Source organism: Streptomyces macrosporus, assembly GCF_039533145.1.
GTDB classification, from domain to species: domain Bacteria; phylum Actinomycetota; class Actinomycetes; order Streptomycetales; family Streptomycetaceae; genus Streptomyces; species Streptomyces macrosporus.
In genome coordinates this window covers 1-113519 of record NZ_BAAASZ010000011.1, presented here as the reverse complement: position 1 = coordinate 113519, position 113519 = coordinate 1, and the positions used below count along the sequence as shown (strand labels likewise).

Below are 113519 nucleotides of genomic sequence, written 5' to 3'. Positions count from 1 at the left end.
TGGCCGCGTCCGTGACCATGCTCGCCGCCCTCCCCCTCGCGGCCCTGGCCTCGGGCCTGCACGACACGGGAGAGGCGTTCGCGCAGGCCCGAGGCGCCCTCGAGCTGGCATGGCTGATCGCCGCCGGGGCCGCGGGGGAAGCGCTGCGGCAGGCCGAGCGACGGGCGGACGAAGCCGAGCGCACCCGGGAGGAGACCGCGCGGCGCCGCGCCGACGAGGAGCGGCTGCACATCGCGCGGGAGCTGCACGATGCGCTCACCCATCAGATCTCGGTCATCAAGGTGCAGTCCGAAGCCGCCGTCCACGTGGCCCGCAAGCGGGGGGAACAGGTGCCGGAGGCTCTGCTGGCGATTCGGGAGGCCGGGCGTGAGGCGGCCCGGGAGCTGCGCGCGACGCTGGAGGCGCTGCGCGACGACGACACCACCCCGCCGCACGGGCTCGACCACATCCCGGAACTGGTGGAGCGGGCCGGCAAGACCGGCCCGGAGGCGACGCTGACGATCAGGGGACAGCGGCGCGACGTGCCGGCCGCGGTGGGCCGGACCGCCTACCGGATCGTTCAGGAGTCGCTGACCAACATCGCCCGTCACGCCGCCGCCACTACGGCGTCCGTCCGCATCGACCACCGGCCGGACGCCCTCGCCCTGCGAGTCGACGACGACGGCAGGGCCACGCCGGACACCGCGCCGAAGCCCGGCATCGGGCTGCTCGGGATGCGCGAACGCGTCACCGCCCTCGGCGGCCGGCTGCGGGCAGCACCGCGCGGCGAGGGCGGCTTCACCGTCCAGGCCGAACTCCCCCTGGACCGGACGCCGTGATCCGTGTCCTGCTGGTCGACGACCAGCCGCTCATTCGCAGCGGATTCCGCGCACTTCTCGATCTCGAAGACGACATCGACGTGGTGGCCGAGGCCGCCGAAGGCGGCGAGGGCTTGGAGCTCGCCAAAGAGCACCTCCCCGACATCGCGCTCATCGACATCCGGATGCCGGTCGTCGACGGCATCGAGGCGACCCGGCGCATCGCCGCGGACCCGGCCCTGGCCCGGGTGCACGTCGTCATCCTGACCAACCACGGCTTGGACGAATACGTCTTCGACGCGCTGCACGCCGGCGCCGCCGGATTCCTGGTCAAAGACATCGTGCCGGAGGACTTCCTGCACGCCGTGCGCGTCGCCGCGCGCGGCGACGCCCTGCTGGCACCGTCGATCACCCGCAAGCTCATCAACCGGTACGTCACCCAGCCGCTCCCCACCGGCACCGGCACGGGGCTGGAGGAGCTGACCGGCCGCGAGCGCGAGGCCGTTGCCCTGGTCGCGCAGGGCCTGTCCAACGACGAGATCGCGGGCCGCATGGTGATCAGCCCGCTGACCGCGAAAACCCACATCAACCGGGCCATGACCAAACTCCGTGCCCGTGACCGGGCCCAACTCGTGGTCTTCGCCTACGAGTCCGGCCTGGTGACCCCGCGCAACTCCTGACATCCACGGTCCGGGTGCCTGCCTGTCCGCAGGTGATCCTCTTGCCGGGTCCCCCGGCCATGCCGCCGAGGAGCAACAGTCATGCGGTGGGGTCCGGATCCGGCCAGCCCGTCCGGGCACAGACGGCATCAACGGTCTCTTCGACGGTGAGCCCGTCGGTGACGACCTGTAGATCGCCGAGCCCGGCACGCTCCATCGCGTCGGCATCCGCTGTGGCCCGGGCCGCGACACGCAGCAGGTGCGCCGCGGGACGGCCCCTCAACGGGTCGCCCGGCTGCAGCCAACTGCCGCCGTGTCCGCGGAGCATGACACGCCGCGTCAGCTCTTCGCCGCCGGCATGGAGGCGGCACACCGTGGTGGCTGCGGCGGGCAGCGCCTCGGCGTACCTGTCGAGCGCGGACTGGTTCTCAACCGGGCCGACCACGGTCAGACGCCGGGCCCCGACCGCGCGGTAGTTCTGCCACACGGCCGCCAGGATGCGGGCTTTGAGCCGGTGATCACTCGGATCGTCGGCCGGGGCGGGAGCGCAGAAGCCGAGCTGGTCGAGGTCGACGTAGGCCGAGGTGAACCCGGCGTGCAAGGCCCGCAGATGGAGCGGGAAGCCGACGGTCGATTTGCCGACACCGGTCGCGCCGCACAGCCACAGGATCCGCTCATCGGCGGCCGCGGTCCCGTGGCTGTCCGACTGTCGTCCGGCGCAACAGGGCCCGCTCATGCCAAAGGACGCACTCGTGTCTTGGGAGGAGTGTGACCGGGCCGTCCCGGACGGCCCGTGTGCCGTGCCGGCTTCGGGAAGGGTCGGCCAGGGATCGAGCTGTTCGCGCAGGAGCCGTACGACCGCGGTCACGGCGTGTCCGGTGGTGTCGATGCACCCATCGGCGAAGCCGCTCGTGTCCAGGGCGTCGGCCTCCTTCAGCGCCGCGGCCATCTCGTCGGTCCGGATGCCGCGGCCCAGGAAGCGCCGCCGAAGTTCTTCCCGGTCGGCGCGGAGCCGCCACACCGTCAGCGCGGCCTGTGGCAGCAGCTCGGCGGATACGCCTCTGCTCGCATCGACGACACCGGAGACGATGACACACCGGGCTCCGGCCGCCCGGAAGGCTGTCACCACCGCGCCGAGGTTCTCGGTCTTCAGCCGGTGTCGTCCCGGATCCGCAGCGGGCTCGGGATAGCAGATGCCGAGCTGATCGATGTCGACGTACCCGGCTTCGACTCCGTCCTGCACGAACCGGGAGTACAGCTGCCACGCGACCGTCGTCTTGCCGACTCCCGGCGGGCCGCACAACCACAGCACGGGGATCGGAGCACCGCCCAGCGGGGCCCGGCTCACCGGCCATCCACCTCGTCCAGGCGGACACACGTGGGGGTCGTGGGAGCGGACACGAATTCGGAGCTGCAGGTCACAAGAGAAAGCGTGACGATGGACCTGCTCCGTGTCGACCGAAATATCCACACCGGCGCCGCCCCGCCTGGTATCGGTACCGCCGCGACCCCGCATCGGCCCCCTCCCCTCGGGGCCCGGACCAGCGAGCGGTGGCGTGCATACCGGACCGGAACCCTCGCCACCTGACGCATCGAGCTGCGGGAAGACGCCGGCACGGTGTGGTCGGTGCCCGACCCGACGTTCGAGGAGAACCCCGCCGCGACGCGCGTCTGCTCCGCCGTGCACGGGACGCTGTGCGCGCCCCGGACGGCGGTCGCGCAGGGGCGGCCGGGCGGCAACAGCGGAGCGACGCGTTCCCACAGATCGTCGGGCACAAGGTCGTCCGACCCCTGCGGCGCTCTGCCACCCCAACGACCAGCTGCCAAGCGCCTGCACCGAGTTCGTTCCGAAAGATCAGCCGGGTGACGGTGTGACGCCGATCGATGGTCGGCCATCTCGATCCGTGGTTGGCCGGCGCCCCGTTTCGACTGCCCACGGCAGGCTCAAGCGCCTGTCGGAGACTCGACCGCTCACCTCAGGCCGAGTGACCCGTGTCACATCCGGTTCCTGTCAGCGATCGGGGCGCCGTCTCGTTCAAGGGGCACGCGAACGAGACAGGAGCAACGCCATGAAGCACCGCATCGTCGTACTCGGCGCCGGATACGCCGGGGCCTTCGCCGCCGGAAACCTGGCCCGCCGGCTCTCTCCCGCCGACACCGAGATCACCGTCGTCAACGCCGAGCCCGTCTTCGTCGAGCGGATGCGGCTCCACCAACTCGCGGCCGGCCAGGCTCTGACGTTCCGCGAGCTCGCCGACGTGTTCGCCGGTACCGAGGTGCGCCTGCGCCTGGCGCGCGTCACCGGTGTCGACCCCGAACGCAGGACCGTCGCCGTGGCCGGCGAGGACGGCGCCGACGAGCTCGTGTACGACACCCTTCTCTACGCGCTCGGCAGCTCCGTGGCCCACCATGGCGTCCCCGGCACAGCCGAGTACGCCTTCGATGTGACCGGCCTGTCCTCGGCGCTGCGTCTGCGCGAGCGCCTGGCCGGTCTGGGCGAGGGCGGCACCGTGCTGATCGTCGGTGAGGGGCTGACCGGCATCGAGGCCGCCACCGAGTTCGCCGAGTCCCGGCCCGACCTCTCGGTCGCACTCGCCGCCCGCGGCGAGCTGGGCGCCTGGCTCTCCCCGAAGGCCCGCCGCCACCTGCGCCAGGCCTTCAACCGGCTCGGCATCACCGTCCACGAGCACACCGGCATCGAAGCCGTCGAACCGACACGGGCGATCGCCGCCGACGGTACGTCCATTCCGGCCGACGTGACCGTGTGGTCTGCCGGGTTCGCCGTCCACCCCATCGCGGCCGCCGGCGGCCTGGAAGTCGCCGGGACCGGCCAGATCGTCGTCGACCGCACCATGCGCTCGGTCTCGCACCCCGACGTCTACGCCGCCGGTGACTGCGCCTACGCGATCGGCGAGAACGGCCGGCCGCTGCCGATGTCCTGCGCCACGGCCGGCTTCACCAACATGCAGGCGACCGCCGCGATCATCGCACGCCTGACGGGCAGCGAGGTTCCGACCACCGCGCTGAAGTACCACGGCAACCACATCAGCCTCGGGCGGCGGGACGCGATCTTCCAGATGGTCGACGGGGACGCCCGGTCGAAGTCCTGGTACCTGGGCGGCCGGATCGCCGCGCGGCTCAAGACAGGCGTGCTCACAACGGCCGGGTGGGGCATCGCCCACCCGACCTTCGGCATGCCGAAGCGCAAGCGCCGCCTGGCCGCCACGCCCGATCAGGCCGGCGTGAGGGTCGCCGCGTAGGTTGTTCCGCCATGGACAGCGCAGCCATCGATCAGTTCGAGGCCGGCCGGGGCCGGCTGGCCTCGCTCGCTTACCGTCTGCTCGGCTCGGCCACCGACGCCGAGGACGCCGTGCAGGACACGTTCCTGCGCTGGCAGGCCGCAGAGCGCGAACGGATCGAGACGCCGGAAGCGTGGCTGACCAAGGTCATCACCAACCTCTGCCTCGACCGGCTCCGCTCGGCCCAGGCGCGCCACGAACGCGCGGCCGGCGCCTGGCTGCCCGAGCCGCTCCTCAAGGGCGACCCGATGCTCGACCCGGCCGACACCTTCGAGCAGCGCGAATCGGTGTCCTTGGCCGTACTGACCCTCATGGAGCGCCTCTCACCGGTCGAGCGGGCCGTCTACGTCCTGCGCGAGGCCTTCTCGTACAGCCATGCCGAGATCGCCGGGATCCTCGACATCACCGAGTCCGCGAGCCAGCAGCATGCCCACCGCGCCCGGATCCGGGTCGCCGCCGAGCGCCGCCGCGGCAACGAGGAGGTGGACCCCGCGTCCGCACGCCGGGTCGTCGAGGAGTTCCTCGCCGCCGCCGTGTCGGGACGCACCGAACGGCTGGTGGCGCTGCTCACCGACGACGTAACGGCGATCTCGGACGGCGCCGGACTGGGCAAGCGGCTGCTGCGGTACAAGACGCGCGAGCGCGTCGCCTCCTACGTGCGGGCCGGCTTCAAGCCCACGCCGGCGAAGCGGCGGCTGGCCGGCGGCTCGCCCGCGTTCCACATCGCGCTGGTCAACGGCTCCCCGGCCGTCCTCGCCGTGGTCGAGGACCGGGTCGTGGGCACCGTGGTGTTCGAAGTCGACGGCGGCAAGGTCGCGTCCCTGCACGGCATCGCCGCCGCGGACCGGCTCGCGCGCCTCAACGAGGCTTGGCGGCGGCACGAACCCGACGCGCCGGTCGTCGACGCATGGTGACCAGGGCCACCGGAATCCAGTGACCTGAGTGGGAGCGAGAACAACACCCCTTCGGCCCCGCACTGCACAGCAGCGCGGGGCCGACGCACGTCGTCTCCCGAATCGGCCCTGGCCACCCGGTACGCCATGGTCAAGCCGTTCCTCGCGCCGCTGGGCGAGTCGAAGGCGCTGAGCGCGGCGGCTGCGAGCGGCCTTGGGGCCTGGCACGCTGTGGCGCGTTCCGAGCAGCCGCGCCGTGCGGTGAGACCAACGGACACCCGCAAGGCCCTCGGATGACCACACCCGCGGCCGCGCAACCAGCCGCGAACACCGCGGCGAAGACCGGCGGGCAGCGAAGGTGATCGTCGTCCAGCAGAAGGGCGGCACCGGAAGTCCACGATCGCGGTGGACACCGTCGCCTGCGCGGCACGGGCGGGCGCGGGCGCGAGGCCGTGCCGGGCCTTCGACGCCCACTGCCGCGCGGATGCCATACCCGCGCGGCACGCGCCGTCCTCTACCCGAGCGCGAGCATCGCCTCGGCGACCTCGCCGACCGCCGCATCAGGAATCGCAGTGGCGGCCGCCTCGAGGACGAGCAGCCGCGCCCCCGGGATCTCGCGTGCGATCGCCTCGCCGTTTCCGACGGGGAAGAACCGGTCGTGGCGGCCGTGGACGACGAGCGTGGGGACCTCGATCTCGGGCAGGCGCTCGCGCCAGCGGGGTTTGCAGTCGAGCCTGGAGAACACCATGCCCATCTGATTGGCCATCTGGACCGGCGGTGCGGTGCCGGGCGTGCGGTCCCAGACGCGCGCGGCGATCGCGCGCGCGGCGGCGGGGTCGTCGCCGAGGATCTCCGCGCCGCCGGCGGCGAACTCCGCCACCGCCTCGCGGTCGGTCCAGTCGGGCAACGGACGGGCGAACAGTCGGCTCATCGTCGCCTGGTCATGGTCGGGGAGGTCGTCGTCGGGCGGGCCGGGCGCAACAGCGCGGGTGCCGGCCAGGGTGAGCGCCGAGAACGCGCCCGGATGGTCGAGCGCGGCCACCTGGGCGACCATCCCGCCGACGCCGATTCCCGCGAGGTGCGCGGGCCCGCCGCCGAGCGCGTCGACAAGGGCCGCCGCGTCGGCGGCGAGGTCGCGCAGGGTGTAGGCGGGCGCCTCCGGGTCCGCCGTCGTCGACTCCCCGCTGTCGCGCAGGTCGTAGCGCACCACACGGCGCCCGCCGGCGGCGAGGCGCTCGCAGAGCGCGTCGGGCCAGGAGAGCATCGTCGTCCCGCCCGCGAGCAGGACGAGTGGTGCGTCGTCGTCACCGAACGACTCGATGCCCGAGGTGATCTCGTTGACGTTGACGGTGGTCATCGGATCACCGGAGGACGTCGTAGGTCAGGTGCGTCGCGGTCGATGTCGCGGTCACGCTCCGCTGCACCAGCGTGTGCGGCGCTCCGCCGGTGAACAGGGGCGTCCCGGCGCCCAGCACGACGGGCGCGAGGTGCAGCGTCAGCGCGTCGACCAGCCCGGCGTCGAGCGCCGAGCCGATCGTGGCGCCGCCGCCCATGAGGACGACGTCGAGGTCCTTGCCGCTGTCCGACGACGCCGCCTCGGCGCGCCGGCGCGCGGCGGTGACGGCGTCGGGCAGACCGGTGGTGACGAACGTCCAGTCGAGGTCGGTGAGCCGCACTGACTCCGGCGGCGAGCTCGTCACGACCACGAACGCGGGCCTGCCGACCTCGCCGGCGCCGTAGCCGGAGGTGTCGTCCCAGCCGTTCGGCCCGTCGACCACGTCGAAGAGTCGGCGGCCGAGGACGACGGCGCCCGAGCGGGCGGTGGCCTCGCGCAGGACCCGGCGGTCGTCGGGGTCCTCGGAGAACGCCCAGGTGTGCAGGGCCTCGCCGCCGGTGCCCAGACCGTTGTCCGGGCCGGGGTCGGGCCCGGTGACGAAGCCGTCGAGGGAGACCGAGATGTCGGCGATGATGCGAGTCATGCCAGGGCAGACCCGATCCACCGCCCGAACTCATCGCTCCCGCGTGAAACGTGTGCCGGATGCTCCCGGATCACCGGGACCGGCTCGCCGAGAAGCACCGGCGCCGGGACGACGCCAAGCGCCGCCGGACCCTCGAAGCCGTGTCCCGACCGGGCCGCATGCCTGTCGGCGCCGCACCTGCGGACTGACACGAGGGGAGGCGGGGCGAAGGTCGTGCGTCACGAGACAACCGGGTCCGCTCCCCCGAGTGCGGGCCGGGTGACTAGCGTCCTGGGGTATGACGGAGATGGTGGCTGCGGGCGCGCAGGCGGCTCGATCGGCGCAGGAAACGGCGAGCCCGTACGCGGTGGTCGAGCACGGGCGGCGGGAGGACCGGACGGAGACCGAAGCCTTGTCGGGGATCGTGCACGAGGCATTGGGGGCGGGGTTTCGTGTTGTCGGGGTGGACCGGTTGCGAGGCGGGAGCAAGAAGGGGGTCCACCGGGTTCACGTGGACGGACCGCGTGCTGCGAGTGTGATCGTCTACAGCTGGGCCGAGGCCGAGAACTTCTGGCCGGCTGCGGACGACATCGACGAAGCCCACCCGTTCGCCCCCGCCTCCGGGCTGGTCCCCTTTCTGGCCGCTCAGCGGAGGCTGGACCGTATCGGGGTCCGGGTTCCGGAAGTCCTCCTGGCCGACGACAGTCGACGCCGCTTCCCGGCGGACATGGCGGTGGTCGAGGACGTTGCCGGCGGCACTCTGGAAGCGCTTTGGGACACGGCTCCCGCACGTGCGGCGGATGCCTTGAGCGAGCTGGCAGCGATGCTCGACGTGATGCACCGGCGGCACAGTCGGCAGTACGGCAGGCTGGACGTGCTCGAACGGGGCGACAAAGCGAGTGGCGTTTCGTGCGAGCAGCTGGTGCTCGAGCGTGCCCTCGGGGATCTCGGGGAGGCGGCGGAACGCGACCCCGGGATCGGGTCGGCCGCGGCCGCCTTGCACGATCGCCTGCAGCAGTTGGCCGCACGGGTGGCCCCGCGCAGGGAACACCGACTGATCCACGGCGAACTCGGGCCCGACCACGTCCTGGTCGATGCCTCCGGGCACCCCGTCCTCATCGACATCGAGGGCCTGATGTTTTTCGATGTCGAGTGGGAGCACGTCTTCCTTCGGCTTCGCTTCGGCGAGCGCTACCCGGCGTTGTCACAGCCCGGACTCGATCCGGCACGGCTCGACCTCTTCATGCTCGCGATGCGCCTCTCGCTGGTGGCCGGTCCCCTGCGCCTCCTCGACGGCGACTTCCCACACCGCGCACTGATGCGGGGAATCGCCGAACACAACGCGAGGGAAGCGCTGGCCTTGCTGGTGGAGTAGCACCGCGCCGGCCACATACGTCTCGCTCCTGCCGCTGCCCGTCTCGACGGCCGGCCGGCCTGACGGGCGTCTGGTCGTCCCGCGTTCGCGAACTCGAGGTGGCCTGTTCATCGCCGCCGTGACTTTCCGTCACCACCGAATGCGAGGCGGAGCCGAACGGTTCGACGGCACAGCGGGGTTGCGTCGCTCACCGGACGGACAGCCGCTATGTGATCAAGGAGTGGTGGGAAGATGCTGTTCTCGATCCCCGAGTCCGGTTGGTGGCTGATCGCGCTCGCGGCGACGGCGTTCTTCATGATCGGTATGCAGGCGCTGACCAACAGCACGAAGCTCCCGGACGAACCACGAAGCGTGTGGGAACAGCAGAGCAGGCGGAGGAAGCGGGCGTTCCACCTCGTGCCCCCTGTGTTCGCCGCCGCCGTCCTGGCAATCAACCTGCTGAGGAGGTCGGGTTCCGTGGCCACGGCCCGCGGGCGGGCTCGCGACTCGTCGCGTTCGCGCTCCAGCGCGTTCATGCGGGCGGCCGTTTCCGCATCGGTCTCGGCAGGCGCCGGCCCGGCGGCCACCGCGGCGTGCGGGGCGGCCCAAGCCGTCCCGCGTTCCGGTTGCTCTTCGGATTCGACCGTGCCGAGGGCGGAGGCTTCACGCCACAAGGCACGAGTCCGGCGTCGGCGGTCCGGGCCGCCCGTGCGGGCCGCTTCCGGTCTTGCTCCGGGAGAGAGCCGTTCGTGGGAAGCGACTCCATGAGGGCGGGACAGCGCGAAGGTCTCCTACAGTGGGTGCTCGTGCTATACGGCAGATCCGCGGAAATCAGCGCACTCGACGAGGTGATCGCGCGGGCCCGCGACGGCTTCGGCGGTGCGGTGGTGTTGCGGGGCGAGGCAGGCGTGGGCAAGACGGCCCTGCTCGACGCGGCGGCCGTGCGGGGCGGTGTGATGCGCGTGCTACGGACCACCGGCGTCGAGGCCGAGTCCGATCTCGCGTTCGCAACGCTGCACCAGGTGCTGTGGCCGGTGACCGGCTCGCTCGACGCGCTGCCCGAACCGCAGCGCGACGCTGTGCGCGCGGCGCTGGGGCTCGCCGCGGGCACTGCCGGCGATCGGTACCTGCTGGGCGCCGGCGTGCTCTCGCTGCTGGTCGAAGCCGCCGCGCCGGACGCGCTGATCTGCGTGGTCGACGACTTCCAGTGGGTCGACCGGGCCTCGGCCGACGCACTGCTGTTCGCCGCCAGGCGGCTGGGGACGGAAAAGATCGCGATGTTGTTCGCCGTGCGCGGGGACGCTCCGGTCAAGGGTGTGCCCCTGACGGTGGAGGTGCGTGGCCTGCCCGGAGCCGCAGCGGCCGAGATGCTGGAGTCCCGCTGTGGTGTGCGGCCCGGTGTGGCGCGGGAACTCGTCACGCTGACCCGCGCGAACCCGCTCGCCCTGGGCGAGATCGCCGCCCGTCTGACGCCCGCGCAGCTCGCCGGACGCGAACCGCTGCCCGACCCGCTTCCCGGTGGTGCCCGGCTGTTCGGCGATCGGGTGGCCGCGTTGTCCGCCTCCGCCCGGCTGCTCGCTCTGGTCGCCGCCGTGGAGGCCGACCTCGATCTGGTCCTGCGCGCCGGCGACCGGTTGTCCGCCGAGCGGACGGTACGGCCCGGGGAGAACGCGGGAGCCTGGACCGGACGGATGGCACTGGCCGAGCTGGAGGAGTCCGGGCTGGCCGAGCTCTCGGGCACGCGTGTGCACTTCCGCCATCCGCTCGTCCGGTCGGCGGTGTACGAGGCGGCCGCCCCCGCCGAGATCCGCCGGGTGCATGCCGTACTGGCGGAGTTCACCGAGGGTGACCGTCGCGCCTGGCACCTGGCCGGAGCCGCCCTGGGGCAGGACGAGCGGGTCGCCGCCGAGCTGGTGGCCGCCGCGGGGCGGGCGCGCGACCGCGGTGGGTACGGCACCGCCGCCACCGCCCTGGCCCGGGCCGCCGAGCTGACCCCCGAGCCGCACGCCCGTGCCGCACGCCTGAAGGACGCCGCCGTCGCGGCCTGGCTCGGTGGCCGCCCGGGGCAGGCGGAGTCGCTGCTGGCCGAGGCCCGCGACCATGCCGGCGCGGATGCCGGCCTCGCCCTGGAGATCGCCCGGCTCCGAGGCCGGTTCGAGCTGAACTCCGGCAACGCCGCCGAGGCCGTGCGGATCCTGGCGGCGGGCGACGGCCTGGACATGCTGGCCGATGCCGCGGAGGCCGCCTCGTACGTCGGCGACACGGCGGCCATCATCGAGCTCGGGCGGAGGGCGGCAGCGCACCCCGAGGGATTCCTGCGGGACACGGTGGCCGGGATCGGCCTGACGCTGGACGGCGACGCTGCCGGGCCGGGCCTGCTGCGGCGGGCGCTGGCGCGGGTCGGCGAGCTGAGGGAGGCGGCGGAGTACCTGTGGGCGGCGGCCGCGGCCGGCCAACTGGGCGAGTCGGACCTGGCGACCGAGATGGTCGATCGGGCCGGCCGGGTGGCCAAGGTGTCGGGGATGACCGGGCAGCTGCCGGTCGTGCTGGAGTTCGTGGCGACGGCCGAGCGCATCGCCGGGCGGCTGGCGAGCAGCCAGGCCGTCTCCGAGAAGGGCCTGGAGCTGGCCCGCGAGGCCGGCTATGAGAACACCGTGGCCGCGCACCTGGCCAACCTGGCGGTGCTGGCGGCGCTGCGAGGCGAGGAGGAGAGCTGCGAACGGCAGGCCCGCGAGGCGCTGGCCATCGCCGTACCGCATCGGGTGGGTCTGCGGGCGGGGGTCGCCGCGTACGCGCCGGCGCTGCTCGACCTGTGCCTGGGGCGCTACGCGACGGCGCACGACCGTTTCACGGCCATCGCCGCGGCGGGGCCGGGTGTCGGGCATCCCACCGTGGTGTGGCGGACGGCGCCGGATCGCGTCGAGGCCGCGGTGGGCGCGGGCGACGAGGCGGGTGCGCGGGCGTCGCTGGAGGCGTACGAACGGTGGTCGGTGCACGCCGCGACGCCCGAGTCGCGTGCCCTGCTGGCCCGTTGCCGGGGCCTGGCCGAGTCGTCCGAGGACGCCTTCGGCGAGGCGTTGCGGCTGCACACCAACCCGTTCGAGGCGGCCAGGACGGCTCTGCTGCTGGGTGAGCGCCTGCGCCGCGCGAAGCGGCCGGGCGAGGCGCGGGCGCATCTGCGGATGGCGTGGGAGACGTTCGAGCGGGCGGGCGCGCGGCCGTGGGCGAGGCGCGCGCAGGGTGAGCTGCGGGCGGCGGGCGAGAGCGGGCAGGCCCCGCCCTCGGCCGTGCTCGACGCGCTGACCCCGCAGGAGCTGCGCATCGCGGGCATGGTCGCCGACGGGTTGTCGAGCAAGCAGATCGCTGCCCAGCTCTTCCTGAGCCCGCGCACGGTCGAGTACCACCTGTACAAGATCTACCCGAAGCTGGGCATCGGCTCCCGCACGGAACTGGCGCGACTAGTAGTTCTACGGAAGGCGCCCGTAGCGGAGGCGGACATGCTCTGAGGCATGCATGACGTGGACATCTGGAGTGAAGAATTCGGCGCCGTGACGGACGCGCCGATCCTGTTGATCATGGGGTCGATGTCACAGGGCGTCCTGTGGCCGGACGAGTTCGTCGGCCGCCTTGTCGCCGGAGGCCGCCGGGTGATCCGGTACGACCACCGTGACACCGGCATGTCGGGCACTGTCGACTTCGCGGCGGAGCCGTACACGTGGGACGACATCAAGAACGACGTGTACCGCGTGCTGGACGCCCACGGCCTGGAGAGCGCGCACCTGGTCGGCCACTCGGCGGGCGGGCTGCTCGGCCAGTTCGTCGCGGTGGAGCGGCCGGAGCGGGTGCGCTCGCTGACCGTCATCGGCTCCTCACCGCTCGGCGGCGGCGAAGGTCGGGTGATCATGCGGGCTCTGACGGGGCAGCCGCAGCCCGAGGGGAGCCTGCCCGAGCCGGCGCCGGAGTTCACGGCCTTCTACCGTGCGCTGATGGCCGCCCCACCGCCGGAGGACCGGCGGGCCCGGATCGACGGCATGATCGCCGAACAGCGCGTGCTGCACGGCACCGGGCTGCCCTTCGACGAGGACGCGGCGCGTCGGCTGCAGGAACGGATCCACGACCGGGCCCGCGACCTGTCGGCGGTGGTCAACCACCGGCTGGCCGCAGCGGCCACGCCGGACTTCGAGCCGGTGGACGTGTTGCACCGGCTGAAGGCGCCCACGCTGGTCATCGAGGGCAGCCACGAGCCGGCCAAGCCGGGCCACGGCGCGATCATCGCCGAGCGGATCCCGGATGCGCGGCTGATGATCGTGGCGGGCATGGGGCACACGCTACCGCCGGAGGTGCACGAGGAACTGGCCACCGCCATCCTCGCGCATACGGCCGGGTGACGTCCGCCCGGGCGGCGCCCTCCGCCCCCGCCCACCCCGGCAACCGCACCGCATGCTCGGCCGTCGCGCCGGCCACCGGCGCCCCCGTCCGGCACACCATCTCCGCGGTCCGGTCCGCCTCCGCCGGGCGCTCCGGCACCGCCCGCCGGTGGCCTTGCCGGCCCCCCGTCCGCCCTTCTCCCCCGGACCGGTTTCCTCCGCCCGGCGCCTCCGGCCGATACCGCTGGTGGCGCAATCGGAGTTTCGGCTCGTTCGACCTGGTCAAACTGTGCTCGTTGATTACGGTCGTATCTGCCGACACCGGACCACAGGAGGTGCGGCCATGGAGAGCAGTGGACGACAGCCCGGCAAGGAAGCGACGGACCCCTTCGAAGGGCGGGAGGAACAGCTGCTGGGGGTGCTGCTGGACCGAGCGTACGAACTGCCGCCACATCTGGTCGCCCCGCTGGTCGCGGAAGAGGTCGCCAGGATCGGCGGCCGGCAGGTGTCGCTCCTGCTGCAGGACTACGACCAACTGCTGCTGGTGCCGCTGCCGGGGAGGCGGTTGGCCGTCGGTGATTCGGAGCCGATCGGCGACTCCCCGGCCGGTACCGCCTTCCTGCAGCAGACTCCGGTCACGGTGGCACAGGAAGACGGCGTCCGCGTCTATCTGCCGATGATCGACGGCAGTGACCAGGTGGGCGTGCTCGCCCTCACCATGGACCGCGTCGATGACCGTGTCCTGCGACTGCTGCGCAGGCTCGCCACCCTGGTCGCCGACATGGTGGTGACCAAGGACGGGTACACCGACCTGTTCCACCTGGCCCGTCGCCGCGAGCCGATGAGCATCGCCGGGGAGATCCAGTGGGCCCTGCTGCCGCCCCTGGCGCTGTCCGTTCCGCAGGCCGCGCTGGCCGGCATCCTGGAGCCCGCCTACGACGTGGCCGGCGACAGCTTCGACTACGCCCTCAACGAGGACATCCTGCACGTGGCCATGATCGATGCCATGGGTCACGGCCTGGACGCCGCGACCATGGCGAGTGTCGCCATCGGCGCCTACCGGCACGCCCGGCGCGCCTACGTCGGCCTGACCGAGATCTACGCGCTCATGGACCGGGCCATCAACGACCAGTTCGGGCCCGACCACTTCGTCACCGCCCAGATGCTGAGCCTGGACATCACCACGGGTCGTCTGCAGTGGGTCAACGCCGGCCACCCCCCACCGCTGCTGATCCGCGACCACCAGGTCGTCCAGCACCTGCACAGCCCCACCACTCTGCCCGTCGGCCTCGGCGGCTACACCCCCCAGGTCAGCGAGAAGATCCTGCGGCGCGGCGATCGGATCCTGTGCTTCACCGACGGCCTGCTCGAAGAGCACGCACCCGGCGGCGAGCCATTCGGGGAACAACGGTTCATCGCCTGGGTCAACCGCATCGAGCGCACCGAGACGGGCGTGCGCGCGGTGGTGCGCTCCTTGTCGCACGCGCTGAAACAGGCACGCGGACGGACCACGGACGACGCCACCCTGTTGCTGATCGAGTGGCGTGGAGGCACCGCCGATCACCTCGCCACCTTGAAGTGAGGCCGGCGCACCCCGAACGCCTTCGGCACCGAGGCGGCAAGCCCCGTTCGGCCCGGTCAGGCAAGGGGAACGCCGCGCCTCACCGACCCCAGGCCGCACGGAGCGCGGCCCGAACGAGTCCCGTACCCTCTTCCGCTCGATGACGCCCGGCCCGCCTCACGCCTTGCCGCACGCCGGGTACGCGGCAGGGACGGGAATCCCGCGGCTCCGGGCCGGCTAGAGTGGCCGCTATGAGCGATCATCCCGAACTTCAGGCCGTATCGCCGGTGCTGCTCGGCGTGGCCGGCGGTGAGTGGCTGCCTGTCACCACGGGCGAGTCGGGAGCAGCCGTCTTTCGCGATGCAGCCGCCACCCGGTATGCCAAGTGCGTACCCGCCGCGGAGGCAGCCGGCCTGAAGGCCGAGCGCGACCGGGTCGCATGGCTGAGCGGTCAGGGCGTACCGGGCCCCCGGGTGCTCGACTGGTACTCCGGTGACGCGGGTGCCTGCCTGGTGACCAGTGCCGTCTTCGGCGTCCCCGCCGATCAGGTGCCCGCCGCGGACCTGCGGGTCGCCTGGGAGCGCATCGCGGATGCGGTCCGTCGGCTGCACGAGGTGCCCGTGTCGGAGTGCCCGTTCCGCCGGGGCTTGGACGCCATGGTCGCCGTGGCGCGCGACGTCGTGGCCCGTGATGCCGTGAATCCGGAGTTCCTCCCCGTCGAGCAGCAGCACACGCCCGCCGCGGAACTGCTGGCCCGCCTCACCCCGCAGGTCCCGCGGCGACGGGAGCAGGAGGTCGCCGACACGGTCGTCTGTCACGGGGATCTGTGCCTGCCCAACATCATCCTGGACCCGCGGACCCTGGACGTGTCGGGCTTCATCGACCTGGGCCGCCTCGGGTTGGCCGACCGCTACGCCGACCTGGCACTGCTGTTCGCCAACGCACGAGAGACATGGCTGGACGAGGAGCGGGCGCGGGCCGCGGACGTGGCGTTCGCCGAGAGGTACGGCATCGCCCTGGACCACGACCGCCTGCGCTTCTACCTCCATCTCGACCCGCTCACCTGGGGCTGATCGGTTCGTATGGATCATCGGGCGGACCAGAGGAAGACGCCTGCGGTGTGGTCCCGATGTGGAGCCGGGCGACCGCCGATCCGGGCAGCCGGACGTGCTGGTTTCGTGGAGTGGGTGGGCTTCAGCCACCGGCGGCAATGGCGCCGAAGCGCCGCCGGCGTCGGCCGAAGTCGTCGATCAGGTGACGTAGTTCCTCGCCGGTGAAGTCAGGCCACAGAGTGTCGACGAAGAAGATCTCGGCGTAGGCGGCGCGCCACAGCATGAAGTTGGAGATGCGGTGCTCACCGGAGGTGCGGATGAGCATGTCGATGTCGGGGACTTCCGGATGGGGCAGGTGCCGAGTGAACACCTGCTCGTCGATGGCGCCGGGATCCAGCGTTCCGCTGACCGCTGCGGAAGCCAGTGCGGCGGCGGTCTGGGATATTTCCGCGCGACCTCCGTGGTTGCAGCAGAACGCCACGGTCATCGACTGATTGGAGCGCGTCTCGGCCTCCGCGCGGCGCAGGGCTTCCACGAGGCGGCCGGGCAGCCGGTCCTCCGCTCCGAGCCACCGAAAGCGCACACCTCGGTCGGCGTACCGGCGGAACGAGTGCGCGGTGCGCCTGGCGAGCCGCTGCAGGTTCCGCAGTTCCTCCTGGGGACGGTTCCAGTTCTCCGTGGAGAAGACGAACAGCGACACGTACTCGATGCCTTCCTCCAGCAACGTGTCGAGTACGGGGAACAGCGCGCGTACCCCTGCTTCGTGGCCGCTGGCTCTGGGCAGTCCTCGGGCGGCGGCCCAGCGGCCGTTGCCGTCCAGGATGAGTGCCACGTGCCGCGGGCGGGCCGGCGAGGGTGTTCGGGACCGCTCGCCGTTGCCCTGTCCGGCGCGCTCGGGAACGAGCCGCGGACGAGGCACCCCCTGCGGTAGCGGCCATTTCCAGGTGATCACCGGCGTTCTCCTCTCGTCCGTGCCGTGGTCGCGGTGTCTGACGACAGGACGTCGCTCGGGTTACGACCTCATCGGTAAGTTCATCCGAAGTGATGACTGGTCGTTTTATGAGGCAAGCGTGACAACCTCGGAGGCCTCCGCTCGTTCACCGGTCATGGCGACGATCACCACTGCCGGTCCCGCGGACCGGCTCGCGCGGCACCTGGCCATTCTCTTCTGCCCCCCTGTGCTACCCGTCGCGGCTGGTTGTGCGGTGAGTTGGCATGCCACGTGGCCGAGCCCGGCCGGACTGGTGTGGGGGCTGACCGCGGTGGCGTGCGGGGCACTGGGCGTGGCCGTGATCGTCTTCGGCGTGCGGCGGGGCTGGTGGCCGGATGTGCACCTGAGCCGCCGTGACGACCGGAGATGGCCGTTGGTGTGCGCCACGCTCGGTGCCGCGGGGGTCTGGCTGCTGTGCCGGCACCTGGGGGCGCCGCGCGAACTCCTGGCCCCGGCCGCGATGGCGCCGGTCGGCGGTGCCGCCGTGGCGCTGTGCACCTGCTTCGGGAAGATCTCGCTGCACGCAGGTGCCGCCGCGGGCAGCATCACGCTGCTCGTCGTGCGACTGAACCCGTGGTGCGCTCTTCTCTATCCCCTCGTCGCGCTCATCGCCTGGTCCCGAGTGCGGCTGGGGGCGCACACCTGGCTTCAGGTGTGCGCGGGCACCGCACTCGGGACGGTTCTGACGGCGGGGGTCATGCTCGCGGTGTGAGCCCATGGAACGGAACGAGTCCACCCTCACCAGCCACCACCGGCTGGGCCGCCGCGTGATCCATCCCTTGACCGTACGCATCGGCCGGACTCGCACCTTCCGGGCTCTGGCACCGCACCTGCTGACCCCTTCGACCTGGCATGTCACCGCCTCACCGGTGGACGCTTCCTGCCCAGCCGACTGTTCCTGCCGACCGTGCTGCTGACCACCACCGGCCACCGCACGCGCCGACCCCACTCCACCCCTCTGTGCGCCTTCCAGCACGACGACGGCAGTTGGCTCGTCATCGCCACGAACGTCGGACGCTCCCGCCACCCGGTCTGGAGCACCAACCTCCTCCACCACCCCCGCGCCACTGTGCACTGGCGCGGCCGCAGCGTGTACGTCACCGCCCGCCCCCTCACTCCTGCCGAGCAGCAGGCCGAACGGCCTCACATTCTCGCCGTGCTTCCCGTCTACGACCACTACGCCCGACTCGCCGCCCGGGACATCCGAGTGTTCCGCCTCGTTCCCCGTCCACGCCGAGAGCACGCCGCCTTCCGGCACCGTCCCGATGACAGTGAAGGCGCCGGGGCCGACGACCGAGATCCCGACGGCGGTCCGCACACAGTGCGCGAACCACCCGCGTACCTCTTCGGCTTGCGGCCGTGCGCCGGCCCGCGCACGAACACCGGACGCGAGTACGCCGGCGGGTTCGCGTCCTCGAGACGCGGCACATTCGCCCGGGACCCCGGCTCCACACGACCTCGTGGGCCGGCCTCGCACCGGGTGGTTTCAGACCTCAGGGGCAGCCAGTGGCATCGCTGTCCTTGGCCGGTTTCACCGGTTCACCCGGTTCCGCCATGTGAGTAGCGTCATGGCGCAAGAGGTGGGCCCATGGCCGACCGCATGCATATCAGTGGGCTTGACCACGCGCTCGGACGTGCGGTGGCGGGCCCAGAGGCGCGGGCCAGGCCGGACAGCGGAGACCACCGGCCGAGAGGAGGATCATCATGACCTGGATCACCGCCGGTCTTCGGGCGCTCAGCAGTGAGATGCGCGCACGCCGGCACGGATACTTCGTCGGATACGGGCGGCAGGACTGACGCCGGGCCGGACAGCGCAGAGCACCGCGCAGCGGGAGGACGACAATGTCGCGGGTCACCAGGGGCATCCAGGTGCTCAGCGGTGAAACGCGCGCTCGTCGCGACCAGTACGGCGACAGGCACGGGCACAAAGCCTGAACAGGCTCTCCGTGCGGGAGGGGATGCACGGCCGGATCCGTGCGTCCCCTCTCCTGTCAGACGGGCGGGAGATCTCGTGTTCTTGGACAGGCAGAGCCTGTGGCACCACCTTCGGCGATGGGAGAACCTGGCGGCGGACGCCGATGGTCCGCTCAGGCTCCGCTTCGGGACCCTCTTCGTCGCCGATGCGGACGCGGCCCGGGACGTGCTGGTCGATTCGGCTGACACATATCTGCCGCAGTCCGGGTTCTTCCGTCTCGGATCGACTCCCCTCCCCCAGACGCTGCGAGCCGAGGCGTCAGGCGAACTGCTCAAGGTTCTGGCCCGTCACGATCTCCACGCGTCGTTCGATATCGACTCCGCCATCCGCGAGGCGGGTGACCGCCGCGGCCGCCTGCGGCACCAGCGTTGGGGAGTCCGGGTGGTTCGGCGGTACTTCGCGCCGGTGATAGCACACCGGCGCCACAGTGAGATCAACTCTCTCGTCGATGCCTACGTGGCGTCGAGCATCGTCCCCGACGACATCGTCGGTCACGTGGTGCGGCGCTCCCACCGCTCGGTCCCCCTCATCCGGGCCGGATTCGCCGAACAGCTGGGGCGGCTGCCGGCACAGGGCGCCGACGCGCAGGATCTCGTCGACGTGGTGCTGCGCCTGCGCGGGGAACTGTCCCCGGCCGATCGCGCGCAGCTGCTGCAACGGCTCGTCCTCTCCACCGTCGGCTTCACCGGCGTGGCCCTCGAATGGGTGGTGCTGCTCGGCGTTCAGCACGGCTACAACGGCCCAACGGTACGACCGGAACAGGTCCGTTCCCTGGTCAAGGAGACGTTACGCCTCTATCCGACGGCGTGGCGTCTGGTCAGGGTGGCCGCCACTGATCACGAGATAGGCGGCGTCCCGGTTCACGAGGGCGAACACGTCCTGATCGGCACGCACGCGCTCCACCGGTCGGCGGCCGTGTGGGACGAGCCGCTGGATTTCCGTCCCACGCGCTGGGAGAAACCGACCGACGACCAGAAGCGGTCCTACCTTCCCTTCGGGAAGGGGAAAGGGATGTGCCCGGCGAACGGATTCGCGGTCAGGGCTCTGGAACATCTCGGCCACCTCGTCCTTCGCAACTACCGGGGGGACGTGCGGCTCCGGAGACGAAAGCCCCATGTCCGCACGCTCCTGGCACCGCCGGCGGGCTGGACCCGCCTCACCAGGGAGCCGCAGCCGGGCCGGCAGGACTGAGCCTCGGGTCCCCGCATCACGCGCGGCACGCGATCGCCTTCCGCACGCTGTGGGTGGTGCGGACCGCAGAGTAGACGTGGTCGTCCAAGCAGGTCTCCTGACGAAGTGATGGAGGTCAGGGCGCCCTCTCGTCAGGTGGTGCGTGAGAGGGAGGCTTTCCTCGGCAGGGGTTCGGCGTCACTGGCCGTTGCTCCTTCGGCTGTGGAACGCGCGGATCGAAACATCCATCCCGAGACCGGGTGACCTCCGAGTCGAATCGGCATGAGGACAGGACCTCCTGGCAGCTCAGGGGTTGCGAAACCGAACGAGCGCCAGGCGGCCCTGTTGACGCGGTTGTACGCCCCCGGACCGGGGAGTCCCCTTCGGTCACCGCGTCGCCGCCTCCCGCTCCAAGCCCTCCCATGCCGAAAGCCCCCAAAACGACGGCCGGGTCGCCGAGGCCGGCAGCACCGTGACCCCGAAGTGATCCACCGGCCCCCCACCAGCCGCTCGGGATCGGCGCGAGCAGACGGCCCGGCAGCGCCTGCGCCTCGTCCAGGACGATCACCGAGCCGGCCAGGTCGTGCAGGCGCCGCGTCCGCGCCGGCCGGTGAGAACAACGACTCGAACAGCCCGACCGTCGTGGTCACCACGGACGGCACGTCCCGGTTCGACGAAACCGCCCAGGACTCCGGAGCCGTGTACTTCAGGTCGGTGTCCAAGATGATCGGCCCGCCCAGACGGCCGCATCGCAGGCGACGCACAGCACCGCCCACCGCGCCCCGGCCCGCCGCACCGCGTCCCACGCCCCGGGCGCGGCCCTGGCCGTCGCCGCAGCCGGGTCCCGCGCGGTCTCCTCGGCCCTGTCCGGCGGACCACGTGACGACTAGGCTGCGACGATGGACCACGCAACCGACGTGCCCGAGAGTCTCGCCCGGCCTGCGGATCGGACCCGGGTGAACGACTACGACAGCTTCGCCGAGGCGTACGCGGCGGAGACCGAGAACAACCTCGTGAACGCGTACTACGCGCGGCCCGCGATGGTGGCCCTCGCCGGAGACGTGGCCGGCCGTCGGATCCTGGACGCCGGCTGCGGCTCGGGCCCCCTGTCCGCCGCACTGCGCGACCGCGGTGCGGTCGTCACCGGCATCGACGCCAGCGCCGGGATGCTGGCGCTGGCCAGGCGGCGGCTCGGCGACGACGTGGCCCTGCACCTGGTCGACCTGCGCGACCGCCTGCCGTTCGCCGACGGTGCGTTCGACGACGTGGTCGCGTCGCTGGTGCTGCACTACCTGGAGGACTGGGGGCCGACGCTGGCCGAGCTGCGGCGCGTGCTCAGGCCCGGCGGCCGGCTGATCGCGTCGGTGGACCACCCGTTCGTGGCCTACACCATCTCCGATCCTCGGCCCGACTACTTCGCGACCACCAGCTATGCCTTCGACTGGACGGTCAACGGCCAGTCCGTCCCGATGAGGTTCTGGCGCAGGCCGTTGCACGCGATGACCGATGCCTTCACCACCGCCGGCTTCCGTCTTTCCGTCATCAGCGAGCCGCAGCCCGACCCGGCCGCCCGTGAACTGTTCCCCGACGGCTTCCATGACCTCTCGACCAAAACCTGCTTCCTGTTCTTCGTCGTCGAGGTACCGCCGTCGGCTGCGGGCGCGGACGAGTAGCCAGTCGGCGGATCACGAGCGGAGCCGGCGTCGGGCCGGGGGCGACGATGACGGTGCCGTGGAAGACGTGGGCGCGTCTGTCGAAGCTCGTGGCCACGGCCCGGACGTTCTTCGGGGCGGTGACGGTCCGCTCCACTTCGTTTCTGCGCGTGTCGATCGTCTTGTCGAAGCCGACGGGTCGGCCGCCCTTGCCGCCACGGGCTTGCCGGTGGGCCCACACGATGGTGTCGGTCCACCGACACCGCCCGGCTCAGGTCCTCGTCCGTGTCCGCCCGGGCCGCCAGGGCGGCGACCGCCCCGCTGCGGCGTCCGGTCCGGGAGCAACGGCTCGATCCGCGCCCCTGCGCGTCGGCCGACGACACGCCCGGACCACCGATCAGACGATCGGGAGGGAGCGGCTACGCGCCGGCTGTGTCATCGGCCGGACCGGCAGACCTCCACCAGGCGATCACTCGGGCGGCCAGTGCTTCCGGCCCCGGGCCCAGAGGATCGAGACCGAAGTGGTCCTCCAGCTCGTGCCGCAGGAACTCACCGATCTCGGTCTGGTCGGCGCCGGCATGGAGCCGCTGAAGCAGAGGGGCGAGCATGCAGTCGTACTCGTCCTGCACGGCATCGGCGACGCCGATCGGATCCCACTCATTGAGCAAATGCCGCAGGTCGTTCTCGGTCGAGGTGCTCCAGGCTCTCATCGTCCCAGCCTGCCATCCGGAAACGACCACCATCACTCGCCCCTGCCCTGATCCAAACGGAGCTTCCCACGGGCTGTCTCGTAACTCTCATGGTCACGGCGTCGGCAGCGAGACTCGGTGAGCCGACGGTGAGAGGGCGCCCATCGCTGGTCGATCAGCCGAAGAGGAGGTCGACGTCCTTCTCCACGCAGAGCCGTAGGACAACCACCAACCGGCGGATGTCGTCGATGTGCCGTTGGAGGAGCGGATCGTTGCCCCCCCTCTTGCCACTGGTGAGCGATCTCCTCCAGGCGGGGCAGGATCGCGGCGCATTGGGCGGGCGTGAGGTCCGGGCCGTCGTCGTCCGGGTGGTCGAGGAGCGGTGTCAGCGTGGTGGAGACGTCGCTCCACGGGCGCTGTCCACCGAAGCCGCACATCCCGGAGAGGTCGAACCCCTCGGCCTGCGCCAATCGCCGCCGGAATGCGTTGAAGCCCGTGTAGGACCAGGAGACGTCCGGGCTGGTGATGTCTCCGTCTCCCGGGAACAGAACGAGCCCCACCACGTCCTCCTCGCTCATCGCGTACACAGGATCGGCCGTGGGGAAGGGCGGCGGCAAGTGGAATGATCTCCGTGTGGCTGGTGCGGGCACGGCGTCGGAGCCCTCCTGGGCAGCCCCGTTCACCGGGCCGAGCCCGCGCCGGTTCGCCCCGCTCTTTGGTATCTCGAAATCCGCGGCCGACCGCATCATCGATCACCTTGGACCGGCTCTCGCGCTCCGGCCACGTCGGTGATTCCGTACGGACACCGTGCCGATCGTGGACGGCACCCCGGTCCCCGCCCGCGACCACACCGTCGCCGAGCAGTCGAAGAACCACCGCTGCTCCACCCACCACCAGGTCGCCATCGATGTCGACCCCTCCCCCGGACTCCGTCCGGGGGACCCCCACGGTCGTCGCCGTCGGGAAGCCGGTGCCCGGCAACGCAGGCGACTGCCGGGTCCGGGAGGACTCCGGTGCCAAGGCGGCCGTCGGCACCACCTCCACGGTGATCGCGGGCGGCGGCTGTCGGGGCACCGGCCTGGTCGTTCCGCACCGCCGCCGGCGCCAGGGAGAGGCCCCTGCCCGTCGCACCACCGCGGCTCTCCATCGACCACTTGGTATGGTGCACAGGTTGCACCGCTTGGAGAGCCATGGCAGCGCCCAAGGGAGAGGGGCCGGGTGACGATGCAGGCGTCAGAGGTCCCACGTGCGGTGGCCGCGGCCATGTCGACCGCCTCATCGCTTGGCCTGACAGTCGACGACGCGATCGTTCTTCATGACTCGAACAAGCTCACTCTGCGTCTGCTGCCTTGTGACGTCGTGGCCCGTGTGGCACCCGTAGCGCATCAGGTCGCACAGTTCGAAGTCGAGCTTGCCCAGCGGCTCGCCGAATCCGGGTGCCCTGTGGCCGCCCTCGAGCCTCGTGTGGAGCCACGCGTCCATGAGCGTGATGGCTTCGTGGTCACGCTGTGGACCTACTACGCCCCCGTGACACCTCGAGAGGTCTCACCAGCCGATTACGCCAATGCGCTCGAGCGGCTGCATACCGGCATGCGCAAGCTCGACGTCCCGGCGCCGCGCTTCACGGATCGAGTCGAGCAGGCTCGACAACTCGTGGCGGACCGCGACCGCACTCCGGCGCTCGCCGACGCGGACCGGGAGCTGCTCGGCGACACGTTACGAAGCCTGAGACGAGTGATCGGCGAGCGCGGCGGCGCCGAGCAGCTGCTGCACGGCGAGCCGCACCCGGGCAACGTGCTCACCACGAAGAACGGGCTGCTGTTCATAGACCTTGAGACGTGTTGCCGTGGGCCCGTCGAATTCGACCTCGCCCACGCGCCCGAAGAAGTCAGCGAGCACTACCCGGGTGTCAATCAGGACTTGCTGCGCGCGTGCCGGATCCTCGTGCCGGCGATGATCACAACGTGGCGCTGGGATCGAGGCGACCAACTTCCAAACGGGCGCCGGCTGGGCACCGAGTGGCTCGGCCGGCTCCGAGCGGCACTCGATCGCAACGGCCTGGATATCCATGGCTGATCGCTGACCTTCGAGGTCGTGGTCGGCCGGCGGTTGATGTCGGGATCCACCGCGGGCAGGGTCCGCGACGCGATCCACCAGGTCAACGCCGACGGCTTCGATTCGCCCCACCCGACGTACAAGAGCGGTCGACCCAGAACGTTCACCCCGGCCGAGCACCGTGAGATCAGGAAGGTCGCCACGTCCAAGCCGGTCGAGCACGGCCTGCCGTTTCCGACCTGAAGCCTGGCCAAGCCGGCCGACTCCCTGGTCGCGGTGCGCGATCGGCTCCGTGAGCCTCCGGGCGGCAAAGGAGGCCCCTGACCGGACCGAATCCGATCGACCGCGGCAAGAGCGGGGCGAAGGTCCACCTGATCTGCGACCGCACCGGACTGCCGCTGTCGCCGGGCGTCTCGGCGGCCAACCTCCACGGCGGGGCTCGCACCTGTGGTTCCGCTGCCTGCCCCGGACACACAGAAAGGCCCTGCCCCGGACAGCGTCCGGAGCAGGGCCTTTCGTCGAGCGCTGGGCAGGCCTCGCACCTGCATCTCCCCGCGGGAAGCGAGGCGTCTTTCCTTGGACCACCAACGCGCGGTACACCGCCCGCAGTTCGGCGGCGCATCCAAGATCCAGTATAGCGCAGCCGGCATCCGGTGGATCTTCGCCTCGGGCTCTCCCCCGCGCCGCCGGGCGCTCGGCATGGATCTGCGCATGGATCCGCGTCCCAGACCGGCCCTCGCCGGACAGCGGCTCCGTCCGCCGCTCGGTCACCGTCGAGCCGGAATTGCGGACCGGGCCGGGGTGAGTCCCGGCGGCCGGCGCTCCTCAGCCTGGCCATGAGGTGAAGCCTCCGACGACGGCGCCGTAGGCGAGGTGTGCGGCGAGGGTGACCACGGGTGTGCCGGGGCCGTAGTTGAGCATGAGGAAGCCGGGCGGTTCGAGCAGCGCCACCTCCGGAGCGCTGGTTTGGGATGTGCCCATGCGCGGGTGGACGAGGGGCAGAAGGATGTTGACCAGGGCGGTGGCGGCGAACAGTCCGTGGACGAGGCCGAAGACGGTGCCCAGCCACCAGCTGCTGTATCCGATGGCGGCGAAGACGGCGTAGTAGAACAGGGCGAAGATCTGGCCGTTGACGAAGTGGGCCCCGTAGCCGAGCGCCTTGGCGCGTGCCCGGTCGCCGGTGAAGGCGGTGCCGAGCAGGAACGGCAGGTCGATGCGGGTGAGGCCGAGTTCGTTGGCCGCACGCAGTCCTGTGGTCAGGATCAGGGTGCCGACGAACCCGCCCGCCAGTGCGGCCCAGATGCTCATCGTGCGGCCTCCTCGATCGCGCAGGCGGCGCTGATCAGGGCCAGGTGGGACAGGCCCTGGGGCAGGTTGCCGAGGAAAGCGCCGGTGGAGGGGTCGATTTCCTCGCTGTAGAGGCCGACGTCGTTGGCCAGTGCGAGGAGCTGCTCCATGAGGCGGACGGCGTCCTCGACGCGCCCGCACCGGGCGAGGGCCTCGGCGAGCCAGAAGGAGCAGGCGAGGAAGCTGCCCTCGTTGCCGGGGAGGCCGTCGCGGCCGAGGTAGCGGTGGACGTGGGGGCCGTCCCGGAGGATCCGCTGGACGGCGGCGACGGTGCGGTCCATGCGCGGGTCGCCGGGTGGGCGGTAGCCGTGGAGCAGGCCGAGCAGCAGGCCGGCGTCGAGCTCGCCGCTGCCGGCGGAGCGCACGTAGCTGTCGAGCCGCGGGCTGAAGCAGCGGTCTTCGACGAACTCGGCGACGGCCTGCCGCTCGCGCCGCCAGCGGGCCGCGTGCCGGTCGGGAATCAGCCGCCGCCGTGCCAGGTCCAGGGCTCGGTCCAACGCGACCCAGCACATCATCTTGGACTGGGTGAAGTGCTCGGGGGCGCTGCGCACCTCCCAGATGCCCGCGTCGGGCCGCCGCCAGGCGGCGCAGACGAAGTCGGCGGTCTGTGCGAGCCTGCGGGCGATGTCGGCGTCGAACCGCCGGCCTCCTTCGGCGGCGTACAGCCAGGCGGTCTGCAGCAGTTCCCCGTAGGTGTCGAGCTGCAACTGGTCGGAGGCGGCGTTGCCGACGCGCACCGGTGCCGAGTCCCGGTACCCCGACAGGGGGAGCGTCCGTTCGGGGGCGCGGCTGCCGCCGTCGAGGCGGTACAGGACGCGCAGGCGGGGGTGGGTGAGCTGGGAGGCGTGCATGAGCCACCAGAAGTAGCCGGTCGCTTCCGGTGAGCAGCCCAGCTCCAGGAAGGCGTCCAGGGTGAAGGCGGAGTCGCGGATCCAGCTGAAGCGGTAGTCCCAGTTGCGTTCCCCGCCGAGTTCTTCGGGAAGTGAGCAGGTCGCCGCCGCGGCGACCGCTCCGGAGGGGGCGTGGACCAGCAGTTTGAGGGCGAGTGCGCTGCGCAGTACCGCGTCGGGCCACGGTCCGGTGTAGGTGCGGTCGTCGGTCCACCGCCGCCAGGTGGCGGCGGTGTGGTCCAGGCGGGCCTCGCACTCGGCGCGGGTGGGGAGGACCAGCGGCTCCTGGAACGCGTACGCCAGCGCGATCAGCGCCCGGGTACCGGCATCGGCCCGGAAACGGGACGCGACGCCGTCGACGGTGTGTTGCGGCTCTCCCGCGTCCCAGGAGCAGACCGCGACCGCTTCGGGACCGAGGGCGGCCACCGGAACACCCGAACGGCGTGCCGGGCGCGGGGCGCGGGTGCCGTAGTCGAAGCGCGGCCGGACGCTCCAGCGCAGCGGGACGCTGCCCGAGAGGCCCTCGATCCGTCGGACCAGTTCCCGCGCCGGCGCCAGAGAGGCGTCCGGGACGGTCAGCGCGTCGGTCAGCCGGACCGTGCCGCGTGCCGTGGTGAACGTCGTCTCCAGCACGTTGGTGCCGGGCAGGTAGCGGTGGGCCGCGGCGTAGGGCACGTCGGGTCGGAGCGCGAACCGTCCCCCGCGGACGTGATCGAGCACGGCGGCGAACAGGGTGGGTGAGTCCATGTCGGGCCAGGCCAGCCAGTCCACCGAACCGTCACGGGCGACGAGCGCGGTGGAGCGGCCGTCCCCGATCACGGCGTAGTCCCGCAGTTCCGCGTACCCGTCCACCCGTGCCGGCTGCGCGGCGGCGTCGAACGGCTCCGCCTGTTCCCGGCGGCGCCTGTTCGGCTCCGGCGGTGTGCGGTCCGATCCGAGAGGTGCGGCTGTCATTCGAGAAGCCCCCTTCCGGTGCCACCGGTCGGATCAGGGTGGGCGAGGAGGTCGGTCGGAGGTACGCCGTCGCATCACGCGATGCCCTCTACGGTGCGCCGCCCGTGTCGTCCCCGGGTGGGACGCAGGTCTCCTTCGCGCAGGTCCCGGCGGTGGGACCGGGCGCGCCGCGGTCGCCGGACGCGGCGCGCAGCTCCACACAGCAGCGGCCCGGGCTGGGAGCGAGGACCGCGTCGATACCGGCGGCCTGCAATCCGGTGAGGAACCCGTCGAGGAAGGCGTGGTTGATCCCGCACACCAGCTCGGGGGATCGGGCGGCGAGGGGGTGGAAGGGGCAGTTGAGCAGCCGCAGCTCGGTCGGGGCCTGACGGTCGGGCTCGAAGCCGTGTTGCTCCAGCACGGACTCGGTGAGGGTGAGCGAGCGTTCGGGTCCCAGCCGGCCGGGACGGTTGCGGGCGCGTGTCGCGGCCCCGAGTTCCTCGCCCCGGTGGCGTGCCGTGCGCAGGGCGGCGGACCGCGGGTCCTCACCCGGCTCGTGGTCGACGACCGCGTCGATGAGGATTTCCGCGAGTACGTCGGGACGACGCTCGGGGATGCTGATGAGGATGTCGGTGTCGGTCGGCTCGTAGACCTTGGGCCTGCGTCCGACCCTGCGGATACCGCCCGGACGGTCGTAGCGGGAACGCAGCAGTCCCGCCGCGACGAGCTTGTCCAGGTGGAAAGCGGCCAGTTTGGTCGAGATCCCGGCGTCGCCGGCCACCTCCTCCCGGGTCACCGGCCGATGGGCACGCCGTATGAAGGCGTACATCCTGCGGCGCAGCTCGTCCGCGAGGACCGAGACCGCTTCCACGCCCGCCACGGCGGAGGGCGGAGACGAAGCCGGAGTCAGGTCGGAGGTCACGTTCCCACAGTAACGCCAATCAGGGCAGACGTAACTTGCCGAGCTCTCCGGGATCCCCCTGCCACTTGACCCACCGGTCGAATAAGACCAATACTCGTTGGTGAAATAGCCCGGAGAGGAAGCGCCATGCCCAGCGCATCGCAACAGCGGGCGAAGGAACCGGTCAGCGCCGCACTCGCCGGCCCCTACGGCCATCGGCCTCGTCCACATGACGCCGAGCCTGCTGGTGACCGCCGCCTACACGGGCAACTTCCCGTGGCGGCAGACGGGGAACGGACCGTCCGACCGTGTCGGAGGGGGACGGCTCGCCCTCGACACCGTGGCACCGGCCGTGCTCGGCACCTCGGGATTCCCGGGCGGCGAACTCGCCTACCGCTACGGCGTCCGGGTCGCGGACGAGGCGACCCGGGCCGAAGGTTTCGCCCCCCGTCCACCGCGGGTCGGGACACCGCGCCCGCCGACACGGCCGTCTCCCCCCTCGGCGCACCCGCACCCGGCCTCCACAACCATCGCCAGGAGTTCTCCATGGACATCGCCGCACTGATCACCTGGGTGATCACCGCGCTCGGGACCGGTGAGTGACATGACGCAGCGCCTCGAGACCACCCCGCCCACGGCCCCGGACGCTTCCCGGGCGCCGATACCGGCGCCCGCCGCCCTGCGGGTGGTCCCCGACGCGAAGGAACCGGATCTGGCGGCGGCCGAACTCGCCGCCGAGCGGTTCCTGGAGGCCCTCGGCATCGGCACCGATTCCGAGAGCCTGCGCGGCACACCCGGCCGGATGGCCCGCGCCTACGCCGAACTGTTCCGTCCCCGCCCCTTCGACCTGACCACCTTCCCCAACGACGAGGGATACGACGAACTGGTCCTCGCCCGCGGCATCCCCCTGCGGTCCGTCTGCGAGCACCACCTTCTGCCGTTCGTCGGTACCGCCCACATCGGCTACCTCCCCGGTCGGCGGATCCTGGGCCTGTCGAAACTCGCCCGCGTCCTGGAGCACTTCGCCTGCCGCCCCCAGGTACAGGAACGTCTCACCAAACAGGTCGCCGACTGGCTCCACACCCATCTGGAGCCCAAGGGGGTCGGCGTCGTGATCCAGGCCGAACACACCTGCATGACCCTGCGCGGCGTCCAGGCCACCGGTGCCACCACCATGACCTCCACGCTCCTGGGCCTGCTGCGCAGCGATGCCCGATCACGCGGCGAGTTCCTCGCCCTGACCGGTCTGCCCCGCTGACCGGCAGAGGACGTCGGGGCTGCGCCGAAACCGTGTCCCAGGTGCCGTCAGCCGCCCACCCGCGATGGCGTTTCCGCACCGTTTGCCGGGGCCCGAACGTCTCGCGGGGTGGATCTCTCCGGAGGATTCCGGCGCGGTACCGGTGGATGCTCCCTTCGATGACGCGACGGTGGTCGGCGAACGGACGCCCTGCCTTCCCCCCGTCGCGGGGAAGGCAGGGCACCAGGCGTGCCCACTGCTCGTCGGTCGGCGGGCGCGTGCGCCCGCCCGTGGTCACCGAGGCCGGTAGGCGGTGGCCAGCACGGAGACGGTGACCTGGTCGGGCAAGAGGCCGTCATCCAGGTCTGCGCGGCTCACGTGGCGGGCGCTCGGCGTCATGCTCACCAGGTCCAAAGCCTCCGGCCCGGCCAGTGCCGTGGAGTACTCCACCTGTTCGGTGACGACGGCCTCGAAGAAGGGGGCCAACGCCCGGTGCAGGCGCTGTTCCTTGGCCGGGTCGACGGTGACCATCCCGGGCACCCGGCCGCGCAGCTCGGCCAGGTGCCGCCCGGTGGGACGGACCACGACCAACCGACCGGCCGGGCGGAGCACTCGGTGGAATTCGGCCGGATTGCGCGGGGAGAACACGTCGAGCACGACGTCGGCCACGGCATCGGCCAACGGGAAGGGACGGAAGACGTCCCACGTCGCGGCGGCGGCTCGTGCATGGGCTCGGGCCGCCGAGCGCAGTGCGCGCACCGACGTGTCCAGGCCCAGCCCTCGGGCGCCGGGCAGCCGGTCGAGTACGCCGGCGAGGTAGTAGCCCGTGCCGCACCCGACGTCCACGACCGTGGCCTGCTCGGACACGGAGTCGGCCGCCAGGCGGGCCACGGCTTCGCGGATGGGCGCGTACCTGCCGGCGGACAGGAACCGGTCCCGCGCCTGGGCCATGGCCGTGTCGTCCCCGCTGGTGGCGCGGGTGCCTGTCAGCAGGCTGACGTAGCCGTGGCGGGCGATGTCGAAGGTATGGGTCGCCGGGCAGCGCAGTGCGCCGCGGTCAGGGCGCAGGCGACGTGCGCGGCATGTGGGGCAACGCAGCAGATCGAGGGAGAGTTCGAGGGCAGGGGAAAGCGACACAGGCACTCCTGGCAAGGTGACGGGGAGAGACCGTGCCCGCATGCGAGCCCAGAGGTCACCGCACAGACGGAGCAGCGCTGGGAGCGTGGTTCACACGGCAGGCACGCCAAGGAGGGCGATGCCGGATGGCGTCGCCCTCAATGTCCTCCGGTCACAGGAAGCAGTAGTGCGGGGTGCTCGTGAATGCCACGTCATGAGTCTACGAGCATCGGCGGCGGCCCCCTCACACCTGTGCGCCGCCGAAGTGCGTCAGGAGACACGCCTTGGCCGGGCGAGACGGCAAGCGACCGAGGCCCCCACCACGCCGGCACCGACGACCAGGGTCTCCTCGGTGGCCGTGAACCCCCTCGCCGTCCTCACCCCCGATTCACGCTCCCCCGGCCGGGCCCCGAGCCGCGCCTCGGGGCCACTCGGCGAGGAATCGTCGACCACGGGCGACAGACGTTCGAGCGTTCGGGGGATCCGGCGACAAACGGCCCGGTGGCTGCGGCGGATCCGGCAGGTCGTCCCCCGGCACGCCTGCTCGTGCTGCCGGGTCGGGACGAATGGCATCCCGGGCGGCGGGTTCCGGGCGCTCCGCCGCCCACGCGGTCCCGGGTACTGGGCGACGCCCCGCTTGGCACACTTTTCCGTGCCATCGGGCGGGCCATCGGGCGGGGCGCGCGTCCGCCCCGCCGTCCGCTTCGGGGCCCGTGACCACCCGTCAGTGCCCGTCGGCGGCCTGCGAGGTCCGTTCCAGAACACGGCGGCACGCCCGCAGCAGCGCCTCGTCCTCGGCGACGTCGTAGGGGCTGCTGCGGCCGGGTTCGAAGGTGTGGCGGCGGGTCTCGGCGAGTTCGGCGCGCAGCAGCGGTGCCGCCGGCGCGGCGGCGGCACCCATCTCCACCAGGCCGTCGGCGATTCGCCCGCGGATGTGGACGTTCTCCTCCCACACCGCGCACAGGACCGGCAGGACGGTCCCGGCGTCCCGCGCCACCCGCCACAGGGCGGTCGCGGTGTCGATCCGCGTCCGCAGGTGGTCCTCCTCCGCGAGCAGCCGGCGCAGCCGCGGCGCGGCTCCCGCGGCGGCGGACCCGACACCTCCCAGCGCCACGACGGCCTCGTACCGGGGTCCCGGGTCATCTCCGTCGAACACGGCGTACAGCGCGGGCAGGACGGTCCCGCCGTCGCCCTCCACCGCCCACAGCGCCGCGGCGGCGGCGACGGCCGTCCTGGCGTCCGTGCCGGGGTCGGACAGCAGCGCCCGCAGGTGCGGCCCGGCCTCGCGCGCGGCGGGCCCGAAGCTCGCGATGGCGTTCAGGGCCGCCCGGCGGATCTGGTCGCCCCGCCATCCCGACGCCTCGCGCACCACGCGCAGCACCTCCGGAAGGGCGTCGGCGGAGCGGAGCGCGGTCAGGCCGGAGAGCAGGGGTGTGACCCGGTCGTACGCGTCCTCGTCGAGCGGGTCCTCGGCCAGCCGGCGGCGCAGCAGGGGTACGAGCGGGGCGCCGTGTTCGCCGAAACCGCCCGAGTCGCCGATCAACCGTCCCAGGCCGTGGGGGACTTCGGGTCCTTCCAGCGCGGCGGCCAGGTACGGCACGGCGCGCGGATCGCCCAGCCGGGCGAGTGCCTCCAGCACACCGCCGACCGCCGCGCCGCCGGACGGCCACGTCACGACGCCCCCGTCCGGGTCCGCCGCCACGCACGCCGCCAGGTGGTCGGCGATGGGCCCGGTCAGGCCGGTGAAGTCCTTCAGCACGGCGGTGGCGGCCTTCCTCACCTCGGGCTCGGGGTCGGCGAGCGCCCGCCCGATCAGCTCCACCACCTCCCCGTACGATCCGCGCCGGCAGCGGACCACGAGGGAGCTCATCCAGACGGCGTCCTCGCGCTCGCCCGGGTCGGGTGACCGGAGTTGGTGGACGGTCAGCTCGATCCGCTCGGCCACCCGGTCGCCCAGGGCCTCGTGCAGGGTGCGCAGCAGGGGCACGGTGTTCACGGCGGCGCCCATCGCGTTCGCCCTGGCCGCGTGCACCCGGTCGAGCAGTCCGGTGACTGTGGGCACGATCTCGGCGGGAAGCCGCTCGGGGGCGCAGCGTCCCAGCCGGGCGAGGGCCGCGAGCCGCTCGGCGGGGTCGGTTCCGTCCTGCCGGAGCCCGTCGAGCAGTGCGACGGCTTCGTTCCTCACCTCGCTGTTCCGCAGGGCGAGTTCGGCCGCCTCCCGCACCAGCGCCGACCGGACCTCGCCGTCCGGCTCCAGCGACAGCCGCTCCCGGAGCACCGACAGGACGTGCCGTTCGTCGTCGTGCAGCCTGACCAGTGCGGCCGGCACCGCCCGGCGCACTCCGGGGTCGGCGTCGTCCGCCAGGGAGAGGAGGGTGCCGATCCCGGTGCGGACGGCGGCGTTCGCCGCCCGATGGGCGGCCCACCAGGACCTCGGGTCCACCTCCTCGAAGTCGTCCTCGTCGTCCTCGTCGTCTTCCTCGTCGTCGTCTTCCTCGCCGTTCTGGAGATCCTGGACGTCCTGGGCGTCCCTGTCGACCGCGTGCTCTTCCTCCGCGATGTTCTCCCCGGAGTCCTCCGGGCCTTCCGGATTCCCGGCGCTCGCGAGGCCCTCGACGGTGAACTCCCAGATGGAGGCGATCAGCTCGATCACCTTGCCGCGGTCGCCGATGGCGGGATCGGCGATCAGCTCGAACAGGAACGGGATGCAGGCCAGCGTGGAGTCGTACACGCCCCCCTGGTGGTGTACGACGCCGTACATGCCCTTCAAGGCGGCCTCGCGCTCCGCCGGATCGTCGGAGGCGAGCCCCAGCAACAGCTCGGGCACGTCCTTCGCCCGGCCGTACGCGTGGCGCATCGATCCCCAGTCGATCTTCCGCAGCCCTTCCGGCATGGTGCTCCTCCCGATCTTGTCCGTCGGGATTCTGTACCACCCCGCCGATGTCGCCCCGGTAGGTCACCGGGGGCCCGGCCCGCCGGGGCTCAGCCCGTCCGAGGTCTGGCGAGTTCGGCGGGGAGTGCCGGGGCCGAAGTGCTCGTCGTCGCCGACGCGTTCGCCGCCACCGTGCGGTTCACGGCGTCCCTGCTGCCGAGTCGATGACCTGCTCCGCGGAGCACCGGGCGCAGGGAGCGGCGTCGCCGACTCGCCGCTTTTCGGTGTGGGTTCCGTGCCGGTCCGGCCATGATGGGGCGTCATGGGGAGAGGGCACGGGCAGGGATGGGCGCTCGCGGTTTTGGCGGCGGTGGCGTTGGGTGCGGCCGTCGTGTTCGGGGCGCGGGCCGCACGCAGCGGTGTCACGGTGGGCGGCGACTTCGACGGGGTGGGGGCGACGATCGCCCTGGCGTCCCTGGCCGTCGCCCTCGGCGCCGCCTGGCAGAGCGCCCAGGCTCTGCGCTGGCAGGAGACCGACCTCCAGCAAGTGACGGCACGGCTGGCGGTGGCGGTCCTCGACGAGGTACGCGAAGCCCGGCAGCAGCTCCTCGGCGACCACGACAAGACCATCGACGTCCGGTTCACCCTGCGCCCCGCCCTGGCCCACACCGCCGACGGCGCCGGCACCGGCGGACAGCTCCGGACAGTCGTGGACTACTACCGCAGGCTGCGCCCCCGACGGCTGGTGATCACCGGGACCCCGGGGGCGGGCAAGACCGTGCTGGCCCTGCAACTGATGCTGCGCCTGCTGGAACAGCGCACGGCGGATGACCCGGTGCCGGTGCGGCTGTCCCTGGCCTCCTGGAACACCGACGAGGATCTCGGGCAGTGGATCACCCGACACCTGCGGGATGTCTACCGGCTGCCCGCGGCCTCGGCCCGCGAGCTGGTGACGGCCCGGCGGGTGCTGCCGGTACTGGACGGCCTGGACGAGATGGACGCCGACCCCACTCCCGGCTACGCCTCCCGGGCCGGCCGGGCGGTGCGCGCCGTGAACCGGTACCAGCACACCGACGCCAAGGCGGAGCTGGTGCTGACCTGCCGCACCCACACCTACGACACCCTGGAGGACCTGCGGGGTGTGTGGGCCCAGGACGCCGCCCGGGTGGAGATCAGCCCCGTCGACCACACCCAGGCGGGCACCTTCCTCCGCGGCCGGGCCACCGACCCTGGCCGCTGGCAGCCGGTGGTCGACGCACTGCAACAGGCCCCGGACGGTCCACTGGCCCGTGCCCTGTCCACTCCCTGGCGTCTGGCCCTGGCGTGCACGGTCTACGAGGCACGTGACGAGGCAACCGGCGCCTACCAGCGCGATCCCACCGAACTGCTCGCACCGGACCTGGACACTCCCGAGGCGGTGAGCGAGCACCTCCTGGACCTGCTGATCCCCGCCGTCACTCCGCTGCACAACCGGCAGCGCGGCACCCACCACACTCCCGAGCAGGTCCGCGCCCGGCTCACCACCCTCGCCGCCTACCTCAACGACAACGCCGTCACCGGGCGGACCGTGGGCGGGCGGCCCTTGTCGGGTACCGACATCCTGCTCCACGAGCTGTGGCCGCTGGCCGGCAGCCGCCTGCCCCGGGCCGTCCACGCCGCCCTGGTCGCCACCGTCTGGCTTCCCTGTCTCTGTGCCGCCGTCGTGCTCTTCCAGGTACCCATCGGTTTCTCCCCGAGGCAGCTGATGAGTGTCGGAGGACTCCACTTGGTGACCTCGATGGCCGCAATCTTGGTGTTCGCAGCCTGGGCGACGATCTGGCCGGAACCGCACCGGGCGGATCTGCAGCGGATCCGGACACCGGCCGGTCGGCGCCGCGTTGCAGGGGGACTCGCACTCGGACTCGCGGTCGGGCTCGCGCTCAACCTCGCACTCGGACTCGCGCTCGGACTCACACTCGCACTCGGACTCGCACTCGGACTCGCGTCCGGGCTCGTGGCCGGGCTTGGGGCCGGGCTTGGGGTTTCCGGGACGTTGGGGAGCGTCAATCCACGCGATGCCGTGAAGAACGACTTCACGTTCAACCTCACGGTCGGGCTCGCGTTCGGGTTCGTGGGCGGAATCGCGCTCGGAAACGCGATCGGAGTCGCGATCGGAATCGTGCTCGGACTTGTGGTCGGGCTCGCGTCCGGGCTCGCAAGTATGCGGTATGTGGCGCTGCTGGTGTGCACGCGCCGGTGGGGCCGCCACCGGCTGCCGTGGCGGCTCGGCCGGTTCCTCCACTGGTGCTACGGCGCCGGACTGCTGCGCATCGCCGGCACCGCCTACCAGTTCCGGCACCGCGAACTCCAGGACCACCTCGCCTCCCGCACACCCCTGCCGTAGAAGCCCGGCCTGGACTTTTACGTCCCTGACATCCCCCGCCCCCAGGCGGTTTCGTTTGGATCAGCGGGCGGGCCAGAGGAAGACGCCCACGGCGTGCAGCCCGGCCAGGCAGGCGGTCGCGGTCTTCTCGTACCGGGTGGCGAGGCCACGCCGGCGCAGGTGCTCACGGACCGCGCGGGAGGAGGACGCCGTGTCGGCCCGGACCACCTCCGGCCTGGTCCGAGGGCCGGCCGCGGCGGCGTGGCGGTAACCCGCCTACCGCCAGTCGAGACGCCCGTCGATCACGCGCGGCGCGCTGCCGTCCCCGAAGCCCCGCCCCTCGCACAGCGCGTTGGCGACCTCGGTCAGGTAGGCGGCGAACGTCGCCTTCCCCGGGTTCGGACGTTCGGCCTCGGCGTAGTCGCCGAGCAGCCCGTACCCCTGGCCGGGGGTGCAGTCGACAAAGCCGCCGTAGAAACCGTCCGGGTCGATGGTGGTGATCGGCAGGTACCGCTGCCCGGACTCGTCGTCCGGGCGCGCGGCCGCGGCCGGGCCCTCGAACCACGCTCTCAGGTTCTCCAAGGGGCCGATCCCCTCGCCGTCGGGCAGGAGGTACCCGGTCGGCTCGGGGGCGTCGTGGGATGCGGGCCGGTCGAAATCCGAGACCGGTCCGGTGCCGTTGCGCACCAGGTAGAAGGCGCGTACATCGGCCGGGACCGTCAGGTCGAGATCCCGCTCCAGGATGCGGAGCTCGCCCTCCGTCGCGGGCGCGGGCAACCGCTGGAAGGTGCGGGGCGCGTGCTCCTTCAACCACGTCTCGATCCGCGCCCAGGCGACGAGGGTCTGTTCGGCCCGTGTCCGATCATCGGTCATGGCCCGGACCATAGCCGTGAGGGACGACACCGGCCGCCGGCCGCTGACAAGGCCTCACCCGGACCACCCACGGATCACGATCCAATACGCGTTCTGACGAGCTCGTGCAGGCGTGCTTGGCGTGTCCCACATTCCTCGACTGGCCGGCGTGGGTGGCCGTGCTTGTCGTTCCGCCGGTCGCGTGATCAGATGGCGGCAGCATCGCGTGCCGGTGACGGACTGCGTCAGGCATGGAGGTGCGGGACCGAAGGGACCGCCATCCGTGGCTTCCCACGACGGCGACCGTGTAGTCGCCCTGAGTCGACAGCTCGCGCAAGCACATCAAGAGCTACGTCGCCGAATCAGCGAGATCAGGACAAGTCTCGGGCACCGCCGGTTGAGCGACGACGTGCTTCTCACCCATTGCCTTGCCTTCTGTGCCGCGTTGACCTCGCACCACCAGGGTGAGGACCGCGGGATGTTCTCCCAACTGCTACGGGAGCGCCCGGATCTCACCGCGACGGTCGCGAATCTCGTTCAAGACCATGAAATGATCGCCTCGATCGTGTCTCGGGTGGGCGAACTGGCCGACAAGGCCGCCGAATCGCGTGGCCCGACCCTGGAGGCGATCGGGCGCGAGCTTGACGGATTGATGGCGATCATGGAATCGCACTTCAACTACGAAGAGCGGACGATCAGCGAGGCACTCGACGACGGGGTACCCGACACCGACTGGCCCAGCAGGGTGTTCGGGTTCGGCAGGGCATGAACTGGCATGGGTGCCGGCCGACGAGTGGTGCGAGCCGGAGGCCAGGTCCGGGGTACGGCTCCGCGGTTCCGCCGCCATGTCCCGGCCGGCGGAAAACAGGTGGCAGTCCCACCGGCCCACCTTCGCCGGCGGCGCACCCACCGCCACGATGTCGATCAGACCATGCGCGTCAACAGGCTCAGGGCATCGTCCACTGCCTCCCCCGCTCCGAGCCGCCGGCGCAGCATCGGATAGCGGGAGGTCTTCGGCTCGTCCCCCTCCAGCGACACACGGGCCTGCTCCAGCGCGGCATCCGACATCCGCCGGGCGCCCTCACGGACGATCTCGTCGATCGAGGAGCCGTTCGGTGTGGTGCCGTCGCCGTTGACGACGCTGAGCACGGGCGTGCCTTCCCCAGGGCTGCGTCGTTCTCGCGGGGTGTCCGGTTCGATCACCTGACGCCCAAGGTGGCCGAGGGCCCGGCGGGGCTGCGGACGTGGCGGCGGAGGCCGGCGGCGATGCTTGTGCGGCCGGTGAGCCGGAGGGCACCGGGAAACGCGGCGCGAGCCGTGGCCGCGGTCCGGTCCGGAACGGCGGACACCCCCGTGGAGGCAGCGACATCGGTTCCCCCCGCCGCACGGCACAGCAGCGGCCCGCAAGGGCCATCCTCCCGCCAACGCGCGGATCCACAAAGGGAATTGCGCAGCAGAATGCCCCTGCTACGGTGGGCCGATGGCATCGGTCAAGCAGGTCCAGGTCACCTTCGACTGCGCGGAACCCGAGCGCGTCGCCCGTTTCTGGTGCGAGGTGTTGGGGTACGTCGTACCGCCGCCCCCGAAGGGGTTTGCCACGTGGGACGATTTCGATCGCTCGCTGCCGCCGGAGGACCAGGGGTCACGGTTCGCCTGCGTTGATCCCTCGGGTGTGGGCCCGCGCCTGTTCTTCCAACGCGTTCCCGAAGGCAAGGTCGTCAAGAATCGGGTGCACCTTGACGTGCGGGTCGGCACCGGACTCGTGGGTGAGGAGCGCCTGGCCGCACTCGAGGCCGAGTGCGCACGCCTGGTCGCGCTCGGCGCGGTACGCGAGCGGCTGCTGTACGACGGCAACGACTCGTGCATCGTGATGCAGGACATCGAGGGCAACGAGTTCTGTCTCGACTGAGCGTCCTCCGAGACGGCGAGGTGGGGAGCCGTCCCCCTTGGGCCTCTCCACATGTGGTCCCGTATGGGGCGGGATGTGTTCCGTGAGAGCGAGGGTGTGAAGTCGGGCGATGCCGAGCGCGGCCTGGTGGGCGCCGTCGTCCTTACAGGCTGCGTCGTTCGGTCCGACCGGCTTGATGGTGATCCAGGCAGTGAAACGGCTGTGAGATCCGCGGAGCGCACCAGAACGTAGGCAGGCACGGTCTCCGGGTGATCACGAGGTGTCGAATCCCCGATCACCACAACGGAAGACCGTGCCTGCGCGCTCGTCCTCGCCCATCCCCGCCGGTCCGGGCCGCTCGCTGCTGCCCGGCCTCCCGCGCCCGGCCATCCTCGGCAGCACGTGATCAGACCGGGCAGGCCCACTGAACGACGCCGCCCTGGTGACTTCCCAACCGACGGTGCTCAGGTGGCCCGTACGAGGAGCGGGCATCCGCCCGGCGTTCGATCCTGTGGTGGTGTGCCGGGCGATGACCGCTGTATGCGGAAGGCTCGGCTCCGGCCGGCCGGATCACCGAGCAGACCACCGACCGGTCGCGTCCGGGCCCTCGGGCGTCCCGCTGTGACCGCCGGCGGGACGAGTCCGCTCTACCGCGTCACCCGGTACCTCTCCCCTTCGTCGATGCGGCGGAACTCGTCGAGTGTCAGGGTGACGCCGAGGGGGGTGCCGGGGTCGATGTAGAGCACCAGGTTCTTGTGGCCGCGGTTGCGACGCCGGATGTCGGCGATGTCCGTGGTGCGGTGCCGCCACTCGTCGCCCAGCATGTACCGCATCGTCTCCGGTGAGGTGTACACCACCTGGCACGCCTGCTCGTCGGGCAGCGGAGTGCGGTACGGCCAGGCCGGGGGCCGGTTCGTGAACGTTCCGCGCAGCAGCGCGCGCAGGGGCAGCATCGGCACCAGGAGCTGCCCGTCGGCGATGAGACGGGCCCACAGCAGGTCGGCGTGGTCCCGCAGGGCCTGCAGCAGCCGGGCCTCCCGGTCGTCCGCCGGTGTCCAGGGCGCCGGTGGCGTGTCACGCCGTTCCAGTACCGCTCCGTCGGGCGGGATGCCGTCGTACCAGGTGGTCATGATCTCGTGGCGGGGCGGCAGCGCCAGTCCGTTGCGGCGGACCAGGGCGGCGCTCTCCTCCTGCCTGCCGGTGTCCGCCAGGAGCCGTGCCTGGACCAGGAGCGCCGTGTTCAGCGCGTCGTGGAGCCGCGGGTGGCGGGCGGTGAGGCGGGCGTACGCGGCCGTCGCCTCTTCCGCCACCGCGCACGCCTCTTGGGCCCGTCTGGCGCGCATGAGCTGGTTGCGGAGGTTGGCGAGGCAGTCGGCGCGCGCAACGGCGTGGGCGCCGGGATCGGCCGCGTGCAGCAACGTCCACAGCCGCAGCGCCTCCCGTGTCGCCTCCACGGCCTCGTCGTCGCGGAGCCGGGCGGACAGCCGCGCGCCCAGGTTCATGAGCGCGGACGCCAGCCCCTCCGCGTCACCGGAGTCGGCGAGGCGGCGGCGGGCCAGAACAACGGCCTCCGTGCTCGCCTCGAGCGCTTCCCGGCCCCGGCCCGCCTTGTCCAGCAGCAGGCCGCGGTCCGACAGGCACGCGGTCAATCTGCGCTGGTAGACGGCGGGGTTGAACCGGGCCAGCCGCCGGAGGATGTCGGTCGCCTCCTCGCCGGCGCGCACGGCCTCCTCGTGCCGCCCCGCATCCGCCAGCAGCAGCGCCTGGTGGTAGAGGACGTCGGCGAGGAAGGGACTGCCCTGGGCCGGGTGGGCGAGGGCGAATCCGCGGGCCAGCGGAACGGCGCGCTCGGCGTCCTCCCGCGCCTGATCGCCCCGGTTCAGCAGGCGCAGGGCCGCGGCGCGGTACCCGAGGGCCTGGGCCAGGCCGATGGCCTGTTCCGTGTCCGGAGGGTCTCCGGGGGCGGGGGAACCCAACAGGTCGACGAGCCTGGTCAGCAGCTCGACGGCGTGCTGGGCGTCCCCGAACGTATGCAGCGCGTGCACCGCCGAGTCGAGCAGAGCGGATTCGGCGACCCGCACGACCTCCCGGTCGACGTCCTCGCACTCCGCGAGCAGCAGAAGCGCCTCCCGCGTGCGTCCGTACGCCTCCTGTCCGCGGCCGGGGCCCTGCGCCAGCGCGTTCGCCTGCAGCAGCAGGGCCGTCGCCAGCAGGGGCCGCTGCTTCGGGTCCTGCCGGGCCGTGGACCGCAGTTCGGCCACCGGCTCCGACAGCAGCTCACAGGTCGTCTCGAAATCACCGGCGTTGTTCAGTCGCCGCGCCGCCTCGATCACGACAGCCGCCCGGCGCGGACCGGTGACGGGCTGGTGGCGTGCCCACCGCAGCGTGACCGCGGCCATGCCGACGTCGAGAACCGGCTGCATTCCTGCCGGAAAGCACGCCCTGACCGCGTCCAGCACCCCGGACGCGGCGGCATCGTCCGTGGCCAGGAAGACCAGAGCCGGTGATCCGGCGTCGAGGGCCGGACGGGGATCGTCCAGCAGTCGGGGGAAGAGGTGCCGCGCGCCCACGTGGGTCCAGCGCTCACCGGCCGCCGCGAGGAGCGTCACGGCACTGACGGCCCATGCCGGCACCGTCCCGTCCGGGTCGCGTGCCAGTAATCGCGCGACGACCTCTGTCGCCCAGTCCTGCGCCGGGAACTCCGCCTCGTGCCCGGGAAGGGTGAGCGCCACGAAGTCCTCGGCGAGCCGGTCGGGATAGAGCGGTCGCAGAGCCAGCCCGTGCCGAGGCGGCGGATAGCACAGGGCGTGGTCGTCGATCACAGCACTGGCCTCTGTCTCCGGGAACAGTCGGCCGAACAGCGGCCGGGCGTCCCACACCGGCAGGACACCGACGAGGCACGCCAGGAAGACCGCCTGTTTCATCAGCGACGGATGGATGCCGGTCCGGCCGCAAGCCGATGCGCGGCCTTCCGCGCCCTGCCCGTACCGCAGTTCCCAGTGGCTGTGTTCCCGGTCCAGGAGGAAGACGGTGAGGCCCTCCACGGTCCGGGGCGGGGCGACTCCCCGCAGGGCGGCGTCCACGGCGACCAGGGCCGCCATGTGCACGGCGAGGGGCAGCCCGAAGTCGGGATGGTTCAACGAGGTCGGCGGGCCGATGAGTTCGGGCCGGTGGTGTCCGCGCAGCCGCGCGTATCCGTCGCGCGCCGCGTGGAACATCCGCAGGCGGTCCCGTCCTTCGGGCGACAGCGGTTCCAGCTTCATCGCGGAGACCTGGCCGCGTTTGCGTGCCTCGCTGCGGACGGCCGGCCAGGAGTCGAGACTGCGGCCGATCAGCAGCACGCGCGTCCGCTTGCCCGGGCGCCTGAGCATCGCGTTGCTCAGCAGCCAGTGCAGGTGGGTGACGGGCCAGCGGTCGGCGTAGTCGACGACCAGCAGCACTCCGGGCGCGTCGCCCGGGCGGAGATCCTGACTGCCGGGCTCTGGCAGCAGTGTGCCGCCGTGCAGTGCGGTGGAGACCTTCCATCCGGCGGCGACGCACTCGTCGGCGAAAGCGGCGGCCAGCCGGGTTTTGCCCTGGCCGCCCGGCCCGTGCAGCCAACGCACCGCCATGGCGGTGTCCCCGCCGTCCCGCCACCGCCGCAACTGCTCCAGCTCGGCCTCGCGTCCCGTGAACGGCACCACCGCGCTCTCCGCGCCGAGCGCGTAGCTGGGCGGGTCCTCGTCGGTCAGCGGCCCGGCCCCGGGACGCCGCTCCCACTCGTAGAGGACGTAGACAGGCTGCCCGTCCACGTAGACGTGGACGTCCGCGCCGTTGGCACCGTAGGCGAACCCGTTCTCGGCCTTGACGATCTGGGTGACGTGCGACGGGCTGGAGGGGTCCGGCGTCACCGCTCGCCGACCGTCCCCGGGTTCGGGTTCGGGTCGTCGAGTGTGGTGACGATGACGGAACCGCCCTGCGAGGCGAAGACCCGCCCCTGGCCATGGGCGATGTTCGTCTGGTTCCAGGTGGTGCCGCGTTCGGTGAGGGCCTGTTTGATCTCCTCCAGCAGCGTCCGCAGCGCCGCCGCCGAACTCTCCCGCTCCGGCTCGTCCAGCCGCTCCAGGTGGGTCTCGAAACGTACCTGCCAGGTGCCCTCCTGGTGGGCGAGTTCCCGCGGCCCGTCCTCCGCGGTGCCCAGCACCCGTGCGGTGTGGTCCAGCCGGGCCAAGGCGTCGCCGTCCTCGCCGCCGCGTCCGAACCACGCTGCCACGCGGCGGCGAACCACGTCCCAGGCATCGGTTCCGGCGGCCTGCACCACGGCGGTCCCGGCCGATGCGGCAAGTGCGATCAGCGCCTCAGGAAGCATGGTCCTCCTCCCGGCGACGGCCGCCTCGACGTACTCGTCGCCGCTACGGTTCAACATGGACTGACGGCCGGTCACCGTACGTCGCGGGTACAGTACACCTACCCGTCGGGGCATCGCCCGCACCCTCGTCTGCCACCGCCGACTCACCCCATTGAGATGACCCGTGAGTGAGCGCTCGGTCCGCTCATCACGGGCTTTGCCGTGGCTCAGCCGGTCGACGTCTCGGAGAAACACATCCTGTTTGCTCTGACATGACGCCGTCACCCGTCGCCGGCAGCCCGGCGACGGTGGTGTCGAACGCTTTGACGACCGTCACGTCCGTGCCGACGATCTGCTGGATCTCCTCGGCCGCCGAACTGCCGGGTGGCCATGTCGGCAAGGCGTTCCGCCGGTGGATCGACGCCGTTGGCGACGGCTGCGCCCCCGTCGGGAAGTGCTGCTCGTCGAGGCGGTCCGGGCCCCGGCCGGACGAACGGTTGCACGTCGGCCGGTGGACCCGGCGAACCCGTGTCCGCGTGGGTTCCTCAGGACAGGACACGGCGTCGGAAGTTGCGCAGGCCCAGGGTGAGGAAGACGGCGCAGAAGCCCGCCAGCACGGGATACACGACGTAGAGGGGCATGTGGGCGATGTCGGTGACCCCGGCCCGCATGCCCTCGCTGATGTAGACCAGGGGGTTGACCAGGACCAGCACCTGGAGCCAGTGGACTCCTCCGACCTGCACCGCGGACAGTTCGGTCCACTGGTAGTAGGTGCCGCCGAGGAAGACGAGCGGCAGCACCACGAAGCCGAACATGACGCCGATGTTCCGGGGCTCGAAGGTGGTGCCCAGCAACAGTCCGAGAGAGGTCATGGCGACGCATGCGAGCGGGACCAAGGTGAGCACGACCCACCAGTGGAGGGACAGGTCGGGATGCACTCCCGGCGCGTGCACCACGGCCGCGACCGGCAGCACGACGGCTGCCGAGATCAGCCCCTGGGCGGCACCGGACAGGACCCGGGCCAGGGCGACCAGCCAGATGGGGCAGGGCGCCTGGATCCGGTCCTCTATCTCCCGGGTGAAGCCGAACTCCTGGGACATCTGGATGGCGACGGACTGGATGCCCTGGAACATGATGGCGATCGACACGACTCCGGGAACCAGCACGGTGGCGAACGCCGACTCCCCGGCCGCCCCGCCGGCCGAGCCGACGCCCTGCCCGATGACGGGGAAGACGTAGAGGAAGACGAAGACGAGCAGGAACGGCTGCATCACGGTGCGGCCGAGGAACTCGCCGAAGCTCTTCCTCAGCACGGTCAGGTCGCGCCGGATCAGGGCGGCCAGCGCCGAGCGGCTGGACGCCGCGGCGGACCGGGCCGGCAGCACGCTGATGTGCGCCGCCGCCCGCGGGGTCGTACCGGTGACGGCCATCATTCCCTCAGCTCCTTTCCGGTCAGAGCGATGAAGACCGTTTCCAGGGTGCTCTCCGCGACCGAGAGGTCGATCAGGTCGTAGCCGCCGGCCTCGGCACTCGTCACGATCCGCGGCAGCAGCCGCCTCCTGCCCTTGACCTGCAGTTCGACCCCGTCGCTCATCAGCCGGGTGCGGATGATGCCGTCGATGTCGCGCCGCAGCCGGGCCTCCAGGCCTTCCGGACGGCCGTGGGTCAGCACCGTGACGACGGTGTCCGCTCCCAGGCCCTGCTTGAGCGCGGCGGGCGTGTCCAGGGCCAGGATCCGGCCGTGGTCGATGATCGCCACGCGGTCGCAGAGGCGGTCCGCCTCCTCCATGTTGTGGGTGGTGATCAGGATGGTCTGCCCCTGGGCGATCAGGTCGTCCAGGACCTCCCACAGGGCCAGTCGGCTCTGCGGGTCCAGACCCGCGGTGGGTTCGTCGAGGAAGAGCACCGCCGGGCGGTGGAGGATGGCCCTGGCGAGCAGAAGGCGCTGCGCCATTCCGCCCGACAGGGCGAAGACCGTGGACGCCGCCCACCGCGAGAGGCGGAACCGCTCCAGGAGCTCGTCGGCCCTCCGGCGCGCCTCGCGGCGCGGGATGCCGAACAACAGACCGTGGAAGTAGAGGTTCTCCCACACTGTCAGCGAGCGGTCCAGGGTGTTCTGTTGGGTGACCACGGCGATGACCTGCTTGGCCAGCGTCGGATGGCGGACCACGTCGATGTCCCCGATGTACGCGGCGCCCGAGGTGGGCACCACGCGGGCGGTCAGCATTCCGATGGTGGTGGTCTTGCCCGCGCCGTTGGGGCCCAGCAGCCCGAAGATCTCGCCCTGCCGCACGGACAGGCCGATGCCGTCCACCGCTGCGAAGTCCGTCTTCGGATAGACCTTCGTCAGGCTCACGGTGCGGATGACGTGTTCGGGATCAGGCATCTGCAGGCCTTGCGTGTGGTGGCCACTGTCCGGAGCGGGCGCCGGGGGCACCCGGCCTCGTGCCGGGGACCGGGCCACACGAGCGTTCGAGCCGCCGTGCACACCGGGCGGGGCTCGCCCACCCGCGGGACCGGTGTGGCCCATCCCGCCGACGGCCCCGACCGGCCTCTGAAGTGGCCGCCGGCGGACTCAACCCTCTGGCCTGCCCGAACCGCACCGACACCCCGACCTCGGGAGATCTCGACCGCTCCCTTTGCTGTCGGTCTCCCACCGTACTCCTGCCCTGCCCCGTGCGCGGGCCCGCGGACGAACGGAAAACCGCCGGGCATCGTGTGCGTGCCCGGATCCGGCGGCGACCCGGTGCCGACCGAGCGCGCGGCGGACGACCGAGCGGGCGCCGTCGGCGAGCGCGGCGGAGATCCCCTTGCCCAGGACCACCGCGTCGGCGCGCCGCCGCAGGCCACGGCACCGGACCCGCGTGCGGCGGCACGAGGCGCTCCCTCGGGCAACGGCGGGCGCGGTCTTCCCTCTCCTTGCTCACCCCACTCGTGTCGCACCGTACCGTCGACACATCACCCGGGCCTTCCGGGACCACGGCGAACGTGCCGGGCACGGCTCCCGAGGACACCGCTCGTACTCCTCTCGCCTCCGCAGGGGGCGACATCCGCGGTCCGGGGCCGACGGCACCCGGGCCTCACGCTGGGAACTCGGGCGAAAAGGAGTAATCCTTGTAAAGGTGAACGCAAGTGTCAGCAGACGAGCGACCCGGCCTTCCGGGGCGCGCTGCCGGACACCAGGGGCGCGCTGGAGAGAGCAGCCACGACGTCGACGGCCGGAACAGCGGCCACGCGGTGACACGCGCACCGGTGTTCTCCGTCCCCGCCGGGTCTCCTCCGGCCCCCACCGGAGCCCGCTCCTCGGCCGCCGGAGAGGACACCGTCCCCCGCCGGACGCGGGGTGCGCCCCTGAGACGAGTCCGATTCCCGGAGTGAGAGTGTGATGCGCAGCCGCTTCGAGTCCGACCGGCAACTCACCGCCCGCATGCTGGTGACGATGTTCCTGCTCGGTCTGGTGTACGTGGCGTTCGTCGCCGCGCTGATCGCACTGCTCGACTCCCTCACCCTGGTGATCGTCATCGCCGCCGGCCTGCTGGGTGCGCAGTACTGGTTCTCCGACCGGATCGCCCTGTACGCCATGCGGGGTCGCCTGGTCACCCCGGAGGAACAACCCCGGCTGCACGGGATCGTCGACCGGCTGTGCGCCGGCGCGGACATGCCGAAGCCACAGGTCGCCGTGTCGGAGATGGACCTGCCCAACGCGTTCGCCACCGGTCGCAACGCCGACCACGCCGTGGTCTGCGTCACCACCGGACTGATGCGGCGCCTGGAGACCGACGAGCTGGAAGGCGTCCTCGCCCACGAGCTCTCCCACGTCGCCCACCGCGACGTGGCGGTGATCACCGTCGCCTCGTTCCTGGGCGTGCTCGCCGGGCTGACCGTCCGCGTCGCCTTCTACTCCCAGCTGTTCGGCGGGGGCCGCCGCGACCAGAACACCGCCGCCCTGTTCGCGGCCGTCATGGCGGTGTCCGCCCTGGTGTACGTCGTCAGCTTCCTGCTCATCCGGGCGCTGTCCCGCTACCGCGAGCTGGCCGCCGACCGTGCCGCGGCCCTGCTCACCGGACGGCCGTCCGCCCTGGCCTCGGCACTGACCAAGATCAGCGGAGACGTCGCCCGCATCCCCACCAGGGACCTGCGCACCGCCCAGGCGTTCAACGCGTTCTTCTTCGCCCCCGCCCTCAGGCCCGGCAGCGCGGTGGCCGTTCTGTTCTCCACCCACCCCAGTCTGGAACGCCGTCTGGAGGCGCTCGCGGAGATCTCCGCGCGGCTGAGCGGCGACACGCGGTGAGAGGTGGGTCGAGGCCCCGTGGGTTTCTGGGACGCGCTGCTCGGCCGTAGCAGGCCGGTCGAACCGGATCTGGACCGGCTGTTCGGCCTGCCCTCGGCGGCGATCACCCTCCAGGCGGCCGTCGGTCTCGCTCCCACCGGGGCGGGATCGGTGTGCTTCGCGACCATCGAGGGTGGCGCCTTCACGCGCGTCCGGCAGGAGGTACTGGCGCTGCTGGACGCCGACTCCGGGCGGAATGGCACACCGGTGGAGTTCAGTCGCGACGCCTACGGGTACTCCTGGCTGCTCTCCCGCCGCGCTCCAGACGACCTGCCCGCCCTGGTCAACGACCTGCACGCGGTGAACACCGCTCTGCGGGACAGTGGCTTCGGCCCGCAGTTGCTGTGCTCGCTGGTCGCTTTCCGCACCACCGGACAGCGTCCCGCCGCCCTGGTCTACCTCTACAAACGCGGTACCTTCTACCCCTTCGCCCCGCTGCCCGGCCGGAAACGCGACAACCGACTGGAACTCCAGGTCAGGGCCGCGCTCAAGGAGGAGCTGCACGTCGAACCGGAGCTGGGTCGCTGGTTCCCGCTCTGGGGCGCCCCCGGTCTGTGACCGGACCGCCGGGAGGAACCGCGCTCGGGACGGTCTTCCGCGCGCCGCTGCGGTCCGTCCGCGGTGTTCGGCCGCGGTGACCGGTCCGGTCGGCGCGGCAAGGACCTCGGAGGCGATGCGGGCCGCCCGCGCCGGAGGAACCGGGGATGTACGGGCGAGCGCGGGAGAACGGGGTGGGCGAGGCCGTCTCCCCGGTCGGCCTTGTCACGCTCGCGGCTCTGGCCGCTCGCTTTCCGTGATGGCTCGGCCGCCCGCGATGAGTTCGCGATGAGTTCTGGTGCCGACGGCGGTCCGACCAACCGGACGCGTGTCCGAGAAGGCATCGCGCAGCGACGCCGTCGAGATGTCAGGGAGTCGAGCCGTGTCCGACGACGAAGAGCAGATCCGGGCCTTGATCGAGCGGTGGGCCGCGGCGGTGCACCAGGGCGACCTGGACGGTGTCCTGGTCGATCACGCGGAGGACATCGTGATGTTCGACGTGCCGCCGCCGTACGAGGGCGTGCGCGGCATCGACGCCTACCGCGAGACATGGCCGCCTTTCTTCGCCTGGCAGGAGCAGGGCGCCTCGTTCGAGATCGAATCCCTCGACGTCACCGTCGGCGGCGACGTCGCCTTCGCTCACGCCTTGCTCCGGTGCGGAGCACCGCAGGAACTGGCCGAGCAGCCGGAGAACCGCCTGCGGCTCACCCTCGGGCTGCGCAGGGAACAGGGTCGCTGGGTCGTGGCGCACGAGCACCACTCGTTCCCGGACACCTCCGCCGGGAACGCCACGCCCGCCGCCGAGCGGCAGGTGCGGGCGATCCACCGACGGTGATTCGCCGATACCGCGGCGAAGGACTTGGACGGGCTGATGGCCCACATCGCCGAGGACATCGTCTCCTACGAGCACGATGTGCCCCTGCAGCATGTCGGGGTGGAGGACGTCCGCGAGGTCTGCCGACGCGGGCTGGAGGCGTCGTCCGGAGCCGTCACGCGGATTGGTGTCCGGCCGGCGCGCTGGAGCTCACCGGAGCCGGGGGCGCGGACTGGCGCGTGCGGTTCGACGCGATGGCGGAGGACCTGCGGGCCGCCCTTGCCCGGGCCGCCGACCGGCCGGAGCGGCGTGCGGGCGCCTGCCGTCTCGCCTCGTCCCTGGCCGAACCGGCCTTCGCCCGCAACCTGCTGGGCGAGGCCCGGCAACGGTTCGAACGGGCGGCCTCGCTCGCCGGTGACACCGATGGTGCCGCGGCGCTGCGGCACGCGGCCCGGGTGGCCGGTTGCCGCAGGCTCGGCGACGACATGTTCCGCCTGCACCGTGCCACCGCGGAGGCCGCCCGCCGGGCCGGGGACGCCGTCCGACCTGGCGGTCGCGGCCACCGTCGCCTACCGCTTCCCCGGCACTTTCACGCGGCTTCCCTCCGTGGACGAGGTGACCGCCGTGCTCACCGAGGCGCAACGGCTGGCCCGCGACGGCGACCCGGCGGCCGAGGCGGCCGTCGCGCTGGCCGAGGCGGCAGTGATCGCGGATGCCTTCGGCGCGGTCCAGGGCAACTCCGACCACACCGCGCAGGAGACGGTCGCGCGTGCCGAACGGGCGGTCGAGGCCGCCCGGCGGGCGGGCGACCCGGTGGCCGAGTCCGCCGCCCTCGACGCGCTCTCCGGCGCCCGGAGCTGGGCCGGCGATGCCTTCGCCGCCGCGGCGGCGGCCCGGCGTCGGGTCGATGTCCTGACGTCGGTGCCGCGCACCCCTGCCGGCACGCACGAGCTGGTGGACGCCCCCGCCATGGCCGCGGACGCGGCCCTGGAGCGCGTCGCGCCCGAGCCGGACCGGGTGTGGAAGTGGGTCTCCTGGGTCTGGCTGCACTGGTACGTGGCGCTCCGGGCGGAGGCCCTGCTGGACGGCGACCCCACACGGCAGCCGGCCGCCGCGGCGGCATTCGACGCGGCGGGCTGCCGCTACCAGTCGGCGCGCACGCTGCTGCTCGCCGGGGACGGCCATGCCGCCGCCGGCACGGCGGCGCTCGCCGATCTCGGCCTGGCCCCCATGACCGTCGGGTGGCGGCGGCCCAAGGCGCCCGGGCAGCGCGGGCCGGCGGCGCCGGCCCGGGCCCCCGGCCGTTGCCCGGGCGCGCGCCATCAGCCCACCGCCCGCCTCACGAGGGCGGCGATTCGCTCCTCCACCTCGTCCGTCACCTCGGTCAGGGCGAAAGCGGTCGCCCACATCGGGCCCTCGTCCAGCCTCGCCGAGTCGTTGAACCCCAGCGTCGCGTAGCGCGCCTTGAACTTCGCCGCGCTCTGGAAGAAGCAGACGACCTTGCCGTCCAGCGCGTAGGCGGGCATCCCGTACCAGAGCCTCGGTGCGAGGGTCGGGGCGGTGGTGGTGACGACGGCGTGGACGCGCTCGGCCATGACCCGGTCCGAGTCCTGCATCTCCGCGATCTTCGCGAGCACGTCCCGCTCCGCCTCCGCCGCCTTCTCCGCGCGCGAGCCGCGGCGTGCCGCCTTCTTCCGCTCCTGGGCGTGCTCCTTCATCGCGGCCCGCTCCTCGGCCGTGAATGCCCCGTGGGTGCTGTTGTCGGTGCTGGTCATGGCCACCCCTGTGGTCGTGGGCCCCGATCGGCCCGCTGTGTCCTGCCGGCCTGAACGCCGCGATCACAGTCTCCCCCGGCCGGGATGCGGGCCGCCTCCGTGCCGACCACGGAAACCACCACGGATACCGAGCCGGTGCCTCCCCGGTACCGGCCGGTCGTGTGCCTCGGTTCCGGTTCCGGTCCGGCCTCCGCGACGCTCCTCGGTCCCGGCCCGCCGATGCCGCGGCCGTGTGGCACCGGCGGGGTCACCGGTGGTGCGGCGGAGGCGGAAGAGCCGACGGTGCCTCACCGAAGGCCCCGTTCGTCGGAATCGGTCGGGTCACTCGTGCTCGACGACGACCTTTTCCGCGTTGGCGGCGTACCGGTTCCACCACTCGCGTACCGCTTCCAGCCGGGCGCGGTCGGCGCCGATGAGCTTGCGCTGGTGTTCCGACGCGACGCTCACCCACACCTCCTGCACGTTCGCCTGCCGGTTGCAGGCGCTGTCGGCCTTGGCGACGCGAATCTCCTCCTCGGAGGGACGGCCTCCCGCACCGTGTGTGTCACCCGACTCGTCGCCGCCGAACTCGTTCGCGCCCGCCCCGATGCCGAACCTCTCGTCGATCCCCCTCCTCGTCATGCACCTGCGCCACTCGCTCAGCGCGGCGGTCAGACGAGGGTCCTTCGCGGTCAGGTGCATCGCCTCGGACTCGATCCGGAGCGCCGGACTCGCCGGTTTCAAGGCGTCCCCCGGGGAAGCGTCACCGTTGTCCGGCACCCGGGCGTCTTCGGGTGGGCTGCCGGGAGACAGCCGGCGCACGGCCTCGGCCAGGCAACCGCCCTTCAACAGCGGCTTGCCGTTCACCTCCTTGATGCCGATGCCCATGTCGTCCCCGGTGGCGGCCGCGGCCTCCTCCGGCGAGTCGCTCCTGTTGCGGCCCTTGCCCTGAGGGGACCAGTACCCGGCCGGTGACGGTGGGAGGTACCCGTACCTCGCCGCCTGCTCCGCGGGTATCCGCACGTACTCCGACCGCCGCTCGTGCGGCGAGGGCGAAGAACCCGCGTGACCCGCGGATCGTCGAAGCCGTACCGGGCCATGCAGGAGTTGAACAGCAGGTCCTCGGCTTGCGCGATGGTGTCGGCCTCCTGGTACGAGGCGACGCCGAAGTTCTGGATCGGGAGGAATTCGTCCAAGGGCAGCGCCGGCGACCGTGGCACCTCGTAGACCCGGGCCGACGACGAGGGCGCAGGCTTCGCCCTCCCCCCGGGATTCGTTGTCGCCTCGGAATCCGCCCGCCCGCAGCCCCCCGCAACGACCGCGCAGACCAGCACCGCGGCCACCGGCCCTACCGGCCTCACGCGTCTTCCAGGTCTCGGTTCACCCCGCGGTTGTACAACACCGCACAGCCCCATCGGTAGTCGGCGTGCTCCACACGGCTCGCGGGGCCACGGCGTACGCCTGTACCTCGTCGACGTCCCCGTGCAGGTGGTCGCCCCGGCCGTCGCCGACGTGGGAGCGGCCGATCCGCAAGGCGCCGGAACTCGGCGGGCTGCCGGGGAAGGACGCGGTCGCGCCGTCGTTGGTGCAACCGTCGAGGTGGAGCTTGATCCGGTCGGTGGCGTCGTCGTACGCCACGGCCAGTCGGTGGCCTGGCCCCTCACCGCCGTCCGGAGCCTCGCTCCGGGACACCACGACCTCGGGCGCGCCTGCCCTGTCCTTCCGGGGCATGACCAGTTGCCAGGCGTGGACGGACGGGTCGTGGCGCACCGTGAAGACGTCCGTGTGCTTGCCCGGCTGGAACCGCACGGTCACCGGACCGGCCGGTTCGGAATCGGCGAGGCGGACGACCACGCCCAGGGTGAAGCTGTCCGTTGTGTCCACGACGGCGCTGCCGGTGGTGGCGTACCCGCTCTTGCCGTCCAACCGGAGGCGGACGGTCGAGGCCGGCGAGGTGCCTCTGGGCGCGGAGACGCCGAACGTCACGCCGGTGCCGCGCGGGCGGTGGGCCCGATCTCAACCTCGGCGGTGGTGGAATCCGCGGCGTCGCCGAGAGCCCGGTGGGCGACCGGCGCGCGGCCGGCCTTGGCCCGGAACCAGTACGTGGTGGTCGTGCTGCTGCGGCCGGCCCGGTCGATCGCGCGGACGCTCAGGCAGTCGGGCGCGGTTCTCGTGGGGAGGTGCCGGAGGGTGACCGGGCCGCCGGGTTCGGTGGGGCGGGCGGCCCGCCCACACCATCACACGCCGACCAGTGCCGCCTGCCCACCCGGGAGGCCGGCCTGCTCCCCGGTTGCGGTGGAGAGGGCCTCTCGGGCGGCACGGGTGCGGGCGGGGTCACGGCCGTGCACGGTCCGCGCGGAGACGGGCCAGTAGTCTCTCGGCGGCGTCCAGGGCCGGTTCGCGCACCACATAGCGCGTGATGCCCCAGCGCCGCTCGTACTCGGCCAGCGAGGCGACGATCTCCTCCTCGGTGCCGATCCAGGCGTACGGCGCGGCCAGGACGTCCCGCGCGGTGCACCCGGCCAGTTCGGCGAAGCGGTGCGCGACGGCCTCCGCGTCGTCGGTGACCTCCACCACCTGGACGAACGCCTCGCGCGCGGGCGCGCTCGCCCGTCCGGCGGCGCCCCGCTCGACCAGCTCCACCTGCCGGTCGATGTCCTCGTCCCGCCACCGCACCTCGTGGCCGTACCCGTCCGGCAGGGTGCGGCCGAGCCCGCTCAGCCCGACGACATCGGCGTGCTCGCCCGCCCACCGCAGCAGGGTGGAGTTGCCGCCGCCGACGGTGAACGGCACCCGGTCCTGTATCGGGCGGGGACCGTCCAGCCGGGCGGCCCGGGCGTACACCTCCGGGCCCTCGACGGTCACCTCCTGCCCCGCCAACAGCGCGCGGCACGCCTCGGCCACGGCGGTGAAGCGCCGCACGCGCCCGGCGACGTCCGGGCGCTGCGAGCCGAGCATGGCCCACTCGGCGGGGGTGTGTCCGGCGCCCAGCGCCAGCCGGGCCCGGCCGCCCGAGACGACGTCCAGAGTCGCGATGTCGGAAGCGAGCAGCAGCGGCTCGCGCACTCCGGCGTTGGCCACGTAGGGCCCCAGACCGATGCGTTCGGTGACCGGCGCGGCGGCCGCCAGGGCGACGAGCGGAGAGGCCACCGCCCCCGGATGGTCGGGAACGAGCAGTGCGTCGAAGCCCGCCGCCTCGCAGCGCCGGGCGAGAGCGGTCCAGGAATTCGCGTCATTCGGTACAGCCTGTACAGAAATTGAGATCATGGCGGCCATCCTGGCAGCACGAGCCGCCACGCCCCCACACACCCGGACAGCGGTCAGCCAACGGCGAACACTCCGGCGGACGCCCCCGGCGGACACCGCGGTGAGCGCCACGCCGAACCGGACGCCGCGCGGCAGACGCCCGGCGACCACCACCATCACCCGCACCCCCACAGGGCACCGACCACGCACGGCAGTCGAGGACCGGCCGCGAGGCGGAACGCCGGATGCGCCACCCACGCGAGTGGAACCCCACGCCCGGCGGCATCCGGGCACACGCGGCGGTGCACACACACGGTGGCCGGCACCACCCCGCACGGTGCGGCCGGCCTCGGACCCCGCACCGCACCAGGAGACCTCGACCATGACACCCGCCACGCCCGGCACCTACACCATCGGCTTTCACGGCGCCTACCACCTGACCCTGCTGGGCGGCCATCCCAACGACAGGACCCAGGTGGTGCTCCTGCCGCCCCGCGACGCGGAGAAGGAGCAGCACTGGCAGGTGGAGGCACGGGACGACGGCGCCGTCACCCTCGAGAACGTCGCCTCCGGCACCTACCTCGGTCACGACGGCGACCCCGCCCACTTGGAGATCGTCCACGGCCACCCCCAGCCGCACCCGTGGCGGCTACGTCCGGCCCCGGGGCGGAAGGGAGCCTTCCACCTCGTCCTGCCCGGCGGGCCCGTCGACGGCACCGAACTGGCCGTCGACCTGCACCCGCTGCGCCTCTACCCACCCCTGCTCGGCCTCCTGCCGCTGCGGGAGGCCGACCTCGGCCAGACCTGGACCCTCACCCCCGTGTGACCACCCACCTGGAACTCGGGAGTGGGCGAAGGCCACGTCAACCGACTCAAGACGCTCAAACGCCGGACGCTCGGTCGCGCCGGCTTCGCCCTCCTCCGCAAGCGGGTCTCCTGGCTCCGTGATCGGGTCGGTGCCGGGGCCGGCCGGGACTTGCGATCGGGGCGTGACGGTCAAGTACGGGTGGCGGGGCGACTTCGACAACGCTTCCCTCGACGCGCTGCACGCCGACGGCTTCGGTCCCCCGGTTGCTCGGACCGACTGACGAGCACAACGTGAACGCCACAGCCTCGGTTGGGTCTGCGCCTGGGACGACGGCTCCCTGATCGGCTTCGTCAACGTTGCCTGGGACGGCGGAACTCGTGCTCTCATCCTGGACACCGTGGTCGCTCGGCACTGCCGGGCGAAAGGAGTCGGCTCCCGGCTCGTCGCGATCGCAGCCGACGAAGCCCGTGCCGCGAAGTGCGCGTGGCTCCACGTCGACTTCGAGGACCACCTGCGTCCGTTCCATCTCGATGCCTGCGGCTTCAAAGAGACGACAGCCGGGCTGATCGCCCCATAGCACGGCGACACCGGCCCTCGACCGGGTACGCACGACCAGGCGGTGCCGAGGCAGCCGCCGTCCGCGATCGCCGGCCGCTCCAGGCCGAGGGGCCCTTCCCCCGTGTGCTCTGGAGCCCCCCTGGTCGGGCCGGCGGGTGGTCATCCGCTGTTCGCGCTGCGGGTGCTGCTGCCCGACGAGATGCCGCGGGCCTGGGAGCGGTGGGAGGAGCGTGGGGCACCGGGGCTGGGGGCCGGCCGATGTGGATGACGACGATGGTGACGGTGGCGTCGGTGATCTCGTACAGGATTACAGGATCCGTTGACCTCCTCGTCTCGTGAACGGGCGAGGAGGTCGATCGGGATGTCCCGCCTCACCAGGGGGGACGGTGCGGCTCACGCCTCGCCACGTGCTTTCAGCACCATCTTGTTGAGCACCCACAGCCCGATTCCGATGCTCAGCAGCACGCCCGCCCTGATGTAGACGTCGGCGGGCCGGTCGGACAGCGGGCTGGCCAGGATCAGCGCGGTGATCGCGCCGAGCACCGGCAGGGCCGTCGGCGTGCGGAAGTGCCGGTGCTCGACGCGATCGCGGCGCAGGACGAGGACAGCGATGTTGACGACGGCGAAGACACACAGGAGCAGGAAGGCCGTGGTGTCGCCGAGACCCGCGATCTCCCCGGTGGAGACCAGACCGATGGCGAGGAGCGAGACGAAGACGATGCCGACGACCGGGGTGCGGCGCCCGGGGAGGACACGGCCCATGCCGCGGGGCAGGACGCGTTCGTTGGCCATGCCGTAGCAGAGGCGGGACGCCATCATGATGTTGATCAGGGCCGAGTTGGTGACGGCGAACAGGGCGATGAGCGCGAACAGCTTGGGCGGGAAGTCGATACCGCCGGCCTTGACGACCTCCAGCAGCGGGCCGCTCGAGTCCTCCAGCACGCGGTAGTCGACGAGCAGGGAGGAGACCAGGGCGACCAGGACGTAGATGGTGCCGGTGACGGCGACGCCGGTGAAGATGGCGCGCGGGAACGTACGCACCGGGTCCTTGGTCTCCTCGGCCATGTTGACGGAGTCCTCGAAGCCGACGAAGGCGAAGAAGCCGAGGGCCGTCGCCCCCAGCACGCTGGTGATCAGCGCGTAGCCGGTGCCCTCCGCCTGGAACTCGCCGAGCCGGGAGGGTTCACCGTCACCGGTCAGGACCGCCCAGGCGCCGATCGTGAGGATGACGAGCAGGCCGGTCAGCTCGACCAGGGTGAGGACCACATTGGTCTTCACGGACTCCGACACGCCCCGCAGGTTCAGGGCCGCCAGGGCGAGGACGAACAGGATCGCGACGAGGGTGGGCGGGAAGAAGTCCGTGAACTCGGCGAGGTAGTCGCCGCTGAAGGCACGGGCCGCCGCACTGGCCGAGGAAAGGCCCGAGCACATGACCATGAAGGCGACGATGAAGGTGAGGAACGGAACCTTGAACGCCTTCTGGGTGTAGAGCGCGGCGCCGGCCGCCTTCGGATACTTGCCGACGAGCTCGACGTACGAGGCCGCGGTCAGGAGGGCCACGACGAACCCGATGACGAACGGCAGCCACAGCGCCCCGCCGATCTTGCCGGCGACCTGACCGGTGGTGGCGTAGATGCCGGTACCGAGGATGTCGCCGATCACGAACAGGATCAGCAGTCGAGGACCGATGGCACGCCGCAGCGGGGTGTCCTCCCCTCGCCCCGGTGAAGCCGCGGCATCCCTTCCGGTTGTGGACACGGAGGCTCCCCCCTGAGGCGTTCTGCGGTGAACAACGTCTTGCCTGCCCGGTGGGCCGGTGAGTGATGCCTCGGCGTGCTGCAATCGGAGGCACGGGCAGGTCGATGGCTCCGGGTTCCGGTCCACATCCTGCGGTCGCGTACGCAGCGTGACTATCGAAGCATGGGTCGACCAGCGCGACGTCGCCGCCCGCTACGGCTGCCCCACCGGCACCCTGGCCGTCGAACTCGACAAGCGCGCCGACCGGACCCTCGACGCGGAGGCCGGCGCGGTGATCCGGCGGCTGTTGGACTGGGCCGGACGCCGGTTCCGCGAGCCGGGCCTCTCCGACCCGGACGTCATGACCCGCGAAGGAGCCCGCCTCCTGCGCTGGCTCGACTCCCTTCCGGTTTCGGATGGGCGCCCTCGCCCCGACGCACGGTGGTCGGCCGGACTCACCTGTCGACACGCTCCCGGACCGTTCTCGACCGTCCGTGGACCGGGAACCGGAAATGGTGACCGAGGCGGGATCCAGGCGGGCGCCCATGTGTACGACGTCCCGTGGGCTCTCCTGAGCGGCCCCGTCCGGACCGAGCGCTCGCCCACGCAAGGCACGGACGTCGTACACATGGGCGCCCGCATCCCGGTGACTGCTGTTCAGCGGCCACCGGGAGCCGTCCGAGGCGCGGCGGCCTGCCCATTCCGCGAGCCGGCGGTCGACGGCTGCGTCGACCCCGCCGGTCACCCACACCGCCGCGTCGTCGACCAGGATGTCGAGCCGTCCGACGTCGGCCGCCGCGGCCCTCGCCTGGTCCGCGGCCGTGACGTAGCCGATCGCCACCGCGGCCCCCTCCGCTGCCAGGGCCCGGGCGGTCGCGGCTCCGATGCCGCGACCGCCGGTCATCAGGGCAACCCTGCTCTTCAGACGGCTCCCGCCGTCTCTGCCGTGGCCGTTCCCTGCACGGCGCACGGATTCGGCGGGTGGGTGGTCGAGGTGTCCCCGCGTCAGGCGCGGAGGGCCGGTCGGCGTTCGCGGCGCAGCGAGTGGACGGCGATGGCCAGACCGGCCATGGTGAGGAGAGCGCCGACGAGGTAAAGGGACCGCAGGCCCGGTCCGTCGGCGATGATCCTCCCGCCCAGCCAGCCGGCGAAGGCGGCGGCGAGTTGGAATCCGGAGGCGTTGACCGCCACGGCGAGTGTGGGGGCGGAAGCGGCCGTGGCCATGACGCGCATCTGCATGCCCGGGATGATCGCGAATGCCGGCACGCCGAGGACGAGGGCCAGGACCGCCGCGAGCACCCGGATCTCGGACGGCCCAGAACAGTGCCAGGACCCCCGCAAGCGCGGCGAGCAGAGCGATCAGCGACGGCATCAGCGACTTGTCCGCCAGCCGTCCGCCGACGAGGTTTCCGACAACCGCGCCGGCGCCGTAGACCAGCAGCAGTACGGGGACCGCGCCGGCGGCGAAGCCGCTCACGTCGGTGAGCAGGGGGGTGATGTAGACGAAGACGGTGACAACGCCCAGGTTGCCCACGGCGGTCAGGGCGATCGCGAGCTGGACGTCGCGACCGGCGAGCACGCGCAGTTCTCCCAGGGCCGATCCCGACGCGGGCGCGGGCCGGGCGGGGACGGACAGCAGGACCAGTGCCAGGGCGGCGGCGCTGACCGCGGCGATGGTCAGGAAGGTCGCCCGCCAGCCGAGGTGCTGGCCGATGAAGGTGCCGGCCGGCGTGCCGAGGACCATGCCCAGGTTCATTCCCAGAGTCAGTTTGGCCACGGCGGAGGCTTGTCTGCCCTCCGGGGCCGTCGAGGCGGCGGTGGTGATCGCGACGGCGAAGAACGTGGCCACGACCAGACCGGCGACGATCCGCGCCGCCAACAGCACGGCGTAACCGGGCGCCGCCGCCGAGGCCAGGTTCGCGACCACGGACACGGCGACCAGGCCGGCGATGAGCGGTCTGCGGGCGAGCCGGGCCGTCGCGACGGTGACCACCGGGCCTCCGACGACCATGCCTAACGCGTAGGCGGTCGCCGGCAGACCGGCCGCGGGGATCGACACGGAGAGGTCGGCGGCCACGTCCGGCAGGATGCCGGCGATCACGAACTCGCCGGTTGTGAAGCCGAAGACCACCAGCAGGAGGGAGAAGACGGAAAGCGGCACGACACCGCCCCACATACTTCTAATTCTAATAATAGGGACTAGAACTATAATGGTTCGAAGTACACCCGCTAGACTGAGGGCATGGCCAGGCAATCCGATCCGACGGCGGACGGCCGGATCGACCGTGACGTGTGCAAACTGATCCACCGGTTCACACAGAAGCTCGATGCCCATGTGCGTTCCGTGGCCGAGGAGTTGGGCATCACCGCGACGCAGGTCGTCGCGCTCCGGGAACTGTCCGAGCCGATCACCGCACGCGAACTGGCCGACAGGATGGTCTGCGAGCCCTCCAACGCGACGTTCGTCCTCGACCGGCTCGAACAGCAGGGCCTCATCGAGCGCCGGCCCCATCCGACCGACCGGCGCGCCAAACAGATCGTGCTCACCCCGGACGGCGAGCGCTACCGGACCGACGTGCTCACCCGGTTGAACACCCACTCCCCGCTGGCCCCGCTCACCGCGGCCCAACAGGAGAACCTGCGCGACCTGCTGCAGACGCTCGTCGCGCAGCACCGGTAACGCCCGCGGCCCCTTCTCCCGCCTTCCCGTCCGCCCGTCCGGCGGCGGGCGAGTGCGGGCACAGCAGACTGGAGCCCACACTCGCCAGGCGCCGGTCGATCCACCCGTCGACGTCGGCCTGGACGGCACACGGCACCTTCTCCCACGTGCCGTCCGCCGATCAGCGGCGACGACGGTCACGCACGGTCTTCCACTTCCCGAATCGGGTCGGCGGGCCCCGGTAATGATCCCGGTCCGCTGCCGGAAGAGAATGCCGTGGATCATCTGGCGACGGCTCTCCCGGTGCCCCCGCGCCCCACGCTCTTCACCCGTGCTCTGACCGGGAAGGTTCGCCGGGCCGGACAGAGGAAGTGCGTCCGGCGTGGCACCAGAGGGCGTGGCGGCAGAGCCGGTCAGGCTCCGCACCCAGCTCACCGACGCCGTCTGCCACACCTACACCGCCGCCGGCGTCCGTCTGATCCCCATCGACGGGACCCAACACATCGGCCCCCGCACCACCACCGGAGCCGAAGTCGCCGCCTCACGCCGACGACAGGAATGCCTCGACGACCCTCCGCCGCCGGTTCAGGTCCCGGTCCGGCATCGCCGTCGGGGTGCCGCCGCGCACCCGCCTCCGAGCGCGGCTGGCGAGCTGCCGGGCCGCCGCCGGGGTGCGGTCCACGATCGGCGCGATCTCGTCGAAGGGCACCCCGAACATGTCGTGCAGCACGAACGCGAGCCGCTCCGCCGGGTCCAGGGCCTCCGGCACCACGAGTAGCGCAAGGCCACCGAGTCCGCCATGAGCGCCTGCTGCTCGGGGGCATCGCTCTCTTCCTCTTCCGAGGTGGAGAGCAACGAGAGGAGGACCGAATCGAAGGAGTCCTCACGGCGGGTACGGCGCTGCCGCAGCATGTCCAGGCACACGCGGCCCACCACCGTGGTCAGCCAGCCCCGCAGGTTCTCGATGCCTCCGTCGTACGACCGGCTCAGACGCGACCAGGACTCCTGCACGGCGTCGTCCGCCTCGGCCTGCGAACCGAGCATGCGGTAGGCGACCGCCCGCAGGTGACCGCGGCTCTCCTCGAACTGTTCCGCCGGCCACAGCCGCTCGTCCATGACTCTCCTCCCGGTGGCCTGTCGCATCACCCTGACGCACCGGCCCCGCCCGATGTGACGGAACACCGCGGCCGGCCCACGTCGAGGTCCTCGCAGGACCCCGACCGACCGCGGTCCTCCGCGGACGTCGCCCACCGCCGGCGCCTCGTGGAGTACGCCGCCGTCTTGGGCGTCGGCCTGGAGATCGCCCAACATTCCGCGGAACATCGGGATGACACATCGGGAGAGAATGACCTCTCAGTCGTCCCGCGCTCTCTTGCTACCGCGTTTCCGTCTCCTGGAGTTGGTACAGCTCGGGCAGGGAGACCTTGATCGGCTCCTGTGTGGTCCGTGCGATCACGGCGACCACGGGCTCGTTCGGGTCGGGATTCTCCTCCCGATGCGGGACGAACGGGGGGACGAACAGGAAGTCGCCAGGGCCGGCGGTGATCCGTACCTCCTGTGTGCCGTCGTGGTAGATGTACACGGGGTGACCGCTGACCACGTAAATTCCCGCCTCCGAATCGCCGTGGTGGTGGTTGTCCGTCGCGCTCAGCGGCGGATTCTCCACCAGGCCCATCCAGAGCTTCTTCGAGCCGACTGTGCCGCCGCTGACGGCTGCGTAGCCGTCCAACTCACCGGCCCGGACGTGGTGGACACGGTTGACCGGCAGCGTCTTGACGTCGGTGCTCGGCGCGGACCCGCTGCCTCCGTGGGTGTTCATCGCGTGGCCTCCTGATGATTCTCCAGGTCCTTTCGGCTGGGCATCAGACTGCGACCGCCGCAGCTGAAACGGCAAACAAAGTTGCCGAGGCGGCAACGCACGTACGGGGCAATGATGTCCGCCCGGGCAGCGGTCCCCGATCAGGGATCGGGCACGTTCCGTCATGCGTCACGCCGGCACTCGGGGCGATGATCTCCGGTGACCCGTCGGAGAAGTCGTAGGAGCGGTGGCCGTTCGGGGAGAGTCGGGAGACGAGCACTCCCTGCTCCTGGTGGTAACGCGACAGCCTGCGAGACGTGTTGGTGCGCTCCGACAGCGCTCCGATACACGCGTGCGAACTCCTCTCTCCCTTCTGGGTCTTCTTCCGGGAGAGACGGGAGACCGGCGACGACCGCGCCGAGCCCTTCCGGCGGCCGGCAGCGCGTCGCCGCTGCCGGCCGCTGCCCAGACCGCCACACTTCAGAGGACGAAGCGCACCTCGGGATAGGACGGGGAGGGGCCGTCCAGCAGGTGCCGCGGCCGTCCCCGCAGGTGCTGGTCGAAGAAGGCCGTGATGTAGGAGCGCTGGGCGGCAGTGCTGCGCTCGGGGTTCACGGTGCCGATGTACTGCTCACGGGTCTGCGCCGGGATGTCCAGGTGTTCGTCCAGGACGGGCAGGACGGTCTGCACATCGGTGTAGCTGTAGTGGCCGCCCCGCTCCAGGCTCAGGTCGCGTTTCCAGCCGGTCGAGCGCTCCCAGAACGACTGCCAGGACGGCTTGTTCAGGTGGGTCTGATTCGCCTTGCCCATGAGCATGAACGGGCGGTCCAGCCCTTCCAGAGCCACCGGGAGGAATTCGGTGCCGGTGTACTGGAGTGTGCCGTCCATGTTGATGCCCGCATCGATACGGTCGTCGGTGCGCATGGCTTCGGCCGTGGTCATGCCTCCGGCCGAGTGGCCGTACATTCCGACCCGGTTCAGGTCGAGCGCTTTGCCCAGTCCGCGGGGAAGGCGACGCCCTTCGGCGTCGGGGTTTCCGCCGGCTCGCAGTACGGCCAGTTGGTCGAGAACGAAGTGGGTGTCGTGCACCCGGGCCTCGATCGCCTTCTTGCGTGTCTCGGTATCGGCCATCGGCTCTTTCTGAAGCTCGACGCGCCCGTCGGGGAACTCCACCACACTGCTTTCATGGGTGTGGTCGACGGTGACGACCACATAGCCACGGCTCGCCAGTTCCACGGCCGTCGAGGTGCCCAACGCGCGAGGAACCCCCAGACCCGGCGAGTACAGCACGACCGGCCGTCCACCGCGGTGGTCCGCCGGGGCCATGGCCGCGGCGTCCGTCCGCGCCGCGGCCCAGTCCACCTCGCCGGGACGGGCCAGCCCGAACGAGCCCGACTCGTCCGCGAAGCGCGCGACGCCGGGCCGCATGTACGGCTGGCGGGGGTACCCGCTCGTCGCACGCGCCGGATACCACACGCTGACCATCAACTCCCGGTCCGTGTCGGCGACCCAGGGGTCGGGCCGGTCACGGTCGACGAGATGGAGCTCGGTGCTCCCGACCGGCTGTCGCCCCGTCGGCCCGGGCAGCTCGAAGCGCACCGCCTCATGGGCCACAGCGGATAAGGGGTCGGACGAGGGCACGGCGGAGGCGGCCGTACCCGTTCCGAGGTTCAGGGAGAGGACAAGAGCCACTGCGGTGACGATGCCTGCACGGATTCGCATGCGACCAATCTGGCCTCGAAAGCGGCACCGACACATCCGTCGGCAGGGTGAGCCGACCCTTGCGATTCCACCCGGCCTTTCCGCCGACCTCTCAGGGCTGTCTCGGGGTTGATCATTGTCGAGGAGTGTGCCGGCCCCGATGGGCGGCGTCGGCCGGACCGACCGGTTCTCGGCGAACGTGCAGGTCATCGTCGACGCGCGGGCCTGGCGCACCTCCGGATCGGCCGAGCACTGCCAGAACGTGACCGTGCTGGGCGACGGCGCGCACCCCGACACCGGACTGACCGTCCCGCACCGCAAACGCCCCGGACGAGTTCTGCCGGCGGAGGCCGAGAGGACGTAGCCGCTCTCGGGCCACTGCAACGATCAGCCGGGATGCGGGAGAGGTGACTGCCGTGCCGTCGTTGTCGTCACGTTCCGAGGGGAGGTCGGAGTCACTCCCCGCGGGCCCGCGCAGCCCATGTCCCGGCTCGCGCGGCGGCCGCCGCCTCCAGCAGGGACCAGCCGTCGACCTCCACCGCCCGCCGCTCCCCCGGCTGCCACCCGCGGGCCGACGCCGCGTCGAGCAGGGCTCGGACGGCGCCCGGTTCGTGCAGGTTCAGGGAGCCACCCCGGACGTACCCCACGTCCCCGGAGCCCATGGGGAACCCGCCCGGGACGTACCGGCCCGGGCCCTCGGCGAAGACCATGCGCAGCGGGCCGCCGGTGCCGGCCGGCTGCGGGTACAGCGTGAGGGTCTCGCGGCAGTCCGCGGACCGGCCGTCGGTCGGCACGCAGTGGCTGTGTCGGAGCGTCCACAGGTACGCGCGCCCGTCGGCGACCAGCCAGCGGGGCTTCCTCGGGTGGCGGGGCACGGAGTCGAGAGTACGCGACCTGACCCACAAGACACCCTGGTCTTCCGAGTCGGCAATTCCGTTCACATGTGCGGGTCCGGCGCCGGACGAACAGGCCCCCGCCGTGGCGGCCAGGACGTCATCTCCACCGGCTCGTCCCGGCCGAGCCGGGTCGAGCGGTGGTTCGCCGAGCCGACGAGCAAGCGGATCATTCCGAAACGATCAGTGGGAACACAGCGTCGCACTGCTCACGCACGTAGTCGTCGTGGGTGGCGATGACGACCGCACATCCCGAGTCGCTCAGCTCGCGGAGGATCTTCACGACGGTGACGGTGTTGTCGTGGTCGAGGGCTCCGGTTGGTTCGTCGGCGAGTACCAGCAACGGCTGTTTGACCATGAGCCGGGCGAGCGCGACACGCTGCTGCTCGCCACCGCTGAGCCGGGAGACCTTCTCCTTCTCGCGGCCTGCGAGGCCCACGCGCTCCAGCGCCTCGGAGACGGCGGTCCTCATGGTCCGGCGCGACCCGCGCCGCGGCTTCGCGACGACTTCCAGGTTGGCGGCGACGGTGGCGTTGTCGATCAGGGCGTAGTGCTGGAAGAGGTAGCCGAGGACATCGCGGCGGAACAGTCGGGCCTGCCGCGGCCCCAACCGGGTGATGTCCCTGCCCTGGTGGCGAATGGCCCCGGAGGTGGGGGCGTCCAGCAGTCCGAGGCAGTTGAGCAGCGTCGACTTGCCCGAGCCGCTGGGGCCGGTCAGGGCGAGCATCCGGCCACTGTGGACAGTGAGGTCGATGCCCGACCACAGGGTGCGCCGTCCGAAGGACTTGGACAGATTCTCGATGTCGATCACTGCGGTGCTCCTGGTGCCTGCGGGGAAGGTGACGGGGCGTGCCGGTCGGGGTCTTCAGGCCTCACTGCTGCCCGCTGTGACGATGCGGCGGTGGAAGAGAGCGAGCACCAGGAGGACGACGCCGAGCGTGGCGGCGGCGAGACCGGACGCGGCCGCCATGTCCAGCCGGGTGATCTCCGCGGGAGGCAGGGGGGCGGGGATGCCCTGTGCCGCGTACCGGGCAAGGTCCCGGTTCTCCCACCAGGTCCGCACCGGAAGCCAGGCGAGGATGAGCACGGCGACGGCTGCCTCCGTCGCCAGGAGGACCCGATGAGTGGCCGCGAACGACCAGCCGCCGAGGTGCCGGACGAAGATGGTCTGCGCGTTCTTGCGGGCGTGGACGATGCACACGCCGATGGCGGTGACGAGCAGTACGGCCAGTCCCGCCGCGAGTTCCAGGAGTTGGAGACGGAATGCGTAGGCGGCTTCGCGCATGGCGGCCGCGGCCTTCTGCTGCACCGGGAGGAGCGCGGCGATGTACGTCCGCATCCGGCCGTCCCTCCGCAGGAGGTCGTGGACGTCCCGCGGATCAGGGAAGATCACCTGATTGCGGGTGGCGAAAGCGTAGTAGTTGGTGTCGGTGAGGTGGTCGGACCCGTTGGGGACGACGAGGAGGACCGGGTCGCGCACGAACGAGCGGTCCGTATGGGTGCCGTCGCGGTTGGTTTCCTCTCCGGGTGTATAGGCGAATATCCGCTGGCCGTTCTTCATGGGCCGGGTTTCGATGTCGCTCTGCGTGATGCGTTCGGGGTTCCCGGGGCTCAGGATTCCGGGCACCCCCTGCCGCAGGATCGGCAGATGGGGTGCGAGGTGCTCGGGGACGAGGAGACGTGCCGGGCCGTCGCCGACGCTCTCCCTCTGCCGGTTCCCTGGCAGATGGCGCTGCCCGTCGGGGTCGAGGACGGGCTGTTCGGCGAGAAAGGCCTCGTTCACGACGAGCAGCTCTCCCGGAAGCTCCTTGCCGAAGAGTTCACGCAGCCAGAGCCGCCCCGCGACGATGATCTTCCCTTCTGTGTCCGCCTGATGCAGTCGGCGCCCCACCGCCCGTTCCATCTCCGGGATCTCGTCGATCCCCACACTGCCGGTGATCCGGATTCCGGTCGCGTCCCCCACCCGGGCGTAGGTCTCCCAGGCCTGCCGCCGCTCCAGAAGATCCTGGCCTGCCGCGACGACCGAGGCGAGGAGCCCGACGATGAGCAGCAGCGCCGGAATCCGCACCGCGTAGGCGGTCAGGACGGCGGCCCGAGCGGGGACTTCCCCCTTGAGCGCCGCCGGCAGAGCGGTCCGGAAGGTGAACCCGAGCACGGCGGCGTGCGCCGCCAGGGCGGTCAGGCCCAGCGCCACGGCCACAGCGGCGGCGACGGCCGCGTAAAGCCCCAGGTGTGCCCAGCCGTTGAAGATGCCGAGCGACGTCAGCACCACCGCGGTGAGCACGCCTGCCGCTGTCGGCCAGAAGCGGCGCAGTTGCCGTAGGTCCCGGAGGAACGCCTCGGTCAAGGACGCGCCCTGGAGCCTGAGCACTCCGTACGCTTTCGCGTTCAGGAGCACACTCGCGCCGGTGAGCGTCACCAGGGCCAGGGCCGTGATCAGGAAGGCATCGAGCAGGGAGCTGTCCGCGTAGGCGGTTCGCAGCTCGGAGAAGGACAGGGGGTGGCCGACAGTGGTCTTCAGCCCCAGGGAGGCGAACTCCGCGACGACGTCCCGGTCCGCCGGACGGGGACCGAAGAGGTAATAGATTCCCCGTGGGTCGCGGTTGCCGAGCTCGGCCAGCGGGTGGACCTCGGTGACGGTCCGTCGGCCGAAGTTCGGGTAACCGTCCTCCAGCCAGGAAGCCGCGGCGGATCGTGGGTCGCCCACTGCGAGATACAGATGGCGGCGTTCCTCCGAGTCCTCCAGATCGGGCAGTTCGCGCCCGATCACGGCACCCCGTTCGGCCGCGAACTCCGTGAGCGCCCGCACCACCTCTTCCCCGCTCGCGGACCCGTCCGACTCGTTGACGAACAGCACCGCCCGGTTCCCCAGGACCATTCTCTCGTCGAGGCCCGAGACGACGAGGAACGCCAGCATCGCCGCGAAGGCCAGGGCAGCGGCATGGACGAACTTGACACCTCTGTGCAACATCGCCTGTCTGTTCCTCGTCGGAGCGCTCGGCGTTCGGCAGAGCGGGGGCGCTGCGGGGACGGAGCTCCGTGCGTCTGTGGGGAGCGGCTGCTCAGGCCGCTCCCCACAGGCGTTCGGCAATCAGCGAGGTCGCCGGTCCGCGACCGGCGCACGAGTCAGCAGATGCGGTAGTACACCTTGTTACCGCTGACCGCCGCGTGGGTGGCGCTGTTCGACCAGCGGCCGGCCGCCGTGTCGGGGCTGCGGTCCGTGAAGTAGCCCACCGAGGTCGAGCCGTGGCACTTGCTGCCGTGGTAATAGTTCGACCACACGGTGCCGGGGGTGATCCCGTGGTCCCACGTCCCGCCCTCGGGCGGATAAGTGATGGTGGCGAGAGCAGGCGTGGCGGTGGCGACGACGAGGGCGCCGACGACGACCCCTAATCTCGCGATCATCTTCCTCACTGTTGTGCCCCTCCCTACGTTCCGATCCCTTCCGAGCGCCCTCCACCATAGGAAGAGCGAGAGACCGCCCGACAGCGCGTTTCAGGGCAGCCGCTGGACCACGAGAGCGTTTCGTCCCTCATGCTTCGCCGCTGTTTCCGCGTTCGGGGCGGCACACCGCACACGAAGCGTAAGAGGGAAGTGGAACAGGCGGGGTCGGGTGGGGCACGGCACCGTCTGTCACCGGGTTCCCGCAGATGACCGGCGAGGCCGCAGCCCTCTTTCGGTTCGGGCCTCCACCGGAAGCGGTGGATTCCGCCACCCGGCGCGGCAGCCCGGAAGAACACAAAGAGTGCTGCCGCGCGACCGTGTTCAAGCCTGGCAAAAAGTTGTCAGTGACATGTCGACAGCGAGAGGTGCGGGACAGCGCCTGACAGCCGTCTCGTCGGGCCAGTGCCGCGTCAGACGATCCTTTGCCTGTTGAGACAGGCCGGCGGGCGTCCGCTGCCGAACACGACGTCCGATACCTGCCGGCGTGAGACGCGCGGAGCCGGGAGTCTGGGTCCGTGACCGTGCCATCGACCGCGGCGTTCCGCATCCATGCACTTCCCGCCGAGACACTGGACAGCGTACGGGCGAGTGGAGTCGACGTCTTGGGCCATCGCGCCGAGCGCATCACCGCCGAGGGAGGCGAGCCCCTCCGGTGCTGCCTGCGCGACGCCAGGCCCGGCGACAAGCTGCTCCTCTTCGGTTACCAGCCGCCGCTGCCGGCCGGCCCTTACCGTGAGGTCGGGGCCGTGCTCGCTCATGCCGAACCCTGCGCGGGCCCCGCCGACATCGCCGGCTATCCGCCGGACTGGCGGGGACGGCCGCAGGTGCTGCGGGCGTACGACGCTCGCGGCCGGATCCACGACGCAACCACGGTGCACGACGGCCAGGACCCGGAGAAGGTGATCGCCGAACTGCTCGCCGAGCCGGACGTGGTGCAGCTCCACAGCCGCAACATCGCCTGGGGCTGCTACATGTTCGCCATCACCCGCCCTGACTGAGGTTCGGGAGGGCATCCGGCAGCGCCTGCCGCACCGTCGCGGTTTCCCGCTTCCACCATGGCCGAGATGACCGTTCCGCCCCGGGGACATGTCCATCCCGGGGACATGGCCGAGCGGGTACGCGTGCGGGAGATCGACGGCGACGAGGGCGGGCGGCTGCCGCGGACCGTCCGCAGGGGCGGCGGGGCGGTGGTGCCCTGGCGGCGGTCGCGCACCGGAACCAGGGTGCCGTCCGCGCTCCCCGGTCGGTCGGCGGCGCCGGCCGGCCGGTGCGGATCGACTCCGCATGGAGCGCCGCTTCGATCGGCTGAAGAGCTTCCGCGGCATCGTCACCCGCTACGGCGAGACCGCCCCCTCCTGTGAAGCGGCGGTCTGCCCGCGGTCTGCCCGGCCTCGCTCCTGCTCCGGGCAGGATCACGTCGAAGACGGATCCTCGCTTTGCGAGAGGTCCTTGAGGAACACGATGCCGTCGTATCCGGCCAGGTGGGCCGGGTCGAGCGGGGAGTAGCCGAACCAGGGGGACACGCGGGGCGCGGGCCGCGTGTCGCCGAGGGCGGTGGCCAGCCGGGGGGCGTCGACGACGCAGCGGTCCTCCGGGAGCGCGTACAGGAGTCCTTCGACGGTGTCCGGCGGCGGGGTGTCCACTCCCTGGTGCCGGATCGTGCCGAGGGCCGTGGCCACGAAGGCGTACTCCTCGCCGAGCCGGGCGCTCACGAGCGCGCCGGCGCTCCACCACTCCAGCGGCATCCCGCCCATCCGCATCGTGCTCTTGTCCCGCTGGAGATGGCCGTTGTGGGCGTGGACGAGTGCCGGGCCCCGTTCGGCGACGGCGAGGAGGTTGTGGGCCATCATCCGGTCCCGCAGGCCCACCAGCCGCGTCATGCGGGCCGGTGAGGTGTCGGCCATCCAGTAGTGGTAGCGCAGCAGTCCGGTCGCGGTGCGCCCGTACAGGCGCGCCCGGTCCCAGTCGTCCCGCGAGGTCGCCGTGATCAGGTGCGGCGTCTGCGTGTCGAACAGCGCCACCAGATCGTCGGCGAGCAGCCGCAACTCCCCGGCCTCGGCCGACTGCCCCACGGACTGGGACGGGTCCGTCATCGCGGCGGGATTGGTCCACCGGTCGTCGGTGCCGAGCAGGCGGTCGAGTGTTTCCGCGGTGCAGGGCAGCAGGTCCGCGTCCACATGGGCCGAGAGGTAGCCGTGGAGTGCGGTGAGAGCCTGCCGGGGGCTCGCGGCACCGGTGATCTCCAGCGGGCCGTCGAAACCGGCGAAGCGGAGCCGCTCGGACGCGGGCCGGCCGTCGTTGTAGGCGCGCATCCAGCGCACGAGCTCGCGGTTGGCCGCGGAGGCGCCCCAGCCGTGGCTGAATCCGTGTTCCATGACCTCGTCGAGAGTGCCCGTGCCCGAGGTGACGTAGTCGTCCACGCGCAGGCCCATCACGCAGTCGCTCTCGATCGCGATCGTCCGGTAGCCCTCCTGCTCGACGAGCTGCCGGAAGAGTTCGTTGCGCAGGTCGAGCAGGGTGTCCTCGCCGTGGGTGGGCTCGCCCAGGGCGAGCAGCCGAGGCCGGGCCGGGAGCAGCCCCAGGACGGCGGCGGCCTCGACGGGATGGACGGTGTCCTTGATGTCGGTGGTCATGGCTTCAACGGTATCGTTGAACCTTCGGTGGAAACTTTTCCGCGATATCGTCGGCCTCATGGGGCAAAACCTTCAAAACAGTGAGCGACTCAGGCCGATTGACCTGGCGCGCGGGCACGGTCTGTCCACCCAGGCGATCAGGAACTACGAGGAGGCCGGCATCCTTCCGGCCGCCGGTCGCACCCCCCACGGCTACCGCACCTACACCTCGCTGCACGCGGGAGCCCTGCGCGCGTTCCTCGCCCTGGTGCCCGGCCACGGCCACCGGACGGCGACGTCGATCATGCGGGCCGTGAACCAGGGCGCGACCGAGGAGGCGTTCCGTCTCATCGACGAGAGCCACGCCCAACTCCTCGACGACCGCCGGACCCTCCAGGCCGTGGAGAGCGCCCTCCGCGACCTGGAGCCCGCCACGGCGCCCGGGCCCGGTGGGGGATCCGAGCCGGCCGCGGTGTCCGGGCCCGGCGGCACGTTCATCGGGCCGCTGGCGGCACAGCTCGGCATCCGGCCCGCGACGCTGCGCAAATGGGAGCGCGCCGGGCTGGTGCGCCCGCGCCGCGACTCGCGGACCGGGTACCGCGTCTACGACGAGGCCGACGTACGGGACGCCCGGCTGGCCCACCAGCTCAGGCGGGGCGGCTACCTGCTGGAGCAGATCGCCCCGCTGATCGCCCAGGTGCGGGCGGCCGGCGGGCTGGAGCCACTGGAGACCGCACTGCGCGACTGGCGCGGCCGGCTGTCCGCCCGCGGGCGGGCGATGCTGACCGGGGCCGCCGAGCTGGAGGCGTACCTCCGCGAGCGCGGATGAGGACTTCGGTCGCCGGCCGAGCACGTCGACGTGATGCCGCACGAACGGCGAGAGACGGGTCACGTCCTCGTCGCGGACGTCGAAACCGTCCGCGCGCGGGCGTTCCCCGCCGTTCCCCGGTCTGCCGTCACCCCGTCCTGTCGCGCAGGTGGTGGACCCCCGGGGTGTGCCCGAAGGTGCGGCGGAAAACGTCGATGAACGCGCTGGCGGACGACCAGCCGCACAGATGTGCCACGGTGGTCACCGGGGTGTTCTCCGCCAGCAGCACCAGGGCATGGTGCAGGCGCAGTTGGGTGCGCCACTGCGGGAAGGTCATGCCGAGGTCGTTGCGGAACAGGCGGGACAGGGTGCGGTCGCTGGCTCCGACCTCCCGGCCCAGCTCGGCGAGGGTACGGCTGTCGGCCGGGTCGGCACGCAGAATGTCGCACAGTGCCCTCAGTTGGGGTGCGGTCGGTGCGGGCAGGTGCAGCGGCTGCCGGTGTGAGACCCGCAACTGGTCGAGCAACACCGCCCGGAGCCGTCCCCGTTCGGGGCTGTCGTCGTCCGGAGTGCGTGTGTAGGCGACGATCAGCTCGCGCAGCAGCGGACTCACGGTCAGCACGGTCGGCTCGTCCAGCCCGAGCGGATTCTCGGTGGGGGGAAGCCCCACCAGGTGCAGTTCCAATTCGCCGTGGGCCTGGTGGGCGTGCACCGTGCCGGCCGGGACCCAGATCGCCCGTGTACCCGGTGCGACCCACGAGCCCGCGCTGGTCGTGACGGCGAGCACTCCGCGGCCGGCGTAGACGATCTGGTGATCCTCGTGCCGGTGGGCGTCTATCTCGGCGCCGGGCGCCAGCCACTGGGTCCGTGTCGGGGCCACCGGCTCGTGGCGGATCTGCGTCATCGGTTGGCAGTTTATCGAAAGCGCGACACGGCACCGGGCGATGAGCATGGCATCGTGCGAAGGAACGCATCGATCACCCTGCTGGCCGTCGGACACGCCTGCGTCGACATCTACCAAGGAGCCGTGGCCTCGCTCGTCCCCTTCTTCGTCGCCGAGCGTGCCTACGGCTACGCCGCGGTATCGGGCATCGTGCTCGCCGCCTCCCTGCTGTCCTCGGTGGCGCAGCCGGTGTTCGGTGCGCTCACCGACCGCCGGGCCATGCCCTGGCTGCTCCCCGTGAGCACGCTCCTCGGCGGGCTCGGCATCGCCCTGAGCGGAGTCAGCGGATCGTACGCCCTGACCCTGGCGTTCGTGGCGGTCTCCGGGGTCGGTGTCGCCGCCTACCATCCCGAGTCCGCCCGAGTCGCCCGGCTCGCGAGCCGAGGCAGCCACAGCGCAATGGGCTGGTTCTCGCTGGGCGGCAACCTCGGCTTCGCCGTCGCCCCTCTCATGGTCGCCGCCGTCGTCGCCGCCGGGGGCCTGCGACTGACCCCGCTGCTGGTGGTGCCCGCGCTCGTCGGCAGCGTGCTGTGCCTGCCCGTACTGCGCGCACTGGAACGGAAGCGGTCCGCCGACCCCGGTCCGGCGCCCGTGGCCGGACGTGACGACACGGTTTCCTTCGTGAAGCTGTCGTTCGCCGTGGTCTGCCGGTCGGTCGTCTTCGTCGGCCTGAGCACGTTCATCTCCCTCTACGCCAAGCAGCGCATGGGCGGCGGCGCGGCGGCGGGCACCGCGGCGCTGTTCGTCCTGTACCTCGGCGGCGCCGTGGGTTCCGTGCTGGGCGGCGGCCTGGCCGGCCGCTGGGGCCGGGTCACCGTCTCGCGCTGGTCGTACCTGGTCACGGTCGGAGCCGTCGCGGGGGTCGTGTTCGTACCCGGTCCCGCCCTGTACCTGTTCGTCGCGCTGACCTCGGCCGGTCTGTACGTCCCGTTCTCGCTGCAACTCACCCTCGGCCAGGACTACCTGCCGACGCGGGTCGGCACCGCCGGCGGGATCACCCTCGGCCTGACCGTCAGCATCGGTGGCCTCGTCAGTCCTCTCATCGGCAGTCTCGCCGACGCCATGTCCCTGCGCACGGCCCTGGCACCGCTGATTCTGATGCCCGCCGTGAGTTGGCTGTTGTTCCGCACCCTGCCCGAACCCACCGTGCCGCCGTCCGCAACGGCGGCACGGCAGAAGGGAGACGACTCCGATGGCGCACTCTCCCCCGCCCCTCCCGACCACCGCTGACCGGCCCGGCCTTCCACGGCGGCCGGCCGGGCCGGCCGGCTCGTCGCAGGCCACGTGGCAGGACGCCTGCCCCCTGCGGGAGTGGGGCTGCGCGGCAGCGCTGCGCCGACCGTCGTGGCGGTTGCTGTCCGGCCACACGACGTCCGACGGCGAGGTGGAGTACTGCCGGTGCACCTGCGGCGCGTTGGTGGTCCTCTGCGGAGGCGACCTGGCCGCCTTCACCGGTTCTCCCGTCGGCTGAGGGGCCGCCCTGGAGGCGCAGGCGCCCCCCTGCCGGCGCCGCGGGTCCGGCGTGGCGAAGACCGCAGCCGAGGACGTATCGGACCGGCGGCGAAGCCAGAGCCGACAGGCCACCCCGCCAAGCCCCGACTCCCCTGCGCTCTCGAAGAGTTGTCGGCATGGCTGCGACACCTCTCGGTCGAACCACGACACCACGGGTCAGAGCCGTGGTCGACGACGGCACGGCGACATCACCGCAGGTCGCGGAGAGGCCGTGGCCCCGCATTCCGTCTGCGACACCCCGGCGGCTCGCCGCACCGGGTCGGGTCGGGGGTGTGGTCTGGTGGGCCGCCGCTAGCGGAGGGGACGGAAGAAGGCCCGGACGTCCGCCACCAGAAGATCGGGCGCCTCCAACGCGGCGAAGTGCCCACCCCGACCGAACTCCGACCACCGCACCACCCGATGCTCACGCTCCACCACCCGCCGGATCGCCGGATCACCGGGAAACACCGCGACACCGGTCGGCACCCCGGACGGCGGCCCCACCCCCCGCTCGGCCACCCGCTCCTCGTAGTACAGATGCGCGGACGACGCCCCGGTCCCCGTCACCCAGTAGAGCGTGACGTTGGTCAACAACAGATCACGGTCCACCGCCTCCTCCGGAAGCCCCCGCCCCGGATCGGTCCACTCCCGAAACTTCTCCACGATCCACGCCAACTGACCCACCGGCGAGTCGGTCAGGGCATACCCCGGCGTCTGCGGCCGGGTGCTCTGCAACTCCGCATAGCCCGTCCCCTCCCGCCGCAGCCGCTCGGCCGCGGCCAACCGGGCCCGCTCGGCCGCGGTGAGCCGGTCCACATCGGTCGGCCCGAGCCGGGGAAAGGCCAGCCCGCCGTGGAGATGGACACCGACCACCCGCCCGGGCGCCACCCGGCCCACCTCCGGCGAGACCACCGACCCGGCGTCCCCGCCCGCCGCCCCGTACCGCCGATACCCCAGGCGCGCCATCAACCCCGCCCACGCCCGCGCGATCCGCCCGTAGTGCCAGCCCGGCCCGGCCAGCGGAGCGGAGAACCCGAACCCGGGCAGCGAGGGCGCCACCACGTGGAAGGCGTCGGACGGATCGGCCCCGTGGGCCCGCGGATCGGTCAGCGGACCGACGACCTCCACGAACTCCACCACCGACCCCGGCCAACCGTGGGTGAGGAGAAGCGGCAGGGCATCGGGCTCCGGCGACCGCACGTGCAGGAAGTGGACACGCTGCCCGTCGAGGTCGGTGACGCCCTGCGCGAACGCGTTGAGCCGGGCCTCCCAGGCCCGCCAGTCGTAACCGTCGCGCCAGTACCGCACCAACTCCCGCAGATAGTCGACCGGCACCCCCCGACCCCACCCCACCGCGGGAGTCGTCCACGGCCACCGGGTGCGCTCCAACCGAGCCCGCAGATCCTCCAGCACCGCCTCCGGCACCACGATCCGAAAATCCTCGACACACGCCACCCACCACACCTCCTCTCAGAGGGCCTTCCGCTCGGCAACGGCGGGAGTCGACTCCGCTTCGGCCCACACCCCGTTCGCCTCGGGCGACACCGCGGAGCCTTCGGACCGCCGTTCCGATCGGTTCCCTTTCGGCGATCGGAGAGCCCGAACACGCTCTTGCCCTTCTCGTCCTTGTTCGCCGCTGTTCCTACACTGATGTCGCGTCACAGCGGAACAAAACATCCGTCACCCCCTCGTCCCCACGCCGGGAACTCCGGAGGGACCGTGCCCGCGCGCCCCGTCCCCGGCACGCGGCTCAGGTTCCGACGACTCGGAGGGAGACCCACAGGGCGAGGGTCGACGCCAGGATCGCGGCGGGAACGGTGATCAGGCCGAGGAGGGTGAACTCCTTCACCTCGACCTCGTGGCCGTGGTGGTGGGCGATACGGCGCCACAGAAGGGTGGCCAGGGACCCGGCGTAGGCGAGGTTGGGGCCGATGTTCACCCCGAGCAGGACGGCCAGGACCGCGCCGGGCCCGGACGGGGCGGCCAACGGCACCAGCGCGAGGACGGCCGGCAGGTTGTTGATCAGGTTGGCGAGCACCGCGGCGAGCGCGGCGATGCCGAGCAGCGAGAGCAGGGAGACCCCGTCCGGCACGACGCGGCCGAGAGCGTCGCCCAACCCGTTGTCGACCACGGCCCGCACGACGATGCCGAGGGCGAGGACGAAGGCGAGGAACGGCAGCGAGGCGGCGCGCACGATCGCGAGCGGGGTCGTGTCCCGACGGGCCAGGGCGCGTACGGCCATCACGGCCGCGCCCGCCGCCGCGGCCCACGCCGGGTCGACACCGACCGCGGAGGCCACGGCGAAACCGGCCAGCGTCCCGGCCACCGTCAGCAGCGCGAACAGCGGCACCTCGGGGGGCTCCGCCCTGTCCCTCCCCACGGCCGGGGCGGCGAGGTCGGCGGCGAAGAAACGACGGAAGACGACGTACTCCACGGCGATGGCGGCCAGCCACGGCAGCAGCATCAGCAGCGCGAAGCGCGTGAAGGTCAGCCCGCTGGCGGTGAACGCGAGCAGGTTCGTCAGGTTCGACACCGGCAGCAGGAGGGACGCCGTGTTCGACAGGTGCACACCGGCGTAGACGTGGGGCTTGGCCTCGACCCCCATGCGGGCGGCCGTCGCGAACACCACCGGGGTCAGCAGCACCACGGTGGCGTCCAGGCTCAACACGGCCGTGATCGCCGACGCCAGGGCGAAGACCGACCCCAGCAGTCGGCGCGGGCGACGGTGGGCCCAGCGGGCCATCCAGGTCCCGCAGGCGTGGAAGAGCCCCTCGTCGTCGCAGAGTTTGGCGAGCACCAGGACGGCGGCGAGGAAGCCGATCACCGGCCCGAGCCGCTCGGCCTCCTCCCACGCGTCCTCCGGCGGGATCGCGCCGATCGCCACCACGACCGCGGCGGCGGGTACCGCGAAGACCGCCTCCGGCCACCGGAACGGTCGGACGACGGAGCACAGCAGCACCACGACCAGCGCGGCGACGGACAAGGATGCGACGAGCATGGTCCCGATCATCCATGCCCACCGGCCGGTCCGGACGCCGCGGTCCACCGGCCGGAACCGCGACGCCCTCCCGAGGAACGCCCGGATACCGGCTCGGAGCGGGTCCGGTGCCCGACGTCGGGCATCGAGATTCGCTTGCCCCACCGGACTACGGTTCAGGCACGACGACCGCACTCCGCCTGGAGGAGATCACCCCCGCCACCTTCGACACCGCGATCGGGCAAGGTCCGTCCGGACCAGGAGCACCTGGTCGAGCCGGTCGTGAAGTCCCTCGCCGAAGCGTACGTGCACCCCGGCACGGCCTGGCCCCGCCTCGTCCTCGACGGTGAACGGCCCGTCGGCTTCCTCATGGCCTTCTTCGACATCGACTTCGCGGGCGACGGCACGGGCACCGACATCCGCTCCGGCCTGTGACGCCTCAACATCGCGGCGGGCGAACAGGGACGGGGATACGGCCGCTTCGCGGTCGAGTCCGTGGCCGCCGAGATCCGTCGCCGCGGCGGTACCCGCCTCACGGTCGCCTGGCACCCGGGCGAGGACGGCCCGGAGGGCTTCCACCTGCGGCTCGGGGTCCGGCCGACGGGAGAGACGAGCGGAGGACAGACGGTGGGGGAGATGGAGTTGCCGTAGCCCCTGGGCCGCCGGGCGGTGCGCCCCCGACGGACCGGGCGCGGCGAAGCGGGCGGAACCCGACCTCCGTCCCCTCTCGTCGGGAGCCGGGGCACGGGGGCTTTGCGCCTCGTCACCCGGCGGCCTACGCTGCGCGGTGCGCGACCGTTCACGGCCGGCCGGCCTGGACGATCCGCCTCGGGCGGCCGGTGACGGACCATCATCGCGGAACGGAAGAACGACTCCTGTGATCAGCGACGGCACACCCGCCCCCGCTGCGGGCCGGAACGGCCGGGGACGCCGTCTCCCTCCCGCGAATCCGCGCACCGCGTACGCCGCCCCTTCCGTCGACGGGCAGGGCGGAGCCCTGACCGTGTCGGCACGGACGGCACCGCGCCATATCCACCCGAGACATCCGTCGACGGATGTCTCCGCACGCATGGACGGGATTCCCACATGACGGACGCAGCCTCCTCCGCGGACGACGCACTGTCCCGGATCGACACCTCCGTGCCGCACTCGGCGCGGATCTGGAACTACTGGCTGGGCGGCAAGAACCACTACGAGGTCGACCGGGTGGCCGGCGACCAGTACCGCGAGACCTTCCCCGGCATCGTGGACATGGCCCGGGGCTCCCGGGGCTTCCTCGTCCGTGCCGTGACCCATCTGGCCGGCGAGGCGGGCGTCCGGCAGTTCCTGGACATCGGCACCGGCCTGCCGACGGCCGACAACACCCACGAGGTGGCCCAGCGCGTCGCGCCCGAGGCCCGGATCGTCTACGTCGACAACGACCCCCTGGTCCTGGCCCACGCCCGCGCCCTGCTCACCTCCTCCCCCGAGGGCGCCACCGACTACCTCGACGCCGACCTGCACGACACCGACACCATCCTGACCCAGGCGGCCAGGACCCTGGACTTCGACCGGCCCATCGCCCTGATGCTGATGGGTATCCTCGGGCACGTCCCGGACTACGAGGTGGCGCGGTCGATCGTGAAGCGGCTGGTGGACGCCCTGCCGCCCGACAGCTACCTGGTCCTCTACGACGGCACCGACACCGACGAGGCACTGGCCAAGGCCCAGCAGGACTACGACGAGGGCGGCTCGGACCCGTACCGCCTGCGCAGCCCCGAGCAGATCGCCGGGTTCTTCGACGGACTGGAACTGCTCGACCCCGGGGTGGTGTCCACCTCGCAGTGGCGGCCGGGAACGGCCGACCTGCCCGCCGAGGTGAAGACCTTCGGCGGTGTGGGCCGCAAGACGGCGTAGCAGGCGTGGGAGCCGCCGCGGGGTGTTTCTCCGCACGTGCGGGGGACACCACCCCGCGGCGGCCGGCCCGCCACACCGCCGACGGCCACGAACACCCCTGACACGGACACGCACGGAAGGCCCGGATTCATGATCGTCGTCGCCGGCGAGGCCCTCATCGACCTCGTTCCCGCGGGGCCCGCCACCGACGAGCTGCCCGCGCTGCTGCCCAAGCGGGGCGGCGGCCCCTACAACACGGCCGTCGCCCTGGGCCGCCTGGGCTCTCCGGTCGCCTTCTGCTCGCGGCTGTCCACGGACCACTTCGGGACGGCACTGCTGCGGGGGCTGACCGCGGACGGTGTGGACACCTCCCTGGTCCAGCGGGGTCCGGAGCCCACCATGCTCGCGGTCGCGCACATCGGCGCCGACGGCTCCGCGGAGTACGGCTTCCACGCCGAGGGGACCGCCGACCGTCTCTTCCGGCTTCCGGACGCGCTCCCCGACACGGCACGGGCCGTCTCCTTCGGCACCTGTTCCCTCGTGCTGGAGCCGGGGGCCGGCGCCTACGAGGAGCTGATGCGCCGTGAGTTCCGGCGCGGCCTGTTCACCGCCCTCGACCCCAACATCAGGCCGGGCCTGATCGCCGACCCGGACGCCTACCGGGCCCGCTTCCGCTCGTGGCTGCCGTTCGTCTCCCTGCTCAAGCTCTCCGAGGAGGACGCGGCCTGGCTCGCGCGGTCGGACGACCTGCCGGGCGCCGCCCGGCAGTGGCTGGCGGCGGGCGCGCACGCCGTCGTGCTCACCCGGGGCGGCGCGGGCCTGACCGTGCTGACCCGGGACGGCCTGGAACTGTCCGTTCCGGGCGTGCGGGTGGACGTCGTGGACACCATCGGCGCGGGCGACACGGTGAACGCGGCGCTGCTCCACCGGCTCGACGGCCACGGCGCGCTCACCACGGCGCCGGAACTCGACGCCGACCAGTGGCACGACGTCCTCTCCTACGCGGCGCGCGCGGCCGCGATCACCTGCTCCCGGCCCGGCGCCCAACCGCCCTACGCGTCGGAGCTGGACTTCCCCGCGCCCCGCTGAGAGGACGGCCGCGGCACGGGGCCGGCCGGGTGCGGGCGCGGCCGGTCGGGCGCGGGCCGGACGGGTCGTGTGGCCCGTGGTGGCGCGTGCGCCGTCGAACCGCATGGAATACCGGCGGACATGAACAGCCTGTCTCCCGGCTTCCGCGGTCGGACGCACCGGTTCGAGGGGCGGTTGCCCCCCGGCCAGTACCCCACGGAGTCGTTCCCCGTCCTGTCGGCCGGTCCGACGCCGCGGGTGTCCACGGACGACTGGGAGTTCACCCTCACCACCGAGACCGGTGACACCCGCGGCTGGCGCTGGGCCGACCTGATGGCCATGCCCCAGGAAGAGCCCACGGTGGACATCCACTGTGTGACCCGCTGGTCGAAGTTCGACACCACCTGGCGCGGCGTCTCCCTCGACGTGCTGCTGGAGGGCGTGCGGACCGACGCCGGTTTCGCGGTGGCCGAGTGCCACGGCGGCTACACCACCAACCTCCCCCTGGCGGACCTGCGGGGCGGCCGGGCGTGGATCGTCCACACCTACGACGGATACCCCCTCTCCCCCGAGCACGGCGGTCCGGCCCGGCTGCTGGTGCCGCACCTGTACTTCTGGAAATCGGCGAAATGGGTCAAGGGCCTGCGCCTACGGGACCGGGACGAGCCGGGCTTCTGGGAGTCGGCCGGCTACCACGACCACGGCGACCCCTGGCGCGAACAGCGCACCTGGGACGACTGATCCATGGCACCGCACTGGCGCAGAGCACGCCTGATCGACCGCCGGCCCCAGACGGACACCGGCCGCACCCTCGTCTTCGACACCGCCGCCTGGCCGGGGCACGCGCCCGGGCAGCACGTGGACGTGCGCCTGACCGCCGACGACGGCTACCAGGCCGTGCGCAGCTACTCCCTCGCCGCGCCCGCCGACGGCGATCGGATCGAGTTGGGCGTCCAGTCGGCGTCCGGCGGCGAGGTCTCGCCCTACCTGGCCGACCTGCTTCCCGTTGGTGCCGATGTCGAGATCCGCGGCCCACTGGGCGGGTGGTTCGTCTGGCGGCCCGCACAGCGCGACGCGGTGCTGCTGGTGGCCGGAGGGTCCGGGATCGTCCCCCTGATGGCCATGGTCCGGGCACACCGGGCAGCGGCCTCCACGACGCCCTGCCACCTCGTCTACTGCGTCCGCGACCCCGCACAGGTCTGGTACCGCGCCGAGTTGGCCGCCGCGGGCCCCGCCGTACAGGTGGACGTCCTCTACACCCGACAGGCGCCGGACGGCTCCGCGCGGCCGGCCGGTCGGATCGGCCCGGCGGACCTCCCCGCCCCCGACGCCGCCGGCGAGCCGCCCCTGTGCTTCCTGTGCGGCCCCACCGGCTTCGTGGAGCACGTCGGCGCCCTCCTCCTCGACCGCGGCCACCCGGCCGACCGCATCCGCACCGAGCGGTTCGGCTGATCCCCGGCACTCCCCCGTCCACCTCGCCCACAGGAGCCGCCATGACCGCCCCCACACACCTCGACGGCAACAGCCTCGCCGGGCTCCTGTCCGAGGTGTTCGCCGTGGAGCCCACCGTCGCCCTGCGTCGCTGCCCCTACTGCCGGCAGACCGACACGCTCGCCCAGCTGCACGTCTACGGCCCGGAGCCGGGCATGACGGCACGGTGTCCGGGGTGCTCCGCCGTCGCCCTGCGTGCCGTCCGCCGTCCCGGGCACCTGTGGCTCCAACTCGGCTCGGGCCCCGGAGGTTTCCGCTTCCCCCTCTCCTGAGCGCGCCCGGACCGCGCGGAGAGACCGGTCCCGTCGGGCCGGGACGGTCTCCCGGGCCACGTCGAGGATGCGGTGCAGCCGTGGCGTGTCCGGGGCGAGCGCGGTGATCGGGGCGGCGGGCCCGGCCGGCGGGAGGAGCGCTCCCTGCCCGCCGGCGGGGACGTTCCCGAAGAGGCGCGCCTCGGGCGGGGTCTCCTCGAACGCGGTCGGTCTCACGCCGTAGGTCGCGTGGTCGTCGGCGGAACCGGGCAGGGCGAGGGTGGCGGCCGCGGTGGTGACGCGCAGCCTCGCCGCCGTCCTCGGCGGCGACGTCGAGGACGAGTCGGTCGCCCCCACGGGCACGTGGCGCCGATGACGCACACCCGGGCCTCGCCGTCGTGGGAGCGCAGTCGGCGCGGGGCGAAGGGGCCGGCTCCGCGCGGCAGGGGCGGCGTGGTGGTGCGGCCGCGCGCCCCGGGCAGTCCCACGGAACGGAACTCGGCGGCGGTGGCGGTCGGTGGCGGTCGCCTCGGCGCGCCACCCCCGTGGAGTCCCGGCGCGGCGGGGCGGCTTCCGAGCCGGACCGACACCGTCCGGCGGGCTCCACGACGGACCGGCCGGGCGCCGGGAAGAAAATCGCGCCCGATGATCGTTGACCGTGGTAGTACCAACCAGTACCAACCGAACGACGCAAAGGATCGCCCTCTCGTGAGCAAGGTTCCCTCCATCACCCTCAACAACGGTGTCTCCATGCCGCAGCTCGGCTTCGGTGTTTGGCAGGTGCCCGACGACGAGGCGGAGAAGGCGGTCGGCACGGCCCTGGAAGCCGGCTACCGCTCCATCGACACGGCCGCGATCTACGAGAACGAGGCGGGTACCGGCCGGGCCATCGCCGCGTCCGGGATCGCCCGCGAGGAACTCTTCGTCACCACGAAGCTGTGGAACAGCGAGCAGGGCCACGACTCGACGCTGCGCGCCTTCGACGCCTCGCTGGAGCGGCTCGGTCTGGACTACGTGGACCTCTACCTGATCCACTGGCCGGTGCCGGAGAAGGACGCGTACGTCGACACCTACCGGGCCTTCGAGAAGATCCTCGCCGACGGCCGCGCCAAGGCGATCGGCGTCTCCAACTTCCTCCCCGCCCACCTGGAACGGCTCATCGGCGAGACCTCGGTCGTGCCGGCCGTCAACCAGATCGAGCTCCACCCCTGGTTCCAGCAGGCCGAGTCGCGCGCCTTCCACGCCGAACACGGCATCGCCACCGAGGCGTGGTCCCCGCTGGGCCAGGGCAAGGGGCTGCTGGAGGTCCCGACGGTCGTCGAGGTGGCCCGCAAGCACGGCCGCACCCCGGCCCAGGTGGTGCTGCGCTGGCACCTCCAGCTCGGGAACGTGGTGATCCCCAAGTCCGTCACCCCCTCCCGGATCGAGGAGAACATCGACGTCTTCGACTTCGAGCTGGACGACGAGGACCTGGCGGCCTTCGCCGCCCTGGACGAGGGCAGGCGCCTGGGCCCGGACCCGGCCACCTTCAACGTCGGCTGACCGACGCCGCAACGCACGGGGCTCGGCCCGTCCCGCGGGACGGGCCGAGCCTCCGCACGCCGGGCGACCGCCTCGGTGTGAGGTGGGTCACTCGTGCGGTGGAAAATATCTCTGCATGGCCGTGGCGCGCCGGGGTAGGCGCGATTCCATCGGCCCGTAAGCGAACAGGGACGGGACCGACCGGCAAGGGAGGGGAGAGGCATGACGGCGCCAACGGTTTCGCGGACGAGCAGCGAGCAGACCGCGGTTTCGCGGACGAGCGACGACCAGGACGTGGTTTCGCGGGCGAGTGGTCACCACGCTGCCGCCGGGTTGCCGGAGATCGCCGATCCGCTGAAGGTCGCGCCGAAGGACGCGCGGGAACTGTCGAAGCTGTTCTTCGAGCGACTGGCGGTCCTGGAAGAGGGCACGCACGAGTACCAGTACGCGCGCAACACCCTCATCGAGATGAACATGTCGCTCGTGCGCTACGCCGCCGGCCGATTCCGCAACCGCGGTGACGGCGAGATGGAGGACATCGTCCAGGTCGGCATGATCGGGCTGATCAAGGCGATCGACCGGTTCGAGCTGTCGCGCGAGGTGGAGTTCACCACCTTCGCCGTGCCGTACATCGTCGGCGAGATCAAGCGCTTCTTCCGCGACACCTCCTGGGCCGTCCACGTGCCGCGCCGTCTGCAGGAGGCGCGCGTCGAACTCGCCCGCGCCACCGAGGAACTCCGCAGCCGCCTGGGCAGGTCGCCGAAGGTGAGCGAGCTGGCCGCCCTGATGAACCTCACCGAGGAGGAGGTCATCGAGATACGTCTGGCCGCCAACGGCTACAGCTCCTCCTCCCTGGACGCGGCCATCAACGGCGGCGAGGACGGCGAGACCGCCCTGGCGGACTTCATCGGCGCCGAGGACGCCGCCATGGAACTGGTCGAGGACTTCCACTCACTGGCCCCGCTCATCGCCGAACTCGACGAACGCGACCGGCGGATCATCCATCTGCGGTTCGTGGAGGAACTCACCCAGGCACAGATCGGCGAACGCCTCGGCTGCTCCCAGATGCACGTCTCCCGTCTCCTGGCACGCACCCTGAAGCGTCTGCGCGAGGGCATGTTGGCCACTCGCTGAACGGATCGGAGAACTCCGGGCCGGGCCGGTCCCCTCGCGGGCCGGCCCGGCCCGTTGCGGTGCGTGCCGACCGTCTGTTCCGCCCTCGACCGTTCCGGCCGTGACGGCCGTGACGGCCCGGCTCCGCCTCGGTGGGCGCGAGGGCTCCGGCGGTGCCGGCCGTCCCCGAGGATTCCGAGGGTCCGTCACGGGGTGGCGTCCGGGCCGGAGAAGCCGCCGATCGCGGTGGTCGCGTCGGGGTCCCGCACCGTGCCGCCGTGAACCGCCGGTGCTCCGGCGGGGTTTCGGCGGGGTTTCGGCGCCGGCGCCGGCAGGGCGGGCCCCTCCCCCGCGCGGCGCCCGTCAGGGGCGGAAGCGGTCCGCGAGGGCGGCGCGCAGGGCGGTCGCGCGTCGGGCCGGATCGCGTTCGTCGGTGGCCCAGGCGATGTAGCCGTCGGGGCGGACGAGGAGCGCGGTGCGGCGGTCGCCGGCCCAGTGGACCCGTGTGATCCGACGGTCCGCCTCCGCGGCCAGGGCCGTGGGGTTCTCGTCCGCGGGCGTGACGAGGACGAACCCGCCCGCGCGCAGGGCCTCGTGGAGCCGGGTGCCGCCCGCGAGGGCGAGGTCGGGGGCGCGCCTGCCGGTGAGGGGGTGGGCGCCCCAGGGGGCGGGGTAGGCGATGGCGATGCCGGAGATCATGCCCACCGCCCTGTCCGACAGGGGGCGGACACGGGCGAGGACGGCGGCCCCCGCCGAGCGGACGGCGCGCTGGAGCGGGGTGTGGGCCATGGCGAGACGGATGATCGCCCCGCTGCTGCGCAGCACCATGCGGCCCACCGGGTGCCGTTCCGCGTGGTAGGTGTCCAGGAGGGTGTCGGGCGCCCCGTCCCGGAGGACGGCGGCGAGCTTCCAGCCGAGGTTGACGGCGTCCTGGAGGCCGGTGTTCAGGCCCTGCCCACCGGCCGGCGAATGGACGTGGGCGGCGTCGCCGGCGAGGAGGACACGACCGACGCGGTAGGTGGGCACCTGCCGTTCGTCGCTGTGGAAGCGGGAGATCCAGCGGGGGTCGTGCATGCCGAAGTCGGTGCCGAGGGCGGTGCGGGTGATCCGCTTGACCTCGTCGAGGTCGACGGGCTCGCCGTCGGGGACCTGGTGCCTGCGGTTCCAACCCATCACGCGGTACCAGCCGTCGCCGAAGGGGATGACGCCGGCGAAGGAGCCGTCGACGCTGTCGACGACGAAGGGGTCCTCGGGCTCCTCGGCGAGCCGGACGTCGGCGAGGACGAGCGACCGGATGACGGAGCCGCCGGGGAAGGGGAGCCCCAGGCGTTCGCGCACGGTGCTGCGCACGCCGTCGGTACCGACGAGATAGCGGGCGCGCAGGGTGTGGACGGCGCCCCGGTCGTCCCGGACGTCCGCTTCGACGGTGTCGGCGTCCTGGCGGAGGTCGAGGAGCTCGCTGCCGTGCCGGAAGTCGGCTCCGGCGTCGAGGGCGCGCCGCTCCAGCAGGTGCTCGACCTCGTACTGGGGCGTGACCAGCAGGAAGGGGAAGCGGCTGGGCAGCCGGCCGAGGTCGGCGGTGAAGTACCCGAAGAAGCGGAGCCGGGTGATGGTCCGGCCCCTGCGGAGGAGCTCGTCGGCGAGGCCGCGGGCGTCGAGCTGCTCCAGGGTGCGGGCGTGGACGCCGAAGGCGCGGGTGAGGTTGCCGGTTCCGCGCGGGCGCTTCTCGACGACGGTGACGGAGAGACCCGCGGCGGCGAGGTCGCCGGCGAGGGTCATGCCGGTGGGGCCCGCGCCGATGACGAGGACGTCCGTGCTGGGGGGTGCGCCGGGCATGGCTTCCTCCGTATGCCAACAGTTGGTGGCCAACACTTGTTGACAAGGCTAGACCCCGGAACCAGGGAAGACAACATTTGTTGGCCAACGAGTGTTGGCCTACCGTGGTCGACATGCCGGAACCCGACACCGACCGCACCGCGCCCTCGACGGCCGCCGCCCCGCGCCGTTCCGACGCCACCCGCGCGGCGATCCTGAGAGCCGCCCGCGAACGCTTCGCCGCCGACGGATACGAACGCGCGACCATCCGCGCCATCGCCCGCGAGGCCGGCATCGATCCGTCGATGGTCATGCGCTACTACGGCAACAAGGAGGGGCTGTTCGCCGCCGCCTCCGAGTTCGACCTGCGCCTGCCCGAGCCGGACTCCCTGCCGCGTGCGCGCGTCGGCGCCGCCCTGGTCGGCCACTTCCTGGACCGCTGGGAGCGGGACGACGTGCTCACCGCGCTGCTGCGGGTCGGCACGACCAACGCGTCGGGCGCCGAACGCATGCGGAACGTCTTCAGGGACCAGGTCGTGCCGATCGCGGCGGCCGTCTGTCCGGACCCCGCCGAGGCCCCGCGGCGTGCCGCGCTCGTCGCCTCGCAGATCCTCGGCATGGCGCTGGCCCGGTACGTGCTGAGGTTCCCCCCGGCCGCGGCGATGTCACGGGAGGAGGTGGTCGCCTGGCTGGCGCCGACCGTCCAGCGCTACCTCACGGAAGAGCGACCGTGACCGCCGCCCGCCTCGGACGAGGCGGGCGGCGGCGCTCCGCCTCCCCGTGTCCCGTCGACCGTCAACCGGTGGGCGACGTACGGGAGTCGAGGGAGTTCAGCCGCCGCTGGGCGACCGGGACGTGGCGCGGGTCGAGAGCGGGGAGCTGCCTCAGCAGCGTGATCAGCTCCGGCCCCAACTCCCGGGCGGTGTCCGCGTCCTCGACGTGCTGCCAGCAGTAGTGGGCCCCTTGGGCGGCGGCGAGCACCTCGGGGGCGTCGTGGGCCTGGAGGGCGAGACGGGAGCGGGCGGCGGCGATCCACAGCCGGGTGGCCAGCGGATAGTTCTCGGCGATCCGTGCCAGGTCGGCGCGGATCTCGGCCCAGTGGGTGGCCTCGGCGGAGTTCGGGCCGTAGCGACGCATCGCGTGCTGTTCCCACGCGGCGGCCATCGCGGCGGCCTCGTTGTGCCGTCCGGCCTGCGCGGTCTCCCAGATGATCGGGCGCGGATCGGCCTCGGGGACGGGCGACTGCTGCGGCACGGCGGGGAGCGATGCCGTCGACGCCCGGCCGGCGTCGGAAGGGGTGCCGTGGGCGGTCCGCGGGGCCGCGTCGGGCTGTGGGGGCGCGGGCGGCCGGGGCGGCCGGGGCGGCTGGGCCGGCTGCTCTCGGACCGGGGTGGCCGGACGCCGGGCGTCGGTCCCGGGCTCGGTGGGCTCGGGCACGGCGGTGAGCTGTCCGGTCCGGGGGACGACCAGGGTGCCCGGCGGCAGGGCGGCGGCGGCCACGGTCGCCGCGTGCAGATGGCCGTTGCCGGGTCGGGTGGGTTGCTGGTGCAACTGCTCGACCAGGTGCCGGGTGTAGGGGCTGACCCCGTCGGTGCCGGCGAGGCCGGGCGGCAGGACGACCCCGCAGACCGGCAGGTGTTCGCCGAGCGCGTCGGGCCGGTTCCGCAGCCGGGCCCAGGCGTGTTTGTCGGCGGCGAGGTCGACGAACACGACGGTGGTCCCGGACGGCCGGGAGCGCAGCTCGGTGCGGAGCCAGGACCACGGCAGCGCCGTGTAGCGGACGGCCCCGGCGGTGGTGCCGGTGAGCGCCAGGTGCAGCTCGTTCTGGCGGCGGTCGGCGGTGAGCCGCCCGGAGAGGTAGAGCAGCACCGGTCCGGAGGCCGCGACGGCGGCCCGCAGCCGCAGCAGGACGGAGTTGGGGTCGTGGACCCCGTCGAGGTGGACCAGATCGGTGGGCAGGGAGCTGCCCAGCAGCACCGGGGTGGGAACGGTGGCCAGAGCCGCGAGGTTGGCGCTGGGAGTGATCTGCGGACGCCGCCGGTGGGTGGCGCGGTCCCCGGCGATCAGAAGGACGTGCCCGCGCTGCCCGTACTGCTCTGCTTGTGTCTCCGCCCCAGTGACATGCATGAACGCACCGTACGCCACGGGCCGTCAGACGAGGCATCGGGCCGCGGACAAGGCTCCCCAAGCCGGTGGATATCCGGCCGCCGCCCGCCCGTTCCGGGGTCGGTGGGGACAGGGACGCCGGTGTCGCCGGTGACGGCCACGGCTCGTCGAAGGACGTGCCGGCCGGGGGCGGAGACGGTCTTGTTCGGGAACGTCCCAGGCGTGACCATGTTCCCGCCATGCACACAACAAAGCAGAGGAGCAGGCCATGCCGGAGCACGCAGGTGTGAACCGACGAGGCGTCCTGGCCGCCGCCGCCACGACCGCGGCCGCCGGGGCGATCGTCCCCGGAACCGCCGGCGCCGCGGCGGCCTCTCCCGGCGCCGCGCCCCCGCCCGGCAGGCCCGCCACCGCCCAGCCACCGGGGCGCGAGCTGCGCGCGCTGCTGAAGGAGATCGACCCGGACCGCATCGAGGAGATCGTGCGCGCCCTCGCCTCCTTCGGCACCCGGCACACCCTCTCCTCCCAGGACGACCCCGCGCGCGGCATCGGCGCCGCCCGCGACTGGATCCACGCGCGGATGAAGGAGTACGCCGCCGCGTCCGGCGGCCGGATGACCGTCGAGTCGCAGTCGTACGTCCAGCGGCCCGCCTCCCGGATCCCCGTCCCGACCCGCATCACCAACATCGTGGCCACCCTGCGCGGTTCGGTCGCCCCCGAGCGGGTGTACGTCGTCTCCGGCCACTACGACTCCAGGGCGACCGATGTCATGGACGCCGACAGCGACGCCCCGGGCGCCGACGACGACGCCTCGGGCGTCGCCGTGGTCATGGAACTGGCACGGGTGATGGCCCGTCGCCGGACGGCGGCGACCATCGTCTTCGCGGCCGTCGCCGGGGAGGAGCAGGGCCTGTACGGGGCCCGGTACATGGCCGGGCGGTTCAAGGAGGCCGGCACCGACGTGCAGGCCATGTTCACCAACGACATCGTCGGCAGCTCCACCGCCGACGACGGCACCCGCGACCCGTACACCGTCCGGCTCTTCGCCGAGGGGGTGCCCACCGCCGAGACCGAGGAACAGGCGGCCGTCCGGCAGTCCGTCGGCGGCGAGAACGACTCCCCCTCCCGCCAACTGGCCCGGTTCGTCCGGGACGTGGCGAGCAACGGGGCGACCGGCATGGACATCCGGGTGGTCCACCGCCGCGACCGCTACCTGCGCGGCGGCGACCACATCGCCTTCCTCGAACAGGGCTATCCGGCCGCCCGCTTCACCGAGCCCGCCGAGGACTTCGCCCACCAGCACCAGGACGTGCGGGTGGAAGGCGGCAAACAGTACGGCGATCTCCCCGAGTTCTGCGACTTCGCCTACATCGCCCGCGTGGCCAGGGTGAACGGCGCGGTCCTGTGGACCCTCGCCCAGGCCCCCGGCACCCCCACCGGCGCGAGGATCCTCACCAGCGAGCTGACCAACTCCACGGAACTGGTGTGGGACCGCGGCGACGAGCCGGACCTGGCGGGCTACGAGGTGGTGTGGCGCGAGACCACCGAACCGGAGTGGACCCACGTGATCGAGGTCGGCGACACCACGCGCCACACCGTGGACCTGTCCAAGGACAACGTCTTCTTCGGCGTCCGCGCGGTGAACCGGGCGGGCAACCGCAGTCCCGTCGCCTTCCCCGTCCCGTCCCGCTGACGGACGGTGCTCCCGAGGGGCGTCGGGCCCTTCGGGAGCACTCCCCCGCCGTCCCACCCGCCGTCGCGGGGTTCGGCGCGCGCCCTCTCCCCCGGACGACCCGTCACGCGGTCGGCCGCAGGGCGGCTTGCGGGAGGCGGACGAAGCCGATGGTCTCGTACGGCCGCTCCTCGCCGGTCTCGTAGAGCAGGCCGATCGTGTTCCGGTCGACCTGCACCAGGTCGCTGTAGGCGGCCGGCAGGTCCGACACCTCGTGGACGACGGTCCAGCGGGTGCCGTCGTCGGTGGAGGCCCGGATCGTCATCCGGGCCCGTGCGGTGGGGTCTGCGGGACCGGCGTAGAGCAGCGGCCCGCCGGCCGGTCGCAGGACGCTGCCCTGGACGACGGGGCCGACGAGACCGGGCTGCGGCCGGTAGGGGCGGACCAGGCTGCGGCCCCCGTCGGCGCTGTGGGCGTCGCAGCGCGTGCCCTCCGCGGTGCCGTTCTGGTCGCGTGCGTTGAAGTAGATCCGGCCGTCCGGCAGTTGGGCGGCGGTGCTCTCGTTGGCGTTGACCTCCCCGTCCGGGGTGTCGTCGACGAAGCCGATGCGCCAGGTGCGCCCTCCGTCGTCGCTGAGGCAGCAGTGACCGCCGTAGTACCTGGCCTCGGTGCCGGTGTCGGACGAGCCGGGGGGCGGTGCGACGGAGTGGTTGGCGGGGACGACCAGACGGCCTCGGTACGGTCCGACGGTCAGCGCCAGGGCATGGCCCGGGCCCGTCGCGTACCAGCGCCAGTCGGGGCGTTTGACGTCGGCGGTGATCTCGACGGGCTCCGACCAGGCGCGCCCGTCGTCGTCGCTGTGCTGGACGAACACCCGCCGGGTCTGCTCGGCGGTCGCCTCGCCGGCCATGATCTGCCGCTCGGTGACGCCGGCGGCGTTGCGGCAGGTCAGCAGGGTGACGCGGCCGGTGCGCGGGTCCACGACCGGGGCGGGGTTGCCGTGGGTGTCGCCGTCCCCGCCCTTCACCCGGATCAGCGGGCCCCAGGTGCGGCCGCCGTCGATGGAGCGCCTGGCGACGACGTCGATCTCCCCGGTGTCGCTGCCGGACGCCGCGCGGCCCTCGGCGAAGGCGATCAGGGTGCCGCGCCGGGTGCGCACGATCGCCGGGATGCGGAAGGTGTCGTACCCCTCGGTGCCGGAGACGAAGGGGACGGAGGACGTGGCGACGGCCTCCCCCTCCCGGCCGCGTCCGGCGGCGTGTACGGCACGGGCCGTCAACGCGGTGCCGGCCACGGCCAGCGGCAGGGCGGCGAAGTGCCTTCGGTGGATGGGCATGGTCGGTCCTTCCTCCTTCGGGGGCGCGCTCGCGTGCCGCGCGGGGTCAGTTCCGTGCGTCCGCCTCCGGCAGGAGGCCGACGTCGGCGAGGTGGGCGGCGATCCCTTCGGTCTCGCTCTCGGTCAGGGGCAGCAGCGGGGGGAGGGTGTCGGGGCGGTCGACGACGCCGCGGAGGACGAGGGCGGTCTTGAAGGCGCCCAGGGCCGCGGAGATGGGGCCGACCCGGGCGGGGTCGGCGACGGTGGTGATGCCGAACAGCCGGGTCAGCCGCCGCTGTTCGGCGCGGGCGGCGGCCCAGTCCCCGGCCCGCGCCGCCCGGTACAGCCGCAGGTAGCCGTGGGGGTCGACGTTGCCCAGACCGGGGACGACGCCGTGGGCCCCGCGCAGCAGGGCCAGGTCGGCGAGGTTCTCCGAGCCGGTCAGGCAGGCGACGCCGGTCCCGTGGGTGGCCTCCAGGAGACGCTGGAAGGACTCCAGGTCGCCGCTGGAGTCCTTGACGGCGACGATCAGGCGGTCGTGGGCCAGTTCGGCCAGCAGGTCGACGGACAGCTTGCGACCGACGTTGGAGGGGATGTCGTAGGCGACCAGGGGGACGTCCAGGGCGGCGGCCAGCCGTCGGTAGTGGGCCCGCGTCTCGGGCGGGGCGACACCGACGTAGAAGGGGGCGGTGACCACCACCGCGTCGGCGCCCGACTCCTGGGCGGCGCGCGCGTGGGCCAGGACGCGGGGGGTGGCGGTGTCGATGGCGCCGGCCAGGACGGGGACCTGGCCGGCGACGGTGCCGACGACGGTGCGCAGGGCGGTGGCCCTCGCCTCGTCGGTGAGTTGGGAGATCTCCCCGGTGGATCCGCCCACGAACAGGCCGTGGACCCCCGCGTCGAGCAGGAAGCCGCACAGGCGTTCCAGCGACGCGGTGTCGACCTCGCCGTTCTCGGTCAGCGGGGTGCACAGAGGAGGGACGACTCCGTGGAACATCAGACCTTCTCACTCGTCTCCGGGGAATGGGGGAACCGGGGCGGGCCGGGCGACCGCGCCGCCCGGCGGGCGTCGGCCCACCGCTGGATACGGGCGGGCACGTCGAGGCCCACCAGCAACACCACCACGGCGGTCAGGCCGAGCGCCAGCACCGCGATCGCCGTGCCGAGGCCGAACGGCTCCGCCAACCGGGTGCCCAGCACGGGCGCGGCGGCGCCGCCCAGCGCGCCGACGTTGTAGCTGAAGCCCAGTCCCGCGGCGCGGAACCGGATCGGGTAGTGCTCGGAGACGTACTTCGGCAGGACGCCGGAGGCGCCCTGGCTGGTGGCCAGCAGCAGGAACAGCAGCACCCACAGCGCCACCGTGTTGCCCTCGCCGATCGCGAACACCGGCCAGACGACCGCCAGGGACGCGACCAGCATGCCGGCGTAGGCGCGGCGGGTGCCGAAGCGGTCGCCGAGCCAACCGGTGAGCACGCTGCCCGCGGCGTAGCCGAGCCCCGCGTACAGCAGGGCGTCGGACACCTGGCCGGGGTCGTAGTGGAGTTCGGTCTTGAGGTAGGTGGGCAGCAGCGACTGCAACGGCCAGGAGTAGAGGAAGGCGCAGAAGACGGTGACCATCAGGGCCACCAGGACCGGCCACAGCCGCCCGGCGAACTGCACCGCCAGCGCGACGAAGCACGCCGCGATCACCACGACCAGCAGCAGGCCGACGAGCACCGACTGGTCGCGCAGCACGAGGAAGACGGCGAGCGCGGCCCCCACGCACAGCGGGAGGTTCCACAGGGCCCTGCGGCCGGAGAACAACATGCCGGTGGCGCTGACCGGGCGCTCGCCCCTGCCGTACGCCTCCTGCCAGTCCTTCGCCTCCGGCAGTCGCCTGCGCAGCCAGACGGCCAGGACGACGGGGAGGATGCCGATCCAGAACAGCACCCGCCAGTTGCTGTTCGGCACCACCCAGGCGTAGCACTCGGCGGCGAGCACGGTGCCGATCGGGTAGCCGGACAGCAGCAGGCCGCTGGCGGTGTTGCGCAGGTGCTTCGGCCAACTCTCGATCACGTAGGTGGCGCCGGCAGTGTACTCGCCGGCCATGCCCAGGCCGACGACCATGCGGAACGCGAACAGCGACCAGTAGTCCCAGGCGAAGCCGCACAGCGCGGTCCCCACGGCGTACAGGGTGATGCTCAGCACCATGGCCGGGCGGCGGCCGAAGCGGTCGCCGAGAGCGCCGATGGCCAGGCCGCCGAACCAACGGGAGACGAAGGCCGCCGACACCAGCGTGGCGGCGGTGACGGGAGAGAGGTCGAAGTCCCGGGCGATCTCGGTCAGGACCAGGGTGATGAGGACGAAGTCGAAGCCGTCCATGGCGTAGCCGAGCCACGCGGCGGTGAACGCCTTCCAGTCCTGCGCGGACAGTTCCTCGCGCCGGCGGCGCGGCGCGGTGCTCGATGGGGTCATGCGGCTCTCCTCCGGACGGTGCGTCAGAGGTAGGACGTAGGAGGTAGGATGTCCTAGGAGTAGGGGTAACGTAGAGCCCATGTCATCGCTCCACAAGACCCTGCTCACCGGCCGGCGGGATCGTCGACCGACGGTGCAGGACCGGCTCGTCGAGCTGATCATGGCGCTGGACCTCGACCCGGGCGACGCGCTCCCCGCCGAGCAGGAGCTGATGCGCGCGCTCGGCGTCAGCCGCAACTCGGTGCGCGAGGCGCTCAAGAGCCTCCAGGCCCTCGGGATCGTCGACATCCGCCACGGCTACGGCACCTATGTGGGCACCCCTCAACTGCGGTCGCTGGCGCCCGGTCTGCTCTTCCACACCCGACTGGCCGTCAAGCGCGAGGACCACCGGGCGCTGCACGACATCGTGGAGGTGCGCGCCCTGCTCGAAGGCGGGCTGATCCGGCGCGCCGCGGTCGAGTTGCCCGAGGCCCATCTGGACCGGCTGGACCGCGAGTTGGAGGCGCTCGCCGCGGACGGGGCCGAGGGCCGGGCCGGGCACGACCGCCGTTTCCACGAGCTGCTGTACGAACCGCTGGGGAACGCCGTGGTCCTCCAGCTCATCGCCCTCTTCTGGGACGTCTACCGGCAGTTGGAGCACGAACTCGGCAAGCCCGAGACCGACCACGAGCAGGTCGTGCGGCAGCACCGCCGGGTGGTGGAGGCACTGCGCGCCCGCGATCCGGACCGCGCCGCCGAGGCGATCGACAGCCACTTCGCCGACATCCTCGCCCGCATCGACCGCCTGGGCTCCGGTCCCCGCGGGCGCGCGGAGGACTGAGGCCCGACGGTACCCGGCCCGTGTCCGTCCCGGCGGGGCGCCGCGCGCCCGCTCAGGCCGCCGGGCCGCCGGCCGGGGCGAGGGCGGTCAGCGCGAGGACGGCCAGGTCGTCGCGGAGTCGCTCGCCCCACCAGGCGTGGGCGTCCTCCAGCAGGGCCGCGACGACGCGGTCGGCGGGACGCTCGGTGCCGGGGGGCAGCGGGATCCCGGAGACGAGGGCCGCGAGGTCCTCGGACTCCCTGCGGTCCTCCGCGCCGGCCCCCTCGGTGAAGCCGTCGGTGTAGAGGACCAGGGTCTCGCCGGGACGCAGGTCCAGCTCGATCACCGGATGGTGCGGCGCCTCCAGGACGCCCAGGAGCGGGCCGTGGACCTCCAGCGGCGAGGTGTCGCCGTCGGCGCGGCGCAGCAGGGGCGCGGGGTGCCCCGCGGAGGCCAGCCGGACGCGTGCGGAGGTGTCGGAAGGCTCCAGGACGGCGTAGGTCAGGGTGCAGAAGGGGGTGTTCTGGCGGCGCAGGGCGTGGTTGACGAGGGCGAGGACGTGGGCGGGGTCGGAGGTGTGCTGGGCCGCGGCCCACAGGGTGTGGCGGACCAGGCCGGTGATGGCGGCGGCGCTCGGCCCCTTGCCGCAGACGTCCCCCAGGACCAGGACGTGGCGGCCGTCGGCGGCGGTGAAGGCGTCGTAGAAGTCACCGCCGATGTGCAGGCTGTTGCCGAAGGGGTGGTAGCGGGCGGCGAGGTCGAAGCCGGGCAGGTCGGGCAGGCGGGGCGGGAGCAGCGGGCGTTCCAGCGCCTGGGCGGCGGCGCGCAGCCGGTGCAGCAGACGGTCCTGTTGGATGCCGACGGCCATCTGGTCGGCGATGCTCTCCAGGACGGACAGCGTCGTCCCGGGCAGGGCCAGCCGGGTGGTCACCGACAGGACCCCCATCAGCTCCCCGCCGGATATCAGCGGATAGCCGGCGAACGACCCGCGGGACGCGGCGCGCGGATCGCCGGGGCGCACGATGTCCAGGTGGGGGCGGTGCTCGGCGATGATCCGGTCGACCAGCTCCCGCTCGACGCCCGGGTGGACGGCGGCGTCGCCCTCGTCGTCCCCGGCGCAGGAGACGTGCTCCGGCTCGCCGGACGGCTTCACGGTCCAGATGCAGACGCGGGTGGCGCCCAGGCGGTCCACGGTGGCCCTGACACAGCGGTCCAGGCGTTCGCTCAGCGGTCCGGCGGCCGTCATGGCCGCGGCCACCTCCGCGCCGAGCAGGGCGTGGCCGGTGCGTTCGGCGAGCTTCCGCTGCGCGTGCAGGCGGTCGGTGACGTCCTCGGCGAGAACCAGGACGCGCCGACGGCCGTCGAGGTCCAGGACCTGTTGGGAGGCCAGGCGCAGGGCCTGCCCGGTGCCGTCGGACGTGACGCGCTCGAAGACCACGTCGGGACCGGGCGAGGGGTGCTCGGCGGACGTGGCCAGGTGCCGGCGCAGCGCGGCCCGGTCGTCCGGGGGGAACAGCTCGACCAGCGGCCGACGGAACGCCCCGGGGTCGGTCAGGTCCAGGACGTCGGCCGCCCTGCGGTTCCAGGCGATCACCGATCCGTCCTCGTCCAGCATGAGCGCGCCGATCGGCGCCTGGGCGAGGAACTCGCCCAGCAGCCGCTCGCCTCGCTGTCCGCCGATCCTCCCGCCCGCGGCCAACTGCCGCTGGGCCACCTCCCGCACCGCGGCCCGGGCGCGCCGGTCGGTCGTCCCCGCCAGGAGTTCGCGGACCGCCTCCGACAGCCGGGCGGGCTCGCCCGCGGGCACTCGGCGGACCAGATCGGCGGAGAAGAGCGTCGGCAGCGTGGTGAGCTTGTTCTCGGTGGCGGGGTCGGCGATCACGACCACCCCCAGGTCCGTCGGGTGGGGGCGCACGGCGTGGACCAGGCCGACCGGTGCCGACAGCCGCGGGCCGACGACCACCACCGTGGGGTGGCGTCCGCCGGGCTCCCCGGCGGTGCGCGTCAGCACCTCCCCGGCCGTGACCGCGACCACGTCGGCCGTCGGGCCGAGCGCGGCCTCCAGGTCCCTCGCGGTCTCGGAGGCGACCTCCACCAGCAGGATGCGGACTCTCTCGTCGGCCACGGTCAGTCCGTCAGCAACGGTTCGTCCAGCAGGGCCCGTCCGGTCCACACCCGCAGCAGGTCGGTGACCGGGGACATCACATGGGCGGCGCGGGCGTCGCGCAGCATCCGGTGGAGGGGCGAGTGCTCGCCGTAGCCGATCCCGCCGACCAGGGTCAGGGCGTCGTTGACGGTCTCCTCCGCCGCGTCGGCGACCTCGGCCTTGGCCGAGGCCAGCCCCGGCAGGGCCTCCGGGCCGCCGATCTCCGCCTCGGCCGCCGCGTGGTAGATCAGCCGCCGGGTGCGCTCCACCCGGGCCCACATCGTGCCCAGCCGGTGCTGTACGACCTGCAGGCCGGCCGCGCTCCGGCCGGTGCGCGCCCGCCGACGGCGCAGCAGATGGACGCGGGCCTCCTCCAGGGCCGCGGCGGCGACCCCCAGATAGGTGCCGGCCATGGCCATCAGGAAGTAGGGGGCGACGACGTTGAACACGTACCAGATCTCGTCGCCCTCCTCCCCCAGCAGGCACCAGTCCGGAATCTCCACCCCGGGCAGTTCCAGGCCGCGCGAGGCGTTGCCGCGCATGCCGAACCCCTCCCAGTCGGGCCCCCACACCAGCCCCGGCGTGTCGGCGTCGACGACCGTGCAGGAGAACTGGCCGGGGGGCGTTCCGGGGCCGGTCGCGACGGTGGAGACCACGTAGGAGTCCGCGTGGCCGGCGTTGGTGACGAAGCTCTTGGCCCCGGTCAGCAGCAGCCGGCCCGGCCCGCTGCGCTCCATGCGGGTCTGCGGCAGCCAGAACTCGCCGCCCGTCATCGGCTCCGACAGGGCCAGGGTCGTGAGGTGCTCCCCGGCCGCGATCGGCTCCAGGTAGCGCTTCCCCTGTTTCTCCCCGGCCTTCGCGGCGATCACCGCCGAGGCGACCAGGTGCATCCCGAAGCAGATCGACGTCGACGCGCACGCCCGTCCCGTCGCCTCGCCGACCTGGGCCACCGCCAGCAGGCCGTGTCCCATGCCGCCGAAGCGCTCGGGCACCACCAGCCCGCCCAACCGGGTCCGCAGGGCCTCCATGCCCTTGTCGGGCCACCGCCGCTCGGCGTCCACGGCAGCCGCCTCCGGAGCCAGCACTCCCTCGGCGATCTCCCGTGCCGTGGACACCGCTCTGCCCAGTTCCATCCGTTCCACCGCCGCACTCCGCTCCTTCGCCGAACCGGTCCAGGACACCGGCGGGCACCGCCGCCGTCGGCCGGGATGCCCGCCGACGGCTCTTTCGCAGCCTACCCCCGGCCCCGTCCGTCGACCGGCCCAGGTCGGCCCCGGACGAGCGGGCCGACCTGGGACTCCGTCACCGCCGCGGCGCCCGTCGCACGCCGCCCGCGACCGGCTCGGAACGGGTCCGGCCCGTCGCGCCGGACGCGCTCAGGGCAGAAGACCGCGCCGGCGGGCGGCCACCACGGCCTCGAAGCGGTTGTGGACGTCGAGCTTGCGCATGGCGTTGCGCAGGTGGGCCTTGACGGACTCGGGCCGCAGGGACAGCCGCCTGGCGACCTCCGCGTTGCCGCACCCCAGCGCCACCTGCGCGAGGACGTCGACCTCCCGCGGCGACAGCGGCGAGGCGGCGGGCGGACGCGCCTCGGTGCCGAGACGGGCCAGGCGGCGGGACGCCTCCAGGAGCCGGTCGCGCAGGGCGTCGTCCTGCACGGCCTTGGCGATGACGCGGAGCTCCGCGTGGACCGCGCGGAGCTCCTCGGTGGCGGCCCGGTCCCCGGTGAAGCCCCTGTCGGCCTCCACGGCGTTCAGGATCCGCAGCCGCCGGTCGACCTCGTCCCGTACGGCGATCTCGCCGGCCAGGTGCCGCGAGGCGTCGACCATCGTGTCGACCGCCCGGTCCCCCAGCGGCGCCGGGCCGCGCGAGGCGCCGTAGAGGACTCCCCGCACCGTGCCCGACACCACGACCGGCACGGCGGTGATCGCCCGGATGCCCTCGGCGGCCACCACGGCGTCGTAATCGTGCGTGATGGTGTCGGCCGCCCGGTAGTCGGCCACGGTGGCGGGCCGCCGCATGGCCAGGGCCCGTCCTCCCAGTCCGGTGCCGGAGAAGACGTCGAGCCCGTGCATCCCCGCCGTCCGGGTGCCGATGAACTGCGACAACGTCAGGACCCCGTCGTTCACCCGGCCGGCGAAGACGACGGGCAGACCGGTCCGCCGCCGGGTCAGCCGCAGGGCGCCGCGGAAGGCGTCCCCGTCATCGGGACGCGCCGGCGCGTCCGGAACGACATGCATGTGCCCCTACCTCTTTCGGGGGTGGTCGGCCATCCGTGTGACGCGGATCATAAGTCGCCGTAACCCCGCCGTAAACGCCAGGAGGTACATCGTGCCGTCACCACGGACTGCGCCGAGCTACGCGTCAGGGGCCTGTGACGTGCCTCTGCTGGGGGAGACGATCGGCGAGAACCTCGACAGGACGGTGCTGGCCTTCCCCGACCGGGACGCGTTGGTGGACCGGGCCACCGGCCGTCGCTGGAGCTACGCCGCGTTCGCCGCGGACGTCGACGCGCTCGCGCTCGGCCTGCTGGGCCTGGGCATCGCCAAGGGCGACCGGGTGGGAATCTGGGCCCCCAACCGCGCGGAGTGGACGCTGACCCAGTACGCCACCGCCAAGATCGGGGCCGTCCTGGTCAACGTCAACCCGGCCTACCGCGTCCACGAGCTGGAGTACGTGCTGAACCAGTCCGGGATCCGGCTGCTCGTCGCCGCGGAGAAGTTCAAGACCTCCGACTACGCGGGCATGATCGACGACGTGCGGCCGCGCTGCCCGGCGTTGGAGCGTGTGGTGCTGCTCGACGGTCCGGACTGGGACTCCCTGCTGGAGGAGGGGCGCCGGGCCGACCCGGCGGCGCTGGCCGAGCGCGGCGCCACGCTGAGCCCGGACGACCCGATCAACATCCAGTACACCTCGGGGACGACCGGCTTCCCCAAGGGGGCGACGCTGTCGCACCACAACATCCTCAACAACGGCTACTTCGTCGGCGAGCTGTGCCACTACACCGAGAGGGACCGCGTCTGCATCCCGGTGCCCTTCTACCACTGCTTCGGCATGGTGATGGGGAACCTGGCGTGCACCAGCCACGGCGCGGCCATGGTGATCCCGGGTCCCGCGTTCGACCCCGGGGCCACGCTGGCGGCCGTCGCGGAGGAGTCGTGCACCTCCCTCTACGGCGTACCGACCATGTTCATCGCGGAGTTGGCCCATCCCGACTTCGACTCCTACGACCTCTCCAGCCTGCGCACGGGGATCATGGCGGGCTCCCCCTGCCCGGCCGAGGTGATGAAGCAGGTCATCGGGCGCATGGGCATGGCGGAGGTCTCCATCTGCTACGGGATGACGGAGACCTCCCCGGTGTCGACCCAGACGCGCGCGGACGATCCGGTGGAGCGTCGCGTGTCGACCGTCGGCCGGGTCGGTCCGCACCTGGAGGTCAAGGTGGTGGACCCGCGGACGGGTCTGACCGTGCCGCGCGGCGAGCCCGGGGAGTTGTGCACCCGCGGCTACTCGGTCATGCTCGGCTACTGGGAGGAGCCGGAGAAGACGGCCGAGGCGATCGACGCCGCCCGGTGGATGCACACCGGCGACCTGGCGGTCATGGACGACGAGGGGTACGTCTCCATCACCGGCCGGATCAAGGACATGGTCATCCGCGGCGGGGAGAACGTGTACCCGCGGGAGATCGAGGAGTTCCTCCACACCCACCCCGACATCCTCGACGTCCAGGTCATCGGGGTGCCCGATCCGAAGTACGGCGAGGAGTTGATGGCCTGGGTGCGGATGCGGGACGGCGCCGAGCCGCTCACCGCGGAGGCCCTGCGGGAGTTCTGCGACGGCAGGCTCGCCCACTTCAAGATCCCCCGCTACGTGCACGTCGTGGACGCCTTCCCCATGACCGTCACGGGGAAGGTCCGCAAGGTCGAGATGCGGGAGATGGCGGCCCGGATGCTGAACGCGTCCCCCTCGGACGCCCCTGACGCCTGACGGTCCCGGACGGGCCGAGGAGGCCTCAGAAGGACCAGGACACCGTGTTGTCGAGGTCCACCAGCACGCCCAGGACCACCAGGTCGCAGACGCCGAGGAGGAGTCCGAGGACGGCACGGCCCCTGCGGGCCGTGCCGTACCGCAGGGCGAGGAGGGCCAGCACCATCGCGACGGGCCCGAGGAGGAGGTTCATCACCAGCAGGCCGACCAGCCCGAGCACGAAGGAGGCCACGGCCATGTCGTCCGGGTCCCGGGAGGTCGTGTACCTGCGGCTGTGGGCGGTGGATGCCATGTCTCACACTCCTTCCGGACGGTTCCGCCTCCGCCGTCCGCGTCGCTCGCGGACGGCGAAGGCGAGGAGCCACCCGGCGATCACCGCGCCGGCCACGAGGCTGACCGGGACCGGCAGGTGCGCGACCGAGCCGAGCAGGACCCCGAGGAGCAGAAGCGCTGCGACGAGGAAGAACACGATCTGCCTTTCGTGTAGCGGACCCACCGTCCGGGCGCCGTGACGGCGCCGAGGGGTTTCGGCATTCAGTGTACGAGTGTTCACTGAACGATGGGTTCAAACCCGCCTACGGCGCGACTCCGCCGGGCCTCGTTGTTTACTGAACGACATGAGCCACACCGTCCCGTCGGCCGGAATCCGTCGAGCGCGGAAGCAGCGGACCCGCCGGGCGCTGCTGGACGCCGCCCTGCGGCTGCTGGAGCACCAGAGCCTGAGCGGCCTGGGCCTGCGCGAGGTGACCCGGGCGGTCGGCGTGGCTCCCGCCGCGTTCTACCGGCACTTCGAGAGCACGGCCGAGCTCGGTGTCGCCCTCGTCGAGGAGGCCCTCGACGGCCTGCACGACACGATCGCCGCCATCCTCGCCGACACCCGCGAGAGCCGGGACGGGGAGCGCATCGACCGCACGGTCGACCTGATCGCCCGCCATGTCCGCGACCGTCCCGCCCACATCCGCTTCATCATCCGCGAGCGGCACGGCGGGGTGCGGCCGGTGCGCGAGGCGATCGGTGCCCAACTGCGCCGCTTCGCCGAGGAGGTGGCCGTCGAGTGCGCCCGACACCCCGACACCCGGGGGTGGAGCGAGGACGACCTGCGCATGCTCGGCGGCGTCTACGTCGACCAGATGGTGATGACGGCATCCGGCTTCCTGGACGCCGTCGAGGAGGAGGACCCGGAAGCGGCGGCGGAACGGGTGGCGTCCGTCGCCCGCCGCCGGCTGCGGCTGATCAACCTGGGCCGTCGCCACTGGCTGGGCTAGGCCCCGCTCCCGAGAGCCGCGCGGTCACCGCGGAGACGGGCGACCGACCTCGTCCCGGCGGTCCGAAACCCGTTCCCGCCGGGGAACTTCCCCGATCTCCGGGGCGGACGACGCACTGGTGGGGCGCACCCCGGAAACGAGCGCTTACCCGATCGGGCGATTATCGCTCTTGTTCGGATTTTCCCGGGCGTGTCGCCCCGACGCGCCGCTATTCAGGGACGCATGACGAACGATCACGGCCCCGAGGGCCCGTCCGTGTCACTGACCCGTCGTCGGTTCACCACCGCGGCCGGGACGGCGGCGGCCGCCGCCGGACTGTCGGCCACGACCGCCACCGCCCCCGCCTCCGCCGCCGTCTCCGCGGCGTCGGCACCCGCCCGGCCGGCGCGCGCCGGCGCCGACTGGGAGACCTGCCTCACCGTCGCCCGCGCCCTGCTCGTCCTGGACGAGAAGAACCGGCCGCTCGTGCCGCGTTACGCCCGGATCCTGCACGAGACCGGCCTGCCCCGGACGCGGGCCGCGTCCCCGAAGAAGATCCTGGTCGTCGGCGCCGGGCCGGCCGGGCTGGTCGCCGCCTGGCTGCTCAAGGAGGCCGGGCACGAGGTGACGGTGGTGGAGGCGAACGGCAACCGGGCCGGCGGGCGCATCAAGACCTTCCGCACCGGCGGCCACGAGAAGGCCGCACAGCCCTTCGCCGATCCCCGGCAGTACGCGGAGGCCGGGGCGATGCGCATCCCCGGCAGCCATCCGCTGGTGATCGGGCTGATCGACCGGCTCGGGCTGAAGCGCCGCCGCTTCCACTACGTGGACGTCGATCCCGAGGGACGCCCGGCCAACCGCACCTGGATCCACGTCAACGGCATCCGGATGCGCCGGGCGGACTACGCCCGGTCCCCGCGCCGGATCAACCGGTCCTTCGGGGTGCCCGAGGCGTACTGGGACACCCCGGCGTCCGTCATCCTGCGGCAGGCGCTGGACCCGGTGCGCGACGAGTTCAGCACGGTCGGCGAGGACGGCAAGCGGGTCGACAAGCCGCTGCCGGAGCGGGTGGAGGGCTGGGCCCGGGTCCTCCAGCGGTTCGGCGACTGGTCGATGTTCCGCTTCCTGACCGAGCACGCGGGTCTGGACGAGCGGACCGTGGACCTGATCGGCACCCTGGAGAACCTCACCTCCCGGCTCCCGCTCTCCTTCCTCCACAGCTTCGTCGGCTCCTCGCTGATCAGCCCCGACACCGCCTTCTGGGAGCTGGAGGGCGGCACGGCGGTGCTGCCCGACGCGCTGCTGGCGAAGGTGCGCAAGGAGGTCCGCTTCGACCGGCGGGTGACGCGCATCGAGTACGTCCATCCGCAACGGGCCGACGGCGACCTGGAGCACGTCCGCGAGGACGGACCGCGGGTGTGGGTCGACACCGTCTCCGAGGGCCGCGACGGCACGGTGGTGCGCGAGCAGTTCACCGCCGACCACGCCATCGTCACCGTGCCCTTCTCCGGCCTGCGGCACGTGCAGATCGCCCCGCCGCTGTCCTACGGCAAGCGCCGTGCGGTGACCGAGATGCACTACGACAGCGCCACCAAGGTGCTGCTGGAGTTCAGCCGCCGCTGGTGGGAGTTCGACGAGGCCGACTGGCGGCGCGAGCTGGAGAAGGTGCGGCCGGGGCTGTACGACGACTACCGCACGGGCCGGGCGCCGGGGGACGGCAGCCTGCTGGGGGCGCACCCCTCGGTGCCGAAGGGGCACATCTCCCCCGCGCAGCGCGTCCACTACGCGGCCAACCGCTGGAGCGCGCGCGAGCAGCCGGAGGCGGCAGGGGTGATCGGCGGGGGCTCGGTCTCCGACAACCCCAACCGGTTCATGTTCAATCCCTCGCACCGCGTGGAGGGCAGCGAGGGCGGGGTCGTCCTGGCCTCCTACAGCTGGGCCGACGACGCGATGCGGTGGGACTCCCTGGACGACGAGGCCCGGTATCCGCACGCCCTGCGCGGCCTCCAGCAGGTGTACGGGCAGCGCGTGGAGGTCTTCTACACCGGGGCCGGGCGGACCCAGAGCTGGATGCGGGACCCGTACGCCTACGGCGAGGCGTCGGTGCTGCTGCCGGGACAGCACACCGAACTCCTCCCGGTCGTCGGCACGCCCGAGGGCCCCCTGCACTTCGCCGGGGACCACACCTCCGTGAAGCCCGCCTGGATCGAGGGGGCCCTGGAGTCCGCGGTCCGTACGGCGCTGGAGGTGCACCTGGCCTGACGGACGCCGCGGCCGGCGCCCGCGCGCCGTCGCGCCCGCCGGTCCTCCTCCGGGCCGGCGGGCGCGGCGGCGCAACCGGGGCGGGGCTCCCACGGACGCGTCCCGTCGGTGTGAACGGTCCCCCTCGGGGCGGCGCACGCGGTTTGATGGCCGTATGACCGAGACATCCGCACACCCGCCGAGGCCGGAGCCGTTACGGGAAGGCCGGGACGGCCCCGCCGTCCGGCCGAGCGAGCGGGACTTCGACCCGGCCGTCCGGGAGATGTTCCGCGCCAACCAGGCCAATTGGGACGCGCGCACCCCCGTTCACCTCGCCAGCCGGTTCTACGGCGTCGACGGGGTCGAGGACCCCTCCGCCCTGTCCGCCCGCTGGTTCGCCCCCCACGAGTGGGAGGACATCGGGGACCCGGCCGGCCTCGACGTCCTGCACCTCCAGTGCCACCTCGGCACCGAGACCCTCGCCTTCGCCGCGCGCGGGGCGCGGACCACCGGCCTGGACCTGTCGGGCGCCTCCGTCGCCGCGGCCCGGGGCCTGGCCGCCCGCTCGGGGCTGGACGTCGAGTACGTCCAGGGCAACGTCTACGACGCCGTCGAGGTTCTGGGCGGACGCCGGTTCGACCTCGTCCACACCGGCAAGGGCGCCCTGTGCTACCTCCCGGACCTGGACCGGTGGGCGCGGGTCGTCGCCGAACTGCTGCGCCCCGGGGGACGGTTGCACATCGTCGAGTTCCATCCGCTCCTGGTGGCGCTCGGTCCCGTGCCGGCCGAGGGCGAGGGGCCCGAACTGCTGCTCCGCCACGACTATCTGGGCGGGCGCGGCGCCGTCCGCCGTGACGCGACGCGCACCTACACCGACGGGCCGCCCGTCGAGGGCGCCACCGACGCCTACGAGTGGTCGCACGGCCTCGGCGAGGTGGTCGACGCGCTCGTCGGGGCCGGGCTGACGATCGCCCGACTCCGGGAGAGCGACGAGCTGCCGTGGCCGCGCTGGTCGCGGATGGTCCGCACGGAGTCGGGCGGGTGGCGGCTGCCGGACTCCGACCCGCGCGTCCCGCTGCTGTACGCGCTGCTCGCGATGCGTTCCTGAGCCGCCGCCCGGGGTGTCCCTCCCGCGCCCGTCTCAGGCGAGGTGGCCGGCCAGGAAGCCGAGCGCGATGGGCAGGCCGGAGGTCCAGTAGGCCCAGTCGTGGCCGCCCTCCCGGGACATGAAGCGGTGGGGGACGCCCTTGCGGGTCAGGGCGAGGTGGAGGTCGGCGTTGCCCTCGAAGAGGCCGTCGTAGGCGCCGCAGTCCAGGAACCAGGCGGTGCGGGAGAGGACGTCCGCGGGAGTGCGGTCGATGGCGTTCAGGAGGTTCCAGTGGCGGTAGAGGTCGTTCAGTCGTGCCTCGCCCTCCAGGTCCTCGCCCCAGGCGCGGCCGTACCGGTGGTTGTAGGCGTCCATGTCGAGGGCGACGATCTGCTCGTCGGTGCGGAAGCCCGTGCTCAGGGAGAAGGCGGCGGCGAACATGCCGGGGTGGCGCAGCGCGTAGGACAGGGCGCCGAATCCGCCCATCGACAGTCCGCCGACGCAGCGGCGTCCGGATGTGCCGCCGACGCGGTGGCGCCGTTCGACGAAGGGGACGAACTCCTCGACGAACATGTCCGCGTAGCGGTGGGAGCCGTCCGCGTCGTTCATGTGGTAGGTCAGGTACTGGCCTCCGGCGGGCCGGGTCGTGTCGCGCCGGGCGTCGGGCATGACCACCACGGTCGGGGGGATCTCCCGGCGGGCCACGGCCCGGTCCAGGACGGCCTGGGCGTCGCCCTTGCGCAGCCAGGCGGTGTTGTCGTCGCCGCTGCCGTGGTGGAGGTAGAGCACCGGGAGGGTCCGTCCGTCGTCGCGGTGCTCGTCCCCGGTGAAGCCGGGCGGGAGGTAGAGGGAGTAGAGGACGTCCGTGCCCAGGACGGCGCTGGGCATCGAGAGGTTCTCGGCGACCCGGCCGCCTCTCCCGCGGAAGTCCGCCGCCGCCGTTCGCGGGGCGGCTCCCACGGCGGCGAGCGCGGCCGTGGTGGTGAACAGGGTCCGGCGCTTCATGGCTGTTCCTCCGGGTGCGTCAGGGGACGTCCGCGCCGTCGCCGGGCCGGGTGCCCGTCCGTTTCCGACGGTCGGCGGCGCCCTCGTCGTGGTGGGGTCCCAGGGCAGCGTTACCCGATTCGCCTCGTCTCCTCGCCCGCACGGGCGGCATTCGGCCACGGTCCGTACGCGCCGGGCGGGACGGTGCGGGCGGGGTGCGGCTGCCGCGCCGGCCCCGGTGGCGCCCGCGGTCCGGGCCGAGCCGCTCCGTCCCCCTTCGACCACCGTCCGAACCGATCCCGGTGCCATGGAAGACGACCGTGGCCGCCGTCGAGGACCCCACATGACGGACCCGATCTCCCGAGTTCCGGCGCGCCGCCCCGGACCGGCCCCGAAACGGCGGACCGGCCGGCCCCGGCCGCCCCTCTCCCCCCTCCTGCGCCTGCTGATCCTCACTCAACTCGCCTTCAACATCGGGTTCTACGCCGTGCTGCCGTTCCTCGCCGGACACCTCGGCGGCGCGCTGGGCCTGGCGGGCTGGCTGGTCGGACTCGTCCTGGGCCTGCGCACCTTCGGTCAGCAGGGGCTGTTCGTGGTCGGCGGGGCGCTGACCGACCGGTACGGCGTGCGGCCGGTGGTGCTCGCCGGCTGCGCCCTGCGGATCGTCGGTTTCGGCTGGCTCGGACACGCGCAGCGGACCTGGGCCGTCATCGGCGCGGTCCTGCTGATCGGCTTCGCCGCCGCACTGTTCTCGCCGGCGGTGGAGTCGGAGGTCGCCCGGCAGGCGGTCCGCTGGGAGCGGGCGGGCAACGGGTCCCGGACCCGCGTCCTGGCCCTGTTCACCGTCGCGGGCCAGGCCGGGGCCTTCGTCGGCCCGCTGCTCGGCGCCCTCCTCCTCACCGTGGACTTCCGCACCGCGTGCCTCGCCGGCGCCGGGGTCTTCGTCCTCATCCTGGCCGGACACGCGTGGCTGCTGCCGCGGCGCGCCCCCGACCGCGCCCGGGGCGGCGGTCGGGGCGGTGTGCGCACCATGCTGCGCGACCGCCGCTTCCTGGCCCTGTGCTGCGCGTACGGCTCCTATCTGCTGGCGTACAACCAGCTCTACCTGGCCCTTCCGGACGAGGTGGAGCGCGCGACGGGCTCGCAGGCGCCCCTTGCCTGGCTGTTCGCCCTCTCCTCCCTGCTGGTGGTCTCCGCCCAACTGCCGGTCACCCGCCGGGTGGGGGACCGGCTGGCCCCGCGCCGCGCCATGGCCGCCGGACTGCTGCTCGTCGCCGCCGGGTTCGCCGTCGTGGCCGCCGCCCGTCCGGCCGACCCGACGGGGACCGCGGGACTCGTGCCCGCGGCGTGCTTCGTCGTCCTGCTCACCCTCGGCCAGATGCTGATCGTGCCGGCCGCCCGGGCGTGGGTGCCCGACCTCGCCGAGGACGGCCGGCTGGGCCTCTACACCGGGGCGCTCTCGTCGGTCTCCGGCCTGATCGTCCTCGCCGGCAGCGCGGCGACCGGCTCCCTCCTCGACACGGGCCTGCCGCCGGCCGTGCCCTGGCTCGTTCTCGCCGCCGTCCCGGCCGCGTCGGTGCTCCTGCTGCCCCGCGGCGCCACGCCGTCCGACGCGCGGCGGGCGGACCGGCGAGGCGGTCTCCGGCGCCCTCGGCCGTGAGGCGGCGCCCTGGTCGGGCCGCCCTGGTCGGACCGAGGCGCCGGAGACGGGCGGGACGCGCGCGAAGGCGCCTACCCGCGGAACTCCTCGGGCCGCTCGGGGGACGCCTCCGCCAGCGCCTTGGCGACTCCCTCGACACCGGCGCGCAGTCCGTAGACGGGGGTGCCGGGCTGCTGGCGCCAGGAGTCGTCGAGGCCACCCGCGTCCACGGTGTCGAAGCCGAGTTCGTCGACGAGGGCGCGGACGACCTCCTTGGCGGCCTCGTCGTCACCGGCGATCGGCAGGGCGATGCGCTCCGGGTGGCCCTGGGGGCGCGGCCTGTCGAGGATGTCCTGGGCGTACGTGCCGTTGAACGCCTTGACCACCGGATGGCCCAGGTGCCGCTCGGTCCAGCGGCTCTCGGTCAGCCCCTCCTCGATCTCGGCGATTCTTCCGTCGCGCTGCCGGGGGTAGTAGTTGCCGGTGTCGATCACCGCGACGTTCTCGGCCGCCTCCTCGAAGAGGCCGGACGGCAGGTCCGGGACGTTCCCGAGCGGGATGGCGACCACGACGACCTCCGCGCCGCGCGCCGCCTCCTCCACCCGGACCGGCGTGGCACCGGTCTCCTCCGCCAGGGCGGTCAGGGTGTGCGGGCCGCGCGAGTTGGCCACGGAAACCTCGTGTCCGAGGGCGGTGAGCCGTCGGGTGAGGTTGCCGCCGATGTTGCCCGCGCCGATGATGCCGATCTTCATGACGTCTCCCCAGGGGTGCTCTTCTGTGACGCCCGGCACAACCGCGTGGCCGGCGGATCCATTTCCGCTCGGGGCACCGGACCGCCGAATTCGGCCACCGGTCGCGTCGCGGACGTCACACGGTCGGTTCCCGGTCCGTCACCCGGTGTGCGACGGCTCCTCGGCGCCTCTCCGCGTCCGATGCCGGGGGGAGAGCGCCGGGACGGCCGTACGGAACAGCCCCAACAGACACCCAACAGACAAATGTCTGATTTGCTCGTTTAGCATGGCTTTGTGGATTCGCATCGGACGCCCTCGGGGGCCGACCGGAACGAGCGGTCGCCCGATGCCGAGGTGCGCGCGGAGATCCTCGCGTCCTGGCGGCGCTCGCGGCTGTTGGGCATCGACCGCGAGAACACCACGCTGCCGGTCGAGAGCGACCTGGACCCGGACTCACGGCTGCTCAGGGCCGCGGCCCCGGTGCTGGAACACCTGTACGAGCGGTTCTCGGGCATGCCGGTCACCGTGGTGCTGGCCGACGCGCGGGCGCACATCGTGGACCGGCGCGGAGATCCCAAGGGGCTGGACCTGATGGACGCCGCCTCCCTGGTGCCGGGCGCCAACGTCGACGAGCGCTTCATGGGCACCAGCAGCGTCAGCATGGTCCTGAGCACCAGGGCACCGTTCGTCGTCATCGGCCAGGAGCACTTCCTGCACCGTCTCCAGGCGCTGACCTGCATGGCCGCACCCGTGTGCGACCCGATCGGCGGCGCCGTGCAGGGCGCGATCAACCTCTCCGTCCCCCGGGACCAGGCCGACCCGGGCATGGCGCTGGTGCTCCAGGAGGCCGCCGACCGGGTCGGGGAGCGTCTGCTGGAGCTGAGCACGGTCAGGGAACGGGAGCTGATGGCCTCGTTCCTCCGGGACAGGGAGCGCGGCGGGCACGCCCGGCTCGACCTCGGCTCGGGGCAGCCGGTCCACCCCGGCGGGAAGGCGCCTCCGCTCACCCGGCAGGAGCGCCTGACGCTGCTGGAGAACGCCACGGAGCTGATCTCCTCGGGGAACCGGTCGTTCGCCGAGGTGAAGCTGGCGGGCGACCGGACGGCCACCCTCCGTTGCCGGCCGCTGCACCACGGCGACACGGAGGGCGCGGCCGTCGAGGTCAGCTTCGCGCCCATGGACGACACGGCCGTCCCGGCGCCCCCGGCCACGGCGACCGCCCCGAACGGCCGGAGGGTTCCGCTGCTGCGCCCGTCCTCCCCCGCCGAGTCCCCCGCCGAGCGGCCGCGGAAGGCCCGGAGCGGGCCCGTCGAACCGGCCGACCACCCCGACGCCTGGCTGCTGCTGGTGGGCGAACCGAGCGTGGGCCGCCTCGCCGTCGAGGCGCGCAGGCGGCTGTCCCTGCTGAACGACGCCGGCGCGCGCGTCGGCACCACCCTGGACATGCGGCGCACCGCCGAGGAACTGTCCGAGGTCACGGTGCCGTACTTCGCCGACATCGTCGTGGTGGACCTGGTCGAGGGCGTCCTGGCGGGCGAGGAACCCCCGTCGGGGCCGCTCGACATCGGCACGGCGCTGCGCCGGGTGGTCGTCCGGACCGACGGGGACCTCGGAGGGACGCGGACCGACCGGGCGGACGTCCCCCTCGGCTACACGGCCGGCACGCCCCAGGCCCGGGCCATCGCCGGCAGGCGGCCGGTCGCGGACTCGGTGCCGAACACCGCCCCGGCGACGCACTTCTCGAAGGGGGCGCACCCCCTGGACCTGCTCGGCGAGGGCGACCACTCCTACCTGGGGGCCCCGCTGTGCGCCAGGGGGGCGGTCCTGGGCCTGGTCGGGTTCTACCGCCGCGGCAGGACCCGGCCCTACGAGGAGGACGATCTGGTCCTGGCGGACGAACTGGCGACCCGTACCGCGATCAGCCTCGACAACGCCCGCCGCTTCAGCCGGGAGCACGACGCCTCCCTGACCCTGCAACACAGCCTGCTGCCCCGCGACACACCCCGGCTGAACGCCGTCGACCTCGCCTTCCGCTACCGGCCCGCGGACACCCGGGTCGGAGTCGGCGGCGACTGGTTCGACGCGATCCCGCTGTCCGGACTGCGCGTGGCGCTGGTCGTCGGGGACGTGGCGGGCCACGGCCTGCACGCGGCGGCCACCATGGGCCGGCTGCGCACGGCCGTGCGCACCCTGGCCGACCTGGACCTGCCGCCCGAGGAGATACTGGCGCACCTGGACGATCTGGTCAGCCGCACCCCCGACGACCCGGCCATGGCGGCGACCTGTCTGTACGCGGTGTACGACCCGGTGTCCTGCACCTGCACGGCGGCCGCGGCCGGGCATCCGCCGCCCGCGCTGGCGCTGCCGGACGGCACCACCCGGCTGCTCGATCCGCCGACCGGCCCGCCGCTGGGGCTCGGCAGGCTCCAGCCGTACGAGTCCGCCACCGTCGAGCTGCCCAGGGACAGCCTGCTGGCGCTCTACACCGACGGCCTGCTCAAGCAGGGACGCGCCTACGAGACCACCGACACGCGGACGGAGCAGCTGTTGGCCGCCCTGCGCGGCGAGGGCCCGTCCTTGGAGGGGATCTGCGACCGGATCACCGGCACCCTGCTGCTCGGCGACCAGCGCGACGACGTGGCCCTGTTGCTGGCCCGGGTGCACTCGCTGCCCGACGACCAAGTGGCGTCCTGGGAACTCCCCGCCGACCCGGCGATGGTCGCCGAGGCCAGGGCGCTGACGAGCCGGCAGCTCGCCGAGTGGGGCCTGTCGGAGCTGGAGGACAGCACCGGCCTGGTGGTCAGCGAACTGGTCACCAACGCCGTGCGGTACGGCGGCGAGGGTCCGGTGGGACTGCGGCTGCTGCGCGACACGGCACTGATCTGCGAGGTCTCCGACCGCAGCAACTCCTCCCCGCGCATCCGACGCGCCGCGGTGACCGAGGAGGGCGGACGCGGCCTGTTCCTGGTGGCGCAGTTCACCGACAGCTGGGGTGCCCGCTACATGCCGCGGGGCAAGACGGTGTGGGCCGAGCAGTCGCTGCGCGACGGGCACCGGGCGCCGGAGGTGGACGAGCGGACGCTGCTGGCCATGTTCGACGACCTCGACTGATCCCACGACCGGTCCCACCGCCGACGCCGCCGGCCGGCCTCACGCCTCGGCGGCATCGGCCGCATCGGCGGTGGAGGCGAGGCGTTCGGGCGTGGCGGGGAAGACGAACGTCGCGTCGGGCGCGAACGCCGCGCAGTGGTCGTCGAGGCGGCCTTCGCCGAGGGCGGAGACCAGCGCGTCGGCGGCACCGAGGACCTCGTCGGTCATCGGTGGCGCTCCCGTGCCGGGCTTGTCCGGCTTGTCGGGGCGGGTTGGGCGGGGCGACGGCCGACGCGGGCGACGGCCCGCACCGGGGCCCCGTCGGCGGCGGGCAGCCTCAGCGGCAGCAGGGAGACCTCGACCGGCTCCCCCGCCGCCTGCGCGTCGAGCAGCGGGTCGAGGCCGGCGAGGTTCTCGGCGATGACGGCGTGGGCGCCGCACAGGACCCGGTGGGCGGGGAAGTCGTCGCACGGGGTCGGGTCGACGCTGAGCGCGTCGACGCCGACGGTGCGGACCCCGGCGGCGACCAGGAACTCGGCGGCCTCCCGCGTCAGGTACGGGTGGTCCAGGTAGGCGTCCGTGCCCCAGTGCCGCGACCAGCCGGTGGCCACCAGCACGATCGCCCCCGCCCGTGCCCGGCCCTCGAACAGGGCCGGGCCGAGCGGTGAGCGCGGGTCCGCGCCGCGGGCGTCCACCACGACGGCCTCGCCCCAGAACCTCTCCAGGGGCAGCCGGTCCAGGGTCGGCAGCGCGTCGTCGATGTGGAACGGCGCGTCGACGTGGGTGCCGGACTGCGAGCCCATGTCCAGGTGGAGGACGTTCACCCCGTCGTCGGCGACGCGCAGCGCCGGGGCGACCGTGACCCTCGGGTCGCCGGGGTAGACCGGCATCCCGGTGGTGAGGGGCACGGAGAGGTCCACGATGCGCACGGCCGTCTCAGAACCCCTCGGCGACCGTGGCGGCGACGGGCGTGCCGTCCTGGGTGGTGATCGGCCGGACGGGCGCGTCCGAGGCGGGGACCAGGCGCGGCCCCTCGGGGCCGTAGACCTCGCGCGGCTCGGGGAAGATCCACAGCAGCGCCAGGTAGAGGACGGCGGCGACGCCCAGGCCGACCGGGAGCGAGAGGTCGATGCCGCCCGCCAGGTCGCCGAGCGGTCCGACGAACTGCCCCGGCAGGTTGACGAACGTCAGGGCCAGGACGGCGGAGGCGAACCAGGCGCCCATGCCGCGCCAGTTCCAGCCGTGGGCGAACCAGTAGCGGCCGCCGCGCTGGCGCCGGGTGAACACCTGGAGCGCGTCCGGGTCGTACCAGCCGCGCCTGGTCACGAAGCCGAGGATCATGATCACCATCCAGGGCGCGGTGCAGGTGATGATCAGCGTGGCGAAGGTCGAGATGGACTGCGCCAGGTTGGCGGCGAAGCGGCCGACGAAGATGAAGCCGATCGACAGGACGCCGATGAACAGGGTCGCCCGCACCCGGCTGAACCGGGGGAAGACGCTGGAGAAGTCCAGGCCGGTGCCGTAGAGCGAGGTGGTGCCGGTGGACATGCCTCCGATGAGGGCGAGCAGGCACACCGGGAGGAAGTACCAGCCGGGCGAGATCGCCAGCAGGCCGCCCACGTAGTTCGGCGCGTTCGGGTCCATGTACTCCGCCGCCTTCCCCGCGATGATCGAGGCGGTGGCCAGGCCGAAGAAGAACGGCAGGATGGTGGCGATCTGCGAGGCGAACGCCGCCGTCACGACCTTGCGGCGCGGGGTGTCCGCCGGGATGTAGCGGGCCCAGTCGCCGAGGAAGGCGCCGAACGACACCGGGTTGGAGAGCACGATCAGGGCCGCGCCGATGAACGCGGGCCAGAAGCCCGGCGAGGAGACCGACTCGAAGACGCCCTGGTAGCCCGGGTCGAAGTCGCCGGCGAAGGCGAAGAAGCCCAGCACGAACATCGCCGAGGCCGCGATCACCGCGATCTTGTTGACGAAGAGCATGAAGCGGAATCCGTACACGCACACCGTCAGCACCAGCAACGCGAAGATGGCGTACGCGATCGCGAACACCCAGTCATCCTGCGGCACGCCCACCAGTCGGTGCGCGCCGCCGACGAGCGCGTCGCCGGAGGACCACACCGAGATGGAGAAGAACGCGACGGCCGTCAGCAGCGACAGGAAGGATCCGACGATCCGCCCGTGCACGCCCAGGTGCGCCGAGGACGACACCGCGTTGTTGGTGCCGTTGCGCGGGCCGAACACCGCCATCGGCGCCAGGATCAGCGACCCCGCCACCAGGCCGAGCACGGTCGCCGCGAGCCCCTGCCGGAACGACAGTCCGAACAGGATCGGGAAAGCGCCGAGCACGCAGGTGGCGAAGGTGTTGGCACCGCCGAACGCCACACGGAACAGGTCGAAGGGTCTTGCGGTGCGGTCCGCGTCGGGGATGCGTTCGACGCCGTACTGCTCGACCTCGGTCAGGGCTGGGGAGTCACTCATCGTCGTTCTCCTCGAGGGCGAACAGGCTGATCAGGTCGTAGGCGACGTGGGAGGCGGCGACCGAGGTGATCTCGGCGTGGTCGTACGCCGGGGCCACCTCCA

At 72.4% G+C, this 113519-nt stretch carries 92 protein-coding genes and 12 pseudogenes (1 of these 104 running past the window's edge); 51 read left to right on the top strand and 53 right to left on the bottom strand.

All coding sequences use genetic code 11. From position 1 onward, the window contains the following. Positions 1–818: the 3' portion of a sensor histidine kinase gene (locus ABD335_RS07075; RefSeq protein ID WP_344321231.1), read on the top strand. 310 nt of this gene lie to the left of the window's left edge; only the last 818 of its 1128 coding nucleotides appear in the window; the start codon falls outside the window, past its left edge; its stop codon occupies positions 816–818. Next, the gene (locus ABD335_RS07070; protein WP_344321230.1) at positions 815–1477 is read left to right on the top strand and encodes a response regulator; all 663 of its coding nucleotides are present in this window, start codon (positions 815–817) and stop codon (positions 1475–1477) included. Before ABD335_RS07075 ends, ABD335_RS07070 begins: the two co-directional genes overlap by 4 nt. 79 nt (positions 1478–1556) lie before the next feature. Here the strand turns inward: ABD335_RS07070 and ABD335_RS07065 are convergent, their stop codons facing one another. Beyond that, positions 1557–2804, bottom strand: coding sequence for an AAA family ATPase (locus ABD335_RS07065; protein ID WP_344321229.1), 1248 nt, complete (start codon positions 2802–2804; stop codon positions 1557–1559). Positions 2805–3525: 721 nt separating this feature from the next. Here ABD335_RS07065 and ABD335_RS07060 point away from each other — a divergent pair. Continuing rightward, the gene (locus ABD335_RS07060) at positions 3526–4716 is read left to right on the top strand and encodes an NAD(P)/FAD-dependent oxidoreductase (RefSeq protein WP_344321228.1); all 1191 of its coding nucleotides are present in this window, start codon (positions 3526–3528) and stop codon (positions 4714–4716) included. 11 nt (positions 4717–4727) lie between these two features. Continuing rightward, positions 4728–5669 carry a sigma-70 family RNA polymerase sigma factor gene (locus ABD335_RS07055; RefSeq protein WP_344321227.1) on the top strand — a complete coding sequence of 314 codons (942 nt, stop codon included), beginning with the start codon at positions 4728–4730 and terminating at the stop codon, positions 5667–5669. A gap of 493 nt (positions 5670–6162) precedes the next feature. Here the strand turns inward: ABD335_RS07055 and ABD335_RS07050 are convergent, their stop codons facing one another. After that, the gene (locus tag ABD335_RS07050) at positions 6163–7005 is read right to left on the bottom strand and encodes an alpha/beta fold hydrolase (RefSeq protein ID WP_344321226.1); all 843 of its coding nucleotides are present in this window, start codon (positions 7003–7005) and stop codon (positions 6163–6165) included. Between the two features lie 4 nt (positions 7006–7009). Then, positions 7010–7627, bottom strand: coding sequence for a dihydrofolate reductase family protein (locus ABD335_RS07045; protein ID WP_344321225.1), 618 nt, complete (start codon positions 7625–7627; stop codon positions 7010–7012). Between the two features lie 277 nt (positions 7628–7904). Between ABD335_RS07045 and ABD335_RS07040 the strand changes: the two genes are divergently transcribed. Further along, positions 7905–8981, top strand: a complete 1077-nt coding sequence (locus ABD335_RS07040) for a phosphotransferase family protein (protein ID WP_344321224.1) — start codon at positions 7905–7907, stop codon at positions 8979–8981. Positions 8982–9088: 107 nt separating this feature from the next. Here ABD335_RS07040 and ABD335_RS07035 read toward each other — a convergent pair whose 3' ends face one another. After that, positions 9089–9496 (bottom strand): hypothetical protein, encoded by a 408-nt coding sequence (locus ABD335_RS07035; RefSeq protein ID WP_344321223.1) that lies wholly within the window; start codon positions 9494–9496, stop codon positions 9089–9091. Between the two features lie 264 nt (positions 9497–9760). On the opposite strand from ABD335_RS07035, the gene ABD335_RS07030 reads away from it, so the two are divergent. The 4 genes from ABD335_RS07030 to ABD335_RS07015 all read left to right on the top strand — a co-directional run bounded on the left by ABD335_RS07030 (position 9761) and on the right by ABD335_RS07015 (position 15961). Further along, positions 9761–12466 carry an AAA family ATPase gene (locus tag ABD335_RS07030; protein WP_344321222.1) on the top strand — a complete coding sequence of 902 codons (2706 nt, stop codon included), beginning with the start codon at positions 9761–9763 and terminating at the stop codon, positions 12464–12466. A 3-nt stretch (positions 12467–12469) separates the two neighbouring features. Further along, positions 12470–13348, top strand: coding sequence for an alpha/beta hydrolase (locus tag ABD335_RS07025; RefSeq protein ID WP_344321221.1), 879 nt, complete (start codon positions 12470–12472; stop codon positions 13346–13348). A 322-nt stretch (positions 13349–13670) separates the two neighbouring features. Beyond that, positions 13671–14909: a PP2C family protein-serine/threonine phosphatase gene (locus ABD335_RS07020; RefSeq protein WP_344321220.1), complete on the top strand. Its 1239-nt coding sequence runs from the start codon at positions 13671–13673 to the stop codon at positions 14907–14909. A gap of 230 nt (positions 14910–15139) precedes the next feature. Next, positions 15140–15961, top strand: a complete 822-nt coding sequence (locus ABD335_RS07015) for an APH(3'') family aminoglycoside O-phosphotransferase (protein ID WP_344321219.1) — start codon at positions 15140–15142, stop codon at positions 15959–15961. Positions 15962–16082: 121 nt separating this feature from the next. Here the strand turns inward: ABD335_RS07015 and uppS are convergent, their stop codons facing one another. Then, positions 16083–16892 (bottom strand): polyprenyl diphosphate synthase, encoded by an 810-nt coding sequence (gene uppS / locus ABD335_RS07010; protein WP_344321218.1) that lies wholly within the window; start codon positions 16890–16892, stop codon positions 16083–16085. 253 nt (positions 16893–17145) lie between these two features. Between uppS and ABD335_RS07005 the strand changes: the two genes are divergently transcribed. The 4 genes from ABD335_RS07005 to ABD335_RS06990 all read left to right on the top strand — a co-directional run bounded on the left by ABD335_RS07005 (position 17146) and on the right by ABD335_RS06990 (position 21749). After that, positions 17146–17643: a phosphatase PAP2 family protein gene (locus tag ABD335_RS07005; protein ID WP_344321217.1), complete on the top strand. Its 498-nt coding sequence runs from the start codon at positions 17146–17148 to the stop codon at positions 17641–17643. A gap of 195 nt (positions 17644–17838) precedes the next feature. After that, entirely contained in the window at positions 17839–18495 is a 657-nt protein-coding gene (locus tag ABD335_RS07000) for a nitroreductase family deazaflavin-dependent oxidoreductase (protein ID WP_344321216.1), read from the top strand. A gap of 447 nt (positions 18496–18942) precedes the next feature. Continuing rightward, the gene (locus tag ABD335_RS06995) at positions 18943–20097 is read left to right on the top strand and encodes a cytochrome P450 (protein ID WP_344321215.1); all 1155 of its coding nucleotides are present in this window, start codon (positions 18943–18945) and stop codon (positions 20095–20097) included. 878 nt (positions 20098–20975) lie between these two features. Further along, complete coding sequence (locus ABD335_RS06990) at positions 20976–21749, top strand: class I SAM-dependent methyltransferase (RefSeq protein ID WP_344321214.1); 774 nt, start codon at positions 20976–20978, stop codon at positions 21747–21749. Between the two features lie 40 nt (positions 21750–21789). Here ABD335_RS06990 and ABD335_RS06985 read toward each other — a convergent pair. Together ABD335_RS06985 and ABD335_RS06980 are read right to left on the bottom strand one after the other, a co-directional pair. After that, positions 21790–21963, bottom strand: a pseudogene (locus ABD335_RS06985) (IS5/IS1182 family transposase); the annotation flags it as partial. Positions 21964–22147: 184 nt separating this feature from the next. Beyond that, entirely contained in the window at positions 22148–22438 is a 291-nt protein-coding gene (locus tag ABD335_RS06980) for a hypothetical protein (protein WP_344321213.1), read from the bottom strand. A gap of 612 nt (positions 22439–23050) precedes the next feature. Here ABD335_RS06980 and ABD335_RS06975 point away from each other — a divergent pair. From ABD335_RS06975 to ABD335_RS06960, 4 genes and pseudogenes are all read left to right on the top strand, one after another. Further along, positions 23051–23537, top strand: a pseudogene (locus tag ABD335_RS06975) (IS5/IS1182 family transposase); the annotation flags it as partial. Positions 23538–23641: 104 nt separating this feature from the next. Further along, positions 23642–24493 carry a phosphotransferase enzyme family protein gene (locus ABD335_RS06970; RefSeq protein WP_344321238.1) on the top strand — a complete coding sequence of 284 codons (852 nt, stop codon included), beginning with the start codon at positions 23642–23644 and terminating at the stop codon, positions 24491–24493. 36 nt (positions 24494–24529) lie between these two features. Continuing rightward, complete coding sequence (locus ABD335_RS06965) at positions 24530–24715, top strand: hypothetical protein (protein ID WP_344321212.1); 186 nt, start codon at positions 24530–24532, stop codon at positions 24713–24715. Positions 24716–24795: 80 nt separating this feature from the next. Further along, positions 24796–24903: pseudogene (locus ABD335_RS06960) on the top strand (IS5/IS1182 family transposase); the annotation flags it as partial. Between the two features lie 394 nt (positions 24904–25297). On the opposite strand, the gene ABD335_RS06955 reads toward ABD335_RS06960, so the two are convergent. The 3 genes from ABD335_RS06955 to ABD335_RS06945 form a co-directional block, all read right to left on the bottom strand. Next, a complete protein-coding gene (locus ABD335_RS06955; protein ID WP_344321211.1) occupies positions 25298–25780 on the bottom strand; it encodes a hypothetical protein in 483 nt (160 codons plus the stop codon). After that, positions 25777–27663: a glycoside hydrolase family 15 protein gene (locus tag ABD335_RS06950; protein ID WP_344321210.1), complete on the bottom strand. Its 1887-nt coding sequence runs from the start codon at positions 27661–27663 to the stop codon at positions 25777–25779. Before ABD335_RS06950 ends, ABD335_RS06955 begins: the two co-directional genes overlap by 4 nt. An 88-nt stretch (positions 27664–27751) precedes the next feature. Continuing rightward, positions 27752–28564: a helix-turn-helix transcriptional regulator gene (locus tag ABD335_RS06945; RefSeq protein WP_425583559.1), complete on the bottom strand. Its 813-nt coding sequence runs from the start codon at positions 28562–28564 to the stop codon at positions 27752–27754. Positions 28565–28745: 181 nt separating this feature from the next. Between ABD335_RS06945 and ABD335_RS06940 the strand changes: the two are divergent. Then, a pseudogene (locus ABD335_RS06940) lies at positions 28746–29108 on the top strand (DUF2231 domain-containing protein); the annotation flags it as partial. A gap of 39 nt (positions 29109–29147) precedes the next feature. Continuing rightward, a complete protein-coding gene (folE, locus tag ABD335_RS06935) occupies positions 29148–29801 on the top strand; it encodes a GTP cyclohydrolase I FolE (protein WP_344321208.1) in 654 nt (217 codons plus the stop codon). Between the two features lie 28 nt (positions 29802–29829). On the opposite strand, the pseudogene ABD335_RS06930 reads toward folE, so the two are convergent. The 3 genes and pseudogenes from ABD335_RS06930 to ABD335_RS06920 form a co-directional block, all read right to left on the bottom strand. Continuing rightward, positions 29830–30078, bottom strand: a pseudogene (locus ABD335_RS06930) (transposase); the annotation flags it as partial. Further along, the gene (locus ABD335_RS06925) at positions 30075–30923 is read right to left on the bottom strand and encodes a putative RNA methyltransferase (RefSeq protein ID WP_344321207.1); all 849 of its coding nucleotides are present in this window, start codon (positions 30921–30923) and stop codon (positions 30075–30077) included. The gene ABD335_RS06925 and the pseudogene ABD335_RS06930, both read right to left, overlap by 4 nt. Positions 30924–31620: 697 nt before the next feature. Beyond that, entirely contained in the window at positions 31621–33789 is a 2169-nt protein-coding gene (locus tag ABD335_RS06920; RefSeq protein WP_344321206.1) for a PBS lyase, read from the bottom strand. Between the two features lie 301 nt (positions 33790–34090). Here ABD335_RS06920 and ABD335_RS06915 point away from each other — a divergent pair, with 301 nt between their 5' ends. Next, positions 34091–36151, top strand: coding sequence for an NACHT domain-containing protein (locus ABD335_RS06915; RefSeq protein WP_344321205.1), 2061 nt, complete (start codon positions 34091–34093; stop codon positions 36149–36151). 60 nt (positions 36152–36211) lie between these two features. Here ABD335_RS06915 and ABD335_RS06910 read toward each other — a convergent pair whose 3' ends face one another. Together ABD335_RS06910 and ABD335_RS06905 are read right to left on the bottom strand one after the other, a co-directional pair. After that, positions 36212–36358, bottom strand: coding sequence for a hypothetical protein (locus tag ABD335_RS06910; protein ID WP_344321204.1), 147 nt, complete (start codon positions 36356–36358; stop codon positions 36212–36214). Positions 36359–36406: 48 nt separating this feature from the next. After that, on the bottom strand, positions 36407–37003 hold the full coding sequence (locus ABD335_RS06905; protein ID WP_344321203.1) for an SMI1/KNR4 family protein: 597 nt from the start codon (positions 37001–37003) through the stop codon (positions 36407–36409). A 262-nt stretch (positions 37004–37265) separates the two neighbouring features. Between ABD335_RS06905 and ABD335_RS06900 the strand changes: the two genes are divergently transcribed. Next, complete coding sequence (locus ABD335_RS06900) at positions 37266–37751, top strand: hemerythrin domain-containing protein (RefSeq protein WP_344321202.1); 486 nt, start codon at positions 37266–37268, stop codon at positions 37749–37751. A 155-nt stretch (positions 37752–37906) separates the two neighbouring features. Here the strand turns inward: ABD335_RS06900 and ABD335_RS06895 are convergent, their stop codons facing one another. Then, on the bottom strand, positions 37907–38131 hold the full coding sequence (locus tag ABD335_RS06895; RefSeq protein ID WP_344321240.1) for a hypothetical protein: 225 nt from the start codon (positions 38129–38131) through the stop codon (positions 37907–37909). Positions 38132–38462: 331 nt separating this feature from the next. Here ABD335_RS06895 and ABD335_RS06890 point away from each other — a divergent pair, with 331 nt between their 5' ends. Then, positions 38463–38891 carry a VOC family protein gene (locus ABD335_RS06890; protein ID WP_344321201.1) on the top strand — a complete coding sequence of 143 codons (429 nt, stop codon included), beginning with the start codon at positions 38463–38465 and terminating at the stop codon, positions 38889–38891. 626 nt (positions 38892–39517) lie between these two features. Here the strand turns inward: ABD335_RS06890 and ABD335_RS06885 are convergent. The 4 genes from ABD335_RS06885 to ABD335_RS06870 form a co-directional block, all read right to left on the bottom strand. Beyond that, on the bottom strand, positions 39518–42760 hold the full coding sequence (locus tag ABD335_RS06885) for a hypothetical protein (protein WP_344321200.1): 3243 nt from the start codon (positions 42758–42760) through the stop codon (positions 39518–39520). After that, positions 42757–43275 carry a hypothetical protein gene (locus tag ABD335_RS06880; RefSeq protein WP_344321199.1) on the bottom strand — a complete coding sequence of 173 codons (519 nt, stop codon included), beginning with the start codon at positions 43273–43275 and terminating at the stop codon, positions 42757–42759. Before ABD335_RS06880 ends, ABD335_RS06885 begins: the two co-directional genes overlap by 4 nt. Before the next feature lie 467 nt (positions 43276–43742). Continuing rightward, a complete protein-coding gene (locus tag ABD335_RS06875) occupies positions 43743–44630 on the bottom strand; it encodes an ABC transporter permease (protein WP_344321198.1) in 888 nt (295 codons plus the stop codon). Next, positions 44627–45583, bottom strand: coding sequence for an ATP-binding cassette domain-containing protein (locus ABD335_RS06870; protein WP_344321197.1), 957 nt, complete (start codon positions 45581–45583; stop codon positions 44627–44629). The genes ABD335_RS06875 and ABD335_RS06870 overlap by 4 nt, the downstream gene beginning before the upstream one ends. Before the next feature lie 999 nt (positions 45584–46582). Here ABD335_RS06870 and htpX point away from each other — a divergent pair. The 3 genes from htpX (at position 46583) to ABD335_RS06855 (ending at position 48899) form a co-directional block, all read left to right on the top strand. Further along, positions 46583–47488: a zinc metalloprotease HtpX gene (gene htpX / locus ABD335_RS06865; protein WP_344321196.1), complete on the top strand. Its 906-nt coding sequence runs from the start codon at positions 46583–46585 to the stop codon at positions 47486–47488. 18 nt (positions 47489–47506) lie between these two features. Next, positions 47507–48085: a PspA-associated protein PspAB gene (gene pspAB, locus ABD335_RS06860; protein ID WP_344321195.1), complete on the top strand. Its 579-nt coding sequence runs from the start codon at positions 47507–47509 to the stop codon at positions 48083–48085. A gap of 361 nt (positions 48086–48446) precedes the next feature. After that, on the top strand, positions 48447–48899 hold the full coding sequence (locus ABD335_RS06855) for a YybH family protein (RefSeq protein ID WP_344321194.1): 453 nt from the start codon (positions 48447–48449) through the stop codon (positions 48897–48899). 1301 nt (positions 48900–50200) lie between these two features. Here ABD335_RS06855 and ABD335_RS06850 read toward each other — a convergent pair. The 4 genes from ABD335_RS06850 to ABD335_RS06835 all read right to left on the bottom strand — a co-directional run bounded on the left by ABD335_RS06850 (position 50201) and on the right by ABD335_RS06835 (position 53899). After that, the gene (locus tag ABD335_RS06850) at positions 50201–50653 is read right to left on the bottom strand and encodes an iron chaperone (protein ID WP_344321193.1); all 453 of its coding nucleotides are present in this window, start codon (positions 50651–50653) and stop codon (positions 50201–50203) included. A gap of 321 nt (positions 50654–50974) precedes the next feature. Continuing rightward, positions 50975–51655 carry a hypothetical protein gene (locus ABD335_RS06845; protein WP_344321192.1) on the bottom strand — a complete coding sequence of 227 codons (681 nt, stop codon included), beginning with the start codon at positions 51653–51655 and terminating at the stop codon, positions 50975–50977. Positions 51656–52012: 357 nt separating this feature from the next. Then, positions 52013–52558 carry a LamG-like jellyroll fold domain-containing protein gene (locus tag ABD335_RS06840; RefSeq protein WP_344321191.1) on the bottom strand — a complete coding sequence of 182 codons (546 nt, stop codon included), beginning with the start codon at positions 52556–52558 and terminating at the stop codon, positions 52013–52015. 408 nt (positions 52559–52966) lie between these two features. Next, positions 52967–53899: an LLM class flavin-dependent oxidoreductase gene (locus tag ABD335_RS06835; protein WP_344321190.1), complete on the bottom strand. Its 933-nt coding sequence runs from the start codon at positions 53897–53899 to the stop codon at positions 52967–52969. 361 nt (positions 53900–54260) lie between these two features. Between ABD335_RS06835 and ABD335_RS06830 the strand changes: the two genes are divergently transcribed. Together ABD335_RS06830 and ABD335_RS06825 are read left to right on the top strand one after the other, a co-directional pair. After that, positions 54261–54704: an RICIN domain-containing protein gene (locus tag ABD335_RS06830; protein WP_344321189.1), complete on the top strand. Its 444-nt coding sequence runs from the start codon at positions 54261–54263 to the stop codon at positions 54702–54704. A 163-nt stretch (positions 54705–54867) separates the two neighbouring features. Then, a pseudogene (locus ABD335_RS06825) lies at positions 54868–55263 on the top strand (GNAT family N-acetyltransferase). A gap of 374 nt (positions 55264–55637) precedes the next feature. On the opposite strand, the gene ABD335_RS06820 reads toward ABD335_RS06825, so the two are convergent. Beyond that, the gene (locus tag ABD335_RS06820) at positions 55638–57002 is read right to left on the bottom strand and encodes an APC family permease (RefSeq protein ID WP_344321188.1); all 1365 of its coding nucleotides are present in this window, start codon (positions 57000–57002) and stop codon (positions 55638–55640) included. Between the two features lie 154 nt (positions 57003–57156). Between ABD335_RS06820 and ABD335_RS06815 the strand changes: the two are divergent. Next, positions 57157–57399, top strand: a pseudogene (locus ABD335_RS06815) (TetR/AcrR family transcriptional regulator); the annotation flags it as partial. Positions 57400–57986: 587 nt separating this feature from the next. On the opposite strand, the gene ABD335_RS06810 reads toward ABD335_RS06815, so the two are convergent. Next, entirely contained in the window at positions 57987–58220 is a 234-nt protein-coding gene (locus ABD335_RS06810) for a hypothetical protein (RefSeq protein ID WP_344321187.1), read from the bottom strand. 133 nt (positions 58221–58353) lie between these two features. Continuing rightward, positions 58354–59157, bottom strand: a pseudogene (locus ABD335_RS30735) (MFS transporter); the annotation flags it as partial. A gap of 66 nt (positions 59158–59223) precedes the next feature. Here ABD335_RS30735 and ABD335_RS06800 point away from each other — a divergent pair. Then, positions 59224–59661 (top strand): MarR family winged helix-turn-helix transcriptional regulator, encoded by a 438-nt coding sequence (locus ABD335_RS06800; RefSeq protein ID WP_344321185.1) that lies wholly within the window; start codon positions 59224–59226, stop codon positions 59659–59661. A gap of 523 nt (positions 59662–60184) precedes the next feature. On the opposite strand, the pseudogene ABD335_RS06790 reads toward ABD335_RS06800, so the two are convergent. The 3 genes and pseudogenes from ABD335_RS06790 to ABD335_RS06780 all read right to left on the bottom strand — a co-directional run. Beyond that, positions 60185–60756 (bottom strand): annotated as a pseudogene (locus ABD335_RS06790) (sigma-70 family RNA polymerase sigma factor); the annotation flags it as partial. Between the two features lie 259 nt (positions 60757–61015). After that, positions 61016–61459, bottom strand: a complete 444-nt coding sequence (locus ABD335_RS06785) for a cupin domain-containing protein (RefSeq protein WP_344321184.1) — start codon at positions 61457–61459, stop codon at positions 61016–61018. A 459-nt stretch (positions 61460–61918) separates the two neighbouring features. Continuing rightward, positions 61919–63160, bottom strand: coding sequence for an alpha/beta hydrolase family protein (locus ABD335_RS06780; protein ID WP_344321183.1), 1242 nt, complete (start codon positions 63158–63160; stop codon positions 61919–61921). 139 nt (positions 63161–63299) lie between these two features. Between ABD335_RS06780 and ABD335_RS06775 the strand changes: the two are divergent. Next, positions 63300–63485, top strand: a pseudogene (locus tag ABD335_RS06775) (IS5/IS1182 family transposase); the annotation flags it as partial. 109 nt (positions 63486–63594) lie between these two features. On the opposite strand, the gene ABD335_RS06770 reads toward ABD335_RS06775, so the two are convergent. From ABD335_RS06770 to ABD335_RS06755, 4 genes are all read right to left on the bottom strand, one after another. After that, entirely contained in the window at positions 63595–64014 is a 420-nt protein-coding gene (locus ABD335_RS06770; RefSeq protein WP_344321181.1) for a hypothetical protein, read from the bottom strand. Between the two features lie 187 nt (positions 64015–64201). Further along, complete coding sequence (locus ABD335_RS06765) at positions 64202–64843, bottom strand: ABC transporter ATP-binding protein (protein ID WP_344321180.1); 642 nt, start codon at positions 64841–64843, stop codon at positions 64202–64204. A gap of 54 nt (positions 64844–64897) precedes the next feature. Further along, positions 64898–67003 (bottom strand): hypothetical protein, encoded by a 2106-nt coding sequence (locus tag ABD335_RS06760; RefSeq protein ID WP_344321179.1) that lies wholly within the window; start codon positions 67001–67003, stop codon positions 64898–64900. A gap of 155 nt (positions 67004–67158) precedes the next feature. Continuing rightward, the gene (locus ABD335_RS06755; protein WP_344321178.1) at positions 67159–67437 is read right to left on the bottom strand and encodes a lactococcin 972 family bacteriocin; all 279 of its coding nucleotides are present in this window, start codon (positions 67435–67437) and stop codon (positions 67159–67161) included. A 641-nt stretch (positions 67438–68078) separates the two neighbouring features. On the opposite strand from ABD335_RS06755, the gene ABD335_RS06750 reads away from it, so the two are divergent. Next, positions 68079–68474, top strand: coding sequence for a DUF1203 domain-containing protein (locus tag ABD335_RS06750; protein ID WP_344321177.1), 396 nt, complete (start codon positions 68079–68081; stop codon positions 68472–68474). A gap of 414 nt (positions 68475–68888) precedes the next feature. Here ABD335_RS06750 and ABD335_RS06745 read toward each other — a convergent pair whose 3' ends face one another. Continuing rightward, positions 68889–70109 carry an erythromycin esterase family protein gene (locus ABD335_RS06745; protein ID WP_344321176.1) on the bottom strand — a complete coding sequence of 407 codons (1221 nt, stop codon included), beginning with the start codon at positions 70107–70109 and terminating at the stop codon, positions 68889–68891. A 58-nt stretch (positions 70110–70167) separates the two neighbouring features. Here ABD335_RS06745 and ABD335_RS06740 point away from each other — a divergent pair, with 58 nt between their 5' ends. Then, the gene (locus ABD335_RS06740) at positions 70168–70917 is read left to right on the top strand and encodes a TioE family transcriptional regulator (RefSeq protein WP_344321175.1); all 750 of its coding nucleotides are present in this window, start codon (positions 70168–70170) and stop codon (positions 70915–70917) included. 127 nt (positions 70918–71044) lie between these two features. On the opposite strand, the gene ABD335_RS06735 is transcribed toward ABD335_RS06740, so the two are convergent. Continuing rightward, the gene (locus tag ABD335_RS06735; protein WP_344321174.1) at positions 71045–71800 is read right to left on the bottom strand and encodes an AraC family transcriptional regulator; all 756 of its coding nucleotides are present in this window, start codon (positions 71798–71800) and stop codon (positions 71045–71047) included. Between the two features lie 54 nt (positions 71801–71854). Here ABD335_RS06735 and ABD335_RS06730 point away from each other — a divergent pair, with 54 nt between their 5' ends. Together ABD335_RS06730 and ABD335_RS06725 are read left to right on the top strand one after the other, a co-directional pair. Continuing rightward, entirely contained in the window at positions 71855–73069 is a 1215-nt protein-coding gene (locus ABD335_RS06730) for an MFS transporter (protein WP_344321173.1), read from the top strand. Next, positions 73032–73310, top strand: coding sequence for a hypothetical protein (locus tag ABD335_RS06725; protein WP_344321172.1), 279 nt, complete (start codon positions 73032–73034; stop codon positions 73308–73310). Before ABD335_RS06730 ends, ABD335_RS06725 begins: the two co-directional genes overlap by 38 nt. 332 nt (positions 73311–73642) lie before the next feature. On the opposite strand, the gene ABD335_RS06720 is transcribed toward ABD335_RS06725, so the two are convergent. Next, positions 73643–74785: an epoxide hydrolase family protein gene (locus tag ABD335_RS06720; RefSeq protein WP_344321171.1), complete on the bottom strand. Its 1143-nt coding sequence runs from the start codon at positions 74783–74785 to the stop codon at positions 73643–73645. A 295-nt stretch (positions 74786–75080) separates the two neighbouring features. Further along, positions 75081–76328 (bottom strand): SLC13 family permease, encoded by a 1248-nt coding sequence (locus ABD335_RS06715; RefSeq protein ID WP_344321170.1) that lies wholly within the window; start codon positions 76326–76328, stop codon positions 75081–75083. A gap of 179 nt (positions 76329–76507) precedes the next feature. Between ABD335_RS06715 and ABD335_RS06710 the strand changes: the two are divergent. From ABD335_RS06710 to ABD335_RS06675, 8 genes and pseudogenes are all read left to right on the top strand, one after another. Then, positions 76508–76958 (top strand): annotated as a pseudogene (locus tag ABD335_RS06710) (GNAT family N-acetyltransferase). A gap of 435 nt (positions 76959–77393) precedes the next feature. Then, positions 77394–78203: an SAM-dependent methyltransferase gene (locus ABD335_RS06705; RefSeq protein ID WP_344321169.1), complete on the top strand. Its 810-nt coding sequence runs from the start codon at positions 77394–77396 to the stop codon at positions 78201–78203. Positions 78204–78332: 129 nt separating this feature from the next. Continuing rightward, positions 78333–79271 (top strand): carbohydrate kinase family protein, encoded by a 939-nt coding sequence (locus ABD335_RS06700; protein ID WP_344321168.1) that lies wholly within the window; start codon positions 78333–78335, stop codon positions 79269–79271. A 120-nt stretch (positions 79272–79391) separates the two neighbouring features. After that, positions 79392–79991, top strand: coding sequence for a sulfite oxidase-like oxidoreductase (locus ABD335_RS06695; RefSeq protein WP_344321167.1), 600 nt, complete (start codon positions 79392–79394; stop codon positions 79989–79991). A 3-nt stretch (positions 79992–79994) separates the two neighbouring features. Further along, positions 79995–80702 carry a ferredoxin reductase gene (locus ABD335_RS06690; protein WP_344321166.1) on the top strand — a complete coding sequence of 236 codons (708 nt, stop codon included), beginning with the start codon at positions 79995–79997 and terminating at the stop codon, positions 80700–80702. 41 nt (positions 80703–80743) lie between these two features. Continuing rightward, a complete protein-coding gene (locus ABD335_RS06685) occupies positions 80744–81013 on the top strand; it encodes a DUF6510 family protein (protein ID WP_344321165.1) in 270 nt (89 codons plus the stop codon). A 687-nt stretch (positions 81014–81700) separates the two neighbouring features. Further along, the gene (locus ABD335_RS06680; RefSeq protein WP_344321164.1) at positions 81701–82534 is read left to right on the top strand and encodes an aldo/keto reductase; all 834 of its coding nucleotides are present in this window, start codon (positions 81701–81703) and stop codon (positions 82532–82534) included. A 201-nt stretch (positions 82535–82735) separates the two neighbouring features. Continuing rightward, on the top strand, positions 82736–83647 hold the full coding sequence (locus ABD335_RS06675; protein ID WP_344321163.1) for an RNA polymerase sigma factor SigF: 912 nt from the start codon (positions 82736–82738) through the stop codon (positions 83645–83647). A 342-nt stretch (positions 83648–83989) separates the two neighbouring features. On the opposite strand, the gene ABD335_RS06670 is transcribed toward ABD335_RS06675, so the two are convergent. Beyond that, positions 83990–85462 (bottom strand): FAD-dependent oxidoreductase, encoded by a 1473-nt coding sequence (locus ABD335_RS06670; protein WP_344321162.1) that lies wholly within the window; start codon positions 85460–85462, stop codon positions 83990–83992. A gap of 113 nt (positions 85463–85575) precedes the next feature. Here ABD335_RS06670 and ABD335_RS06665 point away from each other — a divergent pair, with 113 nt between their 5' ends. Beyond that, positions 85576–86175, top strand: a complete 600-nt coding sequence (locus ABD335_RS06665) for a TetR/AcrR family transcriptional regulator (RefSeq protein WP_344321161.1) — start codon at positions 85576–85578, stop codon at positions 86173–86175. 61 nt (positions 86176–86236) lie between these two features. On the opposite strand, the gene ABD335_RS06660 is transcribed toward ABD335_RS06665, so the two are convergent. Next, positions 86237–87568, bottom strand: a complete 1332-nt coding sequence (locus ABD335_RS06660) for a hypothetical protein (RefSeq protein ID WP_344321160.1) — start codon at positions 87566–87568, stop codon at positions 86237–86239. Positions 87569–87815: 247 nt separating this feature from the next. Here ABD335_RS06660 and ABD335_RS06655 point away from each other — a divergent pair, with 247 nt between their 5' ends. Next, entirely contained in the window at positions 87816–89240 is a 1425-nt protein-coding gene (locus ABD335_RS06655; protein WP_344321159.1) for a M20/M25/M40 family metallo-hydrolase, read from the top strand. Positions 89241–89343: 103 nt separating this feature from the next. Here ABD335_RS06655 and ABD335_RS06650 read toward each other — a convergent pair whose 3' ends face one another. Genes ABD335_RS06650 through ABD335_RS06640 form a run of 3 tightly spaced genes read right to left on the bottom strand, consistent with a single transcriptional unit; the run spans position 89344 to position 92988 of the window. Continuing rightward, positions 89344–90555 (bottom strand): sialidase family protein, encoded by a 1212-nt coding sequence (locus ABD335_RS06650; protein WP_344321158.1) that lies wholly within the window; start codon positions 90553–90555, stop codon positions 89344–89346. Positions 90556–90601: 46 nt separating this feature from the next. Next, on the bottom strand, positions 90602–91531 hold the full coding sequence (locus ABD335_RS06645) for a dihydrodipicolinate synthase family protein (protein ID WP_344321157.1): 930 nt from the start codon (positions 91529–91531) through the stop codon (positions 90602–90604). Then, positions 91531–92988, bottom strand: a complete 1458-nt coding sequence (locus ABD335_RS06640) for a sialate:H+ symport family MFS transporter (RefSeq protein WP_344321156.1) — start codon at positions 92986–92988, stop codon at positions 91531–91533. Before ABD335_RS06640 ends, ABD335_RS06645 begins: the two co-directional genes overlap by 1 nt. A 79-nt stretch (positions 92989–93067) precedes the next feature. Between ABD335_RS06640 and ABD335_RS06635 the strand changes: the two genes are divergently transcribed. Continuing rightward, on the top strand, positions 93068–93808 hold the full coding sequence (locus ABD335_RS06635; protein WP_344321155.1) for a FadR/GntR family transcriptional regulator: 741 nt from the start codon (positions 93068–93070) through the stop codon (positions 93806–93808). A 52-nt stretch (positions 93809–93860) separates the two neighbouring features. On the opposite strand, the gene ABD335_RS06630 is transcribed toward ABD335_RS06635, so the two are convergent. From ABD335_RS06630 to ABD335_RS06620, 3 genes are all read right to left on the bottom strand, one after another. Beyond that, positions 93861–95912, bottom strand: a complete 2052-nt coding sequence (locus ABD335_RS06630; protein ID WP_344321154.1) for a SpoIIE family protein phosphatase — start codon at positions 95910–95912, stop codon at positions 93861–93863. A 2-nt stretch (positions 95913–95914) separates the two neighbouring features. Continuing rightward, complete coding sequence (locus tag ABD335_RS06625) at positions 95915–97066, bottom strand: acyl-CoA dehydrogenase family protein (RefSeq protein WP_344321236.1); 1152 nt, start codon at positions 97064–97066, stop codon at positions 95915–95917. 243 nt (positions 97067–97309) lie between these two features. Continuing rightward, on the bottom strand, positions 97310–98173 hold the full coding sequence (locus ABD335_RS06620; RefSeq protein ID WP_344321153.1) for a helix-turn-helix transcriptional regulator: 864 nt from the start codon (positions 98171–98173) through the stop codon (positions 97310–97312). Between the two features lie 139 nt (positions 98174–98312). On the opposite strand from ABD335_RS06620, the gene ABD335_RS06615 reads away from it, so the two are divergent. Further along, positions 98313–99920, top strand: coding sequence for an AMP-binding protein (locus tag ABD335_RS06615; RefSeq protein ID WP_425583558.1), 1608 nt, complete (start codon positions 98313–98315; stop codon positions 99918–99920). A 25-nt stretch (positions 99921–99945) separates the two neighbouring features. On the opposite strand, the gene ABD335_RS06610 is transcribed toward ABD335_RS06615, so the two are convergent. Next, entirely contained in the window at positions 99946–100212 is a 267-nt protein-coding gene (locus ABD335_RS06610; protein ID WP_344321152.1) for a DUF4190 domain-containing protein, read from the bottom strand. A gap of 325 nt (positions 100213–100537) precedes the next feature. Between ABD335_RS06610 and ABD335_RS06605 the strand changes: the two genes are divergently transcribed. From ABD335_RS06605 to ABD335_RS06595, 3 genes are all read left to right on the top strand, one after another. After that, positions 100538–101185, top strand: coding sequence for a TetR family transcriptional regulator (locus tag ABD335_RS06605; protein WP_344321151.1), 648 nt, complete (start codon positions 100538–100540; stop codon positions 101183–101185). A gap of 222 nt (positions 101186–101407) precedes the next feature. Next, positions 101408–103426: a flavin monoamine oxidase family protein gene (locus ABD335_RS06600; RefSeq protein WP_344321150.1), complete on the top strand. Its 2019-nt coding sequence runs from the start codon at positions 101408–101410 to the stop codon at positions 103424–103426. 262 nt (positions 103427–103688) lie between these two features. Further along, on the top strand, positions 103689–104513 hold the full coding sequence (locus tag ABD335_RS06595; protein WP_344321234.1) for a class I SAM-dependent methyltransferase: 825 nt from the start codon (positions 103689–103691) through the stop codon (positions 104511–104513). Positions 104514–104546: 33 nt separating this feature from the next. On the opposite strand, the gene ABD335_RS06590 is transcribed toward ABD335_RS06595, so the two are convergent. Then, a complete protein-coding gene (locus ABD335_RS06590) occupies positions 104547–105497 on the bottom strand; it encodes an alpha/beta hydrolase (protein ID WP_344321149.1) in 951 nt (316 codons plus the stop codon). Positions 105498–105819: 322 nt separating this feature from the next. Between ABD335_RS06590 and ABD335_RS06585 the strand changes: the two genes are divergently transcribed. Further along, positions 105820–107136, top strand: a complete 1317-nt coding sequence (locus ABD335_RS06585) for an MDR family MFS transporter (protein WP_344321148.1) — start codon at positions 105820–105822, stop codon at positions 107134–107136. Between the two features lie 71 nt (positions 107137–107207). Here the strand turns inward: ABD335_RS06585 and ABD335_RS06580 are convergent, their stop codons facing one another. Beyond that, positions 107208–107867 (bottom strand): NADPH-dependent F420 reductase, encoded by a 660-nt coding sequence (locus ABD335_RS06580; protein WP_344321147.1) that lies wholly within the window; start codon positions 107865–107867, stop codon positions 107208–107210. 273 nt (positions 107868–108140) lie between these two features. Here ABD335_RS06580 and ABD335_RS06575 point away from each other — a divergent pair, with 273 nt between their 5' ends. Next, positions 108141–110957, top strand: a complete 2817-nt coding sequence (locus tag ABD335_RS06575) for a SpoIIE family protein phosphatase (protein WP_344321146.1) — start codon at positions 108141–108143, stop codon at positions 110955–110957. Between the two features lie 39 nt (positions 110958–110996). Here ABD335_RS06575 and ABD335_RS06570 read toward each other — a convergent pair whose 3' ends face one another. From ABD335_RS06570 to ABD335_RS06555, 4 genes and pseudogenes are all read right to left on the bottom strand, one after another. Continuing rightward, positions 110997–111164: a hypothetical protein gene (locus tag ABD335_RS06570; protein ID WP_344321145.1), complete on the bottom strand. Its 168-nt coding sequence runs from the start codon at positions 111162–111164 to the stop codon at positions 110997–110999. Beyond that, on the bottom strand, positions 111161–111865 hold the full coding sequence (locus ABD335_RS06565; protein WP_344321144.1) for a cyclase family protein: 705 nt from the start codon (positions 111863–111865) through the stop codon (positions 111161–111163). Before ABD335_RS06565 ends, ABD335_RS06570 begins: the two co-directional genes overlap by 4 nt. 7 nt (positions 111866–111872) lie before the next feature. Next, the gene (locus ABD335_RS06560) at positions 111873–113417 is read right to left on the bottom strand and encodes a purine-cytosine permease family protein (protein ID WP_344321143.1); all 1545 of its coding nucleotides are present in this window, start codon (positions 113415–113417) and stop codon (positions 111873–111875) included. Next, positions 113410–113519, bottom strand: a pseudogene (locus ABD335_RS06555) (agmatinase); the annotation flags it as partial. The gene ABD335_RS06560 and the pseudogene ABD335_RS06555, both read right to left, overlap by 8 nt.

What these genes read in the sequence shown, in the direction of transcription:
- ABD335_RS07060 (WP_344321228.1), top strand. Translation starts at nt 3,526, where the DNA reads ATGAAGCACCGCATCGTCGTACTCGGCGCCGGATACGCCGGGGCCTTC.
- ABD335_RS07055 (WP_344321227.1), top strand. Translation starts at nt 4,728, where the DNA reads ATGGACAGCGCAGCCATCGATCAGTTCGAGGCCGGCCGGGGCCGGCTG.
- ABD335_RS07050 (WP_344321226.1), bottom strand. Translation starts at nt 7,005, where the DNA reads ATGACCACCGTCAACGTCAACGAGATCACCTCGGGCATCGAGTCGTTC.
- ABD335_RS07045 (WP_344321225.1), bottom strand. Translation starts at nt 7,627, where the DNA reads ATGACTCGCATCATCGCCGACATCTCGGTCTCCCTCGACGGCTTCGTC.
- ABD335_RS07040 (WP_344321224.1), top strand. Translation starts at nt 7,905, where the DNA reads ATGACGGAGATGGTGGCTGCGGGCGCGCAGGCGGCTCGATCGGCGCAG.
- ABD335_RS07035 (WP_344321223.1), bottom strand. Translation starts at nt 9,496, where the DNA reads ATGAACGCGCTGGAGCGCGAACGCGACGAGTCGCGAGCCCGCCCGCGG.
- ABD335_RS07025 (WP_344321221.1), top strand. Translation starts at nt 12,470, where the DNA reads ATGCATGACGTGGACATCTGGAGTGAAGAATTCGGCGCCGTGACGGAC.
- ABD335_RS07020 (WP_344321220.1), top strand. Translation starts at nt 13,671, where the DNA reads ATGGAGAGCAGTGGACGACAGCCCGGCAAGGAAGCGACGGACCCCTTC.
- ABD335_RS07015 (WP_344321219.1), top strand. Translation starts at nt 15,140, where the DNA reads ATGAGCGATCATCCCGAACTTCAGGCCGTATCGCCGGTGCTGCTCGGC.
- ABD335_RS06990 (WP_344321214.1), top strand. Translation starts at nt 20,976, where the DNA reads ATGGACCACGCAACCGACGTGCCCGAGAGTCTCGCCCGGCCTGCGGAT.
- ABD335_RS06980 (WP_344321213.1), bottom strand. Translation starts at nt 22,438, where the DNA reads ATGAGAGCCTGGAGCACCTCGACCGAGAACGACCTGCGGCATTTGCTC.
- ABD335_RS06970 (WP_344321238.1), top strand. Translation starts at nt 23,642, where the DNA reads ATGCAGGCGTCAGAGGTCCCACGTGCGGTGGCCGCGGCCATGTCGACC.
- ABD335_RS06965 (WP_344321212.1), top strand. Translation starts at nt 24,530, where the DNA reads ATGTCGGGATCCACCGCGGGCAGGGTCCGCGACGCGATCCACCAGGTC.
- ABD335_RS06955 (WP_344321211.1), bottom strand. Translation starts at nt 25,780, where the DNA reads ATGAGCATCTGGGCCGCACTGGCGGGCGGGTTCGTCGGCACCCTGATC.
- ABD335_RS06950 (WP_344321210.1), bottom strand. Translation starts at nt 27,663, where the DNA reads ATGACAGCCGCACCTCTCGGATCGGACCGCACACCGCCGGAGCCGAAC.
- folE (WP_344321208.1), top strand. Translation starts at nt 29,148, where the DNA reads ATGACGCAGCGCCTCGAGACCACCCCGCCCACGGCCCCGGACGCTTCC.
- ABD335_RS06920 (WP_344321206.1), bottom strand. Translation starts at nt 33,789, where the DNA reads ATGCCGGAAGGGCTGCGGAAGATCGACTGGGGATCGATGCGCCACGCG.
- ABD335_RS06915 (WP_344321205.1), top strand. Translation starts at nt 34,091, where the DNA reads ATGGGGAGAGGGCACGGGCAGGGATGGGCGCTCGCGGTTTTGGCGGCG.
- ABD335_RS06905 (WP_344321203.1), bottom strand. Translation starts at nt 37,003, where the DNA reads ATGACCGATGATCGGACACGGGCCGAACAGACCCTCGTCGCCTGGGCG.
- ABD335_RS06890 (WP_344321201.1), top strand. Translation starts at nt 38,463, where the DNA reads ATGGCATCGGTCAAGCAGGTCCAGGTCACCTTCGACTGCGCGGAACCC.
- ABD335_RS06880 (WP_344321199.1), bottom strand. Translation starts at nt 43,275, where the DNA reads ATGTTGAACCGTAGCGGCGACGAGTACGTCGAGGCGGCCGTCGCCGGG.
- ABD335_RS06875 (WP_344321198.1), bottom strand. Translation starts at nt 44,630, where the DNA reads ATGATGGCCGTCACCGGTACGACCCCGCGGGCGGCGGCGCACATCAGC.
- ABD335_RS06870 (WP_344321197.1), bottom strand. Translation starts at nt 45,583, where the DNA reads ATGCCTGATCCCGAACACGTCATCCGCACCGTGAGCCTGACGAAGGTC.
- htpX (WP_344321196.1), top strand. Translation starts at nt 46,583, where the DNA reads ATGCGCAGCCGCTTCGAGTCCGACCGGCAACTCACCGCCCGCATGCTG.
- ABD335_RS06850 (WP_344321193.1), bottom strand. Translation starts at nt 50,653, where the DNA reads ATGACCAGCACCGACAACAGCACCCACGGGGCATTCACGGCCGAGGAG.
- ABD335_RS06835 (WP_344321190.1), bottom strand. Translation starts at nt 53,899, where the DNA reads ATGATCTCAATTTCTGTACAGGCTGTACCGAATGACGCGAATTCCTGG.
- ABD335_RS06830 (WP_344321189.1), top strand. Translation starts at nt 54,261, where the DNA reads ATGACACCCGCCACGCCCGGCACCTACACCATCGGCTTTCACGGCGCC.
- ABD335_RS06810 (WP_344321187.1), bottom strand. Translation starts at nt 58,220, where the DNA reads ATGCAGATGCGCGTCATGGCCACGGCCGCTTCCGCCCCCACACTCGCC.
- ABD335_RS06800 (WP_344321185.1), top strand. Translation starts at nt 59,224, where the DNA reads ATGGCCAGGCAATCCGATCCGACGGCGGACGGCCGGATCGACCGTGAC.
- ABD335_RS06785 (WP_344321184.1), bottom strand. Translation starts at nt 61,459, where the DNA reads ATGAACACCCACGGAGGCAGCGGGTCCGCGCCGAGCACCGACGTCAAG.
- ABD335_RS06780 (WP_344321183.1), bottom strand. Translation starts at nt 63,160, where the DNA reads ATGCGAATCCGTGCAGGCATCGTCACCGCAGTGGCTCTTGTCCTCTCC.
- ABD335_RS06760 (WP_344321179.1), bottom strand. Translation starts at nt 67,003, where the DNA reads ATGTTGCACAGAGGTGTCAAGTTCGTCCATGCCGCTGCCCTGGCCTTC.
- ABD335_RS06755 (WP_344321178.1), bottom strand. Translation starts at nt 67,437, where the DNA reads ATGATCGCGAGATTAGGGGTCGTCGTCGGCGCCCTCGTCGTCGCCACC.
- ABD335_RS06745 (WP_344321176.1), bottom strand. Translation starts at nt 70,109, where the DNA reads ATGACCACCGACATCAAGGACACCGTCCATCCCGTCGAGGCCGCCGCC.
- ABD335_RS06740 (WP_344321175.1), top strand. Translation starts at nt 70,168, where the DNA reads ATGGGGCAAAACCTTCAAAACAGTGAGCGACTCAGGCCGATTGACCTG.
- ABD335_RS06735 (WP_344321174.1), bottom strand. Translation starts at nt 71,800, where the DNA reads ATGACGCAGATCCGCCACGAGCCGGTGGCCCCGACACGGACCCAGTGG.
- ABD335_RS06725 (WP_344321172.1), top strand. Translation starts at nt 73,032, where the DNA reads ATGGCGCACTCTCCCCCGCCCCTCCCGACCACCGCTGACCGGCCCGGC.
- ABD335_RS06715 (WP_344321170.1), bottom strand. Translation starts at nt 76,328, where the DNA reads ATGCTCGTCGCATCCTTGTCCGTCGCCGCGCTGGTCGTGGTGCTGCTG.
- ABD335_RS06705 (WP_344321169.1), top strand. Translation starts at nt 77,394, where the DNA reads ATGACGGACGCAGCCTCCTCCGCGGACGACGCACTGTCCCGGATCGAC.
- ABD335_RS06700 (WP_344321168.1), top strand. Translation starts at nt 78,333, where the DNA reads ATGATCGTCGTCGCCGGCGAGGCCCTCATCGACCTCGTTCCCGCGGGG.
- ABD335_RS06695 (WP_344321167.1), top strand. Translation starts at nt 79,392, where the DNA reads ATGAACAGCCTGTCTCCCGGCTTCCGCGGTCGGACGCACCGGTTCGAG.
- ABD335_RS06690 (WP_344321166.1), top strand. Translation starts at nt 79,995, where the DNA reads ATGGCACCGCACTGGCGCAGAGCACGCCTGATCGACCGCCGGCCCCAG.
- ABD335_RS06685 (WP_344321165.1), top strand. Translation starts at nt 80,744, where the DNA reads ATGACCGCCCCCACACACCTCGACGGCAACAGCCTCGCCGGGCTCCTG.
- ABD335_RS06675 (WP_344321163.1), top strand. Translation starts at nt 82,736, where the DNA reads ATGACGGCGCCAACGGTTTCGCGGACGAGCAGCGAGCAGACCGCGGTT.
- ABD335_RS06670 (WP_344321162.1), bottom strand. Translation starts at nt 85,462, where the DNA reads ATGCCCGGCGCACCCCCCAGCACGGACGTCCTCGTCATCGGCGCGGGC.
- ABD335_RS06665 (WP_344321161.1), top strand. Translation starts at nt 85,576, where the DNA reads ATGCCGGAACCCGACACCGACCGCACCGCGCCCTCGACGGCCGCCGCC.
- ABD335_RS06660 (WP_344321160.1), bottom strand. Translation starts at nt 87,568, where the DNA reads ATGCATGTCACTGGGGCGGAGACACAAGCAGAGCAGTACGGGCAGCGC.
- ABD335_RS06655 (WP_344321159.1), top strand. Translation starts at nt 87,816, where the DNA reads ATGCCGGAGCACGCAGGTGTGAACCGACGAGGCGTCCTGGCCGCCGCC.
- ABD335_RS06650 (WP_344321158.1), bottom strand. Translation starts at nt 90,555, where the DNA reads ATGCCCATCCACCGAAGGCACTTCGCCGCCCTGCCGCTGGCCGTGGCC.
- ABD335_RS06645 (WP_344321157.1), bottom strand. Translation starts at nt 91,531, where the DNA reads ATGTTCCACGGAGTCGTCCCTCCTCTGTGCACCCCGCTGACCGAGAAC.
- ABD335_RS06640 (WP_344321156.1), bottom strand. Translation starts at nt 92,988, where the DNA reads ATGACCCCATCGAGCACCGCGCCGCGCCGCCGGCGCGAGGAACTGTCC.
- ABD335_RS06635 (WP_344321155.1), top strand. Translation starts at nt 93,068, where the DNA reads ATGTCATCGCTCCACAAGACCCTGCTCACCGGCCGGCGGGATCGTCGA.
- ABD335_RS06625 (WP_344321236.1), bottom strand. Translation starts at nt 97,066, where the DNA reads ATGGAACTGGGCAGAGCGGTGTCCACGGCACGGGAGATCGCCGAGGGA.
- ABD335_RS06620 (WP_344321153.1), bottom strand. Translation starts at nt 98,173, where the DNA reads ATGCATGTCGTTCCGGACGCGCCGGCGCGTCCCGATGACGGGGACGCC.
- ABD335_RS06610 (WP_344321152.1), bottom strand. Translation starts at nt 100,212, where the DNA reads ATGGCATCCACCGCCCACAGCCGCAGGTACACGACCTCCCGGGACCCG.
- ABD335_RS06605 (WP_344321151.1), top strand. Translation starts at nt 100,538, where the DNA reads ATGAGCCACACCGTCCCGTCGGCCGGAATCCGTCGAGCGCGGAAGCAG.
- ABD335_RS06600 (WP_344321150.1), top strand. Translation starts at nt 101,408, where the DNA reads ATGACGAACGATCACGGCCCCGAGGGCCCGTCCGTGTCACTGACCCGT.
- ABD335_RS06595 (WP_344321234.1), top strand. Translation starts at nt 103,689, where the DNA reads ATGTTCCGCGCCAACCAGGCCAATTGGGACGCGCGCACCCCCGTTCAC.
- ABD335_RS06590 (WP_344321149.1), bottom strand. Translation starts at nt 105,497, where the DNA reads ATGAAGCGCCGGACCCTGTTCACCACCACGGCCGCGCTCGCCGCCGTG.
- ABD335_RS06585 (WP_344321148.1), top strand. Translation starts at nt 105,820, where the DNA reads ATGACGGACCCGATCTCCCGAGTTCCGGCGCGCCGCCCCGGACCGGCC.
- ABD335_RS06580 (WP_344321147.1), bottom strand. Translation starts at nt 107,867, where the DNA reads ATGAAGATCGGCATCATCGGCGCGGGCAACATCGGCGGCAACCTCACC.
- ABD335_RS06570 (WP_344321145.1), bottom strand. Translation starts at nt 111,164, where the DNA reads ATGACCGACGAGGTCCTCGGTGCCGCCGACGCGCTGGTCTCCGCCCTC.
- ABD335_RS06560 (WP_344321143.1), bottom strand. Translation starts at nt 113,417, where the DNA reads ATGAGTGACTCCCCAGCCCTGACCGAGGTCGAGCAGTACGGCGTCGAA.